This is a genomic window from Croceifilum oryzae, from assembly GCF_030814315.1.
Taxonomy (GTDB): Bacteria; Bacillota; Bacilli; order Thermoactinomycetales; family Thermoactinomycetaceae; genus Baia; species Baia oryzae.
This window is the reverse complement of record NZ_JAUSUV010000004.1, coordinates 1-115,343: the sequence shown is the minus strand read 5'-3', so window position 1 is coordinate 115,343 and position 115,343 is coordinate 1. Positions and strand designations below refer to the sequence as shown.

Sequence of the window (115,343 nt, the reverse complement as noted above, 5' to 3'; positions counted from 1 at the left end):
GCTTTCTTGTATCTCCGCCCATCATCGTAAATCCATAGCCCTGTTCGATCGAGTAATCATGTCCAAATGAGTCATCAATCAACCCTTCATCATACAGGCTTTGATACAACTCTGAAGATGATCCTACTAATGACTCCATAAACAACTGAGTAGTTAGCTCCATCTTCAACATCTCGTCCCCAGAGACCCCTACAGCAATAGGAGCTTCTTTAAATCCAAAGTAACACTTGGGAGCGTTTACACTTAGACGCATTTCCTTTCGCTTCTCTGCAACTACATCGGGTTCTTTATCAAAAAAGCGCTGGATTTCACCTTGTGGCTCAAATTTTTTCTGAGCTTGATTTTCTGTAACCAATTGAAAAATACGTTGTGGATCCACAGCTCCGATGACAAATAACAACATGTTACTCGGGTGGTAGAAGGTGTTATAACAAGTATAAAGTGTCTCTTTTGTGATTTTGGCAATAGATTCAACTGTGCCAGCGATATCGATTTTGACTGGATGATTCTGATACAATGCCTCGATCAAGCCAAAGTAAACTCTCCAATCCGCATTGTCATCATACATGCGAATCTCTTGACCAATAATCCCCTTCTCCTTCTCCACATTTTCATCTGTGAAATAAGGGCTTTGTACATAATTTAACAAAGTGGTAAGATTATTTTCCACTTGATCCGTACAAGAGAATAGATACGAGGTACGCGTAAAACTGGTGAATGCATTTGCCGATGCACCTTGTCTGGAAAACGACTGGAACACATCTTCTCCAGACTCTTGCTCAAACATCTTATGTTCTAAGAAATGTGCAATTCCATCCGGCACATGTACCTTTTCTTTTCCAGGAACCTGAAACGTATTATCAATGGAACCATACTTGGTCGTAAAGGTAGCATATGTTTTAGCAAACCCTTGCTTAGGTAGCACATACACATCTAGTCCATTAGGCAGAGTCTCATGATAAAGCGTCTCTTTCAGCTGCTTATATTCAATTTTTTTCATCAGCTTCTCCTCCTTGATCTCGTAAGAAGTAGATTGTGTCGAGCTGAATTTTTTGTGCTACTTTTTGCACATCCTCTTTTGATACTTGTTCAATCTCTTGCAGAATCTGTTCTAATGGACGATTCGTTCCGCTTAGCACAGAGTGATAGTGTGACTGAACGATCTCATAAGCACGATCTTGTTGCTCACGGAACTGATTGGAAAGGGTCGCTTTTGTTTGCGCTAATTCTTGATCGCTAATTTGCCCCTGACGCATTACTTCTATCTGTTCCTTAATAATGGTGACAGCCTTTTCGAAATTTTGGATCTCGATTCCTGATTGGATATGCATAATTCCTTTATGACTTTCGAGCCGTGAGGAAGCATAGTAAGCTAGGCTCGCTTTTTCGCGCACATTCATAAACAACTTAGAATGTGGAAAGCCACCGAGTATCCCATTATACATAAGTAAAGCAGGATAATCGGAATCTTGTATCGTCACATGGGTTCGGCATCCCATATTTAGTTTTCCTTGATTGACTGGTAAGCGCTCCACTACCGTTTTTACTTGTTGTACAGATTGCGTTGTTTGAGAGAGATCCAATTGTTTCCGCTCCGAAGTAAACATCTCAGAAGGAAGGTATTTCTCGAACAAGGAGACTACTTTTTGAATATCCACATCCCCTACACAATAGAGATCAAGTGGACAATGGTACAGCAGTTCTTGATAGTATGTATAAAGACTGTCTGCTTGAATCGCAGGAATATCCTCCACTCGCCCATTTATAAAAATGGCATATGGCTCGTTCTTACACATCGCCTCAATGCTACGTTGTGCCGCATACTGGATCTTCTCGTCCACCAAGCTTTCGATTTCCTGCTTTAGGTTTCGCTTCTCCGCCTCTACATAGCTTTTCATAAATATATCTTGCTCTAAGGCTGGCTTCGTAATCACTTCACACAGTAGACCAACTGCTTCTTCGAGCAACGGGGAGGCATCATGAAGATATTGTTCATTTGCGATATCTACTCCAAAATGGAGGACTTGCTTTTCTCCACGTTTAAAAACATCTCCAAAGAGACCCGCGCCGTACAGATCGTTTTGCTTCTTTTTTAGATCTAACATTGTAGGATACTGCTCTGTTCCTCGAAGCAATATATTTGACAATAGAGCGGTTTTGGTTACATACTTCGTCGATAGTTCTTGCTGAAACATCGCCACCAGCATCGTGGTTTTAAACTTTGTACTCGGACAGACATGTACACGTACATTGCCTATTTGCCTAGTCTGAAATTGTCCAGATGACATGCTCCGTTCACCTCGTTTATTAGAAAATATTACCTAGTCTCCATTATAGACTAAAAAAAAAGAACATGGAATTGTAAGAGCTTACAACAAGGAAATTTCTCCTATGCTTAGTAAGTTTCCTACTTCCATGTTCTTTAGTCATCTAATCACGATATGACTACGTTCAAAAAATTATTTGGAAGGAACGGTGATTTCACCTTTAATGATTTTTTGCTTAAACTCTTCTACTTGTTTCATAACCTCAGGAGAGATTTTTGAGTTTTTAGAAAGACCCACACCATCATCTTTCAAACCAAAGTTCACTTCTGTACCTAGTTTTAAAGTACCTTCTTTCGCTTGCTTTGTGATCTCAAATGTCGCTACGTCAACACGTTTGACCATAGAAGTGAGGGTATGTTCTGGTGCCAAACGACTTTGGTCCATATCTACACCGATTGCCCAATATTTTCCTGCTTGGCGAGATTTTACTTCGTCAAAGAGACCCTTCCCTACACCACCTGCTGCATGGTACACAACGTCTGCTCCGCCATCATACAACGATTTTGCCAAAGAGCGACCTTTCGTTGCATCGGAAAATGATTCTGCATAAACAACTTTTACAGTTGCCTTCGGATTTGCTTGCTTCACGCCTGCTGTAAAACCTGCTTCAAACTTCTTAATGGTCGGGGACGACATTCCACCGATGAAACCAACTTGATTTGACTTGGTAGTAAGACCCGCTGCCACCCCTGCTAAGAAAGAACCTTCTTCATCCTTAAATGTTACCGCTACCACATTTGATGGGATTTTCCCGCCTAGATTACTATCAACAATCGCGAATTTACTATCTTTAAATTTCTCTGCTACCTCTGGAATTGCTTTATCAAATTTGAAACCTATACCCCAGATCAGATTTCGTTTATCCTTGGCAAAGCGAGTTAGGTTAGGAACGTAATCTTCATCTTTTTTGGATTCTTGTGCTTTCACATCCACTTTTAAATCATTCTTCGCTTTTTGAACACCCATGTTTGCAGATTGGTTAAAAGATTCGTCATTTAAACCGCCTGTATCCGTAACAAGACCAACAGAAAAGTCTCCTTTTGCTGTTCCCTTATCTTTATCTTTATTACCTCCACAACCAACAGCTAACGTTGCTACTAGAGAAACAGCTACGAGTGAACCAAGCCAGCGCTTCATTTGCATACAAATACCCCTTTACTAAAAGTGTTTGATTTTGTACTGCAGGGAGAATGGTATTAGTAGTATGAACCAGAGATGAGCGGATATTTGTTATTTCGCTAGGAAATTAAATCCATTTTTCCTCTGTGTTATGAACTAAACTAATGATTCCAGTTAACCCAAATGCTTATCACACAAGAGAACGCTTTCAACTCCAACTCTTATTTTATACATAAATTACTTTATATCAACAAAAACTTTTCTCGTTGTTACAAAAATTTAATCACTAACTTTAACGGCTTCCCTTTTCATACAATTTCCCGATCGCCGCTGGAGCATTGGCACGCCCCACAAATCCTGCTAGCGCTAGGATTGTTAATAAATATGGAAGCATAGTTAAAATTTCAGAAGGAACATATTTCGTCAATCCCCAAACTTGACCTGTTAAGGACAAGGCTACGGAAAAACCGAAGAAAGCAGCGGCACCTAGAACACCAAACGGTTTCCATTTACCAAAGATTAACGCTGCGATAGCGATAAAACCTTGACCCGCAACGGTAGTTGCACTAAACTCACTCCCGATCGAAGTAGAGAGTGCCGCACCACCAACCGCCGCAAATGCTCCGCTAATTAAAACAGCAATATAGCGCATTTTTACAACGGATACCCCCGCTGTCTCGGCAGCATGTGGATGTTCTCCTACTGCACGTAAGCGCATACCAAATGGAGTACGGTACAACACGAAATAACTAACAAAAACCAAGATTAATGCTATATAGGTGATCGGTGAAGTATTAAAAAGAGTATCTCCTAAAACCGGGATATCTTTTAAAACTGGAATCGCCCATTCTGTAAATTTACTATCTACAACAGGAGTTTGCCCTGCACCATCATAAAGGGCCTTTACTAGGTATACCGTTAATCCTGCTGCCAAAAAGTTAATCGCAACTCCACTTACGGTTTGATCTGCATTAAAGGTAACGGTAGCAATTGCATGAATCAACGCAAGAAGAATACCTGCTACAATTCCTGCCAAGAGTCCTATCCATGGGCTTCCTGTATTAATCGAAACAACTGCTGAAGTAAATGCTCCGATTGTCATAAGACCTTCTAAACCAATATTGATGACACCCGAACGTTCTGAGAACAAACCACCTAATGCCGCTAAGATTAGGGGAGTTGAGTAAAGAATAGTGGTCTCTAATAGGCTTGTCATTGTACTAAGCACCAGCGTTCTCCCCTTTCTTCTTACGGCTCTTTCTGTTTCCTACTTGCTTTACAATATTAGCGGCTACGAAGAGGATGATGGTGGCAAATACAATTCGAATCACTTCAAAAGGTACTCCTGCCACATACTGCATGTTGTTTCCGCCATTAAATAATCCTCCAAACAACATAGAAGAAAGCACTACACCCATTGGAGTATTGGCTCCCAAGAGCGCTACCGCGATCCCGTCAAAACCCGTTCCAGGAAGAGAGGCATTAATGGAGAGATACTCGTTTGTTCCAAGTAGCTCAACTGCGCCTGCAAGACCGGCGATTCCACCAGAGATCATCATCGAAATAATGATATTTCGTTTTACACTCATCCCCGCGTACTCAGATGCACTAGGGTTCAGACCAACTGCACGTAACTCATAACCTAACTTCGTTTTGAAAAGCAATACATACACAAAAATCGCTGCCAAAATAGCTAGAATAAGGCCCAAATGTACACGTGCTCCATCAAATAGATCCGTTAAGAAGTCTACTCGGATTGATGCACTTGGATGAATTTTTTCGGTAGAATCACTATTATTTGAAAGAACTTTTCCCACCATATAGTTGCTTAAGAATAAGGCAATCCAGTTCATCATGATACATACAATGACTTCATGTACGCCACGAATTGCTTTTAACAAACCTGGAATCAGTGCCCATATTGCACCAGCTAGTGTACCCACTACCAATGCCACAATCGCATGTAACACAGGTGGCAAGTCTAACTTCAATCCAACAAACGCTGCTGCCAAACCACCAATAACTAATTGTCCCTCTACCCCGATGTTGAACAACCCAGTACGGAACGCTAAGGCTACTGACAAACCTGCAAAGATGAGGGGAGTAATCGTACGTAGTGTCTCACCCATATCAGATGCAGAGCCAAATATACTGCCAAATAGTGCGCCGTAAGCTGCAATCGGGTCATATCCAGATAGCAACATCGCGATTGCCCCGACTAACATCCCTAAAACAATCGAGATGAGCGATGAAATGAGAGTCGAGTTTCGGTTTAATTTCCCTATCATTGTGAAGTACCTCCCTTCACTTTGCTTCCTGCCATTAGGAGCCCAAGCTCTTCTTCTGTTGCTGTTTTTGGATCAACCCAGCCTTGGATTTTTCCTTCATAGATTACAGCAACCCGGTCACTTACTTTGAGAACCTCTTCCAATTCGAGGGAAACCAGTAATACCGCATTACCTGTATCACGATGTTGGATGAGGCGGTTATGGATAAATTCGATAGCACCTACATCTAACCCACGAGTAGGTTGCGCGGCGATTAGAAGAGACGGATTGCGATCCACCTCACGTGCGATAATGGCTTTCTGTTGATTACCACCTGAAAGTGCACGTGCTGGTGTATCTTTATCAGGTGTCCGCACATCAAACTCTTGAATCAGTTTGTTGGCATATTCCCCTACTGCTTTATAATCGATTCCAAAACCATTTGAAAACGGTTTCTTATAATAAGATTGTAAAATTATATTCTCACTAACAGAAAAGTCTAGTACTAAACCCCGTTTATGTCGGTCTTCTGGAATATGACCAAGACCTGTTTCTGTGATTTTCCGAGGAGTCAATCCTGTTACATCCTTATTATTTAAAATGACCCTACCCGATTTTGGCTTCAGAAGACCACAAATCGCTTCAATGAGCTCGGATTGACCATTGCCGTCAACTCCAGCAATGCCTACAATCTCACCTGCTTTAATCTCTAAATCCAAACCACGAACAGCTGGATTATTACGCTTATCATCCACTTCCAAGCTTTGAACCTTCAGAACAGGCTCTTGTGGATTAGCTGGTTGTTTATCAAGGTCAAAGCTAACTTCACGGCCTACCATGAGCGATGCTAGCTCATTTTCATTGGTTTCAACAATATTAACTGTGTCAATCATCTTACCACGGCGAATAACCGTACAACGATCACAAGTACTCATAATTTCTTTTAGCTTGTGAGTAATAAAGATGATGGTCTTACCTTCTTTTACAAGTTTCCGCATGATTTCGGTTAATTCATCAATCTCTTGAGGAGTCAATACAGCTGTTGGTTCATCAAAAATAAGAATATCTGCTCCACGATACAAAGTCTTTAAAATTTCAACACGTTGTTGCATTCCTACACCAATATCTGCAACAACAGCCCGTGGATCTACTTGAAGTCCATATTGATCTGATAAAGCTTGTACTTCACGTTCAGCTTTTTTGTAATCAATCATTCCACTAGAAGCTCTTTCGTCACCAAGAATAATGTTTTCGGTTACGGTAAACGGTTGCACTAACATAAAATGTTGATGGACCATACCAATTCCTAGTTCGTTTGCCATCGTTGGACCCGTGATCGCAACTTCTTTTTCTTTAATGAAAATCTTACCTAGTTCTGGTTGATATAGACCAAATAGGATATTCATTAAAGTTGACTTACCTGCACCATTTTCACCTAGTAGAGCATGAATTTCACCCTTTTTTACAACTAGGTTAATGTTATCGTTTGCAGTAAACGAACCAAAGCATTTGGTAATACCCCGCATTTCTACAACGTTCATCCGTGTCCCCCCCTTGCATTAGGATAAAAAAAGCCAGCGGCATTGCGCTAGCTCGCTTTTTTTAGTTTGCGTAATCGCTACCAAAAAATCAAGAGATTTTTTTATACCTTACGTATTGGAAATTTCTTGCATGCGTTCTTCTGTCACTAAAACCTCTCGCGGTTTACTGCCTTCATAGGGGCCTACAATGCCACGAGATTCCATCAAATCAATCAACCGCGCCGCCCGAGTATATCCGACTCGAAGCCGTCTCTGAAGCAATGACACTGAAGCGGTTTTCGCTTCCAGCACTAGCTGAACTGCTTGGGGATACATGTCATCATCAACTAACTCTGCACCTGAGTTCTCTGGTACATCAGGGATCATCTCTTCATTATAATGCACTTCTTGTTGATTTTTAACAAAATTTACTACCGATTCTACTTCTTCATCTGTCACAAATGTACCCTGTACACGGATCGGTTTAGGCGCACCGATCGGCATGTACAACATATCTCCACGACCTAGTAATTTTTCTGCGCCTCCCATATCTAGGATGGTACGGGAATCAGCTTGCGAGGAAACGGTAAAAGCAATTCGGGAAGGGATATTTGCTTTAATCACTCCAGTGATCACATCCACCGAAGGACGCTGTGTCGCTAAAATCATATGAATTCCAGCCGCACGTGCCATCTGGGCAAGCCGGCAAATAGCATCCTCGACATCTCCAGGCGCAACCATCATTAAATCTGCAAGCTCATCAACAATCACAACTATGTACGGCAAAATGGGCATCACAGCCTCGTCATTTCGCTCTCTTGCCAATTGATTATAACGCTCCAGATCGCGCGCGCCATTTTTAGCGAATAATTCATATCGCTTCTCCATCTCAGAAACCACTTTCTTCAAAGCAATGGCTGCCTTTCTCGGGTCTGTCACAACAGGTACAAGCAGATGAGGGATTCCATTGTATATATTGAGCTCCACCATCTTAGGATCAATCATCATTAGTTTTACTTCATCTGGTCTGGCTTTGTACAAAAGACTTATAATAATTCCGTTTACACAAACACTCTTTCCTGCACCCGTTGCACCTGCGACTAATAAATGCGGCATCTGAGCTAAGTTGGCAATCACGGCTTCTCCTGATATATCTTTTCCAAGTCCAATTGATAGCTTACTTGGATTTTTTTGGAATCCTGAAGAATCAATTACATCTCGTAAACCAACCATTGCTGTCTCTGAATTAGGTACCTCAATTCCGATCGCTGCTTTACCAGGGATAGGAGCCTCGATTCGGATCGATTTTGCGGCCAATGCTAGCGCAATATCGTTGGATAAACGTACGATTTGACTTACCTTCACCCCTACTTTGGGTTGAATCTCATATCGCGTTACTGCAGGTCCATGTTGAACATGGTTTACCTTTGCCTTTACTCCGAAATTTTCCAATGTCTCCTCTAATTTGGAGGCTTTTGATTTTAATTCATCCACATCTAGGCTATCTCTTTTCTTTAAGGCTCTCAAGATGGTAAATGGTGGGATTTTATAATGATCCAAACGCTCTGTAGTATGAAATTTCACAACTACATCTTCTCCATCGTTTTGGATTCTTTGTGGTGGTTCAGGCTTCATCTCAGAAGTTGATTTTAAAGAAAGAGTCAATTGCTTTGGTTTTTGCACAGGCTCCCCAGCAGGCACTGGATCTGGTTCGTAATAGTAAGCGATTGTAGGCTCAGAAGATGATGATGACTCCAATTCATCTCTAAACTCTGTATGTCGATCACTCTCTACCTCACGACTATACGATTGCTTTTTTTGTTGGCTCGCTTGTGCATTTTTTACTAGCATAGAATTGACATTTTTTTTAACGATGGCTCTATGACGTTGAAAAAGCACATATAGTTTCTGTAAAAATTGGATATATGAAATTCCGAATACGAGAAGAATCCCCGTTAACAAAAATGCGGACAAAGCGATGACTGTACCCACATCATCAAATAAGAAATGGAACATACCATAAATAAGCCCACCTATCATCCCGCCGCCTATATCCGTAGGAAGTCTGGATGAATATTCATTTATTAATAGATTCCATGTGGTATCCATAACAGGAGCCGCTTTGCCCGTTGCTTGTATGTACTGAAATGTATTGAAATGAACAAAGCCTAGTGTACACAAGACAATCATCAGAACTCCTGTCATCTTAGGCGTCCAATTTTGTGGCCATCTTCGTTTTGTCATGATGTATAGAGCAAGTCCAATTGTTACGATTGGAATAAGAAAATCCCATGTTCCAACTAAGAAACGAGATAAATATGTTAAATTTCGTCCAATTGCTCCCAAATTCGCTAAACTAATTACTGCAAGTGCTATCATTGCGATTCCATAAATTTCAAATAACAGGTCATGTTTCACACGACTCGCCCGTTTCACGTCTTTTCGTTTTTTCTTCTTGGACATCGTATCCCCTTCTCCCAAACCAAAACAGTCTTCAGAACATTATACATTTATTTGCCATATTTTTGTAGATATAAGTAGTATAAAATCTTCAGTTTTCCAATGTTACTGATGGATAAAATAAGTGGTTAAGAAGAATAGGGACGTATGATGAAGCCAGTCCCAGGACATATATCTGACCACAGCTCAAATAGTGAGCTTGTGAGGATGTGGAAAAGCGCCTACGCTCCGTCTATCGAAGTGTAGGCGCTTTTGGTGCTGTCCCCGCGCTCTTTGCGTGTTTGCACCTGCCCTAGCGGAGGATTGCGGAGCGGACATCTACTTCTCTGCGAAATCGGTATCTGAGCAGTGATCGAACAGATTCTCCGGCCCTCGATCACCTATTATTGCCCTTATACGGTTTATTGTGGATATCATAATCATAAGGCCACTTCACTCCCTACTACTGCCAGTCAAGAATGCTTTGCGATGAATATGTAGAATCCAGTAGTGGTTGTAGAGTAAGTTCCGTGCCGGGTTGGTATTTGGGATTTAGATAGTCTTGTGGGTCGGGGCTTAGGAGACGATTGATTTGAGCTTTTCCAGTAGGAAAAACTTCAATCACCATTTGAATCCCGTCAACGGTACATTCTTGAAAGTGAGGCTGATAGGCTTGATCAGTCTGGTTGTTCCAATCAGATGGTAAGATAGTCCATTGAATCACTGGAGATACTCTCCTTTTTCTCTTGAATCAAACGATCTAGTTCTTGCAAAGCACTCGAAATCCCGCCTACTTTATCAATCAACCCCATCTCAACGGCATCTTTCGCAACCACGTTTGTACCAATATCACGTGCCAGTTCTCCTGTTCGAAACATTAAATCTCGCAACTTCTCTTCTGTAACTCTGGAATGGCTAGAAATAAAATGAATAACCCGATCCTGCATTCTTTCTAGATACTCAAATGTTTGTGGCACACCAATCACTAAACCCGTCAACCGAACTGGATGAATCGTCATTGTGGCTGACTCCGCGATAAAGGAAGTACAAGTGGAAACAGCGATTGGCACACCAATGCTATGCCCCCCACCTAAGACGATCGATACAGTCGGTTTACTCATCGTAGCAATCATCTCTGCAATGGCTAAGCCTGCTTCCACGTCTCCCCCTACGGTATTTAAAATTAGTACAACCCCTTCAATCTTGGGATTCTGTTCAGCAGCTACAATTTGAGGAATGACATGTTCGTATTTCGTTGTCTTATTTTGTGGCGACATCACCATATGTCCCTCAATCTGTCCAATAATCTGAAGGCAAAATATATTAGACTCAAGCTGAGGAACATTGGTTTGTCCTAGAGATTGTAATGTTTGAAGCATGTTTTTCTTCTTTAGTTCATCGGCTATTGCCCGATCGGGTGCTACTTCTGGTGATTCAGCATTTGGATTTAACTCTTCATTCATCTGATACATTCTCATTCTCCTTATGTATACTCTAAGCTAATTTGCTTCTAATTTTGTCATCTTATACCATCATGATTGTAAAAAATTACTATTTTCTATATACTAACTAGTGAAAGATATATAGGAGAGGATGTCAGTTGGAATCTTTTGTTTATACCATTTTGGCGATCTTAGCAAGGGATAGTGGATCTAGCTTTGAAATTGCCAAGAGAATGGATTTGTGCTGGCAAACAAAACATAATCAGATTTATCCGATTTTAGTGGAAATGGAAGAGCGTGATTGGGTATCTTGTACCACGATCCCCCAGTCTGGAAAGCCTGATAAAAAGGTATTTTCGATTACGGAGCAAGGAAAAGAAGTACTTGCTAAGTGGATGCCTAATGTTTTTCAAGAACCGATTATTCGTGACGGATTTCTCGCAAAAATCTATGCACAATGGTTATTAGCTCCAGATACAATTGTTCAGTTACTCGAAGAACGAATGCAGTTTTTTCAGCACAAAATCGGGGAACATGAATCAGAAATTGCACAGCTAGAAGACGTTGCAGGTACTGCCCTCAAAGACCCTAGCAGTCCTCACTTCGGGCGCTATATCCTCCTCATGCGCAAATTACAAATGGAACAAGATGAATCAGACTGGTGCGCTTGGGCACTCGCTTTCTATCAAAAAGAGCCAGTTATTCAATATGAATAATAAACAAAGCCCTCCACTACCTGTGCTAAGACAGACTGTTGGAGGGTTTTGTTTTTTGCATTGAGCCTTATTTTATTTTATCGCCAGTCACTTTTTTATTAAATTCTCCCCAAGATTTATTAAACTCATCGATACTCGTCTGAAGCTGCTTATTAAGATCAGCATGCTTATCTACAAGATCTTTACCGGCAACCTCTTTACCATTCGTATTTAAAAAATTCTTATCTGCTTCAATGAGTTTCAACTGTGTCTCACTATATTGAACCTCAAGCTTTGAACTTTTCTCAAAGTCAGTAACAAACTGATCAGCCAATTTCTTCGTTTCAGCATCAGTAAATTTAGCAACTAATTCTTTTAGCTTTGGAATGTCACTAGCAAGCTTTTTAACAGCTTCATCGTAAGATTTTGCATCTTTTAAAGCATTATCTAAATATGGTTGAGCTTTTTTCGCTACATCTGGAGTGATTTTATTTCCTTGCAAAACCTTACCAAATTCCTCATATTGCCCATTGATTTTTTGGACTAATTCGTCATTTGTATTGGCCTTCTCAACTATTTTATTCATATCATCAGCAATCGCTGTTGCATTAACCTGATCTTTTATAAAAGAACAGCCTGTCGTAGCAGTTAATAGAAAGACCAACGTAGAGAGTGCTAAAATCCATTTTTTCAACAATATCATTCCTCTTTGTTATGTGTGTGATACAACGACTCTCATCATAATACAGGTCATGAATCATGTAAATATGAAATTAATTAAACATAAAAGTTTTTTTGATTATAATAAATAAAAAAACTCCTATGACATATAATTTCATAACTATAATCTGACGCAATGCTTCTTCTTAGAGAGCTGGGAATGAACATTACTTTTGAGCAACAGACAAGCTACATAAATCATCCGAAATAGCCGGACAAAATCCGGGATTCTGCTCACACATTTTCATTGCAAAGTCAGGAACCTGCAAACCAACGGCATTAAAATAGTTCTTCAAGGCATGATTTCTACCCAGTGGGATATCAAGCGGCGTTGATTTTTTGTTGCATTGAAACGAAATCGGAAATAGATGATGGACATGGGAATAAGAGATTGTCTCTTCTGTAAAAGGTGGGGGAATTTCAGAGATCGGGTTAAGTGGAATGTAATCATGAATATTGGCGATACGAATACTTTGAGGGACTAAAGAATTATACGCGTCGGCGAACCTAGGGTTGCCTACTCTAGGTGAACCGCTCTGGGAAACACAGATTCGTGAATAGGGGCCGTTTACGATTAAATCAGGGGCAGTTAGAGTGGCTAAGGCAGCTCCTAAGCTGTGACCAGTGAGGAAGATTGTCTTTTCGCTAGAGGTAGGAGCAAGGTTTGAAAGGGTAGAAAAGATCTGTTTTCTCAAAAGTCCATAAAGAAAGGTGAATCCTCTATGCGTTTTCCCTGCTCCCATAATCCAAGGAAAACGAGTTTGATAGATGTCCATATCGATACTAATATCAAATGGTTTCAGCGAAGTACCTTTGAAAGCAATTACGATACTATCATGATTCTCCATGATATAACCAAAGCCCTCAGCGCCTAGTGAAGAAGGAGTGGCGAGCTTCTCCACCAGTTGATATCCATAGCCACTTGGGATGACAAATTGTTCAGGATGATCCACATACTGTGTTTGATAACTGCAAGCAATTAAAAATAGGGCTCGTTGGAGCATAGAAATCCTCCTCTACTGGGCGTTTATCTTCGTATTTTATGCCCATCAGTCTGAAAAAGTTAATTTGAATTGTGGAAGCATAACAAAAAGCTGAATCCCTTGATTTCAAAGGACTCAGCTTAAGTAAGTGTAAGAGGTTTATACCTCCATGATAATTGGCAGGATCATCGGACGACGACGAGTACGTTCAAATAAAAATTTGCTTAGAGAATCACGAATGTTCGTCTTCAAAGATGCCCATTCGCTTACTTGATCTTTCATACAGCGTTCCATCGTATTACGAACCACATGATTTGCTTCATCAAGAAGCTTTTCAGATTCTCGAACATAAACAAAACCACGTGAAATGATATCGGGTCCAGCAAGGATCGTACCGTGTTCTTTACTTAGGGTGACCACTACTACAAGAATACCATCCTGGGATAAAAGCTTCCGATCTCGTAACACAATGTTTCCAACATCACCAACGCCAAGTCCATCAATTAGAACTTTGCCAGTTGGGATCTTCGGACCGTAACGGGCTCTCCCGTTTGCAATCTCGACTGTGTCTCCATTATCACAAATAAATACATTTTCAGGTCGTACGCCTACCGCTTCGGCAAGTTGGGCGTGAGCACGTAGCATACGATACTCACCATGAATCGGAATAAAATATTTTGGTTTTAGTAGACTGAGCATTAGCTTCAGATCTTCTTGAGAACCGTGACCAGACACGTGTACGTGGGCAACTGCACTATATACTACATCAGCACCAATTCGGAATAACTGATCTATCGTTTTACCGATCGCGCGTTCGTTACCTGGGATTGGGGTAGCCGCAATCACTACTGTATCTCCAGGTAGGATTTCCACCTTACGATGAGATGAATTTGCCATACGCGTAAGTGCTGACATGGTTTCCCCCTGGCTTCCAGTAGAGATAACCGCTACTTTATGTCCAGGAAGTCGATTAATATCATCGGTATCAATAATGAGATCTTCTGGCATTTGAAGATAGCCAAGTTCAGTAGCAATATTGATTACATTGATCATACTACGCCCTACAACGGCTAATTTTCTTCCGTAAAGTACACATGCATCCACTACTTGTTGGATACGATGGATATTGGAAGCAAAAGTAGCAACAATGATACGTTGCTTCGCATGTCGGAACGTTTCTTTTAAACTTTCACCTACGGATTGCTCAGAACCTGTAAAACCAGGACGTTCTGCATTGGTACTATCCGACAGAAGACAAAGGACACCCTTCTTCCCAAGTTCAGCCATCCGGTGCAAGTCTGCATACTGGTCATTCACTGGAGTCATGTCAAACTTAAAGTCGCCTGTATGAACAACCGCCCCTTCTGGTGTATCAACACAAACCCCTACTGAATCTGGAATACTATGGTTTGTTTGGAAGAAAGTTGCTTTTAGTTGTCCAAGCGTCAGTTCCGAATTTACATGAATCACAGTGCGCTTAATATCATGAACATGAGCCTCACGTAGCTTATGCTCAATTAACCCCATTGTTAATTGAGTAGCGTAAAGTGGTACTTTTAATTGCTTTAAGATATAAGGCAAGCCACCAATGTGATCTTCGTGTCCATGTGTAATAATAATTCCCCGTACTTTATCTTGGTTCTCAACAAGATAACTCACGTCTGGGATCACTACATCGATCCCCAGCATTTCTTCATCCGGGAACATAAGTCCAGCGTCGATTACGACAATATCATTCCCATATTGAATTGCGTACATATTTTTTCCGATTTCATCCATCCCACCGAGAGCAAAAATCAATAACTTATTGCCTCGTTGGTTCTTACTCAAAATTGTAACCTCCTAATAACTTTCGTATCACCCTAAACCGCACAAATCACACTTGCTCTTATTATATACGATTCAAATTTAATGTTGCAAGTAGAACAAAAAAAAGATACCTCTTTGGGTTGACCGTAAGAGGTATCTTTAAAACTTAACTATAAAATGCCTTTATCCAAACGTCTGCTGTACCTTTTTCCTCAGGTGTTAACGTTACAAGCGGTAAACGAACATGCTCTTCCATCAATTCCATACGGGATAAAGCATATTTTAAAGGTCCAGGACTAGTTGTAAAGAAAAGTCCGTGGAATACCGGGGTTAATGTATGATGAATCGCTTGTGCTTCTTGATGGTTACCCTCGAAGAAAGCATCGATCATTTGGTTCATCTCTACTCCTACTACATGGCTCGCAACACTTACTACTCCAGCTCCTCCTAATGCTAAGACAGGGAGCGTTAAGGCATCATCACCACTATATACAGCTACATCTTTCGGAACGAGACGAATTACGTCAGAGATCTGTGAGATGCTTCCACTCGCTTCTTTGATTGCCACTACATTTGGTAATGCTGCTAAACGTACGAGAGTCTCCGTCGAAATATTTACACTTGTACGTCCCGGAACATTATAAATCATGAGAGGAAGTTTTGTCTCATTATGAATAGCTGCAAAATGTTGATAGAGCCCTTCTTGAGAAGGACGATTATAATAAGGAGCTACCAACATAACTCCATCTACACCGATTTCCTCTGCTTGCTTCGTTAGGGCAATCGTATCTGCTGTGGAGTTACTCCCTGTTCCAGCGATCACTTTTACCCGTTTATTTACTTTTTCTAGCGTAAAGGAAAATAGTTTACATTTTTCTTCTTTGGTAAGGGTCGGAGATTCTGCTGTCGTACCCGAAACCACGATAGTATCTGTACCTGTTGCAATCAGATGTTCAATGAGTGCCTCTTGCTTATTCCAATCAATTTGTAAATTGGAATCAAACGGGGTGCACATCGCCGTAATCATTCGTCCAAAATTCATAAAATCCCTCCTGCTTAATCATTAACACGATGCAATTCAAATTTACGGTGCAGAGCTCGAACGGCACGGATCATATCTTCACCTTGAACTAACACCCAAATCGTAGTATGCGAGTCAGCTGATTGTAGTACTTGGATATCTTCTTCCGTTAGCGCTTCTAAAATTTTCGCCATCACTCCAGGGACACCTGTTATGCCAGCACCTACGGTAGAGACTTTGGCACAGTTTGGGCTTAGTTCTGGCTCTAGATCTAATTCGCGTAAGATCTGTTCTGCTTTTCCTGCTAAAGCGTCGTTTACAGTGTATGCGATCCCACTTGGGTTTACACTAATAAAATCTACACTAATTCCGTGATCAGCCATCTCTTTAAATACTTTTAGTTGTAAGTCAAATTGTCCCTGCTTCGCCGCAATTTTGATTTGAGTCACATTAGCCATCTGTGTAATCCCTGTTATTAAGCGATCACTTAGTTCACCAGCGAGACGATCCGTCTCAGGGCGACTCATCACCAACGTACCAGGATGGTCAGACATCGTCGATCGAACGCGAATCGGGACATTGGTTTGCATCGCAATCTCAACCGCACGGGGATGGACAACTTTAGCTCCTTGAAAGGCTAAATTACACATTTCGGTATACGTTACCGTATGAAGTGGCATTGCATCCTCAACGATTCGTGGATCTGCCGTCAAAACTCCTTCTACATCTGTAAAAATATCTATACAGTCTGCATTAAGAGCAACTCCAAGTGCAGTTGCCGAAGTATCGCTTCCCCCACGCCCTAAGGTTGTGATCTCTCCCTCTTCGGTCATTCCTTGGAAACCAGCCACAATGACCACTTTTCCGCGTTGCAATTCTTGTGTGATTCGCTTTGGCTGTAAATCAACAATTTGTGCATTGGTAAAGTTGTCATTGGTGATAATTCCCGCTTGTCCACCAGTAAGTACAACATGATCAATTCCATTTAGATGTAGCATGCTTGAAAAAACAGAAGAAGATATCAGTTCTCCGCAATGAAGTAGCAAGTCTAATTCTCTTGGTGCTAAACCAGCTCCATTATGATGGATCAACTCTAAAAATGTATCGGTTGCGTAAGGTTCACCTTTTCGTCCCATCGCTGACAGTACAACAACAAGGCTATATCCATCAGCGAGAGCACTTTTAATATGGTGCAACACCCGATCCCGTGTTTCAGACGTAGCAACGGAGGTGCCTCCGAATTTTTGTACTAAGATTTTCATGATTAACCCCTTCTTACCAGCCCATCTGCAACCAGCGCTTCAGCGATTTCAATGGCATTGGTAGCTGCGCCTTTAAGTAAATTATCCGAGACGATCCACATGTTTAGTCCTCTTTCATGTGTCAAGTCACGGCGAATACGACCTACAAAGGTTCTGGTATCCTCTGCACTCTGAAGTGGCATCGGGTACTCTTTTTCAGACAGATTATCTTGAACCACTATTCCGTCCGCATTTGCTAATAGCTCACGTACTTCTGCTAAATCAAAATCCTGTTGTAATTCAACATACACAGATTCACTATGCCCACGGAATACCGGAACTCGAACACAAGTAGCGGTTACACCAATGCGATCATCTTCGAAAATCTTTTTCGTTTCATTTACCATCTTCATCTCTTCATTGGTAAATCCGTTATCAAGGCCCACATCAATTTGCGGAATAACGTTAAAAGCGATTGGATAATGTAAGCTACCTTGAGGGAGAGCATTACATTCCATCACTTCACCCGATAGCACTGACTTCGATTGTTGTTGTAATTCTTCAATCGCTTCCCAACCAGCCCCAGATACGGATTGATAAGTTGATACGATTACTCGATCCATTCCGTAACGATCATAAAGCGGCTTTAATGCCACCACCATTTGAATCGTAGAACAGTTTGGATTCGCAATTAAGCCATTATGTTTTTGAAGAGCATGGCGATTTACCTCTGGAACAACAAGTGGTACATCGGGTGCCATGCGGAATGCACTTGTATTATCAATCACTACTGCTCCACGCTTTACAGCTTCTGGAGCTAAACGCTCACTAATACTCCCACCTGCACTAAAAAGAGCGATATCCACTCCTTCAAATGCTTCTGGAGTCGCCTCTTGAATCGCAATTTCTTGTCCACGGAATGTGATAGTCTGTCCAGCAGAACGCTTTGATGCTAGCGGACGTAGTTCTCCGACAGGAAAGTTTCTTTTTTCGAGAAACGCAATCATCTGAGTCCCTACTGCTCCCGTAGCTCCTACAACTGCAACAGTATAGCCTTGCTTTGACATGAATGTCCTCTCCATTCCTGCAAACAGTCAACTCAATTGCTGTCTGATCTCTATTTTTTGATAAAAAGGCTAGCCGCTCGAAGTGCCAGCCCGCACCATACAAACTCTATTTTATTTAACACGTTACAAGCTCAATCAAACATCCTCTTCTATTATGAGGGGAAATAGCGGTATTTTTCAACTATCAAAGGTTGCAATTGTCTTCCTTCTATCGCTTCTAGAACTGTGTCAGGTATGAGCTCCATACGTGCTACCATCGATTTTGGCTTTTTCTCAGGCGCATCCTGACCAAACGGAACAAAGTAAATATCTTTTGCCGCTAGGAGACGAGCCAGATTTTGCGCATTCAGTCCTAGAGCATCATTGGTAGAAATCGCTAATACCACTGGGCGATGATTTCTCATCTGCGCTTTGGCGGCCATTAAAACAGGTCCATCGGTTAAAGCATTAGCTAATCGGGCTAACGTATTTCCTGTACATGGAGCCACTACTAAACAGTCTAACATTTTCGAAGGTCCAATGGGCTCCGTTTCTTGAACGGTACTAAAAGGGCGCTTCCCTGTAATTTCTTCAATCTTTGCTTTCCAATCTTCCGCTGTCCCAAAACGTGAATCTACGGTCGCAACGGTATGAGAAATAATAGGAACGATGTTAGCACCTAGCTCTGTAAGCCTTCTCATCTGCGGTAAAACTTCATCATGAGTACAATGGGAACCTGACAATGCGAATCCAACGGTCAATCCACTAAAGTTCATTGTAGATTTCCCTCCTCGGCTACATTCTCCACCATCAATTTCATCATCGTACGAGCGATGATTTTACCAGCTGTTTTGGGTGCAACAATACCTGGTAAACTAGGTGCTAGAATCGCTTTAATCCCACGCTTTTTAGCAAATTCAAAATCCACTCCACCTGGCTTCGAGGCTAAATCGATAATCACAACATCATAGGGAGAATGACTTAAGACGGCAGAATCTAAGATCACAGCAGGTACAGTATTAAAGATAAAATCCGCATTTTCTACTTGCTCCCCTAACTCTGATGTATAGAAAGGATTTAATCCCATCTCAAAGGCACGGGCATAATCATCTGATTTGCGTACCCCCACTTTCACATGGGCTCCAATGGCTTGCAGAACTCTTGCTAAAGATAACCCCACTCTCCCTAGTCCGAGTACGATAGTTTGCGAATCATGAAGGGTAATATCGGCATTTTGAATGGCCATCATAAGAGCACCTTCAACAGTCGGAATCGAGTTGTAGATTGCAACATCATCTCGCATCATCAATTCAAAATAGTTGACTTGATTGCTCTCACATAAGTTCTTTAAATAGGTTTTTGCAAGTCCTGTAAAGAGAAGACAATGGCTTGGGAGTGCTTTAATATGTTCTTCAGTTAAATAGATCTCTTCTGAGGTAAATACACTGCTGATTTTCCCTTGATCATCTGTTCCGATGATAGGAAGAACGAGGATATCCGCTTGGGATAAGACCTTTTTTGTTAGTCGGCGTTGGGTGGCTCCACTAAATGGACTCTGCAAATTATCAAAGCCAATTAGGCTTACTTTTGCATTCATTTCGATGCAGCTTTTGATGACTTCCAGTTGCCTGGCATCGCCACCGAGGAAGACGACATGCTTGCCAATCAGCATCGCTTCTACTCCTTTCCCCAGGTAGGCTTTAGTCCTCCCTTTTGGGCTATCTATCAGCATCATATGTATACACGCCCAACACGGTTACCTCTTTTTTAGGATCTCCTGCCCGAATCGATAATGACCATCTCAGGTCCCACTTTTCGAATCATTCCCCAAGCTACACGCACCTCATGACTTCGCTTTTTAAAGACCGAGGTGCCACCCATTGGAATTAAAATGCTTTCAATCTGTCCACTATTTGGGTCAATCACCAGATCGGCATGGGAAAATGAACCTAAACGCTCCCCACTTGTTAGATCAACGCACTCTTTATTCGCCATCTCACTCCAGCGCATTTTTCGACTCCCCTTTAAATTCGCTATCATTACTTTTCAGTTTATAAGATATATTGGTTTATATTATGTGAGCAGGCATAGGACAATGATCAATTTTTGAAAGATATAAATTCATTAAAAATACCCTCAACCAATGGTAAGGGTATTTGAATTAAGCTAGAGTATTTTATTTGACCAGCTTCATTTTCTCACGTTGAATCTCATTAATAAGGAGATCTAATTTTTGGCTAATGCTTAAAACTCGTGAGTCTTTCAGGTGAGCAGGGTTTCCATTGACCATTCGATGTAATTTGGAGCGAAGGATCTCAATCTCCGCTTCTAAACGTTTCATTCGCAGTGTACCCGTCAAGTGGACACCCTCTTTCTATTTCCCTGTATGTCCAAATCCACCTGTTCCTCTAGCTGTTTCTTCTAGTTGTTCTACTTCTACTAATTTTACAGATGCAACCTGTTGAAATACCAATTGCGCAATTCGGTCTCCACGGCGAATTTCAAATGGTTCTTCACCAAAGTTGATGAGGATTACACCAATTTCGCCGCGATAATCTGCATCAATCGTACCAGGTGTATTGAGCACCGTAATCCCATGCTTTAGAGCTAGTCCGCTTCTAGGACGAACCTGTGCTTCTAAACCAATTGGCATTGCCATCGCAAGACCCGTTGGAATCAGCTTTCGTTTTCCTGGCTCTAGCACAAGTGTCTCCGAAAGAGCGGCCCGTAAATCGAAGCCACTTGCGCCTTGAGACATCTGTTCGATTTTAGGAAGATCTTCATTTCCTGGTAAAATCATGATTTGTATGCGTTCCATATCCATTTCTCCTAGCCTCGAAAAGAATTAGGTACCTTGCCATCTGGTGAGATAATCGCCAATGACATGGGTGATGAGAGGGTGGTACGTGCCATCTCATTCAATTCATCGAGTGTTGTACATGTCACATGTTCCATAATTTCATCTAATGTGTAATGTCGTCCTAACAAAATTTCATTACGCCCCAATCGGCTCATACGATTGTTGGTACTTTCTAGGCCCAACATGATGCTACTTTTCAATTGCTCTTTTGCCTTTCTGAGCTCTGAATCCGTTATCCCATGTGCCATAACTTGATCCAAAGTATGGTGAATCACGTCCATAACTTCTTCTTCCTGACCAGGTGCAGTCCCTGCATATATAGCAAATACCCCTGTTTCCTTATGTGCGGAGTGATACGAGAAGACCGAATAAGCAAGACCTCGTTCCTCGCGAATCTCCTGAAATAACCGAGAGCTCATATTGCCTCCCAAGATATTATTCAATAAAATAAGCTGATATAAACGAGAATTCCCGATCGCCAGACCCGGTAAACCAACACAGAGATGCGTTTGCTCTGTCACTTTTTGCTTTATTCTTTGTTGTGGAGTAAAGACAGGTAGATCCATAGCTGATTGGACCTGACTTCCCGAGTAATTTGCAAATTTCTCTTCAATTTGTTGTAAGAAATTCTCTGGTAAATTCCCTGCAATAGACACAATCACATTATGCGGATGATAATGATCATTCATATAAGATAAAAGTTGATCTCGTGTGTAAGATTGAATATTTTCAACTGTACCAATGACCGGAAGACCTAGTGAATGATTACCTAGAGAAGCTTCTGCTAATAAGTCATGTACGAGATCATCTGGAGTATCCTCTACCATGCGAACTTCTTCGATAATCACTTTCTTCTCTTTTTCAATCTCTTCCGAACGAAACTCAGAATGAAAGAGCATATCGGTTAAGATATCTAAAGCAGTTGGAAAATGTTCATCTAACACTTTCGCATAATAACAAGTCATCTCTTTTGCGGTAAAAGCATTTACTTGTCCGCCAATTTCATCGAAACTCTCTGCTAATTGACGAGCGGTCCGCGTTGCCGTTCCTTTAAATAACATGTGTTCGATAAAATGCGAGATCCCATTATTTTGGGGTGTCTCTCTTTCAGAACCCGCTCCCGTCCAAATTCCCAAGGCAATTGAGCGGACATGCGGAATAGACTCCGCCACAATCCTCACTCCATTGGGAAGAGTATGCTTTATGATCACTGTCATCCCCCTACTCTATCTATAAAAAGCGAGCCAGAAAACCTTGCTAACATCCCCACTATAGCAGAATTGAAAAGATCGCTCAATTAGTCGATTCGTTCTGGTGATAGAACTTTTCCGACACTTGTCAGAACAAGCCCTTTTTTCTTTACTTCTTGAATAATAGCAGGCAATGCATCCACTGTACGATCCGTTGGATGTGTTAATAGGAGCATGCCTGGTTCCACTTTCTGAGCACGACTTACGATCATCTCAGGTGTCGAACTCTTCTTCCAATCAATCGTATCACACGTCCAGAGAACGGTTTTCATTTTGTACTTCTCTACCATCTCCACTACTTGTTGATTAAAGTCACCAGCTGGTGGAGCAAACCATTTGCTATGAATCTGAAGAGTTTGATAGATTAAATCCTCTGTTCGGGTGATCTCTCTTTCCACCCGCTCTTTCGAAACTTGGCCCATTAATGGATGAGTATAGCCATGATTTCCTATCTCATGCCCTTTTTTCACTAATTCTTTTGCTACTTCTTGATTTTTATTTAACCAAGATCCATCTAGGAAGAAGGTGGCTTTAATCCCTTCTTTATCAAGAATAGATAACATCTCTTTTAAATGTTCCGTCCCCCAAGCCACATTCACCATTAATCCTACTGCTTTTTGTTCTGAATTTCCTCTATAAATAGGGGCGTTTCCCAAGTCAGACAAGCGCTTTTTAGGAGCTAGTTTTTTATATTTCCAGACAATCTCACCACTATTTTTTTGCATAGAAGCTTTCAGAGAGCCCTCCACATCTACCTCCTGTCCATCCAATTCTGGAATGGCTTTCCACACTGAATCCATTTTGGCATCAACGGGTGGTCTGTAGTGTTTCGCTGCATCTTCCTTAATCTTTTGTAGGTAACGTTTTTCCTCATCTGTATATTGGGCCATAGAGAGAACAGGGCCACTTTTCACTTGCATAACAAACTGTTGGATCGATTCGGTTTGAACGATGGATATCGCGATTATAAAAGAAATAAAGATGGCTATTATTCGTTTGGAATCACTCATCTTAGGACACCTCCCATGCTTACACGGTATGCAGGAGTTGTCCATTTCAGCACGTTTTCCATATAAAAAAGAGACAGATCGCTCTGGCTCTTTTACATCCTATGAAGGAGTGTCCGCTTTTTTATTTTCTTCTTCTGCTTTTAATAGTACTTTTCGTGAGAGGTTCACACGTCCTTGATCGTCGATCTCTGTCACTTTCACTTCAATTTTATCGCCTACATTCACGACATCTTGAACTTTTGCAACACGATTCACATCAAGTTGGCTAATGTGTACTAATCCCTCTTTCCCTTGGAATAGTTCCACAAATGCTCCGTATTTCTCAACACGTTTGACAGTACCTAGGTAAACTTGTCCTACTTCTACTGTGCGTACTAGATCTTCAATGATTTGCTTCGCACGGTCATTTGCTTTTGCATCTGGGGAAGCAATATAGATACGTCCATCTTGCTCGATATCGATCTTAACGCCTGTTTCTTCAATAATCTTATTGATTACTCTTCCACTAGGTCCGATCACATCGCGAATCTTATCTGGATGAATGCGCATCGTCATGATTTTAGGAGCATACTGTGATAACTCTTCACTTGGCTCTGAGATAGTTGCCTCCATATTATCTAACAGAAGGAGACGTGCTGCCTTCGCTTGCTCAAGCGCGCGTTCTAAAATCTCCCGATTAATCCCTGAGATTTTGATATCCATTTGTAGGGCAGTCACACCATTGCGAGTACCAGCCACTTTAAAGTCCATATCACCCAGATGGTCTTCCATACCTTGAATATCGGTTAGAACAGCTACTTTGTCTTCCTCTTTAATCAAACCCATCGCAATTCCAGCAACAGGAGCTTTAATCGGTACACCTGCATGCATTAGCGCTAGGGTAGAAGCACAAATACTTGCCTGTGAACTAGAACCGTTAGACTCTAATACTTCCGACACACAGCGAATGGTGTAAGGGAAATCCTCTTCTGTTGGAATAACAGGCTCCAATGCGCGTGCACCTAATGCACCATGACCAATTTCACGACGTCCCGGAGCGCGGAGAGGGCGTGCATCCCCTACACTATACGGTGGGAAATTGTAATGATGCATGAAGCGTTTAGACTCTTCTAAGTCAAGTCCATCTAAGATCTGGACATCCCCAAGTGCACCTAATGTACAGATGCTCAGTACTTGCGTCTGGCCACGACGGAACAGACCAGATCCATGCGTACGAGGAAGAATTCCAGTCTCGCTCGCTAATGGGCGAATTTGCTCAGTTGTACGTCCATCAGGGCGTTTCCCTTCTTCCAAAATCAAACGACGTACTTCTTTTTTCACAAGTGAATCCAGAACAATGTGGATGTCCTTACTTAAAGCCGCAAATTCTTCTTCCGAAAGCTCTGCTTGGAAAGCTTGAACGACTTCGCTTTTCACTGCATCGATCGCTTCTTGGCGAGCTTGCTTCTCGATCACTTGAACAGCAAGAGTGGTCTTAGAGAGGGCCATTTCGCTAATCCGAGCTTGTAATTCAGAGTCCACCTCATATAAAGTGGTCTCCATCTTACTCTGACCTACTTGAGCCACGACCTCTTCTTGGAACGCTACTAAGCGACTGATTTCTTCATGACCAAACAGGATGGCTTCTAAGATCGTCTCTTCTGGGATCTGTTTAGATCCTGCTTCGACCATATTAATTCCATCTTTGGTACCTGCAACTACGAGGTGTAAGTCTGAGTTGTCCATCTGTTCAACCGTAGGATTTAGTACAAGTTTACCTTCTACACGTCCTACAATCACACCCGCAATCGGACCTTCAAACGGAATATTTGAAATCGACAATGCTAAAGATGTACCAATCATGGCGGCAACCTCAGTGGAACAATCTTGATCGACTGACATTACTGTATTTACGATTTGCACATCGTGGCGATAACCGTCTGGAAATAACGGACGGACAGGGCGGTCAATCAGACGACTAGCCAATACAGCTTTCTCACTTGGTCGCCCTTCTCGCTTAATAAAGCCACCTGGGATTTTCCCTACCGCATATAAGCGTTCTTCATAATTCACGGTTAAAGGAAAGAAATCTAAGTCCTTCGGCTCCTTGGATGCCACAACTGCAGTCATGACAACTGATTCTCCGTAACGAACAAGCACGGATGCATTCGCTAAGGTTGCATATTTGCCAATTTCAAAGGAAAGCTTCCTACCGGCAAGCTCCGTTTCAAAAACAACAGGTTGTTGATGTTGCATATGCCTGTTAAATCCTCCTCTCGTCAACGAGACAACATTCCAATATTCTTCATTTAAACAGTATTTCCTTCTCGTACGTCATTTAATATAAATAACAAAAAGCGGGGTGCAAAACCCCGCTAATCGAAACTATCGACGTAAACCAAGTCTGCCAATCAACTCGCGGTAACGAGTGATGTCCTTGTTTTTAAGGTAAGTAAGCAAGTTACGACGATGACCTACCATTTTTAAAAGTCCACGACGGCTGTGGTGGTCTTTCTTATGGTCTTTCAAGTGACCGTTCAACTCATTGATGCGATAGGTCAACATAGCGATTTGCACTTCTGGAGACCCAGTATCGCTTTCGTGAGTTTTATACTCACTGATGATTTCACGTTTTTTATCCAAAGACAAGCTCATTAGCATGTCACCTCCTGTTTTATTACCGAAAACCCCTGTAACCCAGATTGTCGTCGAGGCAATCGAGCGATCCGAGCTAAGGTTGCATCAGTATACCTGAAGCATTATATCATAGAGAACCTTTGTTATACAAGGGAAGTCGAAGTATGTGTAGAGAGCCACCCTATAGCCTGTTGTTTATCTATTCGAATCTGATCCACTAATGCATCAACAGATGGGAACTTCTGCTCAGGACGGATATAGTGAAGGAATTCAATATCTAACACTTGGTCATATAGGTCTCCTTGAAAATCAAGAAGATGGACTTCATATCTCTCTCTCGGTACTGGATCCGTAAAAGTTGGACGAATCCCGATATTCATAATCCCGTAACTTTGACGTTGCTCATGCAAAACACGAACGACATACACACCGCGATTCGGAGAAAAATAAGAATATAATTCTTGTAAATTGGCTGTCGGGAAGCCCATTAATCTCCCTCGTTTATCTCCGTGTATGACCGTACCTCTCGTTCGATATGGACGACCTAGCATTTGATTGGCTAGCTCGATCTGTCCAGCGGTTAAAGCTTCCCTGATTCGCGTACTGCTGACTGGAACCTGATCGATTAGCACAGGTCCCACCTGCCTTGTCACAAATCGTCCTTGCCCAAGTCGTTCTAAATCTTGAGGCGTTCCTGCTGCAAAACGACCAAAGCGGTAGTTAAAGCCCGTTACCACTCCGACCACTCCCAGTGGAAGCAAAATTTCTTCCACAAATTGATCGGCAGAAAGCTTTGCGAACTCCTCATCAAATTTCATAATATAAGCTTGCTGAAGTCCGTGTTTCTCAAAGAGTTGCAATTTCTCAGGAAGAGGGGTCATAAAGCGCAAATTAGCTTCTTTCCCTAGCACTTCACGAGGATGAGGGGAAAATGTCATCACGGCTGGCTTTGCTTGTAACTCTTCTGCTAATCGGCTCGCTTCCGCTAACACAGCCTGATGCCCCAGATGAATCCCATCAAAGTAACCTAATGCCATTACCACTCGCCCGTTATTCACTTGTCGTATAGGGTACGTAATATGATTCCTTTGCATACTATTCCACATCCCGAAATACTTTTTCCGGTTTTGCTACGCCATCTTCCACCAACCGATAAATGGCACAAAATCGCCCTGCCTCTGTATACACTCTTATGAGCTCTGCATCACGTGTCACTAGCTGATTCACCTGAATGGGTTTGCCATCTAACACATTATGCCCTTCTTGCTCCGACACAATTAAGCTAGGAAAGTGGGAGATCGCCTCTCCAATAGGAACTAGTGCATCATCTAGACGGCCGTTTGCTTGTAGATCCGCTACTTCTTCTAACGTGAAGCAAGACTCCGATTGAAACGAACCGCTCTCTACACGTATTAAAGAAGTCATATGAGCGGGTGTACCCCAAGATTTTCCGATATCCACACATAAAGTTCGTACATACGTTCCTTTCGAACATAATACATCAAACTCGATTTCAGGATACTCTCCATTTTGAAAATCGATACATGTTAACTCATAAATGGTTGCTTTGCGTGGTTTACGTTCTACAACCTTCCCCTCACGCGCTAAATCATACAGACGCTTCCCTTGAACCCTTACAGCTGAGTACATTGGGGGAATCTGTTCAATTTCTCCTAAAAAAGAAGAAAACATTTGATCAATTTCTTCTTTCGTAAGAGAGCGATTGAAAAGTTTATCTTCGATAACAGCACCTGTCTGATCTTCTGTATCAGTCGCTATTCCTAGTTTTAGTCTACCACGATAACGTTTTGGCAAATCCTGAATATATTCAACCACCCGTGTACCTTGGCCTAAACAAATAGGAAGCACGCCCTCCACTTCTGGATCGAGCGTGCCCGTGTGTCCTACTCGTTTCTGACCAGCTATTCGACGGATGCGTCCCACCACATCGTGAGAAGTCATCCCACGGGGTTTATAGATGGGAAGAACACCGTGCCAAGTCATACTGGCAAGCCCCCTAAACGCTCATAAATTGCCTCTAAAACTTGTCGTTTTACTACTTCCATCGACTTCTCATCCATGGAGCATCCAGCTGCTCTAGCATGACCGCCGCCACCAAATGATTTTGCCACTTCTCCTACATCCACAAGCCCGCGAGAACGAAGACTCACCTTGATATGATGATCGCTTTCCTCACGAAACAGGATTCCAACGTCTACCCCTTCAATGTTACGGGCGTAATTTACAATCTCCCCGATATCATCTGAAGTAGCATCTAGTCCTTTAAAATCATCCTGTGTTAATACCATCCAAGCCACTTTTCGATTGGACGAAAGCGTCAAGGTCGATAAAGCGACTTGGAGTAATTGTAGTTCCTTAAACGAAACCGTTTCTAACAGACGATCGGCTAGGTGATGACCTGCGATTCCCGTGCCCACTAACTTAGCGGCTTGCATGAGAACCTTGGGAGAAGTATTCGAATACCGAAAACCACCCGTATCCGTCAGCAACCCAGCATAGAGACATGTTGCGATCGTTTGATCGAGTGGAAACTCTAACTCTTCCACCCAGTCCATCAGAATCTCCACCGTAGAAGATGCATCTGGCACCACCCTATTTACTGCACCATATAAATCATTGGTCGCATGATGATCGATATTGCAAATTTGTACGCCTTCTGCAAACAGATGACGTACCTTTCCAATACGGGCTTCATCCGCACAATCAAGGGCAAGTACATATTGAAATTGCCTTCCAACCTCTTCTGCTGGCTGAATCTGATCTGCATCAGGGAGAAATAGATATCGATCGGGCACATCAGAATCATTGACCAATGTAACCGTCTTCCCTAACGATTTACAAATCCAAGCCGCGGCTAAAGTGGAACCAATGGCATCACCATCTGGATGAAGGTGCCCTGTAATTAATACATGGTCTGCTGATTGGATGAAGCGAGTCACATCTGCAAACGAATGCATCATGTATCTTGCTCCGGTGTCTTTACATCATTTAGCAATTTGGAAATATGAGCATGATGCTCCAGAGATTCGTCCATCACGAAGACTAACTCTGGAGTATGACGCATGTGGACACGACGGCCCACTTCAGAACGCAAGAATCCTTTTGCTTTTTCTAAGCCATGTAAGGAATCTTGCTTTTGTTCTGCACTACCAAACACACTAATGTAAATTTTAGCGATGGATAAGTCCCCACTCATCTCAACATCCGTAATGGTAACAAATCCAATACGTGGGTCTTTTAATTCTTGTTGCACGATTAAGCTTAATTCTTTCTTAATCTGTTCGCCGACTCGGCTCACTCGGATGCGTGCCAAGATCAGCACCTCCTCCGTCTAGAAAAATGTGATATCGGCATCGAAGAGATGCGAGACTACTTCCGCTCTACTTCTTGGATCACGTAAATTTCAAGTTGGTCGCCTTCTTGGATATCATTATATTTTTCCAAAGTGATTCCACATTCATACCCTGTAGCAACTTCTTTTACGTCATCTTTAAAGCGTTTCAGTGCATCCACTGTACCATCATGAACAATAATGCCTTCACGAATTACGCGCACTTTGCCGTCACGAACCACTTTACCTTCTAAGACATAACAACCTGCAATCGTACCCACTTTGGATACTTTGAAGGTTTGACGAACTTCTACCAAGCCAAGAACTTTCTCTTCATACTCAGGGTCTAGCATACCCTTCATAGCAGATTCAATTTCTTCTAAAGCTTTATAGATAATGGTGTGCAGACGAACATCTACACTTTCCTTCTCTGCAGCAGTACGTGCATTGTTATCAGGACGTACATTAAATCCAATTACGATGGCGTTAGAAGCAGATGCCAGTGTAATATCTGATTCTGTAATCGCTCCGACACCGACATGAATAATCTTTACCCGAACGCCTTCCACTTCAATCTTTTCTAAAGATCCCCGTAATGCCTCAGCAGAACCTTGTACGTCTGCTTTGACAATGATATTGATCTCTTTCACTTCGCCTTCTTGGATTTGCTTAAATAGATCATCCAAGGTTACGCGACTTCTAGACCCGCGATCTTCTTCACGTTGTTTCATCTCACGACGATCTGCAATGGCACGAGCTTTTCGCTCATCTTCAAACACGATAAATGGATCTCCAGCACTTGGAGCTTGAGGCAATCCCAAGATCTCAACTGGTGTAGAAGGTAGAGCCGTTTTCACTCGGCGACCACGATCATTTACCATTGCTCGGATCTTACCAAAGTAGTTACCTACAACGACTGCGTCACCTACATGCAATGTACCATTTTGTACGAGAATGGTCGCAACAGCACCGCGTCCTTTATCTAACTCAGCTTCGATTACTACACCACGGGCGCGTTTATTCGGATTTGCTTTATATTCTTGAACCTCTGATACTAAGAGAACCATTTCAAGCAAATCTTCAATACCCTCGCCTTTGATAGCAGCAACTGGTACGAAAATGGTATCTCCGCCCCATTCTTCTGGAACCAATTCATACTCTGTCAATTGTTGCTTAATACGATCTGGATTTGCATCTAGCTTATCCATTTTGTTTACAGCAACAATGATCGGTACACCGGCAGCTTTCGCATGGTTGATCGCCTCAATCGTTTGTGGCATCACACCATCATCAGCCGCAACAACTAAGATCGTAATATCGGTAACCTGCGCTCCACGAGCACGCATACTTGTAAATGCAGCATGGCCTGGAGTATCAAGGAACGTAATCTTTTTACCATTTACATCTACTTGATAAGCACCAATATGTTGAGTAATTCCACCCGCTTCTCCGGAAGTTACATTGGAAGAACGAATCTTATCCAGTAAAGTTGTTTTACCATGGTCTACGTGTCCCATGATGGTAACGACTGGTGGGCGCTCTTCGAGGTTTGCATCTTCATCAGATTCTGCTACATCTTCGAATAAGGACTCATCAATCTCTTCCTTGTAGGTAACTGGGATTTTAAACTCTTCGCCAATTACTGCCATGGTCTCTACATCGATTTCTTGGTTAATCGTAGCCATGATTCCTGCTTTAATTAAGCTACGGATTACCTCAGAAGCTTCTTTACGAAGTAATCTAGCAAACTCTCCTACTGCAAGAGGTCCAGAAACCACGATTTCCTTTGGTAGAACTGGGGCGATTTTCTCCTTAGGAGCCTGTCTTCTACCCTTCTTACCAAATCCTTTACGTGGACCAGAACGAGGTTTAGAGTTTCTTTCATCCGAAGAATCATAAGAACGGCTATGCTTTTTAGCTTGCTCCTTCTTCGAAGCAAATGGACCACCTGCACCGGTAGTCGGGCGAACATCAGGAGCTACAAAGGTAGCTGGACGTTGACTGTTCCCACCTCCGCCGGAACGTGGACCACGATCTCCTCCTGGACGTGGACCGCGATCTCCCGCTGGACGTGGACCGCGATCTCCCGCTGGGCGTGGACCACGGTCTCCTCCTGGACGTGGACCGCGATCTCCCGCTGGGCGTGGACCACGATCTCCCGCTGGGCGTGGACCACGATCTCCTCCTGGACGTGGACCGCGATCTCCGCTTGGACGTGGACCGCGATCTCCGCTTGGACGTGGACCGCGATCTCCGCTTGGACGTGGACCGCGATCTCCGCTTGGACGTGGACCACGGTCTCCGCTTGGACGTGGACCGCGATCTCCCGCTGGGCGCTGGCTACTTTCACTATTATTTACTTCAGGTTTTTTGGGGGTTGTTGCCTCTCCCTGAGGCTTGCTCTCGCTTGGTTTTGCGTTTGCTTCCTCTTTTACTTTTTTGTTAAATTGCTCCACTTTTTGTATCATTCCTTCGTCCATCACGCTCATGTGATTATTAACTTTCGTGTTCATTCTCTCTAGAATCGTGAGAACCTCTTTACTACTCATATTTTGCGCTTTGGCGTATTCATACACACGCATCTTAGCCATCCCAGTCATCCCTTTTCAATTGATTCTTGAAGCATTCGGGCAAACCCTGGATCTGTAATTGCTATGACGACACGTTCTGGTTTGCCAATAGCAAGCCCCAACTCCTGTCTTGTACCAAATCGGAGTAGCGGAACTTGATAAGTACTACACTTATCCGTTATCTTCTTCTCTGAGTTTTGGGCCGCATCTTGCGATAGAATCACAAGGCGCGCCTTTTTCGATCGCACTTCTCGCAGAACGAGATCTTCCCCTGACACTACTTTTCCAGCCCTCATCGCTAGTCCGAGGCGCTGGGTAAATTTATTCATCGTGGATCACCGTCTTCGCGTACTCTCGTAACTGATCATACAAAGCTGGATCGATTTGAACCTTTAAAGCTCTCTCGATCGCTTTGCGTTTTTGTGCTAAATCAATATAATCTTCTTTAGCACAAAGGTATGCTCCTCGTCCCGACTTTTTACTTGTAGGGTCGATCAGCACTTCGTTATCTGGTGTACGAACGATGCGAATAAGACTCTTTTTGGGAAACATCTCCTGCGAAGCGATACATTTACGTAAAGGAATTTTCTTTTGTTTCAAACCCTACCACCTCCCTTATTTAAAAGATCTATGGAGTGGCTCTTATGATTCTTCAGTCGATAGATCTGAATCGAAATCGACTTCTGAATTTGAGTCTGTTTTTGAGATTGAATCTACTGCTTCTGATTCACTCTTAATATCAATTTTCCAGTTGGTCAACTTCGCTGCTAAACGGGCATTTTGACCTTCTTTCCCGATAGCTAGTGACAATTGATGGTCCGGAACGATCACACGCGCCATCTTTTCTTCTTCATAGATCGTGACAGAAGTTACCTTGGATGGGCTAAGAGCATTGGCAATCCATTCATCCATCTCTTCTGACCAACGAACGATATCGATCTTCTCGCCTCGTAATTCATTTACCACCGTCTGTACACGAACCCCTTTATGACCTACACAAGCACCGACTGGATCCACGTTGGTATCCCTCGAATAAACAGCAATTTTTGAACGGAGACCCGCTTCTCTAGCAACGGAACGAATTTCTACAATCCCTTCAAAAATCTCTGGCACCTCTAATTCAAACAAACGCTTCAACAATCCTGGATGTGTACGTGATACAAAAATTTGCGGACCCTTCGTAGATTTCTCCACTTTGGTTACATAGGTTTTCACACGATCTCCATGTTTAAAACGTTCGCCTGGCATTGTCTCATTGTGTGGAAGAATCGCTTCCACTCTACCTAGATCGATATAGTAGTAACGATTATCGGTACGTTGAACAATACCTGTTACAATATCATCTTCGCGCTCAATAAAGTTTTGATAAATGATACTGCGTTCCGCTTCCCGGATCCGTTGTGTAACAACTTGCTTTGCTGTTTGAGCCGCAATCCGACCAAAATCAGCAGGTGTTACCTCAATTTCAACGATATCGTCTAATTCGAAAGAAGAATTGATCTCTTTTGAGGCATCAAGAGAAATCTCAAGCCTTGGATCGAGAACATCTTCTACTACATTTTTTCTTGCAAATACACGAACCCTTCCTGACATTCGGTCTATATCTACTCGTACATTTTGAGCAGAGTGAAAGTTACGCTTATATCCAGAAATCAGTGCTGCTTCTATCGCTTCGATCAAAATATCTTTACTAATTCCTTTTTCTTTCTCTAATTGACCGAGAGCCTCGATGAACTCAGCATTCATCGCCTTGGTTCCTCCCTTCGCGCTAAAACACAATGGCAAGTCTTGCTTTTGCCACTTTACTGCGCGGTATCTCAATTTCTTTTCCTTGAACGTCTACAGTTAAATAGTCAACGGACGCTTCTTTTAAAACACCTTCAAACGCCTTTGTTCCATCAATCGGTTCGTATGTACTAACATAAACATTCTTTCCAATCGATTTTTGATAGTCATTTTCTTTTTTCAAAGGACGTTCCGCTCCTGGAGAAGACACTTCCAATATATATGCCCCTGGTACGGGATCGTGTTCATCAAGAAGAGCGCTCACACACCCACTTGCCTTGGCACAATCATCCAGATCGACTCTGGCTTCATCGTTTTTATCTATAAAAACTCGAAGAAAATAGTTAGATCCTTCCTTCTTGTACTCTACTTCAACTACTTCTAATTGAAGCGCTTCAAGTGCTGGTGTCACTAACTTCTCAACTGTCTCTACGACATGGCGGCTCAAAGCCAACCCTCCTTACGCTACTCACAGCTTACTTTTTACCCACTAGCAAACGTGAAAGAGTGGGTAAGCACCCACTCTTTCCTCATCAGCCGTATCATTCTAAGTATAGCCAAGATGATTATATCACAACCATAAAAAGGCACGCAATCACAATTATCTGACGAGATAGTAGCTCATCAACACCTCATTCGCGTACGTTCCATCCTCATATTTCATAGCCCGTGGTCTTTCTCCTATAACTTGAAATCCCAACTTTTGATACACATGCTTCGCACGATCATTATGCTTTAGTACAGTTAGTTGAATTTCTTCCACATCATTCTCTTTTGCCCACTCAAACAATGCTTCTATTAATTTAGTACCCACCCTCTGGTTCCAGTACGGTTTTCGAACGGCAACCCCTATCATTCCAATATGGCGGACACGAGAACGCCTCGGACGATTGCAATTTAGTGAACCGACAATCTCTCCCTCTACCTCGGCCACAAGTAATAGGTTCCCACTTGATTCAAAACTTTTAATCCAATTCTCCTCTGAAGCTACATCTTCCGCCTTCATCTCTTCGGGGGTTATGATGAGGAAAGAAGACTCTTCGGCTATATTTCTTCCATAATCTAATAATTTCTCAGCATCTGAAACTTGTGCCTTGCGAATGATTAATTCCACACATAGAACCCCTTTCATTCTAAAATAGATAAATTTCATCTATTCTATCCTACAAGTACATTCGACACAAGCTAAAAAAACAGACTAAATAACGTATTCATAAACATATGTAAAGCGCTAGCAGCCCAAACAGATTTAAATGCTTCACGAAATATCCCAAAAATGATCCCCGTGAAAAAGAGGGGGAAAAATGAAGCTACATCCACATGATATAGAGAGAAAAGTAACGCTGTTAAAATGACCGACAATACCCTGCCTATAGAGTGAGCAAATAACGTTTGTAAGTACCCACGAAACAAAATTTCTTCTGCGATGGGCGCTAATAAACAGACCGCTAGCAAAGTTAAAATCGCTGGTGAAAGTGAACTTGTAGATGAACTTCTTGCAGACGAAGATGACTTCATTGTAGCATCCATATTCATTTGATACGAATTTTTAATTGAGTTTTCACGATCCGAATATTGATCAATTCCCAAATAAGCATTGATATGAACTCCGACAGATTGCACAACCTGTATCAAGCCGAATGCAAAAATGACAGTGTTTGTAAGTGCCCACGGAATATGATTTCTTCGCCTCATCGATGTACAATGACAAATGCTCAAATCTCCAAAGATTCTCTTTTGTATAAATCACATCGATAAAAACCAAATCAATAAAGAGAAACACCCAGAGAGTCACCATCGTGATCCAAGCAAAAACTGCTCGGAACTTCGAGATCGCCGGAATGACCTTCAACCGTTCCGTAACGAAAGTTGTATTCAACAAAATTTTCTCCACCTACTATGAAGCGATTTTATGAGATTTTAAATTTAAATAAAACCATATAAACCATCAAAATAAAAAAGCTAACAGATTGGATCGTTAGCTTTTTTATTTTGATTATACCTTGTTACGTTTGATCCGCTTTTTCTAACCACGCAGGAACTAGATTCTTAATCTCGGAAAACGATACTTCTTCACTATGTCCGGTACGGCGAGCTTTCATCTCCACCACACCGCTCTCTGTTTTGGACCCCACAATTACACGAACCGGAATTCCTAGTAAATCGGCATCTTTAAACTTCACACCAGCACGTTCGAAACGATCATCGAATAATACTTCGATTTTCATTGAGCGTAGCTCTTGGTATAGCTTCTCCGCTGCTTCGCGCTGTGCCTCATCTTTCATATTAACCGCAATTAAATGCACATGGAAAGGAGCAATGGACACAGGCCAGACAATTCCATTTTCATCATGATGCTGCTCGACTACTGAGGCCATAGCACGAGAAATACCAATCCCATAGCAACCCATGATAACCGATTGCTCTTTCCCATTTTGATCAAGGAATTTGGCTTTCATGGCATCACTATATTTTGTACCTAGCTTAAAGATATGTCCGATCTCAATTCCTTTTACTAGTTTAATAACCCCTCCACAGCGTGGGCAGGCATCCCCTTCTTGGATATTGCGAAGGTCTACATAGTGATCAACATCAAAATCACGTCCAGCTTGTACATGGAGAAGGTGCGCATCTTTTTCATTCGCTCCTACTACCATTTCTGAAAGCCCTTGAATCGCTTGATCTGCTAGAATCATTACCTTTTCCTGAAGAGAAACTGGACCCACATAGCCAGGAGTTGTCCCTGTAACTCGGCGTATCGTAGCTTCATCTGCCAATCCAACTACTGTTGCATCCAGGAAGTTTTTGATTTTCACATCGTTCACTTCATGATCGCCACGGACCAATACTAGCACAGGCTTCTCATCCACCATAAAGAGTAAGCTTTTCACAAGTTGATTTGGGTTGATTTGCAGGAAGTCAGCCACTTCTTGAATAGAACCTTTTCCTGGTGTCGCTACATTCTCCATTGCGCTTGCCTCAATAGAGGAAGTAGCAAATGTACCCACGACTTCTGCCATCTCGATATTAGCCGAATAAACGCAGGACTCACAGATCGCAACATAATCTTCACCAGCAGAAGATAACGCCATAAATTCATGTGTTCCCTTACCACCAATAGCGCCAGAATCCGCCTCTACAGCACGAAAGTCCATTCCTAGACGAGTAAAGATATTGGTATAAGCACGATACATATCTTCATAAGTCCCATCGAGCGAATCACGATCTGCATGGAAAGAATACGCATCTTTCATCAGAAACTCGCGACCACGAAGGAGGCCAGAACGAGGTCTGCGCTCATCACGAAACTTGGTTTGAATTTGATAAAGCGTAGCAGGAAGCTTTTTGTAGGAGTTAATCTCATTACGTACAATATCCGTAACTGTTTCTTCATGTGTAGGACCTAGGATGAAGGAACGTTCATGGCGGTCTTGTAATCTTACGAGGTCAGGACCATAGGTTTCATAGCGACCCGATTCCTCCCAAAGTTCAGCCGGGTTAAGGGCAGGCATTAACAGCTCCTGTCCTCCAATCTCGTCCATCTCTTCCCGTACAATTTGTTCCACTTTATTCAGTACACGTTTACCAAGAGGGAGATAATTATAAATCCCGGCCGCTAATTGACGAATAAAGCCAGCACGCAATAACAGCTGGTGGCTGATCATCTCAGCTTCTCCTACCGTACGAAGGGTAGGTATTAAGGCATGTTGTTGTCTCATGAAATTCCCCTCTATTTCTACTATTCTCTCGTTCCATCATACAAGGAGGGATGTGAGCATTAGACCCACATCCCTAGGATTTTCGTCTATTTAAAGACTAATTTTACTATATCGTTATAAGTCACGACAAGCATCAACATCATTAATAGCGCAAATCCTACAAAGTGAACCATACTCTCGATATTCGGACTCACCGGACGCCCTCGAAGTGCCTCGATTCCAATAAACAGAAGTCGACTACCATCTAGTGCTGGTATAGGTAGAAGATTAAACAATCCAAGGTTTAAGCTAAGAATCGCCATCCACTTGATTACAATATCAATGCCCTGTTGTGCAGCTTGTCCTGTAATCGTTCCCATCTGGATCGGTCCACCTAAGTTTTCCAAAGATAGTTGGAAGGTAAACAGTTTATAGAAACCATCACCAATCACTTTGATCCAATCATATGTAAGAGTAAAACCACCACCTACTATTTCTCCAATCGTAGCAGGTCGTTTTCCCTTCTCACTATTAAAGTCAATCCCAACTTGATAAATCACATCTCCGCTTTGAGTTACTTTTTTCTCTGGCTGGAGTGGGACTTCTAACTGTTGACCATTCCGGTCGACAGTTAGCTTTACTTCACTGCCTTGTGACTCTAAAATTTGATATTTGAACATATCAAAAGTAGGAACATCTTTCCCATTAATCTTGGTAATAATGTCACCGGACTCGATTCCCGCAGTAGCACTTGGGCTACCCGCTACTGTTTTCTCAACATACAGTCTGTGTTCGACTCCAGTGATTCCAATATAGATCGCAAATAAGATGACCGTTAAAATGATATTAAAAACAGGTCCAGCTAAGATAGCCAATGCTTTTTGTCCAGCTGTCTTGGAACCAAATTGGCGATCCCAAGGTGCAATCTGGGTCTCATTTTTCTCGTCAAAATGAAGAAACATTTTGGGATCAAGCTCATAACGAGTTTCGTTCCCTTCTTCGTTTTCTAGAACAACATATAGTTTGCGTTCTAAATCAATCTCTACCACTCGACCTGCCACTAGGTTTCCTGTGGAGTGATTTGGTTCATAGAGATATAGATGATCCAATTTGCCCAGATCATTTACAGAGGCGTATACATGTGATCCTGCTTTCACTTCGACTGTTTCTGGATCTTCTCCAGCCATGCGGACATATCCACCCAGCGGTAGGAGCCGAATCGAATACAGTGTCTCTCCTCTGCGCCAAGAGAAAATTTTGGAGCCGAAACCGATGGCAAATTCGCGAACTAAGATTCCAGCGCGTTTCGCGAGAAGAAAATGCCCTAATTCATGAATAAACACTAATAAGCTGAGTACAGGGATAAACACAGCAACATAATACAAAAAATTTCCCATCGTTTCACTCCTTATGTTCTAACCGAGAACAGGGATTATTTGACTCGCCACAAATTTCCTAGCCCAACTATCTGCTTCTTCAATTTCTTCTAAAGTAGGATCTACACTACTTTGATGAGATTCCAATGTAAGCTCTACCATTCGATCAATCGCCAGAAATGGAATTTCATTACGTAAAAAACGAGCCACGGCAACCTCATTTGCTGCATTTAATACAGTAGGCATCGTTCCCCCTGCTCGGCCGGCTTCAAAAGCAAGACGTAGAGCCACATATCGATCGAAGTCCATCTCTCGAAAATCCAATGTTGCAATCTTGGCCAAGTCCAATTTAGTGGTTTGAACGGGTAATCGATTTGGAAACGTCAACGCATACTGAATGGGTACTTTCATATCGGGTGTACCTAGTTGCGCCATGACGGCTCCGTCTTGAAACTCAACCAATGAATGAATGATACTTTGTGGATGCAACAATACATTAATTTTGTCATAATCAAACCCAAATAACCAGTGTGCTTCGATTACTTCAAGACCTTTATTCATCATCGTCGCAGAATCAATCGTTATCTTAGCGCCCATCGCCCAGTTCGGATGCTTTAACGCATCTTCAACTGTGACATTACCTAGTTCTGTCCGGGAACGATCGCGAAAGGAGCCTCCTGAAGCCGTGATGATAAGACGTTCTACATCAGACATACACTCCCCATTTAAACACTGAAAAATAGCAGAATGTTCGCTATCAATGGGCAATAGAGGAACATTTGCTTTCTGGGCCTCTGTTGTTACAATGTGTCCAGCCGTTACGAGCGTTTCTTTATTTGCAAGACCGATCTTTTTCCCGGCTTGGATGGCGGCTAAAGTAGGGCGTAGTCCTTGGCTGCCTACCAAAGCAGATACTAGGTACGTAGCCTCTGGGTGGGTAGCCACTTCAAGTAGCCCTTCCTCTCCCCAAAGTACTTGTACATCAGATCCTACTTCTGCTTGCACACGCTTCGCTGCTTCGCGCGAAGACATCGAAACGACTTTCGGATGAAATTCACGAATTTGCTTAATCATCAACTCTACATTTGATCCCGCTGAAAGAGAAATCACCTCAAACTCTTCACGTTGTCCACGTACTACTTCTAGTGTACTAGTTCCGATAGAGCCGGTAGAACCAAGTATCGCTAGTTTTTCTGACATACCAGAGACCCCTCTTTCTTTATAAGACCTCGATCAATCGCAAGATAATGAAAGTGAAAATCAGACTATCAAATCGATCAAATACTCCGCCATGCCCTGGTAATATACTTCCTGAGTCTTTCACACCCATCGTTCTCTTAATCGCTGATTCAACCAAATCCCCAAACTGGCCAACGAAAGAAATAATAATACCTAATCCAATGAGAGTGGGAACTTGGCCAAGATTACAGCATAAGCCGATCACTAGGGTTAACAAAGTACCAACCAATACACCACCGAGTGAGCCTTCAATCGTTTTGTTAGGGCTGATGGCAGGCCATAATTTACGTTTACCAAATCGTTTTCCCACAAAATAGGCACCTGAATCACTTGCCCATGTAGTAAATAAAACCATCAATGTTAAAGCAAGTCCCTTTTCTTGCCAGATTGTTTCAATCATGATAGCAAATCCATATCCAATATAAAGCGCGCCTAACGATAGATACGCAATATGATCGATCGTAACCTTATTTTTACTTAACACGATTAAAACAAAAAAGAGGACAATCCCCAGCAACCATAGATTAGGAAACGTTAAAATGGAAGGGACAGAAATTTTTAGAAAAACAGACACACTATTCCACAAGATAGACCAAACTAATAAAAGTCCTAATAGTACATGAGGGGCCTTCCAACGACCTAGCTTCATCTGTCCAAATTCGAGAAAGCTAACTGTAGCGAGTACTGCTAGTAGCCCCGAGTACCATGGTGCTCCTAAAAATAATAGGGCCAGGTACGCGACCGCTCCTAAGACTCCTGTTATTACACGTTGTTTCATTTACGTTCTCCTTGTTTGATCAAACTGCCCCGTATCGCCGACTGCGGTTCTGGAAGTCATAGATTGCTTGATAGAACGCTTCTCTGCCAAAATCAGGCCACAGCGCTTCCGTAAACCAAAGTTCACTATAAGCAATTTGCCATAATAAGAAGTTACTGATCCTCATCTCTCCGCTTGTACGTATAATGAGATCTGGATCTGGCAAGCCACGGGTAAGCAGATGCTGATTCACTACTTGTTCATCTATTTGCTCTTTATCAATATTGCCGTTTTGCACTTCATCTATAATCTCTCGAATCGCTTGAAGAATCTCGTCACGAGAACCATAATTAATAGCAAAATTTAATATGAGACCAGTATTGTCTTTCGTTTTCTCTTCAAACTCAACAAGCGCCCGGTAGGTAGACGTAGGCGTCTCTTCTTTCGCTCCCAGCATTTGAACACGAACATTGCGATCAATTAACTCCTGAAGATCAGACTTCAAAAATTCGATCGGCAACTTCATTAAATACTCAACCTCTTCTTTCGGACGTTTCCAATTCTCAGTAGAAAAAGAGTAGAGTGTAATCGCCTCGACTCCAATCTCATCAGCAGAACGAATGATTTCACGCACTCTTTTCATTCCAGCCAAATGACCAGCTGTTCGAGGTAGTCCTCGTTTTTTGGCCCAGCGACCATTACCATCCATTATGAAACCAATGTGACGAGGAATCGGGTTGTTTCGAACTTCTCTTGTTAATTCCTCTAGGGTTAGTTCCCCTTTACTCTCAGCAGATCCCATCCAGCGCTTAATCGTTTCTAGCATATGTTCTCCTCCGCCGGCAAGCTCTTTTTCTCATCATCATAGCATAAAAACCCCCTCAGGGGACTGAAGGGGTAACACCCAGATCAATTAGATTTCGGTAATTTCTTTCTCTTTCGAAGCTACGACAGCATCTGTCTCTTTGATAAAACGATCTGTCAATTTTTGAATATCCTCTGAGCTACGACGAGCCGCATCTTCTGGCACTTCGCCATGCTTTTCTAGCTTCTTCACTTCATCATTTGCATCACGTCGCACATTACGAATCGCAACTTTGGTTTCTTCGCCCATCTTACGAGCTAATTTTACCAATTCAGCACGACGCTCTTGAGTCAATGCTGGAATGTTGATGCGAATAATATTGCCGTCATTGTTTGGAGTAAGTCCAAGCTCTGACTTCAAGATAGCACGCTCAACCTCAGCTAATGCGCTTTTGTCCCATGGTTGAATAACCAAAGAACGTGGATCTGGAACTGTGATGTTCGCTAACTGATTTAAAGGCGTCTCGCTACCGTAGTATTCTACGATTACTTTATCTAAGATTGCTGGATTTGCACGCCCCACCCGAAGTGTCATAAGATCCTTCTTGAGCACTTGGATAGTCTTATCCATTTTTTCTTCAGCTTGCTTTTGTACTTGATTCACCATTTACTCATTGCTCCCCTTTACAACCGTACCAATCAATTCACCCAGAATGACACGACGAATATTTCCTTCTTCAGAGAGGTTAAACACGGTTAATGGAATTTCATTTTCCATACACAAGGTAGATGCAGTGGAATCCATCACAGCGAGGCCTTGGTTCACAATATCTAGGTATGTAAGCGTCTCATACTTAACCGCATCTGGATGATAGCGAGGATCTGCATTATATACACCATCCACATTATTTTTCGCCATCAGGATCATTTCCGCTTCGATTTCTGCTGCACGAAGCGCCGCATTCGTATCCGTAGAGAAGAACGGATTACCCAATCCTGCTCCAAAGATCACCACGCGTCCTTTTTCTAGATGGCGAATCGCCCGACGACGAATATATGGCTCAGCTACTTGACGCATTTCAATTGCTGATTGGACCCTAGTTGGAATCCCATGAGCTTCGAGTGCATCTTGCAGTGCTAATGAATTCATCACAGTTGCCAGCATCCCCATATAGTCAGCCGTTGCACGATCCATACCTGACTCTGCACCAGAGATTCCTCTCCAGATGTTTCCACCCCCAACTACAACCGCTACTTCAACTCCTAATTCTACCACTTCTTTGATTTGAGATGCGATAGACGAAAGCACTTGGGCATCTAAACCATACCCTTGTTCACCAGCAAGTGCTTCTCCACTTAACTTTAAAATGACCCGTTTGTATTTGGGAGTACTCATAGGATGATTCCTCCTTCTCCTTGTGCTTGCAAAAAAGGGAACACATTAGGTAAGTGTTCCCTATACATCTGTCATTAGCCTTTATTGACTTGGGACATAACTTCTTCTACAAAGTTATCTTCACGCTTTTCAAGACCTTCGCCTAGTTCATAGCGAACAAAACGGCGAATCGAGATGTTTTCACCAATACGTGCAATTTGCTCTTTTACCATTTGCTCAATCGTTTTCTCGCCATCTTTTACAAACACTTGGTCCATCAAGCAGATATCTTTAAAGTGTTTGGTTAGACGACCTTCTACCATTTTGTCAACAATTGCTTCTGGCTTGCCTTCTTGAAGCGCTTGTTGGCGAAGGATTTGACGTTCTTTTTCAACTTCGTCACCAGGAACTTCGTCCCGACGAATGTACTGTGGGTTCATCGCAGCGATTTGCATAGCTACGTCTTTTACAAACCCTTTAAACTCGTCCGTTTTTGCAACGAAATCGGTTTCACAGTTAATTTCTACAAGCACACCGATACGACCGCCACCATGGATGTAGGATTCTACTACACCTTCAGCTGCGATACGACCCGCTTTTTTATCGGCGTTAGCAATTCCTTTTTCACGAAGATATTCCATTGCTTTTTCCATGTTACCTTCGGTTTCGTTCAATGCTTTTTTACAATCCATCATCCCTGCGCCTGTTTTTTCACGCAGTTCTTTTACCATAGCTGCTGTAATTGCCATGATGAATCGTCCTCCTTATGTATAGAAAATTTTTCTTTTATGAAAAAGAGGAGGCAAGGACTAGCCAAGCCACCCCATTTTTTGATTCTAGATTACTCAGCTGCTACTGCAGCTACTTCTGTTTCTTGATCTTCACCTTGACGCGCTTCGATGATCGCATCTGCAATTTTACCAGTAAATAAACGAACAGCACGAATCGCATCATCGTTACCTGGGATAATGAAATCCACTTCATCTGGATCACAGTTAGTATCTACGATCGAAACGATTGGGATATTCAATTTACGAGCTTCCGCAACTGCGATACGCTCTTTACGTGGATCAACGATGAAGATTGCATCTGGCAATTTCTTCATATGTTTGATTCCGCCGAGGAATTTTTCTAATTTCTCATGTTCTTTTTTCAGTAATACAACTTCTTTTTTAGGAAGTACTTCAAAAGTACCGTCTTCTTCCATACGCTCTAACTCATGAAGACGGTCGATACGTTTACGGATTGTTCCGAAGTTGGTAAGAGTTCCACCCAACCAACGATGATTTACAAAGTATTGACCTGCACGAATCGCTTCTTCTTTTACTGCTTCTTGTGCTTGTTTTTTTGTACCTACGAAAAGTACAGTACCACCATTTGCTGCGATATCACGAACACCAGCATATGCTTGTTCCATCATTTTAACGGTTTTTTGAAGATCGATGATGTAGATCCCGTTACGTTCTGTAAAGATAAATTTTGACATCTTCGGGTTCCAACGACGTGTTTGGTGACCGAAGTGTACACCTGCTTCGAGTAGTTGCTTCATAGATACTACTGCCATGTTTGTTTCCTCCTTGGTTTTTATACCTCCGCCGAAGATCAAAAGAGCTAGAAACCGCTTAGGGCACCACTAACTCCTACTTCAACGTGTGTGTTTTTACACCAATGATGACTATACCACGAAGTGGGGGTTCTTGCAAGGTATGATCTGGAAAAATGAGATTTAGGGTTCATTAAAGGATATACTGTGACAAATCTCGATCTTCCGCAATCGATCCTAAGCGATCTTGTACGTATTTGGGTGTGATGGAGATTTCTTCGAGATAGATATCGGGTGCTTCAAAGGAAAGTTCTTCTAGTAAGCGTTCTAAGATAGTGTGTAAGCGCCTAGCACCGATGTTTTCTGTGGTAGAGTTAACGTGCTGAGCTAGCTTTGCAATCTCATGAATGGCTTCATCGGTAAAGCTAACGCGGATGTTTTCTGTTTCTAGCAAAGCCGTGTACTGTTTGATTAAGGCATTTTTAGGCTCTGTCAGGATACAAACAAAGTCATCAGCAGTTAGATCTTTTAGCTCTACACGAATAGGAAAGCGACCTTGTAGCTCAGGAATGAGATCGGATGGCTTGGATACGTGGAAAGCACCTGCCGCTATAAATAAAATATAATCCGTTTTAACTGGGCCATATTTGGTTTGTACGGTCGATCCTTCCACGATCGGGAGAATATCACGTTGAACCCCCTCACGGGAAACATCTGGGCCACGTTGATCTTTACCTGCGACTTTATCAATCTCATCAAGAAAGATAATGCCTGATTGCTCAACGCGATCCAACGCGTCTTGAACCACTTGATCCATATCAATCAACTTCTGGCCTTCCTCTTGAGTGAGTACCTCTCTCGCTTCTTTTACAGAAAGACGACGCTTTTTCTTCTTCTTGGGCATGAACTGACCTAGCATTTCCTGCATATTCATCCCCATTTGATCGCCACCCGCACCCGCAAACATATCAAACATCGGAGGCACCTGTTCCTCTACCAAAATCTCAATCATCTTCTCTTCCAATTCACCGCGCTCTAGCTTTGCTTGTATGTCACGACGTTTTTGGAGTACACGATTTTTTTCTGTCGAATCAGTTTGAGAAGGTTGCTCATTTGGACTATTGTTTGAGAAAAACATCTCAAGCGGATTTTTAAATCCAGAATCACTCTTCTTCTCTGGGACAAGCAGTTCTACAATACGTTCATTGGCCAGCTTCCCTGCTCGTTCCTTAACCAGCTCAAGGCGCTCGCCCTTCACCATACGAATACCCACTTCTACTAAATCACGGATCATCGATTCCACATCTCGACCCACATATCCAACTTCAGTGAACTTAGTAGCTTCTAATTTTACAAAAGGAGCCCCTACTAACTTAGCGAGGCGACGAGCAATCTCAGTTTTTCCTACTCCCGTCGGACCCATCATTAAGATATTTTTAGGTACAATCTCATCTCGCATCTCTTCCGTCAGTAGGCTACGGCGATAGCGATTTCGCAAGGCAATCGCTACAGAACGTTTTGCTTCTGTCTGCCCAATGATATGTTTATCTAGTTGTTCTACGATTTGTTTGGGAGTCCAGCTCTCTTTCTGATTTCGTTCGGTCACTGACATCCACTACACCTCTTCCACGATGATATTGCTATTTGTAAAAACACAAACTTCACTGGCAACAGTCAGTGCTGCTTGAGCAATTTCTTTCGCGCTCATATGAGTAGCGTGACGTTTTAATGCACGACCAGCAGATAGCGCAAAGCTTCCGCCCGAACCAATCGCTAAGATATCATCGTCTGGCTCAATTACTTCTCCATTGCCTGAAATTAGCAATAATTGATCTTTATTCAGGACAATTAGCATCGCCTCTAGATTACGTAGCACCTTATCCATGCGCCATTCTTTGGCTAATTCCACAGCAGCTCTAGCAATATTTCCATGAAACTCTTCTAAACGCCCTTCAAACTTTTCGAAGAGTGTAATCGCATCCGCAACGGAACCAGCAAAGCCTGCTAATACTTTTCCTTTATAAAGGTGACGAACTTTTTTAGCCCCGTGTTTCATAATCATCTGGTTGCCAAATGTCACTTGTCCATCACCTGCAATAGCTGCTTCCCCATTGTGACGAATAGCAAATATCGTGGTGGCATGAAATTGTTCCATGATTTTTTTACACCCTTTCGGATTCTCGATTCCCATAAAGCGTGTTTGTAGATTAGGTTGTTGATTGAATGGCTATTGAATGAAGCAGTCCCGGGGCATGTATCTGCCCCTATTCGTTTGCCATTTCAAAGATCACATCTTACTCCAAAGATGAGAACACACCAGTCTACTTATGTCTCATTTACAGTAGTAGCAAAAGTTCCAATCTCTTTTAACGCAATCTCCGCATATTTTTCAGCACGTTCTTTTTTAGAGCGAATTCGTTCCGGTAGCTCCGTGAATAAACCAAAATTGGCGTTCATCGGCTGGAAGTGTTTTGAATCGGCTGTGGTTATGTAGTGTGCTAGGCTACCGATGGCTGTGGTAGCAGGGGGAGTGAGTAACTCTTTTTCCTGCACCAAACGGGCCGCATTAATCCCAGCAAGTAGTCCGGAAGCCGCTGATTCCACGTATCCCTCTACGCCTGTCATCTGCCCAGCAAAGAAGAGATCGTTGCGATTGCGGAATTGGTAGGTCGAATGTAGAACTTTTGGAGAGTTGATAAATGTGTTTCGATGCATGACTCCATAGCGTACGATCTCTGCGTTTTCCAATCCCGGTATCAGCTGGATCACTTCTTTTTGAGGACCCCACTTTAGATGCGTTTGGAAGCCAACCAAATTAAAGAGAGTTCCTGCTGAGTTATCTTGACGTAATTGGACTACCGCATAAGGACGTTTCCCTGTATGTGGATCATTTAACCCTACTGGTTTCATAGGACCAAATAGCAATGTTTTCCTGCCACGCTTCGCCATCACTTCAACTGGCATACAACCTTCAAAGTAAATCTCTTTCTCAAACTCTTTTAAAGGAGCTACTTCTGCCTCAACTAATGCATCATAGAAGCGATTAAACTCTTCTTCGTTCATCGGGCAATTGAGGTACGCTGCCTCCCCTTTATCATAACGAGATGCAAGAAAGACTTTATTCATATCGATACTTTCTTTCTCCACGATAGGAGCGGCTGCATCATAGAAGTATAGATATTCTTCACCTGTAAGGTTTTTCAACTGCTCTGAAAGCATTTCCGATGTAAGTGGACCTGTAGCAATCACAGTAGGACCTTCTGGAATGGAGGTTACTTCTTCTTTAATCACTTCAATCATCGGATGTTCGTGCAGAGTTCTTGTAATTTCTTCTGAGAAATTTTCTCTGTCTACAGCTAACGCGCCCCCTGCTGGCACGGCATGTTTGTCCGCCGCCTTCATAATGAGCGAATCAAACTGACGCATTTCTTCTTTTAAGATCCCTACTGCATTTGTTAATCCGGCCGCACGTAAAGAGTTACTGCAAACCAACTCAGCAAACTGATCTCCGCGGTGTACGGGGGTTCGCTTGACAGGGCGCATCTCAATCAAACGAACGGGTACTCCTCGCTGAGCAATCTGCCACGCAGCTTCACTTCCTGCAAGCCCTGCCCCTACTACTGTCACTTTCTGCATGGGTTTCTTTCTCCCTCCAAGATGTTTATTTCTAGCTCGGGGCGTTATTCCCCTAATTCTTCTCTTCTTCGTAATGACACTCTGTACAAACGAGGATCGATTCTTTCTTTTTCTTTTTCTCGACCATCAACCCTTGACATCTAGGACAAGGACGACTAACCGGACGATCCCACGAAACAAAGTCACAATCAGGGTATCGACTACAACCAAAGAACACACGAGATTTTTTACTCTTTCTCTCTACTACTTCTCCCTGTTTACAGGTCGGACAAACAACTCCTGTTGACTTTAAAATGGGTTTCGCATTCCGGCAATCTGGAAATCCTGGGCAAGCCAAAAATTTACCGAATCGACCATGCTTATAAACCATTAGGCGACCGCACTTCTCGCATTCTTCGTCAGAGACTTCATCTTGCAACTCTACTTCTGCCATCTCCGATTCTGCAAATGTTAAACGCTCTCTAAACTTTTCATAGAATCGATCTAAAATGGCAACCCAGTCAACCTCACCGTCTCCTACAAGATCTAAATCCTGTTCCATATTAGCCGTAAACTCGACATTGAGAACCTCAGGGAAAAACTCGCTGATCATCTCAATGACAATCTCACCAAGCTCAGAAGGAACAAATTTCTTCTCTTCCAGTAAAACATAGCCACGTTTTTGAATTGTATCCAGCGTAGGTGCATATGTACTTGGTCGCCCAATTCCATTCTCCTCGAGTGCTCGCACCAATCTAGCCTCTGTGTAGCGTGGTGGTGGCTGTGTAAAATGTTGTTTCGGGTCAATTTTCTTTTTCTTCACCACTTGACCCGGCTCAAGCGGCGGAATCAAAACATCATCATCTTCTTTTTCTTTCTTTTTGTCGTCTGTGCCCTCTATGTATACTTTCATAAATCCAGGAAACTTCACCTTAGAACCCGTAGCACGGAATAAAGCATCTCCAGCCCGTAGATCCGCAGTAATCACATCCATCACAGCAGAAGCCATCTGACTTGCGACAAAGCGTTCCCAGATTAGTTTATAAAGACGATATTGGTCACGAGATAGGAAGCTTTTTAGCTCATCTGGCGTACGGAAAACCGACGAAGGACGAATCGCCTCATGTGCATCTTGCGCTCCTGATTTACTCTTCGTAACGCGTGGTGAACTTGGCAAATAAGAAGAACCAAATTGATCCGTAATGTATTGTTTCGCTTCATCTTGCGCAGTTGGTGAAATCCGAGTCGAATCGGTACGCATGTATGTAATCAAACCAACTGTTCCTTGTTTTTTACCTAGGTCAATTCCTTCATACAACTGCTGGGCAATGGACATCGTCTTCTGAGCGCGAAAGTTACATTTGCGTGCAGCTTCTTGTTGCAAAGTACTTGTAATAAAAGGAAGAGAAGGATTCCGTTTGCGATCTGTCTTTTTTACTTCTTCCACGGTAAAGCGCTTTCCTTTTATGGAAGCAAGTAATTCATTTACTTCCTGTTCGGACTTTAGTTCTACTTTCTTTTTTCCATATCCATAAAACTTCGCTGTAAAGGGTTCCTCTTTCTCTGCTAACAGATGAGCCGTTACGGTCCAATATTCCTCTGGTACAAAGGAGCGAATCTCTTTTTCACGATCCAACACCAATTTAACCGCTACCGATTGTACACGTCCAGCAGAAAGACCCTTTCGAACCTTCTTCCACAAGAGCGGACTAATCCCGTATCCGACTAATCGATCTAACACTCGGCGAGCTTGCTGTGCGTTCACCAGATCCATATTGATTTTTCTAGGTTTCTTAAATGCTTCTTTTACTGCTTGCTTGGTAATCTCATTAAATACAACTCGACATTCCTCATCCAAAGCAACTTTCAAGTAATGGGCGAGATGCCATGCAATCGCTTCTCCTTCACGATCCGGGTCAGCTGCGAGATAGATTTTTTTTACTTTTTTACTCGCATCACGAAGATCTTTCAGCAGATCTCCTTTTCCCCGAACGGTGATATATTTGGGTTCAAAATTGTTTTCCACGTCTACTCCCAATTGACTTTTTGGTAAATCGCGTACATGTCCCATGGAAGCTTTCACAATATAATTTTTACCCAGATATTTACTGATCGTTTTGGCTTTGGCAGGTGACTCTACAATTACTAATGAATCTGCCATCCTGCGGCCTCCTCTTTAGGTTATAAACCCTGTTTATAAGCTCATAATTGTTACCATACCAGATGGTAAAAACAAAAAGCAACTTTTTTGGATTAGATTCGAATATATCGATTCCCTGGCAACTGCTGGATTAGTTGCTTCATTTCCAACATGAGTAAAGCTGGATGAATCTGCGAAATAGACAGGACTTGGCCCACTTCATCCATTATGTTTTGCAAAGAGATAGGCTCATGCGAAAGCTCTCGATAGAGAATTTTTTCATGTTCGGTTAATGATTTCAACATCTCTTTCTCTTTTTTTAGCCCAGAGAGATCTCGCTCCATTGTAACAGCTGTTGCAAACTCTGCATATTCCTCCAACACATCTCCAATATGGCGAATGCATTTGGCCCCTTGTTGGATTAACTGAATCGTACCCCCACTCTGCGCAGATGTGGCGGGTCCTGGAACTGCAAACACCTCTCGACCTTGTTCCATACTACATTCAGCTGTGATCAGCGATCCACTACGTTCTGCGGCTTCTACCACAACCGTCCCTAAACTTAGTCCACTAATAATCCGATTCCGTTGTGGGAATAGTCCGGGATTTGGCCCCGTACCTGGCGGTGATTCTGATATAACTAAGCCCTTCTGGACTAACTTTTCATATAGGCGAACATGATTTTTGGGATATACCACATCGATTCCGGTTCCGAGCACTGCAATCGTCTTTCCTCCAGACTCTAGGACCGCATGATGAGCATCCCCATCAATCCCTGTCGCCATACCACTTACTACCGTTAAACCCGCTTGTACAAACTGTTCTGCTAATTGTTTCGTGATTTTTCGTCCATAAGGAGTCGGCTTACGTGTACCCACCATCGCAAAACAAGCCTCATTTAACAGCTGCCTATCTCCTCGTAGATACAAAACCCAAGGAGGTTGTGGGATTTCGCGTAAAAGTTCGGGATAGTCAGCATCGTATACAGTCATAACCTCAATTCGTTTCATTTGCAGTTCTGCGATCACTCGACTACTCCACTCTTGATTCCATGTTTTCTTAATACGTTGATAAGTACCAGCTGGCACCCTCTGCTCTTTTATCATATCCAAATACGGCATAACCTCTTGATCAGGAGTCCAGCCTACACGTACGAGCTTATCAATGAGATGCCATCCTGCTCCGAAAATCCGGTGTAGACCGATTAATCCACTAACTTCCTTCATCCATACACGTTCCTTTCATCCATTTCTATAAAAAAGAAGACCTAGCTTGTTTGAGCAGGTCTTCTTAGAAAAGCAGATGTTATTTCTTTACGATGAAGTTATCTAAAATGCCTTTTTCTTCGAGAACCTTAACCAATGTTTCACCGATTACTGCAGGAGTACGGGCGACTCGAACACCACAAGCTTCCAAAGTAGTGATTTTTTCAGCAGCAGTTCCTTTACCACCAGAGATAATCGCGCCCGCATGACCCATACGCTTTCCTTCTGGTGCGGTTTGTCCGCCAATAAATCCGACTACAGGCTTTGTCATGTTCGCTTTGATCCACTCAGCAGCCTCTTCCTCAGCTGTTCCACCGATCTCACCAATCATGATAACTGCTTCGGTTTCTGGATCCGCATTGAACTCTTTCAACACATCGATGAAATCTGTTCCGTTGATTGGGTCTCCACCGATTCCAACTGCTGTAGATTGTCCAATATTGCGAGTCGTTAATTGGTGAACTGCTTCATACGTCAAGGTACCGGAACGGGATACGATTCCCACATTCCCTTTCATATGAATGTAGCCTGGCATAATACCAATTTTACACTCATCTGGTGTGATGACACCTGGACAGTTTGGACCGATTAGACGAGTTTTCTTTCCTTCCATGTAACGGCGAACCTTCACCATGTCAAGTACTGGAATTCCTTCTGTGATACATACTACCAAGTCAAGACCTGCATCTACTGCTTCCATAATCGCATCTGCGGCAAATGGAGCTGCTACGTAAATCGCTGATGCAGTTGCACCCGTTGCTTTCACAGCTTCCTGTACCGTATTAAATACAGGAATACCTTCTACTTCTGTTCCACCTTTACCAGGGGTTACGCCACCTACGATATTCGTTCCATACTCAATTGCTTGTTTCGTATGGAATAAGCCAGTTGCTCCTGTAATCCCTTGGGTAATCACCTTTGTATCTTTATTTACAAAAATACTCAACGGAAATCCACCTTTCCTCAGTCACTTATCTATTAAACTTGTGCTACGAGTTGAACGATTTTTTGAGCTCCATCTGCCATGGAGTCAGCCGCTACGATTGGTAGACCCGAATCGTTCAAGATTTTCTTACCAAGATCGACGTTGGTACCTTCCAAGCGAACAACAAGCGGAACATTCAAGTTTACTTGTTTCACTGCTTCTACAACACCCTCAGCGATTACGTCACACTTCATAATTCCACCAAAGATATTGATAAAGATTCCTTTTACTTTTTCATCCGAAAGAATGATTTTAAAAGCTTCCGTAACCTTTTCAGCTGTAGCACCGCCACCTACATCGAGGAAGTTGGCTGGATCACCACTATAATGTTTAATAATATCCATCGTTGCCATCGCTAAACCTGCGCCGTTTACCATGCAACCGATGTTTCCATCTAATGCAATGTAGCTCAAGTCAAATTTAGATGCTTCGATTTCTTTTGGATCTTCTTCGTTTAGATCACGCAGTTCTAGGATGTCTTTATGACGGTATAATGCGTTTGAATCAAAGTTTAATTTTGCATCTAACGCCATTACTCTACCATCACTAGTGGTTACGAGAGGGTTGATTTCAGCAAGAGAGCAATCGTTTGATACAAATGCTTCGTATAGTCCAAGCATAAACTTCGCTGCTTGATTTACTTTATCTTTCGGGATATTAATGTTATATGCTAAACGACGAGCTTGGAATGGAGACATCCCAACGGCAGGATCGATTACTTCTTTAAAGATCTTTTCTGGTGTCTTCTCAGCCACCTCTTCAATCTCCGTACCGCCTTCTTCAGAACCCATCATCACAACTGCATTACTAGAGCGATCAATGACCACACCAATATAATATTCCTTTTCGATTGGACAACCTTCTTCAACCAAGAGGCGTTTTACTTCTTTGCCTTCTGGTCCTGTTTGGTGAGTGACTAAAATTTTACCTAACAATTCATTTGCATAGGCACGAACTTCGTCAAGACTACGAGCTAGCTTTACGCCACCTGCTTTTCCACGTCCGCCTGCATGGATTTGTGCTTTCACAACCCAAAGCTCGCCACCTAATTTTTCAGCAGCTTCTACCGCTTCGTCTGCATTAAATGCAACATGGCCATTTGGGACAATGGCTCCATATTTTTTTAGTAATTGCTTACCTTGGTACTCATGTACATTCATACCTGATCCCCCAGTCTAATCATTACAGCCAAACTGTTTAGATAACTTATTTATGTATTCCTCAAACGAACCGCGAACACTTACATCACTGGCTCTTTTGCCAGTATAGCTCATGCCGAAAGCGTTGCCAAGAGAATCAGGGCATCAAGCCGACACCCTGAATCAGCAATTATTTCTTATTTCCAGAGCAATTGCACCACTGTAGCACCTATGAAAATGACGAAAAATAAACCACCTACAACTGAGGCGCTTATCATGAAATCATCAAAATCGTACTCACTATTATCAACTTCATAGTGACTTTGATGGGAACCCATATCGAATTACCTCCTTTCGCTCCGTCAAGACCATTGATAAGTATATCATGGTTTGTTAACCTCGAAAATGGGGAATGGACCGATTAAAAATCCCATTACGATAATCTTAGTATAGGAGGTTCCACTTGAATATACACTTTCAAACTCGCGAACAGTATTTATTTATCCATCGGAACGTTAAACACTTACTTCTTTTGTGGGAAAAAGACCATCGAAAGCACCTTTATCTCGTTACGAAAGAAGAGGGAGAAAATCTAACCCTTCTAGACCCCGGAGAAACGTATCAAGAACATGTCTTTGATGAAATATTGCCGGTATTTTTTCAAGTGTTACATACAGAGTCCGGAACCCTAGCTACCCTTTTAGGAGCCACTTTCCTCTATCATGATCAGTTAGTTGGTATGTACTACAATCCATATCATCCTTCTGAAGACTTATATTTCTTCTATATTCTTGACCAACAGATCAACGAAATTCCGGATGAAGAATATGCCCGAGTTACACAAACATTCACACAAGAATTTCCTGATTATTGTAAATAAAGGAAAGAAAAGGAGTGACTGTATAAACCATTACAGTCGCTCCTTTCTATGGAGAGAATTAACTAATCAAATCATAAACCATTAACGGTATAGTCCTGTCCTTCCCCAATTACTCTAGCATATGGAGGATTCATCGGTTTTTTTTCAACTACTAAAACAGAATCATAATAGTGTAATGAATGTGTGGATTTCGTAATTTCAGTAGGAGGAGGGGTAAATTTCTCATGAAAAAAATGTAGCTGATCAATTAATTTTTTTGAGTACTCCACAAATGTATCCGGTTTTTCTAATGCGCCCCCATATTCAGGCATGTAGCTTGAGTGCAAATCCTCTACCAAGTACACCCCATGTGGGGACATGCTCGAGTAGAGCTCCTGAAATGTAAGAATTTGTTGATGCATGTAATGACCACCGTCATCAATGATGATATCAAATGTAGGGAGAGACGGTTTGATCATACGCCAAAAATTCGGATCTCCTTGATCACCGATTAGAACATGAACTCGCTCCTCCTCAAACGCCTTACATCCAGGATTAATGTCCATACCATATATGGTAGCTTGCTCTCCAAAGTAATGCTTCCACATCGGTAAAGAGCCACCTCTATATATCCCAATCTCTAATACATTCACTGGCTTATCTACAAATTTTGCTAAATGCCGCTCATAGATATCAAAATAATGCACCCATCTTTGTATAATGCGACCTTCTTTATTAGACTCAAGATATTCCATAAGTCTACCCAATTATACCTCTCCTTTCTTTATGAAACAGAAGAAGATTTATCATCCTATGAATACCATGCTAACTTCTCTTCTAACATCCGATACCGCTTATCATACATATCGGGACCAAATTGATGAATAGCTTGTATCTGGTTTCTTTTTCCTACCTGCTGTCGTAGCTCTTCTGATTGCAATAGCGGACGAATCACCTTTCGTAAGGCTTGTGGATTTATATGTTCCGCTAGATATGGTTTATTGAAAGTAGACAAGAAAATTTCTTGCAACCCTCCAGATGGATAAGCGACGACAGGTTTTCCGTGACCCATCCCCTCTAAAGCAGTTAATCCAAAACCCTCAGGCAAAACACTCGGAACTACAACGAGATCAAGAGCCGAATAAACTTTAGAAATATTTTGCACAAATGGAATCCAATGAACCCGATCTTTCAATCGAGCCTTTGTTATATATTCACGAATTTTCCGGAAATGAGCGTTTTTATGGTTAATTGGTTTTGTAGCACGAAGCATGAGATGAATAGAGGGATTTTGCTTCATTAAGGGAGCCATCGCTCGAACCACATGCCATATTCCTTTTTGAACATTTACTTTGATCGAGATCGTCCCAACCACAATACTTGAATGTGGAATCTGATATCTTCTTCGTAGTTGCCGATGCATTTTTTCAGATCGTGAGACATTATGGTCCAATTCATTCCAACACGGATATAAGCAATGCATTTTATGATCAGGGTACCCTCTCAAACGAAAAGGCTCGAGCACACTTTCAGAAATACCGATTATGACCGGCTCTACTCCTTGAACAAGCGAAAACCATTGTTCTTTATAATGGGGAACATGTTCTTGTAAAAACCAAATGAGGGGGATATTTTCTTCTTTTGCAATGATCGCAGGAAGCAAATTAACAGAGGTATTTACCACAATATAATCAGGGCGTAGCCTTTGTATCATAGTCCGAATCGCCTCATCTTCACCTTGAGAGCGAATATAATCAAGTTCCATTTGGAAATCGCCCTGTACATCTTTCACACTCCACACAGCCGAGTACCGGCAAAATAAGGTGGGGATATTAAGTCTATCTACTTGTCTAGACAACTCTCCACTTTGCGGAAAAATGCATAGGCAATCGTGCTTCTCGCTCATTTTCTGGATCAATTGAAACATCGTTTTCTCTGCACCTGAAATCGCATTTTCCTGACATATATGAGAAAAGAATGCAATTTTCTTCATGGATGCCACCTTTCTAAAGGGACTATTCAACCCCCATTTCGCGCTTGATAAAGTCTAAATAATGGCTTTCAAAAATTTTCCGACACCGCTCATATTCAATCACACACATCACGTGATCGATATAGTGCATAGTCCATGGAGACATTCCCGCTTGATTGATAACCCCTACCTTGTACCCTAACTTATAGAATTCAAGTGCTTGTGAGTAATCGTAGAAATGAAAGCCATCTAATATATCGGAGCGCCATGTAAGATCGTATTGTGTAATAAGAATGTACCCATCTAATACCTTAATGGGTGTAATCTCTCCTGGTTCCTCTCTACATTGTATATGGTGGCAACCTCCATGAGGACCCACACACAATAACTGTCCTACCGCATCATCCTTTATAAAATGATAAAGAGAATTTTGACCATAAAAACCTAACATCGCATATTCTTTATTTCTTTCGAATAATGAAACAAATGATGAGATAAAGTCTGGATAAAAAATAAAACAATCCTGATGAAGATAAACTTTATATTTTGCAGGATGGGTTACTGCCTTGTTATATCCTTCAAAAATGCTTTTTGTACCTCTGATGGGAAATAACTCTATCTTATATCCTTCGGGGACTTTTAAACTTTCAATATGACTTACACATCGAGCATATAATTCTTCTCTACTTACACATGTAACAAATAAGATAGTACGATCATCCATATGCAACCCTCCGGTATGTCTGCATACATATTTATTCTCATTTGCTCATCAGTTCATGATCAATCTATGTATTCTATGATATCCATGAAAATATGTTTGTATCAAAACCTATACAACTCCATATTGAGTACATCAATCTACTAGCCTCACATTTTTCTACTGTATTCATATACTAACAGAAAATAAGCGGATATATTTTCAATATGTATTGTTTTGGGGGGAAGCAAATTGAAAGTCGTGATTCCTGTAATCAATTTAAGCATAAGTGGCGGATGTAAGGTACTATCCCAGCTTGCCCATGGTCTCGTACAAGCTGCCCATGAAGTGGAGATTGTAATCCCGAATAATGCTCCCATTCATTACCCTATCCCCTGTAAAATAACACGAGTTCCAGAAATTAGCAGGCAATATATACCCCAAGGGGATATCATTCTAGCAAATTATTATAAAACATTTGAGGCATGTTACGAAGCTTGGCCACAACAATGCGTAAGATACACCATGGGATACGAACCCCATTATGTACCTGATAAAGAATATGCCATTTCTCTTTACCAAAAAAAAGTACCCACTATTACGATTTCCAGGTGGCTACAAAATAATTTATGGAAGGATACTGCTCAAATAAGCACTATTATTTCTCCAGGACTCGATTTAAATATATATAAACCTCGTGAAAAAAAGTCCATTCGGCCTAGAGAAATGCGCAAAATATTATACATCGCCAGAAATCCCGCAGCCCAAATTAAGGGGTATCATGACTTTATCGAGAGTATGGAAATCGTGAAAAGAAAGAGTAAAGTACCATTCAAAGTATTTTTTATTTGCCCTGAAAAAAATATCATCCCGACTCATATTCCACATAAATGTTTTCGCCCTGTGTCCGAACACGCCATGGCCGACCTATACCAAAAAGCTGATTTATTTGTCTCTACATCATGGGTTGAAGGATTTTCTCTCCCCCCACTAGAGGCCATGGCATGTGGAACTCCCGTCGTAACAACAAATTCTGGAGGAGTCACCGATTTTTGCATCCAAAAAAGAACAGCAGTCCTTGTGAAAAAACAAAACCCTCAATCAATTGCAAATGGAATTCTTAGTGTATTGCACAACCAAAAGCTAGCAAATCAACTAGCCTTTCATGGTCTGCAAATGGCACAAAAATTTTCACTAGAACAGTTCACTCAAAGTATGATTCGTACTTTCCAAGAGATTATCGCGACTCGACAATCAGCAAATTATTAACTTGGGATATCGAGAGGTAAATCTGGATCCCTGTTCCATTTTTTCATAAAGTATTCACGATTCTCTTGTGATAACTTCCTAGCCAACTCATCCGAATCTTTTTGAATAAAGCTTTTGCTCCCAAAATGATGGACATAGGTATCGCCAGCGATCATACATTTATAACCTGCTAGACGAATGCGATAAGTAAAATCAATATCTTCGTAATAGCCCATACCAAAGTTTTCATCCAATTCGCCCACCGTATTCCAAATTTTTCGTGGAAAAACAAGACAAAATCCAGACAATCGATCTGATACTTTCCACTTTGCTACATTTTGACGGTTAAATTTTTTACAAAACATATGAATATCACGTGCTCGTTTCAAATCCGTTTGGAGGTATTGATCGGGTAAAACATAGTTGGATAAGGGGGCTGCTACGCCACACAAGGGTCGATCTTTCAATACACGTAAAATATTGGCTAACCATCTATAAGAAGGCAGTGTGTCGTTATTTATCGTTGCCAGATACTTTCCTTTTGCCATTCGAAAGCCTTGATTTAATGATGCTGAAAACCCATTTCTAAAAGAATTATCAATTTGTTTAACTGTAGGAAATTCCTTTATTAATTTTTGTCCTGTTCCATCTGTTGAGGCATTATTCACGACAATCACTTCAATCGGAACACGTGTATGTCTAAAGAGTGATCGCAAACACATTTGGGTCACAGGCCATTGATTATGAACTGGAATCACGATACTGGTCAAATTATGATTAGACATCCGTAAACCCCCTTCATCATCAAGTCAAAAAATGATCTCACAAAATCATTTCTTTCCAAATATCCGACAACGTTTCCCTCAGTGTATAAGTAGGCTTCCAACCCGTAGATCTCCTGATTTTTTCATAGCTTCCTATAAAACAATCCTGACCTGTAGTAGAGGAAGCGGTATTTTGAGTTATAACCTTAATGGGATGTTGAATCACTTCTTCCCAAGCAGAAACCAGCTCTAAGACAGCGACTCCTTTTTGTGAACAGATTTGATAGCAATCTCCAACGCATTTGCTTGCCTTCTCAGAAAGCATAAACAAAGCCTGTACAGCATCCCTCACATCCACATAATCTCGAATCCCACCTAAACTACGTAAATGAATGGTTATAGGCAACTCTTCAAATGGATATTGCTCTTTTAATTGCTGAGCAATCCATGGTATAATTCCTTCCTTTGCTCCAGGTCCGATGAGATTAAAAGGACGAACACAAATAATAGGTAGATGATGTTTTCTAGCAAACCACTGTGCACTACTCATTACCAAATGCTTACTCCACCCATACAAGCTAGTTGGCTCCACAATCGAACTTTCTGTTATCGCAAGCTCTTTTTGCGCTTGATATTCCATAGCTGTTCCGATCATGAAAACACTTTCTAACGAATCTAGCTTCCGTTTCCGAAGCGAATCCAGAAGTAAAAGAGATGCATACACATTATCTTTCCAAACATTTGAGCAGTCGATATCTGCACGATTTTCTCCAGCTAAATGATAGATTCTTTTCCAAGGACGTTGGCGAAGAACGGTATCCATCTCTTTCGAATGAGTCAAGTCAGCCACTTGATAGTGAACACGTGAATGTTGTACAACCTTTTCTCTCGAAATAGAACGTCCAATTGCTACAATCTGTGTTTTTCCTTCTTCCAAGTACCTTTGAATCAAATGCTGTGCCACAAATCCATTTGCTCCTGTAATAAAAATCCAATGATCACGATCCATGCCCAAATTCTCCTGGAAGGATTTGATCTTTAAGCTGCTCAAAGATTTGATTCGCTGTTTCGTAGTCATGTGGCTTTCCAATATCCATCCAAAATGAGTCAGTATGGTGATGAGTTACCCTCTTTTTATGATCAAGCAATGTATAGATCAAATCAGGAATATCAAATTTTTCTTTTTTAGGAATATACTTAAAAGCTTCTTTATTAATGATATATATACCCATACTTACTAATGAATGGTTTGTTGGTTTTTCTACAATCTGAAGGACTCTTTCGCCTTGTACCTCTAATACTCCAAAATCGATTGGCACTTCAATCTCATGTGAAGCAATGGTTAACATCGATTTTTGATTGATATGTTTGTCATAAAAATCTCGGAAATGAAGATTTGTTAGAACATCGCAATTCATAACCAGCATCGATTCCTGTTCACACGATACATCACGAAGCGACCCTGCTGTCCCTAGAGGAATATCTTCCTCTAGATAATCAATCTCCAGTCCCCATTTTTCGCCATTTTCAAAGTAGTTTTGAATCATTGTGGCGAGATATCCACAAGTCATCGTTATGCGGCGAAACCCATAATACCGGCACTGTCTCACCAGGATATCTAATAAAGGAATCCCATCAATAGGAAGTAATCCTTTAGGAAGAACATGAGTATAAGGACGCATCCGCTCGCCTTTACCGCCCGTCATAATAACAGCATGCATCGAATCCTCTCCTCCTGAAATACTTTTGTTTATACTACATACTGATCAGGACGATATCCCTCAGGGTTTGAACAAATCCATTCGACCGTTTTCTCTAACCCCTCTCGTAATGAGATCTGTGGTGCCCAACCCATCACTCTAAGTGCTTTCGATGAATCGGAGCAAAGACGGTCCACTTCACTCTTAGGTGGTCGTAAACGCTCATCAGCCACTCGGATGGGGAGTTCTCTTCCGATTATTTGTTGAATATAAATAGCAAGCTCCTCGATACGAATCTCCTTTCCAGATCCTGCATTTACTGTTGTACCTATAGCCTGTTCACTAGTAGCTGCGTGAATAAACGCTCTTGCCGTATCTTGAACATAAGTAAAGTCTCTAGTTGCATCTAAGTTTCCTAGGACGATCTCATCTCGATGGAGAGCTTGATTAATAATGGTTGGGATCACTGCTCTCATAGATTGACGTGGTCCATACGCATTAAAAGGTCTCACTGTTACTACTGGTAAATCAAAAGAACAATAAAAGCTTTCTACACATTTATCTGCACCAATTTTACTAGCCGAATAAGGAGATTGCCCTTGGAGAGGATGAGATTCAGATATCGGAACTATTTGAGCTGAACCATATACCTCACTCGTAGAGGTATGTACCATTCTTGATATCCCATACTCACGAACGGCTTGTGCCACATGCAACGTACCCAGAACATTTGTTTGAAATACATCTGTTGGGTTCTGATATGAATACGGAATGGCGATTAATGCTCCCAAGTGCATCACTATCTCTTGATTCCGTACAGCACCTCGGACCGCATCTTGATCTTTTAGATCCCCTGCATAAAAACAGATTTCACTTTGCACTTCTTTGGAAACCCGATCCAACCACCCTCTATGTCCATTGGAGTTATAGTGAATGAAAGCCGTAACATCTGCCCCAAGTCCCACCAATCCTTCTACTAGATGGCTTCCGATAAAGCCCCCTGCACCTGTTACCAGTACACGCTTTCCATTCCATGTCACTCTCATCCACTCCCTACATAATCAGTTTTACATTTTATTCCGTAAAACTGGGATGACCACAAAAAAATGAAGAAAACAATTTCTTTTATAAATAAAAAAGCTGAGACATGAGAAATCTCAGCTTTTCACCATTGTGCAATGATACTGCTTTTTTATAACCCTGATCCTTCTATCAATTTTTTAATTTTTATATCTTTCTTATGATTGCTAGGTATTAGAATTCCTAGTCCCCCTAACGTCAGTGCGCGGTGAAAAGTAAGTTTGAAGTTAGTCTCCTTTAAAAAGTCCTCAATTGCGGTTAAAACTCCGTTCTTTTCACCATTTTCATATAAAGCATTATTTAAGTGATTATTACAACCTCCATCTACTAATTCAGAAACACCTGGCAACATGCCTCTTTTTGCATAAGGGTGTCGGTAAGCTTCTGGAATCGTCTCAGGTATATAGTACATATCTCGTCTACCGTAGGGCCATTCTGTGTCGTGAAAGAAGACAAGAGGGAATCTTTCTATTTTTTCCGCCCTACGTTTAATCACACTCAACTCATGAAAAACAGTGTACCAATTATGATCACCATCGATTAGTACTGCATCATATTGGCTGATCTTAGGTAGAGCGGTTAAACTAGTTAAGCGTCTCATTTTCATATGACGATGATAGTTCTTCTTTAGCCCACCCACATCAAACTTGGGATAAGGATCAATAATATAGGCTGTTCCGTTCATTTCTCGGCAGTAATCGAGAATTTTCACTGTGTTTATTCCTTCATCAGCGCCAATTTCTACAACTGTTTTCGCTTTTTCCATCTTGAGAATCGGCTTAATAATTTTCTCCCAAAATGGATGCATAGAAAACACCTCCTATATATCTTATTCAAACGATTACTAGATTGATATGATTTCGCATCTATTTTGTATGTAATCATAAAAAAAGAGAGCATACGCCCTCTTTCAACGTTTTATTTGATTAACTAACTATGCTTGCTCATCTTTATTTGAGGAAGAAGTAGCATTACACTCACACTTACAAAAGCCCGCACACAGAGATACGAGCGCTAAAACCCCCATGATGATTTCATTCGTAAGAGTCGCTTGCATGACTCCAAATACATTATCTGTAAATAAGCCAACCACTGCTAAGAGCGCATAAACTACTCCAAGTACTCGCGCTCCCATTTTACTCATTTCCTCTGATGAAGAGGTAGCTAGCCAAGCAATCCCTGTTAAAACGTACAGTAAATTGCTCCACAAGCTTGGGGCTACAGCTTCTGTGACCATTCCTGAAGCAGGGAGAAAGAAACCAATAATCCCCCACACCAACGATAAACCACCAAGACAAACCGCATGCTTCTTCATAAACGAACCCTCCATTCTTGATTCAACAGACAGAATAAAGTGCTCTACAATTTATGAGCGTAATGCCCTTTATATTCGTAAAAATCATTTCCATTTTAAGGATTCTAATATTTTCCTTATTTTTTTCTGTTCTTTGCATATAGAATAGTATATAGATTGCCGAAAGGAGTAAACACGATAATGAAACGTATTCTTCCTATTGTAACATCTGTTCTAATCTTCTCTTTTGCTATAGTTGCTTGTACTTCAGCGGCTGATTCTGGAGGAAACAAAACCCCGACCACGTCCACTGACACAACCCAAGCAGCACCTGTACCTACTGAAACGGCTAGCTCTTTATCTACCAATCCGAGTGACCCAGCCAAGGCCGAGGCTAATGGTAAAGAAGAGAGTAAAAGCAATACGGCTGATGCAAACCAAAAAGAGAAAACCGCAAAGCCAACAAACAGTAAGACAGAAAGTCCTACTACCCCTAAAGCACCTACAACACCAGAAAAAAGCAAAACACCTGCCAAGCCAACACCAGAAACCCCTAGTAACAGTTCTTTATCCTCTGCTGAGCAGGAAGTTGTTCGATTAGTTAATATTGAACGACAAAAAGCTGGATTACATCCCTTAGTGGCTGATACTAAAATTTCCTCCGTTGCAAGAGTAAAGTCACAAGACATGATCGACAATCGTTATTTTAATCATCAGTCACCTAGATATGGTTCTCCATTTGATATGATGAGTCAGTTTGGAATTCGTTATCGCACTGCTGGTGAAAACATTGCAGGCGGACAATCCACTCCAGCCGAAGTAATGAAGAGTTGGATGAATAGCCCGGGTCATCGAGCAAACATCTTATCCAGAGATTTCACCAAAATAGGAGTCGGATTTGCCAAAGGCGGATCTTATGGTGTGTACTGGACTCAACAATTTACTGGATAATATACCATCATGAAAAACACCGCTACTAAGAGGTTGCTCTCTTAATACCGGTGTTTGTTTTAACCTATTTTCTACTTAGATCGCACTCTACTAACGGAACCACTTTCGTACGGTTAACTATTTTATATCCCAACCAAACGAATAGGAACAATGGTAACCCGATATAGGAAGCAGTCACTCCATACCAATCAATCTTATCTTCTAAAAAGGCTTGATAGTTTTGACCAAACATTACGATTGTACATAAGACAAACGCAAACAGAGAACCGAAAGGAAAAAATCGTGCCCGGTACGGTAGTTCACTTAAGCTTCGTCCCTGTGCTTTAAATGCTTTACGGAAACGGTAATGGCTAAGTGCAATGCCAAACCAAGCAATAAAGCCTGATAATCCCGATGCATTTAACAACCATGTATATACAACTCCATCCCCAAACAAAGAAGCAATAAAAGCTAACGCCCCAACAGCCGCTGTAGCAAATAACGCAGCTACTGGTACTCCATAACGATTTACTTTTGCTAGGAAACGAGGCGCTTTTCCCTCTTTCGCAAGGGTGTACAGCATACGAGTCGAGGCATACATCCCTGAGTTTCCTGCTGACAAGACTGCTGTTAGGATAATCGCATTCATCGCAGAAGCGGCAAAAGCGAGACCTGCATTTTTAAACACCAGCGTAAAAGGACTAACGGCTACATTTTCAACTTCGTTACTTAATAAATTTGGATCTGTATGTGGAATGAGAACGCCAATAATTGCGATCGCTACAACATAGAACAATAAAATGCGCCAAAAAATACTTTTGACTGCACGCGGGATATTTTTCTCTGGTGCTTCACTTTCACCAGCCGCTACTCCTATTAACTCAGTCCCTTGGAAGCTAAAACCAGCTACCATAAAGACTCCGACAACTGCTAAAATTCCCCCATTAAATGGAGCTTCTCCTGCCGTCAGATTGCTCCAACCAGCCGTATGTCCCTCTAGAATTCCAAAGATCATCGCCAATCCAAGTACAATGAAAATAATAACAGTAGCCACTTTAATAAAAGCAAACCAAAACTCCGACTCCCCAAACCCTTTTACAGATAAGAGATTAAGTCCGATGATTAACAATAGAAAAAGTCCACTCCAAAGCAAAGAAGAACTTCCCGGAAACCAAAACTTCATAATCAAAGCGGCTGCTACTAATTCAAACGCAAGCGTAATCGCCCAGTTGTACCAATAATTCCAGCCTAATGCAAATCCAAAAGCAGGATCTACATAACGCGTTCCATACGTACTAAATGAACCTGAAACCGGTAAATAGGAAGCCATTTCCCCTAAAGCTGTCATTAAGAAGTAAACCATAATTCCTACGATCACATAAGCAAGCAGTGCCCCACCTGCGCCTGCATTTGCAATCGAAGCTCCACTCGCTATGAAAAGACCTGTTCCGATTGATCCACCGATCGCAATCATGGATAGTTGACGAGCATTTAGCCCTCTACGTAATTGATTCTCATTGGTTGACATAAAAATAACCCTCTCCCTGCCGTTCGTGTTTATCACGCGAAAGCTGGTTTGGGCATAAAAATAACCGCCAACAAATACAGACGGTAGGATTTCTTCTACCCGCACCAAACATTCACGAAGATAGCTCAACACAAACCATATGCGACATGGTTTGTGACAGTCCTGTCCCTATTCGGTAACAGTCCCAGCAACACTACATGAGAGTATGTAGGTTACTTCGGCGGTTGTGCCTTTCCTATGTAGTCCTTGATGTTTACTACGACGTAAGCTGTGTCGAAACTCTCCATCTCATACAAAGTACTCTTCAAAACCGCGACCTCTACCTCACCTTTATTTGATGAGGGTTGAAATATATAATCCATTTAGGATATCTGAAATAATTCTACACGAACATAAAAAATCCTGCAATAACTATTTCATGTAGACTTAATTTTTGATATATGTGGCATGCTATTTATAGGTATTTATAACATGAAAAATTAGGGGATCAAGATGGATAAATCGCAGAGAAGGACAAACAGACCTAGACGAAAAAAGCGGAAATTGATTTTCATAGCTCTATTAACGATTGTCCTTTTGATAGCAGGTGGTATTACAGCTGTCATCGTACAAGGAAAAACGTTTGACCTTGATCAATTGGGCAATATCCAAAATAACTCTGCCATCTACGACCTCGATGGGACCAAAGTGGCGGAACTCGGAAATTTTCAGCGAGAAATCGTTTCTCTAAGTAATATCAAAAAAACGAACCCCCTTCTCCCTCAAGCATTCCTCAAAGTGGAAGATGTCCGATATTATCAGCACAACGGCATTGATTTTTACGCATTAGGGCGAGCTGTTTACGCCAACATCATCCAACGCGAAAAAGCCCAAGGGGCCAGCACGATTACGATGCAAGTAGCTGGAAATGTAATCCTCGAAGATCGCCGCAAAACCTATGTCCGGAAGGTCAAAGAAATCGCTACAGCTTGGAATTTGGAACAAAAATATAATAAAGATCAGATTTTGGAAGCGTATTTGAATTACATTTACTTCGGCAATAACGTCAGAGGAATTCAGATGGCTTCTAAAATTTATTTCGGAAAAGATGTAACGAAAGATCGTCTCACCATTCCAGAAATTGCTTTCTTAGCGGGTTTGCCCAAGGCTCCCGAAGCGTACAATCCATATGCCTCCGAGAAGTCCGCTCAAAGAGCAATCGAACGGCGCAAAACGGTGTTAACCGAAATGGCTGAGAAAAATGAGATGAATCCACTCATCACCGAAGAAGAGAAACAAAAAGCCTTACGCCAGCCCCTCGGGACGGATGAAAAGTATCTCGTCCGCTATGGCAAAAAAGATAGCTATCAACCGTATAAACAATTTGTGTTGAAGGAATTAACAGAGCGTTTTGGCATCATCCCCTCGGATGTAGAAAGTCGTGGATTTCGAATATACACGGGGATTAACACTCGGGCACAAGCAGAAACGGATCGCGTCCTCAAACAAGACTCCACATATAAAAAACGCGACATTTTAGATGGGGGCTCTGCCACAATCGATCCTAAAACAGGTCTTATTGCCGCGATCGGAGGCGGTCGTCACTACGAAGGTCAAGGTTTTCGCATTAACGGACAACTTCCGATTCAACCAGGATCGGCCATTAAGCCTTTAACGGTTTATGCACCCGCCATCGAAAAATCAGGTGGCGACATCAACGAATACACCATTATTCCAGACCGTGCTATTACCATTAATGGATACAGTCCTCGTAACTATGATCGCACCTTTCGGGGTGATGTACCGCTGTCCGAAGTGGTAAAAAACTCCCTAAATGCGGCTACCGTTTGGTTGCTTGACAATAAAGTTGAAGTTTCAAATGCTTTTCAAACCGCTCAAAAGCTTGGTCTTCCACTTGAAGCAGCTGACAAGAATATTGCACCCCTTGCCTTAGGTGGGCTTACAAAAGGAGTAAGTCCCCTGCAACTTGCCCAAGCGTATACTGCTTTAGCTAACAATGGAGTCGTCATAAAAGCACATGCAGTAAGAGAAGTGAAAGTGACTGAAAACGGAGTCGAGCAGAGCATTCGTCCACAATCCGAGCCAGAGAAAAAGCGAGTTTTTAGTCCCAAAACTGCCTACTACATGACCCGCATTCTAGAGCAAGTAGTAGAAAGTGGAACAGGACGCTCGGCACAACTTGGAGGCGGACGACCGGCCGCTGGGAAAACAGGAACAACCAATAACAACATAGCCGCTTGGTTTGCAGGTTATACACCCCAGTACGTAACCGTTGCCATGGTATACAACACGAGTAAAACACCCTTAGAAAATCAAGTAGACGATTTAACAGGCGGACATTATGCCACTACTATTTTCAAAAGTGTCATGGACAAAGCATTATCAGGGGTTCCCGTTGTAGGGTTTGCCAAACCATCTGGGGTCGAAGCACCTACTCCTCCTTATACATTCCAAGCCCCACAGTTACAAGCAACCTATAGCAAAGAGCATCAAGCGATACAAGTAAATTGGAGTAGTTCTTCCGAGCAAGCTACCTATCAATTACAACGCTCCGAAGATGGGAATAACTTTAGCACGATCTTCGAGGGAGCCGAAACAAGCTATACCGATCAAAACATCCAGATTCCCGGCTACAACCTCACGGGTGGTCAAACAAAAGTCTACTATTACCGTGTCAACGCCATCGATTCCCAGACCGGCGAGCAACATACCTCTGCATCTGTAAAAGTAGAGATCAATTCTACTACACAATCTAGACAACAACAGCAACCAGATCAACGGCCTAAACCATTTCCGTCTAGACAGCCCGAGCAAGCTCCATCCAATCAAGAACGTCCTAACAGACAACCTAATCAAGGAAATCAGCAACAACCTCAAGAAAATCAACAAAATCCTTGATCGACCATTTCAGTAACAACAAAAGCGATCACTAGTTTAGGAAACTAGTGATCGCTTTTTACTACATATCACTTGTGATCAAGTGGCATTTATGATTATTCTTACTGGAACATTTGTTGTAATTTCTGTAAGTCCATCTCTTTTGCTTTCTTTGCTTCTTCAGCTAAAGTAACTTCTTTAATATCGCCGATATACTTCGCAGATACTTTTTCCTTCACATGGGCGGAATCACCATCTACTTCGGCATTCCCTGTGAACAAGAAAATAAAATGTATCCCCTACCTCAAATTAGGCAGGGGATATTTCACATTTCAGTAAGTAAGGATATAAGCTTAAAGAACCTTACTAGCAGAAACCGCCTTCGTAAAAGTAACTAGTTCCTCGATCACCCCACGGAATCGTTTATCTGCCCCATCTGCTAATTGTCCACTTTCGGTTAAGTCAGCTGGGTCAATGACGACTTGTTGGGGCAATCCAACCCCAAGTATCCCACGAATAACCGTGCGTACATTATTGAGCGCATTGATACCGCCTTTTCCACCCCCTCCTGCTGCAGCAATAGAAACAGGCTTTTGACGAAAATAGGATGCCCCAAGGAAATCGAGAGCATTTTTCAATGCTCCACTCATAGCGCTATGATATTCAGGGGTAAGGATTAAAAATGCATCTGCTTGACTGGCATAATCACGCAACTTTTGAACTGTTGGATGTAGCTCTTCTCCTTCTGCCCCTGAGTAAAGCGGGAGAATATCATGCCCTACATCAAAAAAAGTAACATCTGCCCCTAGTTCACTGAGATATTTCACACCGAGATTTGCTACCTTTCTTGTATTCGACTCAACTCTAGCACTCCCACTTATCACCAATATTTGCAAACCGAAATTCCTCCTATGAACAAAATTATTTTTTGATACCATCATAGCACGATCTTGTCTCAAATTTCGATTTCTATCCCATACTAAATAAGGTAGATTTATAACAGAAAAAACCGAACTCACTTACTTTACGACAGTTTGTTCAAGATACTGATATAGTAAGTTTGAAAATGGTATGATATTATGCGATTGACTATTATCCTATAAGATTATCTATCAACTATACATTTTTCCTTTTCCTACATAACTGTATAGCTGGTGAAAAGGTGGATTTTGAATGAGCAAACCATTTAACGATGCATTCTTAAAAGCTTGTCGAAAAGAACAAACTCCGCATGTTCCAGTGTGGTATATGCGCCAAGCCGGCAGATACCAACCAGAATACCGTGAGATTCGTAAGAAATATACGTTCTTCGAAATGAGTGAGATCCCAGAAGTTTGTGCAGAAGTAACTCGTCTTCCTGTCGAGCAACTCGGGGTAGACGCGGCTATTTTATTTGCAGATATTATGACTCCCCTACAACACATCGGCGTAGATGTCGAGATTCGCTCAGGGGTTGGACCCGTCATCGATAACCCAATCCGTTCTGAAAAAGATGTGGAACGTTTAACAGAGATTGATCCTGAAACACATGTGGCAACCACATTGGAAGCAATTCGCATCTTGAATCAACAACTATCCGTACCGTTGATTGGCTTTGCAGGTGCTCCTTTTACATTGGCAAGCTATATGATTGAAGGCGGACCATCTAAAAATTATCATAAAACCAAAGCCTTTATGTATGCAGAACCTGTCGCATGGAAAGCCTTGATGGAGAAGCTAGGTGCGATGACCATCTCCTATCTAAAGGCCCAAGTGAAAGCAGGAGCACATGCCATCCAGGTATTTGACTCTTGGGTTGGTGCGCTAAACGAGCAAGATTATCAGCTATATGTTGCACCGATCATGCACAAGATTTTCCAAGCTCTAAAAGAAACGGGTGTACCAACCATCTATTTTGGAATTGGAACAGGACATCTGCTTACTGAATGGAACAAGCTTCCGGTAGATGTACTTGGACTAGACTGGCGCACATCGATTCAGCAAGCACGGGCAAAAGGCATCAACAAAGCGCTACAAGGAAACCTAGATCCTTCCCTTCTACTCGGGCCTTGGGAAGTCATTCAGGAACGAGCAAAAGCTATTTTGGATCAAGGGATGGAACAACCTGGTTATATCTTTAACTTAGGACACGGCATTTTCCCAGATGTACCTGTGGAAAATCTACAAAAACTAACTGCTTTTATCCATGAATATACAAAGAGGTAATCGATTATGGCAAACACCACAATTGGATTATTAGTAATGGCTTATGGAACACCCAGAAGCCCTGAAGAAATAGAACCCTATTACACCCATATCCGTCGCGGACATAAACCGCCTCCAGATCTTTTAGAAGATCTAACGAGTCGTTATGAGATGATTGGCGGAGTTTCTCCCCTTGCTCGCATTACAGAGGAGCAGGCATATGCCGTAGAAAAAGCTTTAAACGCAAGAAATAGTGGGAAGACGTTTAAAGTATATCTTGGCTTAAAACATACCACTCCGTTTATTGAGGATGCGGTACAACAGATGCATGCAGATGGGATTAGAGAGGCAATCAGTATCGTACTTGCCCCTCACTACTCTACCTTTAGTGTAAAATCGTACAATAAACGTGCCCAAGATGAAGCTGAAAAGCTAGGCGGACTTGCTATTTACTCCGTCGATAGCTGGCATACAGAACCCAAGTTTATTTCTTATTGGGCTTCCCAATTACAGAAAACATTTTCTACCATTCCAACAGATCAGAAGAAGAAAACCATTGTCATTTTCTCAGCCCATAGTTTACCTGAGAAAATTCTTCGTGCAGGAGATCCCTATCCGGTTCAACTAGAACAGACTGCTGAGCTAATCGCTGAAGAGTCAAACATTCCTCACTATGCCATCGGCTGGCAAAGCGCAGGCAACACGCCAGATCCTTGGATCGGTCCCGATGTTCAGGATCTAACTCGCGAATTATACGACAAACATGGGTACACTTCCTTCGTATATTGTCCAGTTGGATTTGTATCAGACCACTTAGAAGTTCTATATGATAACGACTATGAGTGTAGAGTCGTAACGGACGAAATCGGAGCAACCTACTATCGTCCAGAGATGCCGAATACAGAACCTACATTTATCGATGGATTAGCCGATGTCATAGAAAAGCGTTTATCCATCGAGAAAGGGACTAACTATGAGCTCAGCTCCCTCTAAAAACATTGTCATCGTAGGTGGTGGCATCACAGGACTCTCAGCAGCGTTTTATCTACAAAAGGAGATTCGAGCAAGAAAACTTCCTTGGAAGATTACCTTGCTCGAATCGAAACAACAACTGGGTGGTAAAATCCAGACCATCGTTCGAGACGGCTATACCATGGAGCGAGGACCTGATTCGTTTATATCACGGAAGCCAAGTGCGGCACAGTTAGTTCGGGATGTAGGTCTCGAAAGCGATCTAGTGCGAAATGAAGCAGGCCAAGCCTATATCCTTCGTCACGGTCAACTACTTCCGATTCCCGAAGGCGCGGTAATGGGTGTTCCCACGGAAATAAAACCGTTTGTGACTACTTCTCTTCTATCCCCTATCGGAAAAATGAGAGCCGCTGCTGACCTCCTACTTCCTGCATCCAAAATGCTAGAGGAGGAAGATCAGTCGGTAGGAACGTTTTTCCGACAACGATTGGGAAATGAAGTCGTAGAAAACATCATTGAACCCCTACTCTCAGGGATCTATGCGGGAAATATCGATCAGATGAGTCTCATGACTACTTTCCCTCAGTTTGCTCAGATGGGAAAAGAACATCGTAGCTTAATTCTCGGTATGAAGTCCTCCCGTCCTAAGAAACAGACGAACCAGAAGCCTGTAGGAATGTTTCAAACGTTAAAATCAGGGCTCTCTTCGCTAGTACATGCGTTGGAGTTACAGTTAACAGACGTTGACGTAAAAAAAGGGATCTCTGTAGAAAAGATTGTGCGAGATAGAGATCAATATACATTGTCTCTTCAAAATGGTGAACGACTGACCGCGGACAGTGTCATCCTAACTACCCCGCATGGATTCACCCGCAAAATCTTGGGTAATCCTGACTTTTTAAACCCTCTCCATGATCGCCCTACTTCTGTGGCAACTGCTATCTTGGCATACCCACAAGATGAGATCACATGGGATAAAGAGGGAACAGGATTCTTAGTTCCACGCAGTGAAGAAGGATACTCCATCACCGCTTGCACATGGACCAATAAAAAATGGCCTCATACCGCTCCACCTGGAAAGACACTACTACGTTGCTATGTAGGGCGTGCAGGCGAAGAGGCAATCGTCGATCGAAATGATGAAGACATTGTGGGTGCAGTGATTCAAGACATCAAAAAGTTATCCACCATCACAGGTGAACCGGAATTCAGCTATGTGACACGTTGGAGACGAGCCATGCCTCAATTTGTACCTGGACATAAAACGTGGTATTCCAATGTACAAAAGCAAATTCGCAATCAATACCCCGGTCTGTTTCTTGCTGGCTCATCTTATGCTGGCTCAGGAATTCCTGATTGTATCGATCAAGGTAAAAACGCCATCACCGATGTAATCGATTATGTATCATCCATCTCTTTATCCACTGCTTTGTGATAACCATCACAATTGCATCAATCATATGATTAAGAAAAAGCATTTGTATCTCCTAATCGAGATACAAATGCTTTTTTGATCTTACAGCATGACTGAGGCATCGCTTGATTCAAATATCTTTACTACTTCTCTCTCTCTCATCATCACAATATAGTTAACATAGAGACGCCACCATGCTTGCCAGAGCTCATCCCCATATGGCTTGTACACGACATTTAGACCTATACTCTTTGCATCAAAATGATCGATCACTTGTCCATGATTCGGATACTTCTCAATGTTGATCAATTCCTCAGCAATTCGCTGAGCCTCTTTTAGGTTTCCTTTATGCATTGAACGAGAAAGCCACTTAACCGCCAAACGTTTCGAATGTTCGATCGATTTTAAACAGTAATCGATTAAAGCTGCGTCTACACCCTTTAGGAATGGATAGTAGGCCGGGTTTAATGCTTGACCGTTCGCATGTTCTTTTTTAATCATCTCTAGTCCATTTAAAAAAGCTTGTGCAGGCCTGAAAGCGAGTCCAAATGAAGTTGGAATCGTCACTTGCGGATCAATCGGGCCTAGTTCAGAGGTATTACTCATGACAATTTCATCAGCTGCCAAACTAACTAAAGTAGCCGCACTCTTTGCTGCTTGTGGAACGACAACTCGCAAATGTTTCGTTCGTGATAGAAGCGTATGAACGATAATCTCGGCTGCATTCGGATCTCCACCCGGGCTTTGGATAATAAAATCCACATCACTATCTTTATCGATGCTTGCAATAATCTCATTAAACGGTGCGATATCCTCTCGCAAAATCGCACTATCTGAGTGATTCAGATTCGACATATATACAATGACTCGGCGCCCAGTTACTTTCTCAATCTCTTTAATAAAAGCTTGTCTGTCATACCGATCTCGATTCACCGCGTGTGTGAGCGGTTGATTCGGTAAGAAAAGAGAAAGAGATGGGGGTACTTGTGGTTGATCCATTTTCATTACCCCTTTATTTGAAATTAAACTTGATACGGTCTGCCGTGTAATCTCTCTTTAGAAGGCTTATTCTCTATAGCCTCCATGTGCTTTTCAAATTCCTGAAAAGTGGTAAGGAAGCTATCAAATTCTTTTTCGGTACTACCTTTTGATACAAATTCCTGTTTCGCTTTTAGCAAAGTCTCAAACTGTCTTGCCTTGATGAGTGTTTCGATCATGAAACCTGACCTCCTTTGCTTACTCTACATACTATATGCGAAAGGATGTGAATAGACCTCCACTTTCTACATATAGAGAATCCTAATTTACATTTTATCAAACATCTCTATAAATTACATCATATTGGGTTGATAGTTTGATAGCATACTTCATTATTATTGACTACAAATGGCATTGATAAACAATAAAAAGACCATTCACCAAAAGGGGATATTTCCCATATCAAAGAACAATCCTGGACATGTATCTTTCCACCTCTAAGTAAGCTCACTACTATCTCGATGAACAGATACAATGCCCAGAATCCATCTTCTATTTACTTGTTAACTTACAGGCACGGCTTCTGGTAATAAAGGTGACGGATTGTCTGAGGTAAGCACGACGAGTGAGTGTAGAGCACGAGTGCATCCAACATAGAGTAACTTTGCTGTCAAAGCATCATCGGGGTACTGCTCGTTATCGACGTCCACTAGGATCACTGCATCAAATTCCATCCCTTTTACTAAATAGATCGGTGCTACTGAGATTCCACCCGCATACTGACTTCGATCTGGCGTGATCAGATGATGTTCGATTCCATTTGCGAATAGGTCTACCGATAATGTAGATGCTGCCTTCTCCGTACGAGTCACGATGGCAATCGACTTCATCCCTTGAGTCGATTGTTTTTGAATCCAACTCGCTACCGTTAGTGTACGATTTTGATCACGTACTTGTTCAACTTGAACCGGCTCTCCACTACGGAATACGGGAGTGGCTGGAGTAAGTTCTCCTTGATACGAATGGATTACTTGATTCGCAAACTGGATAATCTCAACTGTCGAGCGATAACTTCGGTCTAGTTGAAAATAGGACACCTGTTCCTCTGGAAACAAATGTACAAACTCATTCCAGTCGTAAATACCTTTATATGCATAAATGTTTTGTAACAAATCTCCAAGAATGGTAAAGGAATTCCCTCTCACATGCTCCTTTAATACAAACACTTGGAAAGGAGAGAAATCCTGAGCCTCATCGATCACCACATGATCAAAACGGTACTCCGTCTCAATCCCATAGAGGAAATTGTAAATATACAACAATGGAGCTAAATCTTCTGGATCAAAAAGGACTTTCTTCTGTTTAATGGTAAATGGTTGAACCACATCGGATTGTTTGGCCAAATCAACATACACTTGAGTCACTTTTCGACGATCCCAGAGATTTTTGTATTGACGAAACTTCTCCATCGCCTTTTTCTTCAGCTCATTTCGTGGATCTCGGTTACGAATATCGCGATGCTCCATTTCAATCCAACGCTTCATCCGGGCAAAAATTCTCTCTTGACGCTTACGCAACGGTTCATGTCGATACTCTACATGAAACCAATGGGCAATTTCTTCTGATGTCAATTTCTTTTCATCCCAGATAGCAAAGCCACCTTGTGGCACAAAATCCTTCTCCAACTTAGCTAATTGTTGCTGAAGATACTCCAAAAATATAAAAGAACCCTTAAACCGGGCTAGAACCTCTTGTTGTTCACGTTCCAGATCGGTTGATTGACCTGTTTCAAACCAACATTCCTCTCGATCCGTTTGATTCCGTAGGGTGATCGGTTCAGGTAATCGTTCGAGTACCCATTCGATAAAAGTAGTCTGCTTCACCCCACCAATTCCTAGCTCCGGAAGAACGTTAGAGATATAATCCAAAAACATCTTATTGGGAGCGAAAATCATGATGCGATCTGCTCGGACTTGATTTTGATACTGATACAATAAATATGCTAGACGATGAAGAGCTACCGTAGTCTTTCCTGAACCGGGAACTCCTTGAATAATAAGGGATTGATTCCGCTCAGACCGTATAATCTTATCTTGCTCCACCTGGATCGTCGAAACAATATCCCGTAATCGATGATCTTTATTCTCACCTAAGCGATAAAGGAGAAATTCATCTGTAACTTGTAGATTTTCTCCACCTCGAACATAACTATCCACAACTCGCTTTAACGTCTGCTCTTCAACAGCCAAATTCCGCTTTAGATGGACAGTCCCTTCTACTTCACCATCAGGAGAAACATATCCGGCACGATCTCCTTGACCTGTAAAGGAGTAAAACATACTGGCCACAGGAGCACGCCAATCAATAATAATCGGTTGATGATTATCAGGATCTTCTACACCTGCTTTTCCTAGATAGAGTGGTGTAAGTCGTTTCCCGTCCTCTTCAAAATCGAGGCGACCGAAATAGGGAGATTTTTCCGATAACTGCAACCGATTCACCGTTTGCCTCCTTTGGTCATCCAGGAGTTGTTCCACCAAATCTGAGCCTTGATATCGTGGAATCAATTGAAGTTCTTTTAACTGCTGTTGAATAAAAGAAAGTGTTTCTTGTAACTTCGCTTGCTCATTTTGATAGATTTCGTCCATAGAAAATATTCCCCCCTCTTATTGACAGAAGGCTATTATACAAGAATGGGCTTCCCTTTCGCAAATTAATTTACACAAAAAACAAAAAATGATATTTTCTTACTACGTCCAACTAAAAAAGCTACTATTTTCTCCTATAGTTCGGTATCATTTTCCCTAGTTCAATCACTACCAAAAAATCGATCGTTTGCAAAGCGGGATTCATAATCGGTTCACTAGCCATCTTCCCACCGATCCAATAACACCGTTTTAATGAAGCAGAAAGCTTACGTTGTACTTTCTGTGAAACGATTTTATCAGGACTAATTAGGTGTAATCCTTGGATGCGAAACTCTTCTCTTGGCTCGATTCGATAACAATCCATTACAAAGCCACTATAAACCAGGAAACTATATATCTCGTTTATCTCTTGAATCTCCATCTGGGGTAAACTCGTACAACCTACTATATATCGATAGGTAGTTTGTTTCAGATAATCTCTGATCCCCTTCCATAACATTTGGGCCACCTTTCCATCTTGATAACCAGTGGCCACACAACCCCTTCCGATTTCTAATGTATGGGTTATATGTTCAGTAAAATGATGAAATTCAAATAACGATTGTGAATAGAGCCCTCCTAGATCAATCACCCTTCTCCCAGGTAAAAGCCGATATGTACCTACCACTTGATTGACCGCTTCGTCGACTACTATGAGATGATCACTGTAAAAATCATATTCCTCTGCAGATACGTTTTGTAGCTGCCGCAGTTGATAAACTTGTTCTTTCTCCTCTCTCGTCTTCGCTATCCGGATTGCCAATGAATGAGCAACTCCCTTATCTATCTCCTCCATTTACCCCATCCCCTCACCCCAACATCTCTACCCATCTATCATATTACATTTTAATAAATTAAATATTCATTTTTTTGAAACTTTTATAAAAAATGTTGCCTTAAGCAAACAAAAAATGAACAAAGCCGATTTATTCCGGCCTCATCCATTTTTTATCCGCCCGCTCTTAATTGTAAATAGGAACCCAACCTTCTTTCGTTTTGAAAATCCGAATCGCCACAACTTGACGATCTTCCATCAACGTAAAATAATGCCGATATCCCTCCGGCACCGAAATAAGGTCTCCTGGCTCTAATTCCACATCAAAAAAGGGACCATCCAGACTTTGAATCGCAAAAATCCCATGTCCACTCACGATAAACCGCACTTCGTCATCGCTATGATGGTGTTCAGCTAAAAAATTCTGGAGCAATTGATCTAAATTCGGTGTCTCTGGTGAAAGAGAGATCACATCATTTGTAGTGTAACCCCGACGTGCTGAAATGGCGTCAATTTCACTTTGAAATGTATGAATGACCTCCGTTTTTTGTTCTTCCGTTAGATTATAATTTTCTCGAAGACCTGCAGGCAACTTTCCGATATCCCAATGCTCATAAATCACTCCTTGGGATTGTAGATACGAACTAACTTGCTCTTGAGCCGATAGATATTCATCGGTAAGATGAAATCGTATTTGTGCCATGGAAATCCTCTCTCCGTTTCGCATATAAATTTGGTTGTAGAAGACGAAGCTTAATATGATAGGAAAATAAAAACTCAAATGCTTCTAAATACTTTTTCGCTTCTAAAGGAGTATCTCCCCAAGTTGTAATCCCATGATTCCGAATCAAAACCCCCTTTAGCAGAGAATCTTTCAGAAGAAGACTCCCAAACTCCTTAGTTAACAGATTCAGATCAGCATGATTTGGGACAATCGGAATCGATATCTCCCCATCTTCTTCCCAGATCCCAAACGCTTTGATTAGCTCTTGTCCCCGAAAAGTAATTTGTCCCTCGCTTGCATATAACTCCGAGATCAGATTGTTATCTAACGTGTGAACGTGGAGACAACAGGTTGCACTCGTTCTCTGATAAATTTCTGCATGAATTCCCACTTCGGCTGAAGCTTTGAGATGCGTGTTTCCTAGTGGATTACCATCTTGATCTACTAGCAAAAAATCTTCCTCTGTACGCTTTCTCTTATCTTTTCCGCTAGCTGTAATGAGAAACGTCAGAGGATCTTCACGAACTTTGATTGATAAGTTCCCACTTGTACCTGGAAACCAATCACGCACCGCAAGTTCATCTTTGATATCCTCCAATGTGCGCCATTTTTTCGCCAACTCTATCATATGAGTTGACACACCTCCTCTTGCTCTAACACAAAGCGGATATCATGGAATGTCTCAAATGGGAAGTATGGAATCTTCTGCTCCTCGCACTTCTCGATTAGGAAATCCCTCGCAAATACTTGATCTGCCATCTTCGCGGCTTGTAAATCCGTTATCGAATCCCCAATTACAATACGATGGATCTGCGTAGAATCAAACTGGCGTAAAATCGTTACCTTGCAACATCCACAATCATTTTGACATAGATGATCACAAGTATACGGCCATATAATCTCAATCCGCTCACCTGTAAAATCACTGTGATTACAATAAATTTTCTCTGGCTTTACGACCCCTTCAAGAGTTGGATAAACAAAGAAATCGATTCCCCCGCTTACAATCCAGAAGGGAATTCCCTTCTCTTCCGTCCAACTTACGAATTCTTTAAATCCTTTGCGAATCCTCATTTTCTGAAGGATATATTCTATGATTTCTTCCTTTTGCGAACTGGGTAATAGTCGAAATAACTGAGCCACACCATGACGAATCGAAATACGTTGTGCTAGGATATCGTCTTTTATGACGATCCATTCCTTAGGAGCGAACTGTTTCATGATGGCAATAATGTTATCCGACACTGTTACAGTCCCATCAAAGTCACAAAAAATGACAGGCTTCTTTTTCATCTACTCACCTCCCCATAGAGCAATCGCTTGATTTAACTCCGTATATCTCGTATTAGAAGCTACCTCTGCCCATGTCTTCCCAGCCAATACAACCTCAATCGCTTGCCGAAATGCCTTCCCACCTGCCACTGTTCCGCCTGGATGACCATGTACCCCGCCACCCGCATTAATAACGCAATCCATTCCAAAGTCTTGAATCAGCCGTGGTACAATTCCGGGATGAATTCCTGCTGAGGGAACGGGAAAAGACGGGCGTAATGCAAGTTGATCCGTACAGAGCGAATGCGCAATGCGAAGTGTTTCCTCTTTTGCTAAAACGACACTCCCATAAGGAGAAGGGAACAACGACAAATCAGCTCCAGCCACACGGAGTAGTGTTCCAAGTGCTAATGAATGGCTCACACCATAAAACGCTGATGATGTAAATGCTCCGGAAAAGGCAGGGTGCGCTAATATGGGCACATCCACTTCAGAGTCTTCTGCCAATTCCTGCAAAACGTCTAAACCATAGGTAAAAACATTAAACAAGAGAGCACTAGCGCCTAATTCTACTGCTTTACGTGCACGATCCCGTAATCGCGAGGTCCGACCTGTTATATTCACCGCGTACAACGTCTTTTCTCCTGTGAGAGACTCGGTTTCCTCCAATACCTTAACGGCTGTACGCACACGATCTTCCCATGGAGTTAGTGGATTATCAAATAGGATTTCATCATCCTTAACAAGGTCAACCCCTCCTAAAGCCTGTGATCTCAACTGTTCTTGGAAATAATCAAGGTCCCTCCCGATCACACTTTTAAAAATACTCATTAGGAGTGGTCGATCCATCACTCCTACCTTTTCCCGAACCCCTTGTATTCCGTATTTGGGCCCTGGATAGGACGAAAGTAGCTCATCTGAAAAATGGAGATCGACTAACTTCACCTCACCATCTAATGATAACTTCCCAAACACCGTAGTGAGAATAGCCGGCAAATCGTTGGAGAAATTAGCTTCCGGGTATGCGATTTTTAATAATCCCCTAGTACGTGATCCCCCTAAATATTGATTTGCTACTGGATCTTCATCTAGCTCTATTACTTTTACTACTTCTCCCTTATGAAGCTTCAATTGCTCTTGAATCAAAAGAGGTAACTCTGTCCACGAACCAATCGTCAACCCCAGTGCGATCGACTCTGCTTTTTTCACCAAATCTTGTTTTTTATCATGAACCAAATAAGTCGCCATCAACCGTGTCATTTGTAGAACCTCCTTGTTCCTATGCTTATAACAAATAAAACCTCTCCCACACGAGGAAGAGGCGCAAAAAATCCGTCATCTTCCTCTCATCTCTCAGTCCATTTCTGAACTGCAAGAATTAGCACCGTTTTTATCATTAGATAAGCCGGTTGCCGGGTTTCAAAGGGCTAGTCCCTCCACCTACTCTTGATAAGAGAAATATCTATATCCAATTATTTAATTAATCTGATTATGACTGAATCCATTTACGGTGTCAATCTATTTTTCATCCGCTGATAGCAACGAGCCATTCTCTCTGCTGCTTCGATCAATCTCTCTTCGGTAGTTAACAAGCCCACACGGATATATCCATCTCCACTTTGTCCAAAACCGATTCCTGGAGCTACTGCAACATGCTCTTGTTCCAACAACAAATCAGCAAATTCTTGCGATCCTAGACCACTCGGAGTAGGGAACCAGCAAAAAAATGATCCTTTTGGTGCGTGAATATTCTCCACTCCAAGTTCCTGAAGCCTTGATATAAAGGTATTTCGACGACTTTCATAAACCTCTACCAGTTCATCCACGCATTCCTGAGAATGATTCAGTGCTACTGCCGCCGCCTCTTGAACTGCTCCGAAAATGCTTACATAAAAATGATCCTGAATTAAGTTAATCGACTCAATCACTTGCTCATTTCCTACAGCAAATGCGATCCGCCATCCCGCCATGTTATAGGTCTTGCTCAGCGTATATACTTCAATCCCTACATTCTTCGAGCCGGGAGTTTGCAAGAAACTAATTGGCTTTTGCTCATCAAATCCAATCGCTCCATAGGCAAAGTCATGTACAACTAGCACTTGATGTTCCCTTGCACGAGCAACCGTTTCTTCGAAAAATGATGTGGTGGCTATGCCAGCGGTAGGATTATTGGGATAGTTTAAAAACATTAATTTTGCCTGATTCCACTCCTCATCTGAGATTTGCGTGAAATCAGGTAAAAATTGATTTTGTTCCAACAGGGGCATTCGCACCATTTTTGCTTGTGCCATAGCAATTCCAGACCAGTAATCAGGATAGCCTGGATCAGGTACAAGCGCAACATCGTCTGGATTTAAATAACACTGGGATATTTCCACTAAGCCCACTTTACCTCCAAAGAGAATCGCTACTTCACGGTCAGGATCCAACTCCACTCCATATTCACGAGCGTAAAAATTAGCTACTGCTTCCTTGAGAAAACGATGCCCCCGGAAAGGAGGATATCGATGATGTTCCGATTTAGCTGTCGCCTCTTGCATTGCCTGAACGATATGGTGTGGGGTTGGGAGATCTGGATTACCTTGCCCCAGGTTAATTACATCTGCCCCACTAGCAATAAGATAATTCACCTTTTGAACAAGACTAGCAAAGAATTGCTTCGGTAATTTCGTTAATACATCTGCTTGTGTGAATTGCGTCACTATCCATCACTCCCTATTACTTTCGAACATTCTTGAAATGATAATGATATATGTTATAACGTGTAGAGGAAGTTGTCAAAGGGGAGGATTTTGGAATGAAGCAAACCATTTGCCTGATTCAGATGGATATCACGTTTGGAGATCCAGAGGCTAACATGAAGCGAGTAAAGGACCTCATGCACCAAGTAATGAAACAGTTGAATCCACCTCATGTGATTGTTCTACCTGAGTTATGGACTACCGGCTATGATTTAGAGCGCCTGCATGAAATTTCGGATCCAGATGGGGAATGTACACGATCTCTATTCACGCAACTAGCCAAAAAATATCAAGTTCATATTGTCGCTGGATCGATTCCTAAAAAAACAGAAGCCGGTATTACCAACACGCTTTATGCCTTCAACCGCGAAGGAGAGATAGTAAACGAATACAACAAAGCACATCTCATTCAATTGATGGACGAACATCTGTATCTTACTGCTGGTTCTAGGATAGAACCGTTCATGCTGGATGACGTCGTGAGTGCAGGCTTTATTTGCTATGACTTACGCTTTCCTGAGTGGATTCGAAAAGCGATCCTCGCGGGTGCGGAAGTGCTCTATATTCCCGCTCAGTGGCCGATCCAACGCCTCTCTCACTGGCGAAGTCTCTGTATTGCCCGGGCAATTGAAAATCAATGTTATGTCATCGCTTGCAATCGGACCGGAAGTGATCCGAACAACCAATTTGCAGGCCACTCCATGGTGATAGATCCATGGGGCGAAATATTGGCTGAGGCAGATGAGAAAGCCGCCATCATCCAAGTGGAAATTGACACCGATCAAGTGAAAAAAATACGCTCTACCATCCCCATTTTTACCGATCGTCGTCCAGAGATATACTAAATTATTTTAGTCAAACATTTTTTCTATTGACAACAAATTCCGAAAACCTATATGATTGCATTTGAAAAGTCCAACTAAAAACTCAATTATATATTTTTGGTCTCTTATCAAGAGCAGGTGGAGGGATTTTGGCCCGATGAAGCCCAGCAACCGACCGTAATACCATCGCGAGATGGGGCGTCCACGTCAAGTGAGAGTGGGAGCCTTGACATATCGTCAAGCACGGCACGGTGCTAATTCCAGCGGAACGTATTTTATTTGCGTTCGCAAGATAAGAGGTGCGGAATCACAATTCCCTGCCTCTTTCACACCGAAAGGGGCAGTTTTTATTTGCCCCGTATTATATCACTATCATTCGGGGAGGAAATGATCATGGCACAACAGTCTGTTGTAAACCAATATGCTCCATTTACCACGCAAACCGTGATGGAGTTTGTAAAAACACTTTCCATCTTTGATCATCCTAACAAGCTAATCGTCAAAGAAATTGGAGATGGCAATCTAAATCTCGTTTTTCAACTCGTTGAACTCGAAACCAATCGTTCTATCATCGTCAAACAAGCTCTTCCTTATGCAAAGGTAGTAGGAGAAAGTTGGCCACTGTCCCTCAATCGAGCCAAGATTGAGTCAGAATCACTACGTATGACTGCCAGAGTAGTACCCAATCTAGTACCCCATGTTTTGCATACGGACCATGAATTAGCATGTACAGTGATGGAAGACCTATCCGACCATCATATTCTACGAACCGAACTAATTTCAAATCAACATTATCCCTTACTTGCCCAGCACATAGGTTATTATGTAGCGCAAACGTCATTTGCCACCAGCGATTTCGCACTCCATCCATTTGTCAAAAAAGAGCTCGTCCAAAAGTTCACCAATCCAGACCTATGCAAGATTACAGAAGATCTTGTCTTTACAGACCCTTTCTTCGATCATCCAACCAATGATTTTCCACATGAACTTAGACACGCAGTCGAAACCATATGGGCAGATGAAGATTTACTCACTGAAGTAGGACTCTTAAAATTCCAATTCCTCACCCACGCAGAGGCACTCTTACATGGGGATTTACACACAGGAAGTATCTTTGTCACCGAACAGTCGACCAAAGTCATCGATCCAGAGTTTGCCTTCTTCGGACCGATCGGCTTTGATCTGGGACAATTCTTCGCCAACATCATTTTAAATACACTATCCAAACTCGCTACCACTGACCGTCAAGCAATTGTAAGCGATCTCCTACGTGCAATGGAACAAACTTGGATTACCTTCGCACAAGAATTCACCAAACTTTGGGACGAATCAAATCATGAAATCTATACGAATGTACCCGGTATATTGCCACGTTTCTTATTAAAAGTTTGGACGGATGCGATTGGATTTGCTGGTTGTGAAATCATTCGCCGTACCATCGGATTAGCGCATGTAGCCGATCTTGATACCATCGAAGATTTTCACATCCAAATTGAAATCAAAGAACGTGCCCTTCAGCTCGGTGCAGACTTGATCAAATCTCGTACTCACCTCTACAGCTTAGGCCACTTTATTCAACGGATAAAAGGAGCATTACGATCATGAGCAAACACACACCGGTCCAATCTGTCCAATACAGGGGAGATCATCTACTCCTCTTAGACCAGCATGAGCTTCCACACAAAATGGACTTCATTCGGATCGAAACAACCGAACAACTATGGAATGCAATTCATGCCTTACAAGTGAGAGGTGCCCCTGCTATTGGGATTGCAGCCGCTTTTGGTCTCTCTTTATGGGCAAATCAACAAAAGGAAGAGTCAGACTTACGGACTTTTACCCACCAATTAAAGATACAACGTAACTACCTTTCCTCTGCTCGTCCAACGGCTGTTAATTTATGTTGGGCATTGGATCGTGTTATGCAATCCATTCAGTATGCTGAAACGGTTCAAGATGCCATTCAACTGATTGAAATCGAAGCTCTCACCATTCAACGAGAAGATGAAGCCACCTGCCAACAAATCGGGGAATATGCCCTAAGTTTATTTCAACCAGGTGATCATATTTTAACCATCTGCAATCCAGGAGCGATCGCCACAGCACGCTATGGCACGGCACTTGCTCCCTTCTATCTTGCTCAGGAACGAGGTGTGCCACTATCCGTCTATGCTTGCGAAACCAGACCCCTGCTCCAAGGATCTCGCCTCACCACTTGGGAGTTACAGCAAGCTGGTGTGGATGTCACTCTCATCACAGACAATATGGCGGCCCATACTATACGTACCAAGAAAATCTCAGCCATCATCGTAGGTTGCGATCGCATCGCTGCCAATGGAGATACTGCTAATAAAATTGGCACCTTTGGGCTTGCACTCCAAGCAAAGGCACTGGGAATCCCATTTTACGTCGCCTCTCCTTTATCTACGATTGACTTAGACACTCCTTCTGGGGAATCTATTCCGATTGAAGAGCGTCATCCAGAAGAAGTCACCCATCTAGCAGGGAGGCGGATCGCACCTGAGGGAATCAAAGTATATAATCCTGCATTTGATGTCACACCACATGAGTATATCTCGGCAATCATTACAGAAAAAGGCATTATATTTGGTAGCTATCGAGAAAATTTAGCCATAATCAAGAACCAGAAGAATCTACTGATAAGCTAAAGGCCTGTTCTACGATTGAACAGGCTTCAGGCTTTCTTCACTATTTACTATTTTTTTCAGATATAAGGGCAGTGATCTTGTCAAATGCTTTCGTCTCATTTGAACTAGATACCATTTGAATTCCCATCTCTTGAATCCGTTTATAAGCTTCATCCAATTTGGTTTGTAACGTGTCGATATTATGATTAGCAGCCTCTAACTGACTCTCCAATCTATCTCTTTCAGACTCAAGAATTCTTTTATCTGCCTCAATCTCTTTTTTAAGAGAGTTTTCACGGATTGCTAGTATCTTCTTGACCTCTGCATCTGCCTTCGCATTTGCTTCTGCTTTCAGCTCTTCTACCTTTTTCGGGAATGCCTCTACTTCTGCTTCCAATTCTGTCATTTTCAGTTCGCGTTTCTCTAACTCTTTTTCTCTCTCACCCAATGCTTTCTTATGATCAGCCATCTCACTATTTTTTTGATCTAACTCATTCTGGAATTCTTTTCGTTTACTAGCAAGCTCATCTTCCAGTTCATCATGAGATTGCTTCTTCGTACGTGCAAAATCGTATGTAAATTCTTCTTCCGCTCTTTTTTTCGTCTGTGTAAGTTGTTCTTTTTGTTCCTTGACCAGAACCTCATACTCTTCACGAGCATTCTTTATTTTTTCGACAATTTCGTTTAGCTCTGTTGTTGCTTTTTCCTTTGCATCTACAAGCTCTTTCTCTTGTTGTAGCTTTAATTCTTGGTGAGCATTTACTAAACCAGCTAATGTATGGGCTTTTTTCTCAATCTCATATAGCTCTTTTAGTTCTGTTTCCTTTAATGCGATTGCGTCCTTTACCGTTTGAAGATTATCCGTTTCTGTTACAATCTCATCATTAATCTTTAATAACATCTGCGTAACGGTTTTTGATAAATCTTTAATTTTATCATCAATACTTACTTCCATAATTTCATTTGCTTTTTCAATCGTTTCGGCCGATTTCTTTGCCACCGTTTCAGCAACTGCGTTTAGCTTTCCTTTTTCTAGTTCTGTAATCTTCTTTTCCGCTTCACGTAGTGCTGTTAGAATAATTGATTTTGTACTTTTTTCGGTGACTTTTTCCAAGATGTTCATGCCCCTTTTATGTAATGAGAATATATGTTCGTATAAATAAATTGTACCACTTATCTATTTCTTAATCAATAGATAAGATCCTATTTTTTAAATAATAATCCATTAGAAATTGTATTCTTATAACAAGTAAATCCAGATAAAAAGGACACGTATCCAGCTTCATATCCCATTAAACCTTCTAACCTATTGGGATACAGTCTGTAATACTGCCCTCATTTTTCATCAGGTTATTACTCCTTTTTTTCGATCACTCCACAAGCGATGCGTGCTCCCGAATTTCCTGATGGATCCGTCTTATAGTCGTCTTTGTCTTTATGAATGACAATCGCTGTTCCACCGGGATGGAATAAAGAATTCTCTTGATTCTCTTTTAAGGTGACATTTTCTAGCGCCAAATCAGCCAATCCCTCACCTTTATCATTTATTTCTAAGTTGGGTAAATCTCCAGCATGAGGGCCTTCTACATTTTTGGTTCCATGTTTTTTATCTGTTGGATTCAAGTGAGGTCCAGCCGTTTCAAAGGTTGGAGCATCACATTTTCCTACTGTGTGGACATGAATCCCATGTGGTCCTTCAGGCAGATCTTTTACGGTTACCCTTGCCATCACATAATCCTGTTCCTGCCAGAATTCGGCTTTTCCGATTTTTGTGCCTTTACTGTTTATGATCTCGGCTTGTGCTTTTTCGGATGAAGTGGGAAGTTGTTTCATAGTAGGAGTAGAATCGTTACATCCTGTCAGTGATAGAGCGAGCACAGATAACCCAATCATTGATTTAAAAGAGCGTTTCATAGTGCCTCCTTATAAGAAAATAATATAATAATGGTAATTTCTCCCTTTTATACCCTTTTCCTTTTTTCAGAAATTATTTTCTCCACGCCTCTGATCCGCTCTCGTCAATGATTTATAATAATAAAAGGAGGTCATATATGAACATTAAAGAAGGCTATATTCACATGACAGATGGGACGGAAGTCTATTTATACACATGGTTGCCTACCGAAACACCGAGAGGAATTGTTCAAATTGCGCACGGTATGACGGAGCATATAGGTGTGTACAACGAATGCATAGAGGCTTTACTGACCGCTGGTTTTGGGGTATACGCTCACGATCATCGTGGACATGGAAAAACCGCAAAACAAGAAGACGACTATGGACATTTTGAGCCAGATATAGGGTGGGATCAAACTGTTATGGATATCATCTTCATCTCTAACCTCATTCGTGACAAACACTCCTGCCCACTCTTTTTACTCGGGCACAGTATGGGCTCTTTTTTAGCAAGACGAGCTGTACAACTTCAGCATCATATATGTGATGGACTTCTACTTTCAGGGACAGGTGGGAACCCAGGTCTTCTAGGAAAAATAGGGCATCTATTAGCCACTCTAGAAATGAAAGTACGCGGGGTCAAAACAAAGAGCAACATGCTCAAACTGTTGTCGTTTGGCACTTTTAACTCTCAATTCAAACCAAAACGCACCGATTTTGATTGGCTATCTTCTGATGCCAGCCAAGTGGATCGCTATATAGCAGATCCAGCATGCGGATTTACCTGCACGACTAGCTTTTACCGTGAATTATGTAAAGGTGTACTCGTTGTAAATCAACTCGAAGAATATAAAAAAACACCCAAGAACCTCCCTATTTACTTATTTTCAGGAGAACTTGATCCTGTTGGAGATAAGGGGAGAGGGGTTCAAGAAGTATATGACACGTATCGAAAATGCGGAGTTATGGACGTAACCATGAAGCTATATAAAAACAAGAGACACGAGATGCTACATGAAGAAAATCGGGAAGAGGTTTTCCAAGATCTTATTGATTGGATTACACAGAGGTTGAATGAACAAACTCTACATGCCTAGTTGTTAGTCTTAGTCGCTTCGATATAGAAAGTACCGCTTAGATAGGCAGCTTTTTTATTTCAGCTGTCTATCTAAGCGGCACGTATATCAACCTGTTATTTCAGGACAGACTCTTAATCCATTTCCATCTATATGGTATACAATCGGCTGAAAATGTGTTGGGATATTTTCTTTAGGAAATGGGTGGGTATAATGAGTTGCGAGCGGATATCCAGAATTAAATATCTCAGCAAATGTAACCGTATGATGAGATAAAATCCACATTTCTGGTGCTAACCCGTCCGGAGGAACCGTTCCGGTTAACTGTTTAATATAGTGACTATTCGCCCACCAGACATTCCCAGAATAGTGTGGTGGATACGGATGGTGAAGAAAAAAGTTAATTCCACAAGAATCCACTTTTTTTAGATATGCGAAGCTCACTTCATGATAGTCAACTAATACAGTCTCCATCAAATTAACCCAATCTTCTATACAAGCTTTATAGTATACCTCACCACGTCTTACTCCCTTGGAGTGTAGATATAACACTTCTACATTATTTATACTTGCACTAGAGTATTGGTGTATCCAATGCAAGGTGGCTCTTTCATACTGATATTCTTCAGGAAGAATCCTATATCGAATAGTATCATCATAGTGACTCAGGGGATCTATAATATTTTCTTTTATATATTGAATGTCATGAATATCATCTACAACAAAATTAATAAAAATAGCATCTAATTTTTGATATAATCCTGATAAACATAATCTTTCTAGCTTTTTATATAATGAATCCTTCCAATAACTCAAAGTGCGAACATGAATAAAACAAACCTTTTTGTGATCCAGATGGTAAATGTTTTGTTCAGGTGATAAATGAATAGCCAATTTTCATTCCTCCCTATCTACTCTACCAATCTTAACGGTAGTATCACTTTTCTATGACACTATCATTTTCTACTAGATCAACTCGTATATGTTATTCTTTGTAGATATCACATGTGATAGTTAGATAGATGATAAAATGGAAAAAGGGCTAATTTGTATTGTATATAGTCTTTTATTTGTGGGACAAGGGGCAAACACCCCCCTCTTATGTCCCACAAAAAGTTTGGTAGGGATGTGAAGTCGGATCAGGTAATGAACAGTACGTAGCTTGTCCTAGCGTATATGCATACGGATTAGAAAGAGCCTCTAAAAGTTGTTTCATCACACTAAGATCTCCTCGCATGGCAGACTTTAACGCTTCCTCTACTCGATGATTTCGTGGAATGATGGCTGGATTACTATTCCTCATTAACTGCTGTGAATCTAATTTAGAAGCTTGTTCTCGATCTAATCTTTTTTCCCACTCCTGGATCCACTGATCCCATTCTGGCTTTCCATAGAAAGCTAACTCTCCCAATTGGTCAAGCGTGAGCGCTCGAAATGTATTGGTATAGTCGGCTCGGTACTTCTGCATCATGTAAAGCAGGCTTTCAATCAATGATTCATCCTCTGCTTCTGCATCAAATAGCCCTAATTTTGCTCGCATTCCAGCAAGCCAATAGTCACGATAGATATCAGGGAAATGAGATATCACTTCTTGAGCTATTTCGACTGCCGTTGACTCATCTTCATGTAGCGGTAGGAGCGCTTCCGCAAATCTAGCCAAATTCCACCCAGCCATTCGAGGTTGATTCCCGTAGGCATACCGCCCCTGCTGATCAATGGAACTAAATACCGTTTCCAAGTGATAGGTATCCATAAAGGCACACGGACCGTAATCGATTGTCTCCCCGCTAATGGTCATATTATCTGTGTTCATCACTCCATGTATAAAGCCAACTAATTGCCACTTAGCAATCAAAGACGCTTGGCGGTTCATCACTTCTTTTATTAGGGAAAGATATCGATTTTCATCTAGAACAACCTGTGGAAAATGACGTTGCAACGTATAGTCTGCTAAAGCCCGTAAGTCCTCCTTACTCCCTCTAGCTGCAGCATATTGAAAAGTGCCCACACGAATATGGCTCTTGGCTACCCGAGTTAAGATCGCCCCCGGTAAATCGGTTTCACGAATGATCATTTCTCCAGTCGTTACAACTGCTAGACTTCGAGTAGTAGGAATTCCGAGCGCATGCATGGATTCACTGATGATGTACTCGCGTAACATAGGACCAAGCGCTGCGCGACCATCGCCGCCACGAGAATAAGGAGTTCTACCTGATCCTTTCAACGCGATATCAAACCTCTTCCCACTAGGTGTAATCTGCTCTCCTAGCAATATAGCTCTGCCATCCCCCAACATAGTAAAATGACCAAATTGATGGCCTGCATAAGCTTGAGCTAGTGGTAACGTACCTTCCGGAGTCTTATTACCAGCAAATACTTTCACCCCATCCTTTTGCAAAGCTTCCGTGTCTAATCCCAGAGCGTTTGCTAGCGAATCATTTAAGAGAATTAGCTCTGGTACACGTACAGGGTTCAAGGTTGCTGTTGAGAAAAATATGTGAGGTAAGTTCGCATAACTATTATCAAAGTTCCATCCCACTGTTTGTTCACTTTTTTGTGTCATAGGATCCCCTATTCTGTATTTGTTTTGATATCACTTGCCGTGAATTATACCCTATTCACGCTCCCGATAACAAAAAAAAGAAGCACCCATTGGATGCTAGTATTGGCAAATATTTTATGTTTGACTATATAATTATCTGTACCACAAGCTACCACCAAAGCCGCCTGAAACGGAAGTTCTCTTTAATTGCATACCGGTTGCTGTGTAGAAAACAGTGAATGACAAGCTTCCGTAACCCATGACCGCACCTCTTGGTACGTCCGCCCATGTACCTGCAACACTATCTCCATTTAATTGCCCTCTAAACACGTTGGTCCAGTTGGTTCCTACGCCATTATTGCTCATACCGCTCCACCAAACTGTGTTTCCAACTTGACGGATATAGTACAATCCACCATCATTGCCTCGCCAGACACCTGTGATATCAATAGCTTGTGTTCCAATCCCTGGCTTTGCTTGCTCCTTAGCCATAACACCGTTACCAGAAGCAACAAGCCCAACGCTTAACATTAAGGCAAATGCTAAGCAAACAGAAAGAAACTTCTTCATTCAATTCACTCCTACTATTGTATTTGAAATACAAACTAATTATAACAGTTACATTATTCAGAAGATACATATTTACAAAAACTTAATGATAATTTAACTTTGTATTCGTAATATTATTCTTCAATGCGGTTCTACAGATCCTTCTTGAAACTGGATCCATCCTTCTGTTGCATTGATCTCTGTAAGTAATCCGATCGGCAACGTCCAATTAGGCTGAGTATGCCCCACATTTAGTCCAAAATAGCAAGGGATTCCAAGTGGTTTTACAATGCCATCTAGAATCTCTCGAATCGTTAGGCTCTTCTCTTCGTTTTCTGCAGTACAATCCGTGAAATCAGTAAACACAATTCCTGCTGCCCTTTGAAGTTTAGTAGAATGTCTTAGCTGAGTGAGCATCCGATCCACCCTGTACGGATCTTCATCCACATCTTCAATAAAAAGAATCTTACCAGATGTATCAATCTCAAACGGAGTTCCCAATGTAGATACAAGCAATGATAAATTGCCACCAATTAATGGTCCTCTCGCTGATCCTGCTACAATGGAATGTTTTTCGATAGGCTCCTCATATCTATCAACAGGTGCGTGGCTGGTCAAATGTTGAAATAATGTCGACCATGAATAAAAATCTGGCTTCCTCGCGAGCTCCGTAATCATAGGTCCATGAAAAGTCACCAAACCCGTAAATCGGTGAATAGCTAAGTGTAAGGCCGTGATATCACTATAACCCACAAAGATTTTCGGACTTCTCCTAATGCTCCTATAATCAACTAGATCCAGAATACGAGGCGTCCCATATCCACCTCTCATGCAGAATATCGCATCTACTTCAGGATCTGCAAACATCCGATTTAAATCCTCTGCCCTGACCCAATCATGCCCCGCCAAATATCCATGTTGTTCCCAAAGAGAGCTCCCTAATTTAAGCTTAAAACCAAACTCAGAAAAAATCTCCAATGCCTGTTCTTGCTCTTCTGGATTCGTCGGACTTGCAGGCGCGATAATCCCAATGGTATCCCCTATCTTTAACGCTCTCGCCTTCATTGGAGGACCTCCTACATAAGCAACTTCCATTCCCATCTCGATATATTATATTTCGATTATGAATGAAGAAGCATCTTGCGCACTAACATTATTTGAATAACAAATAAAACCTTATCATACCTTCTAAAGAATCAATCTCTACCAAGGAGGGATTTTTTTGAGCCAAAATGACCGCTGTCATCATACATCCATGAAAACATATGACGTATACCACGGGCCCTTTGACCCTTGCCCCCCTATTGGGCATAAATACTACTCCACTCCTCCTCACCTCTATATGGGTTTTCAGCCCCGTTGTTTAGAACAATTCCCCATTCGTGAAGCTCTATTTCGGGGAACCTTATGGAAAGCGTTATATGACCCTTACGAAAATCCGTACAAAAAAAGGGGTGAACTACGATGAATGCGCCTCTGCCACCCGAATATTATAAGCTCTTAGAAGAACTACAAGCTGTTGACTTTGCCTTAGTAGAGTTAACCCTTTACCTTGACACCCATCCCAAAGACATAGATACCATTTGCCAATTTAACAGTTTAACCAAAAAACGAAAAAAATTAGCCAAAGAATACGAAGCCCAATATGGTCCCCTCCTACAATTTGGTCGTAGTTATTCTGATGAAAATTGGTCCTGGGGAAAAGCTCCTTGGCCTTGGCAGGTATAAAAAGGAGGTTTCCAATCAATGTGGGTATACGAGAAAAAACTGCAATATCCCGTAAAAGTAAGTACATGTAACCCTTACCTAGCCAAACTACTTGTGGAGCAATACGGCGGAGCAGATGGCGAACTCGCCGCAGCACTCCGCTATCTCAATCAGCGGTACACCATTCCCGATAAAGTAGTCGGCCTATTAACCGATATAGGCACAGAAGAATTCGCTCATTTAGAAATGATTGCTACAATGATTTATAAACAAATTATTTATTATTTGCAACTAATTAATAATAAAAAACAGAGCATCAACATTTCATTGATTTGCTCTGCAATAGTAGTTTGACAAGCTTTTCAATATCAAGTGAACCGTAAACTCTAACCGTTCCCCTGTCCTCAATGATTTCTTCAAACGTTATGGGCTTATCTTTTAATAGTTCTTCTATTCGGTTGTCCATAACAACCAGCTCCTATAGTAGGTTCGATTTAATGTATTAGCAATCTGGATTGTCTTATGACATAGTAGGAATTTAGGATTGGTGAACGACTCACTCCTCCCAGATGTTTATATTTACTGAAGCGCACGGGAGCCAGAAATAAGGACAAAATTTAATCCTAAAATTTATTTGAATAAGTAATGTTATGGAAATGGGAGCCTATTACTCCCGCTCTATTGATAAATACTAGATTTGAACCATTTCCTTCTATCATGTCGAATCTCTCCTTCTCCCCTGCACTTATATAAGCGTGCTCATGAGATAGCAGGAGACATTTTTTATTGAAAAAAATAAAAAGAAGATAAATACGACAGATAATATAGAGGCAAATGTAAGAATCGGCAGGAGTAGTGGATTACTAATATCTATGTTAAACAGAAAAAAGAATGGATTCGATCACGATAGATCGAATCCATTCTTTCATAATGCTCTAATATTTTTTAAAACATATCTTCACAAAAGAAAATCTACTCTGTAAGTACATCGAGAAATGTTTGCATATGACCTATTTTATATAGCATTTCTCGAGTATAGTCATTCGTAAATGCCCTCTTATTTGGGGTAGAACCAGCAACTGTGTCACCAACCGTAATTTGCCCAAATAATGGAATTGGAATAAACGAAAGATAGGAAAACTAAGACTCCTTACTTTGTATGCATTTCAACAAGGTAAGGAGTCTTCTGTTTAATGATGCCTTAGGGTTATTCTAATGCATGGACTCTACCATCACTTTATTCATCTCTTTTAGATAAAGAGCACGGATGATAAGAAAATAGACTAGCTGTACAACAAAGAAACCAGTAATACTTATTAATGATGATGTAAGCATGCCTTGTGCTTGGAATGAAGATCTACTGAAAACTTGGAGAACGGACACAGACACAGACACAAGTCCTGCAACGATAAATGGAATGAAGAATAGCATGGCCATCTGGATGGTACATGTCCATTTCATCTCTCGTGTGCTTAAACCGATCCTAGAAAGCATTTGATAAATCCGCTGATCATCATTCAAATCAGAATATAATTTGAAGTATAGAAAGCTACCCGTAGCGAGCGAAAATATCGCTGCGATAAGTATGCCAATGAAACTCATCATACTATGTTCTTTTTGCTTTTCAAGATAACTGACAGCTCTTGTTTTCACATGACCATCTTCATGAGCGATCCCCTCCAACACTTTACTCAATTTTGCTTGCTTAGAATCCGAACGAGGGAATTTCTGATTCGACCAATCTGGCACAAAATAATAGATAGAGATATTTTCAGGATTTGCCTTGTTTTGCTGTGCTTGATTTTTCTCTCTTTGCTTTTGTTCGATTTGTTGGTAAGTCTGATCATTCACCACGACAAAGGCGTTGTATAGCTCAATCGTTTTATCAATTCGTTGTACAATTTGGAGATCATGTACTGATAATTCTTCTTTTAGTTCTTGTTCTATCTGTTGTCCAGAGCGTGAGTTCTCTAATTTAGATTCAGGAGAAATGAGAATCGCTTCTCTGGATTTGAGCTTATGAGAAACCTTCATCTCAAGCAATTTGGCTAGCTGAGGATAATCAGATTCTTTGATTACATGCAAGCCCCCATGAATCCAGATGGATTTACTAATCACTTTCTCATATGTTAGCCCTGCTTTTTCTAACTCTAGATCGATTTTCTTCATACCCGATGCCCAATCTTTCCCCTCTCTATCTGAAAAAGTTATAGCAAACGGATTTTCCCTATACGCCTCTTTCGTCTCATAATCCATATAATGGACAAGGCTGATAGCGGAAGAAGCCATAATGATCACAATGGTGACCATAAAAAACATCCGGGCATTATCTTTTAGCTTATATGACATCTCCGAAACCCATAGTAGCTTTGTACCTCTCCAATAGAAAGAACGGTTTCTCTTCAATAACCGCATCAAGAACACACAAAACTGAGTAAAAAAGAAGTAGATCCCCATAATCCCCGAAACGAGAGCCTCTTTCATATAGGTAAAGCTTTTACTTGAAAAATAGTATGCAGTTGCGATTAAACCAATGGATAAAAGAATAAGTAGGATGTGGGCTTTGGGTTCCTTTTTTGGTTTACTTGTACCCATCAACAATTCAAGCGCCTTTTTTTGACGAATGAAGGCAAGGATTGAAAAGGAAAGCACGATGTATAAGACGAAGAAGGCACCTGCGGTAAGCCCCATCGCTTGTAATGGTAGATAAAATGGAAGTTTGATCTCTAAAATGTTAGCTCCATAGAGAAGGATCAGTTTCGCACAAGCAAGTCCACAAATCATTCCTATCACAATGGCGGCAATGCCAATCAATATATTTTCTAGAAAGATGAGCTTCCTAATCTGCTTTTTCTGTGCTCCTAAGATCGTCAAAATCCCTAATTCTTTATTTCTTGATTTCAAAAAGATGCTGATCGAGTAAAACACAAATAAAAATGAGAAAACGTAAGCAATACCAACGGCAGCCCCCATGACCTTTCGAAGACCAGGTATATCTAGACTAGGATGAAAGATGAATACGGCATAGGTAAAGAAGACCATTACTGCAAAGACACTGCTTAAGAAGTAAGCGGAGTAAGCACGAGCGTTTCGTTTGACATTATTAAGTGCAAATTGACGAAAATTCAAGCGCTTCCCTCCCTAAATAACGATCTGTCAATCATTTATTAGACAAACGTATGTCGATCACAATCTAATTTTAATATGTCCATTTTCTGCGATACTCCCTGTTACTATGTTAACTAACCGACTATCCCATAAATGTATAGGTAGTCGGTTAGTTGTGATACGGGATTCATTACTTCCAAGGTTTCAGAGAAGCATTGATATAATCGATTGTATCCGAGAGCTTTATCAAACTTTTACCATTCTCTACGTCAGCTAAAAGTACAGTGAGTTGTTTCTCTGGCGCTTTGATCGAGGCAAAGATATCATCACTCACCATAACGTAGGAATTCTCTCCTGGAAAGCGGCTTCCTTCACCAATAATCGTGTCTCCCTTATATTCGGTAATCAATTTCTGTTCGGACTCTACACTTTTGGTAGCCCCTTCTTTCAAATCTTCTCTGGCAAAGAGAATTCCTTTTCCTGTTGGAACTGCTGGTAACGTAATCAACTTTTCTATTTCCAATCCTTTAGGTCCTTTCACTCGTTTAACAGTGTTCATTAATCCTCTCTTATTCAATGCCTCCGCAGTAGTCTTGGAGAGGAACAAAACTTTTTTATCATTTATCTTACTTTCTTTCAAAGTGTAGTTCTCTTGGGCAGAAATCTTACTTTTAACATCGGATAACGTTTTTTGTACTTCTTCTTTCTCGCCTAACACAATAGCACCATTGGGACGACCAAAGTAATGGAGAAGTTCTGGCTTAAAGAAGAAATAGGTGAGCAGTATGGCGGCGACAACAGTAATACTACCTATCGTTACAATTTTTTTCATGAGTGTTTGCTCCTTCATTTTTTATAGAATGTTATACCATGACTCGTTTCAATTGACGCAAGTACAGGTATCTGACGATCAAAAACTGGATGAATTGTAAGGCAACAAAAGCGCCAATGGCTGTAAGTACAGGTGTATACAGAGTGTTAAAGCCTAACGAATGATTCAACATCGACAAGCTAATCAAAGACTGTAGTCCCGCTACAATAAGTGGGATAAAGAACAGACTGGCCATCTGGATCGTCGACGATCGGTTCATTTCCTTGGCAGTTAAACCGATTTTGGATAATCTGTTATAAATCCGTTGATCCTGATTTAAGTCAGTATAAAACTTGAAGTATAGGAAGCTTGCGATGGAAACAGTGAAGACAGCCGCGATAAAAATACCAATAAACATGTAGACTTGAGTCGCTTGCTTTGATCCGAAATACTCTGATCCTCGACTTTGTAGGAATCCAATAGATTCCCCAGACTCATTTTCACTGTTAATCGCTTTATCCAATTTCGAACCTACTTTCACTTCAAGTGAACTAGCAGTAGGAAGACGGTCACTAGGCCAGTCTGGAACGAAATAGTTAATACTGGAAATCTCGAGATCTTGTTTCTTGGAATCTGCTTGTAAGGCTACTTGCTTTAATTGCTGATAAGTAGCATCGGAAACCACGAGCATTCCAGCATCGAAAAGCATATTTTCCTTCTGCTCTACAGTAAGCAGATGATTTTTTTCTTTCAAAGTTAGTTGTTTGAGTTTTCGTTGGCTTTCAATCTCCTCTTTGATCCGTTCATCAATCTGGTTATCAGGAGAAGTGACCATAATGGCTTCGTTGTCTTTGAGATTCTTTATTTTTTCTAATTTGTGTACACGCATCAACTGATTGTAGTCAGATTCCTTCATGATTGAAGTCTCTGTTTCTTTGAATTTAAAATAGATTTTGTTGATCATTATTTTTTCAAACTTCACACCTACTTGATCCAATTCTTGATCAACCTTGCCAACTTCGGCTTTCCATTTATCTCCGGCTTTTTCAGATGGGTTGTACGTAAATGCAAATGGATTTTCCGTAAACTTTTCTGCGCTTTGTTGTTGGAAAGCAAGGACGATTCCGGAAAAGCTACAAGCCATCGTAATCAAAATGGTAACCATAAAAAACATGCGAGCATTATCTTTCATCTTATATGCCATTTCAGACAGCCAGATTAGATTGATTTTCCGCCAGAAGAAGCGACGATTTTTCTTTAGTAGTCGAACCAAGAACACACTTAGCTGTGAAAAGAAGAAGTAGGTTCCGATTAATCCGAGTAGCATAATAATAATCATGTTTAATCGATTCACATCTTGCTTCATGAACCAAATTACACAGATGAAACAAAAGATCGATAATAGTGATAAGAAAATAGAGGTAGTTGGCTCAGATTTGTGTTGATTAGAGCCAAGCAACAACTCTAACACTCTCTTTTTCCGCATCATAAATGGAGTTAATAAGGAAATAAAAATAAATAGTCCTAAGAAAGCAGCACTTGTGAGCCCTATCGCTTCCCATGGTGGATAGAGTGGGAGTTGCTCTTTCATCTCCAACATGCTTGCAGCTAGAATAAAAAAGCCTTTGGCAAGTAAAGCGCCACTACCCATTCCTGTTAAAATAGCTGCTACGCCAATGATCATATTCTCCAATATAATCAGAGTATTGATCTGACTACCTTTGGCACCATGTATCGTAAGTATGCCAAATTCTTTCTTCCGTGCTTTTAAAAAGGCACTGATCGAATAAAGCACGAACAGAAATGCCACGATAAAAATCATATATTCAGCGACTTTCATGGTATCTTTTGTTGTGGGTCCGGGTATGAGCTTCTCTAACTCAGGATGAAAGATAAACATCGCGTAAGTGAAGAAGATCATCACTGCAAAAGCACTGCTTAGAAAGTACGCGGAGTATGCACGTAGGTTTCGTTTGACATTATTAAACGCGAATTGACGAAAGTTCATGTGCATTTCCCCCTAGCAACGACAACATATCAATGATTTCTTGGAAAAAAGTTTGTCGATTCTCCCCTTTATAAATTTGGTTAACGAGCTGCCCGTCTTTAATGAAAACGACGCGATGGCAATAACTAGCCGCTTGTGCATCATGGGTAACGAGCATGGTAGTCGTTTGATCCTCTTGATTGATTGACTCCATCATCTCCATCACCGTACGAGCTGACTTCGAATCTAGATTTCCGGTGGGTTCATCGGCTAGTAATAGCGATGGAGAGTGAATGATGGCACGGGCAATGGCTGCTCGTTGCTTTTGACCTCCGGACACCTCATAGGTCCGTTTCTTTAATATCTCAGTAATGCCTAACTTTTCCGCTACTTCCTGTAGCTTTTGATCCATTTCTCGGATGCTTTTTTTATCTAAGGTAAGAGGTAAGACAATATTTTCGGCAATCGTTAAGGTGTCTAATAGATTAAAGTCTTGGAAGACAAATCCTAATTCACGTCGACGAAAGATAGAAAGATCACTTTTCTTTAAGCGAAGCGGTTGCTTTCCATTAATATAGATCTCACCCGATGTTGGGGTATCGATTGTGGATACCATGTTAAGCAGAGTGGTCTTCCCGCTCCCCGATGGCCCCATGATCCCGACAAATTCTCCTTTTTCAATGGTTAGATTGATATCGGATAGAGCTTTATGCGTAACTTTTCCAGTATAAAATTTCGTTAGATGTTCTACTTGCAACATATCCATTTGCTGTAATCCCTCTCTGCTATCAGGTTATGGGATTAGTTTAGCAGGTGAGATCCTACACACAAATTGTTTTAGCTTACAATTTAGCTTACATAAATGTAAGATTTCTCGAGTTAATAATTTTAAAGAGAGAAAAGCAGTTGATAGATTACAGTAAATAATGGGGTAAGTCCGAGATAAGTCCAAAAACGGCCATATAGATAGAAAAAAATGTAAACACTATATATTTGTTTGGTACAAGAGGGCTTAACACCAAAACCAAAGAAGCTATCCAAATAATTTAGGAGTAAGAGGACTCTATACATGAAAAATAGACCGAATATACTTCGAACGAATCCATAAAAAATAGATCGACTGAATCATCAAAAAGATGGATATTACTTGGAGTGATTGAGTTAACTGGGTAGCTTTTATTTCTATTTGGTTCCATGTAGATAGTATGACCAGAGCATGTGACGAAGCCACCACAAACGGTAAGAAAAATAGTAAAATCAGTTGTTGTGTAACAATTTTTTTGATCTCACTCCGCTTAAGTCCGATTTTGATTAATTTGCGATATTGATCTCTGTCTGATTGGATATACACAAAAACTCGAAAATAGATGAAACTAACAGCAGCCATAAAAAAGACAATGCTAATAAACGAGCCAATAAAGAATAGAGATTGATTGGATTGTAGCCGATATTGAAATTTATCGGGTGCAGTATATATATGCCAAGGATTCTCTTCCTTCTGACTGTAACGATCATAAATCTGTTGGCTTAAATCCCCTAGTTGGAGACGGTGGTTCGTTCTTCCTTCACAGTTACCTTCTCAACAGGAATACCTAGTCCATTCTCGTCTTCTAGTAAATCTCCTGCTTGAAGGTCACCAGCTTTCATCCAACCCTTACCTATCACCCAAAATGGATGCTCGGCTGTAGTTTCAATTTTTTCTTTACCAACATGAACCGTATAAATCTTGTCCACTTCACGCTTAAAGAGTTGAGTTACTTTCTTATATTCCATTTTCCCAGTCTTATCATCTTTGGACAAGACTTTATCGCCGACTTGAATATCCTCGATGGATTTGTTAATTCCCATCTGAAAAAATAAAGCCCCTTACATTGAATAAAATGCAAGGAGCTTTACGATATTAATTTAAAACCTTAAATTCCGGAACTCTCTTTGAAAATTCATCTTCATCATCGAACGATAACATATCTTCATCATTAGGAATTAAAACACGAGAGAGCCGAATACCTTGCTTACAAGAATTACACCAAACCAGTTGGAAACCAACTCTCTTTTTAAGATCACCAACATAAATATATTCAACCTTTGAAGAACAGCAATTAGGACATAATACCTGTTCCTTATTTTGTAGATTTAACAACAGTTTTTTCCAACCTCGAGGTAACATAAAAATCATCTCTTCTTTCTCGCATAGTTCCACCACATATCTTCTGAACCATAGGCAGCTTTCTCAAAATCCATTAACATTTTCTGATCTTTTGCCTCTCCAAAAACTCGGGCTTGATATATATGCATTCTTTCATGCCCTAAAGTTTTAATCAAATTTTCTTTATCAGAAAACGCTAATGGATACAATTGGATTTCCTTTCCATTCGGATTAGCCCACCCGAACACTCCTCTATTTATTAAGCTTGAATCTCTTACAATTTTTACTTTGATGCCATCTAAGCCAATACCTGCTTCTTTAGCAACTTTCATAACATTCTTTTTCTGCATAGGTTCTGCAAGACCAGCAAATGCCCCTGTATTTGCGGCTCTTCTATACATACCACCAATCTGATCGGAAGCAGCTTCAACCATCTTTCCACCCAGTCTTGCTTCTTTAGAGCTAATCGGAGAGAAAAGACCAATCGCTCCGTAAAGACGTGGAACATCTTCACCCGTAATGAAATCATGCCCTGCAATGAGAACTACAGCATCATTGACACTACTTAAAATCGGGGTTTCGGCTACTACCCATGAAGCGGTTTCTCGTAAAGCAGACACCCAAGACGAAGGCTTACTACTGGTAGCCGATTTGGGTTTGGGCTTGGTGACAGACTTAATGGCACTCTTGGCCTTCTTCACCGCCTTCTTAGTGTAGCTCACAACTTTCTTGACGGCTTTTTTTACCTTGTTGTAGACCTTTTTGATGGCTCGTTTAATCGGAGCGACTACCTTTTTGACGAATTTTTTCCCTGCATTATAAGCACTCTTCGCTACCTCTTTGACCGCAGTATATGCCTTCTGAGCGTAGGTAGATACGGTGGATACGACGGCAGAGGCGGCAGATGAAACACCTGCTTTGAAATCATTCCAATTATTCCACCATGCGTGACCATCTGGATCGCTATTGGAAATCGGATTTCCACCCGTGTAACCGTATAGGTTGTAGTTTCCAGTATCCATCATGAGGGCGAGATGAGCACCTGCATCGTTGTAAGAATCGCTGGTTAGGAATCGTCCTTCTCCGGGTCGGTAGTCACGGAATCCGAGATCGTAAGACTGTGTATTCGAGTCCCAACGCTTGCCTTCATAGCGATACGAGTTGTACGCATCTTGATTAGGTTTCGTTGGGTCAGGTTTATCGACACCCGTAAACATGTCTTTATCGTCTTCCCCATATGGGGTAAAACCATAAGTGGCACGGATATTTCCTTTCTCATCCGTCAGCATCTCGACACCGTTGTTGCCTGATTCGAAGTAGGAAAGTTCTTTCGTATCTTCCTTCAGCATGGTTAGTCGTTGGCCCCATGCAGAGTATGAATAGGACTGGGTAACCTTGCCTGCCACTTCTTCAGAGAGTACTTGATCGGTATTGCCTAGATAGTTAAAAGCGGTGGTTTTCTCGTTCGCCGTACCCGCCTTCTCTACTTTTGATGTAGTACGATCAAGTGGATCATAGGTGAAACGGGACTTAATAGTCGTAACATTATCTTTGTCCAGCTTCGTATGCTCGATGGTTCGATCAAATTGGTCATAGGCAAAGGTTTCTTTATCCTTACCACCCGTGGTGATTTTATCGATTCGACCCATGGCATCATAGATGTACTTCGATGTAAGCCCTGCTTCCGTTTCCTCAATGAGACGGTTTTTATCGTATTTAAAGGTAGAAAGTACTCCGTCTCTTGTTTTTTGCAATAGATTGCTATTTGCGTCGAGGACATATTCTTCTGTGGAAGATTGAGTTCCCGATTTATCATAGCGGACTAGACGATCTCGCGGGTCGTATGTGTACGCGTATGTGTTGTTGATTGGCTTGTTGTTCGCATCGAGACCCGCATAAATATCTTTGACGGGATTTCCATGCAAGTCGTATTCATAAACATGTTTTTGCAGGGAAGTTCCGTTTGTTTTCTTGGATTCCCATTGCGCGACAGATCCGTCTGGATTGTATTGATAATCGGTTACGATTCCGTTTGGCTTTGTTTCTTGTTTGGTTTTTCCGCTCACAGTATATTGAAAACCGTACACTTGAGGTTTGTTATCCTGAGCCGATTTCTTTTGTGAGAACTGTGTGACTTGATCCAAGCCATTGTAACTGTATTCCGAGATGCTATTCGAATACTCCTGCTTAAGCAAGTTACCGTGGACATCGTAATCATACTGGATACTTCGTTTCACGATGCCGTCCACGACTTCTTGTACTTCCTTCACTTGATTCAGAGGAGTGTAAGAGGTACGGTATTCATCCACCTTCTTGTTACTACTAGAGTCCTTCATAGAAATGATGTTGTCATTGATATCGTAGGAGTACTCAAACTGTTTTCGCTCGGCATCTATGGAACTGCCTTTGTTCTGTAGCCCTTCGTCCACATTCCTTTTCAGCTTGCCATCTGGGAAGTAGTCCCACGTCATCTTTCGCTCAACTTTTCCATCAGAGCTGGTTACGATACGCTCGACCTGATTCCCGATCTGGTTATAGTCGTACTTCGTTGTGACACCCCATACGTCGGTAACGGTTTTAAGTAAACCATTGTCAAAATACGTGAATGTAGAGATGTTACGCTCCGTTTGTCCTTCGGAAGGCGGCGTACTAACTTCAATGACGTTGCCCACGGAATCATACTTGTACATAATCCTCTGCTCTTCCTTGAAGCGCGGGTTTGAGCTATTGGGATCACGTGGGAAGATGACTTCTTTTACTCGGCCGAGATCGTCATACGTCTTCTTTTGTACAAAATCGTCTGCGTATGGCGTAGCAGTTCCACGCGGTGGATCGACTTGGATCACATTGCCCATCTTATCGTAGGTATAACGGGTCGTTCTCGTCACACCTGCTTTTTGTGGGGATTGTTCCTCTGCTACAAGCCCGCGGATGTTGTACGAGACTTTATGGACATTGCCCTCTTTATCCTTGGTTTGAACCGTTTTGCCGTCGGCATCGTAAACAGTCTCGATGGATTTTCCATCTGCATCGGTCACTTTAATCGGTCGGTTGTTTAAATCATACATAGTTGTGACGACGTAATCGTTAGGATTGTCCGCGGTCTGGTTTCCTTTTGGCTGCGTGACTTTGGTCTGGTTCCCGATCTTGTCGTATTCGTACGTAATCTTATGCCCTTGGCTGTTAGTGACGGCGATGAGTTGATTTAGTTCGTTGTACGTATGAGTCGTAGTGTAATCATTCGGATCATCGGTGAGATTGCCTTTCGGTTCTACTTCCTTGATGAGATTTCCTAATTCATCATAGAAGTAGGTGGTTTTCCTCTCTGGATCACTCGGATGATCTTTCGGCTCGATTTCCTCTACTAAGCGGTCGTACTCATCATACTTGTAAACGAATTTTGCTCCAGTAGGGGAGAGTTTCTCGACTACATTATCATTGGCATCATAGATCGGAGCGGGGGTAGTGATAAATTCACCCTTTGCTTGGTCTTTCGACATCTTGGATTCAAGTGGTCGGCCAAAGACATCGAAAGTAAAGGTGGCGATACTCCCTTTGGGGTCGGTCACCTTGATGACGTTGCCGAAGTCATCATATTGGGTAACCGTTGTGTTTCCTAGAGCATCGGTTTCCTTCTTGGCTTCCCCGTTGGCATCATAGCCAAAGTCGGTTGCGCTCGGATCACCATAGGTAGTGACTTTGCCATTTGAATCGGTGACACTCTTTACGAGTCCGCTATTCCCGTGGTAAGCAGTAGTGGTTTTATTCCCTTCGGTATCCTCCACCGATACTACATTTCCCACCTCGTCATAGGTGGTCTTGGTAAAGCGGCCTTCTGGAGTAGTGGTTTTAATCAACTCCGCTACGTGTTTGTTGAGCGAATATTGATAGTCATAGCGAGTCGACTTCCGTTTGGATTCATCTGAGATCGCATTGTTCACCGGATCAGTCGTGGTGAGGACATTACCTAATTCGTCGTATGTCCATGTGGTAATCCCACCATTTGGATCTTTTTTCCACGTCATGTTATGGTTCTGATCGTACTTGAACTCGGTTACGTTCCCTTTGGCATCCGTAACCTTAACCGGATCTCCTTTATCATCCATGAGATACTTGGTTGAGTTCCCTTTGAGGTCGGTTTCAGTTCGCTCTTTATCATTATAGGTATAGAGCATGACTTCATCTTTTTTGTTGCTCATCTTACTAACCCGATGCTTATTGTCACCGTCCGTATAGTAGTCAATCTTCGTGACGTTTCCACGTGGGTCTTTGATCTGATTAATGACATTGGTCGAAAGCAAGTCATATACGAATTCGTATGTCTTCGCAATGTTGGTCCCTACACCGTCCACAAACTTCGTTAAGCGATTGGATGCGTCATATGTGAATTCAATAACTCGCTGTGGGGTCTCGGTTGCCGTTGGTTGTAGAGCCTTGATTTTCGATACTTTGTGATTGTCATTGTACTCGATGGTGAGGGTTTGACGGTTCTGTGAGTCGGTTACATAACGTAGCAACTTGATGGGCTTGTTATTCACGCTCTTCTCTTCGTATGTGTACCGAAGATTGTTTCCATTCTGATCGGTTGCTTCTACAAGGTAGCCCTTGTCATCGAAGTAGTACTGGGTACGATCTGGCTCTGTGACAATCCACTTCCGACTACTCGCACCACCACTTAAGTATTGGAGATAAAGCTCGTCCCCCGGTTGAGATTTGAATTCTTTCGCTTTCTCATCCCATGTAAAGGTGTGGTTCGTTCCATCGCTATCCATTAAATCCATAGAACCCCGTGTGATTTTATCCTGTTTATCTGTATAAACCTGATCTCCTAAAGATGCGCCGAGCCTGACAAAGCTGGATGTATCCAGCGACCAGCCCACACCAATAGGCGAATCACTTGTGTCCAAGCTGTTGTAAGTTAGATTGACAGAAGTAGAGAAGTCCCCACGAGATGGGTTTTCAAAAGCGGCATAGGAGAAGCTGGCATTCCCACGATAGAGGTTAATCCCCGTCCCACTGGTTTTCCCATCCGTGGAAGCGTGGTTTTGGTCTACTCCCAAGTCCTTCCCACCATTTGGATCTTCCACCATAACGAATTGATTCAAGGTGGGGATGGGATCTTTACTCTTCGATAACCACGTTCCGTTCAGCTTCAAATCCCATTGGAGGATTAAGCCTTCACGCAGTTTATTTGGCTGGCTGATTGCTGGGGCTTTGACTCTCCCTCGAACGGTAATCGTATCACCGGGCGGAATATTGACTGTAGCAACGGATTCATTGCCTTCTGCATCAATCGGTTTAAATTCAGCTCCAACACAGTTATCTTCGGTCGTACGATCCGTTCCGTTAGGGAGCGCCCAATGACAACCGAGTGAATCGGTGCTGCCACTCCATGCTGTATCCGTTGGATTGGAGAGGGTCATCTCCACGGGATACGTTTCGCCTGCCTTCATCGTGGTAGGTGTTTTCGGCGAGTAGTATGAATTGGCGGCTTTCTTATCGATATAGACAACTTTTAGCTTCGGTTTCAGCTGTGGCGCGAGGGTCATCTCACTACTCACCGTGAGTAGTTTCTCTTTGGCTGTTTTGCTTCCTTCGTCACTATGACGGATCATGAGACCACGGTTGGATGATCCGTCTTTGACCCACCTTTCCGCGGCGGTCGTTACATCCCAGTTAAGCCACTTAGGATCATTGGTGACGTTGGTCACATAGTCCAAAACAGAGTGGTGAAAGGCATCATTGTGACTGTTCCACGTCGTTTTGGGAACGGATTCGAAATCCTTCCATAGGTAATGAGCATTATAGGTTGCATGTTTGCTTCCCACGCTATCTCGTTGCCAGCTCCACAGACTAAAGTCTGCGTCCACTACTTTTGCTGTGTTCGGAATGGAAGAGAGATCAAATTTATAGAGGGAGCGGGTGTTTCCGAAGGTCGCGCTGTTATTTCCGACGGATGCCCATGGGTTCCCCTTTTCGTCTAAGTAGTTAAAGCTTGTACTCTTATGCTCACTCGAAATCGTCGTATCGATGGCATTTTGCAAGATTTGAATCGCCATACCCGACTTAGGTAGTCGCACAAGCTGAGTGGTAGAAGGAACGATGGTTCCATCTACTGTTTTCACCGCTATTTGATAGAAATAGGCTCGTCCAAATGGATCACTGCTATAAGCAGGGGTTGGCGTAGCTGTGGTATCGGTGAAGGTAAGTGTATTTTGGTTCGGAATCGGTGCGACCAGCGTAGTCTCATCTGGTGTAAAGCTCTGATTGGTACTTCGGTGGATCTGATACTCCACAAAATCAGTACGGATATACTTCGTCCACTTCAACTCTGCACCGTTGGCATAGATTTTAGTTGGTTCTGCAAGGAGTACAGAAGGTTTTCCATACACGACTTTTAGCTTCGGTCGAATGGAATTTTCATCAAAGTTTTGACTGGCGGTATACCTAATTCCGCCTACCTTTTTTGATTCATCCTTGGCTTTGATAAGGACTCCATAGTTTTCTTGGCTCCCATCCACCCATGATTGAACTAGGTCTCGCGCGGTATAATCATGCCATCGATTGTTCACGTTAGCGGATTTATCCACTTCGGCTACCTTAGTAAAACGGATAGCATCGGCAATGACGGCTCCATCTACTTTTTTATTGGAATCGTAGTTGGAAAGCGTAATGCTGTGGCTATCCCCGGTGGCAAACCGAAATTGTCCCAGCCATTGATAACCCGTATTCGCGGTCCGCTGATTGAGATAGACCTTGGATGTTCCTCCATTGTGCGTAATATTATACGGAGCAGAAGTAGCACGGTCGGATGCTTTTACATTGGATGCGGCAACGTTGTATGTTCCACTCTCATTGAGATATGGCTTCCATGTAAAGGTGTTCGTCGCACTCTTATCATTCGGCTGTGCCGCATGATAACTACCATTCACTCCGCCCGATACATTGGAAGATAAGTTCCATGTACCGTTCTTCGTGATACCCGTGCTATCTGTATTGTCTATTACATAGGTACTTGCTTCCACGTCGGATCGAAAGGTTCCACCTGGTGTCTTCCATGCCTCCCCTTTTTTCGCTTCTTTCCAAGTAGCCTCGGATGGATTCCAGTCTTGCAGGACTCGGTGGAGGCTGAATGTGACATCTTGATCGGTGTCCTTACAACCGGAACAGAAATTTTGGTCGTAATATAATTGCACCTGTGCGAAATCTACTTTACTGCCCGAAGGGATGACAGAAGTATCAAACTTTACAAGAGAGCGTGAAGTTTGCGACGAATCTGCTCCTACGGATAGTCTCCAGTTGTCGTTATAGTTTGTAGTAGGTGAGGAACTGTTAATCATGGTATCTTTACTGCTTTGTGCCCCATTACCTGGCGTTGGCTGTATTTCTAATGTGGGATCGATGGTAAGGGGCATCACCCTTTTTTCATCATTGAGCCACTCTTTATTAGCAGTCACACGTAAAATATTTTTACCATCTACTTGTACAATCTCTTGTTTTACATCATGGCTCCATGCATAGCCATAAGGAGAATCTTCCTCTTTCTTACTATCGTACATAAATGGCTTCGGGATCTTGAAAACTCCGACATCTCCTTTATCTACAAATAAAACAGAGCCATCTGATTGTAGCTTTGGTTCTAAATCGCCCATTTCTAGTACAAAGTCAAATACGTTACTCTCTGGCTTTTCATTCAAAACAATTCTTTCTTTTACTTTGCTATTTTCCGTCTGATACTCGATTTTGCTTTTATTCCATACATCTGGAAACGAGATCATGTTTCCTTTTACCGTAGGCGCAACCTTCGATTTATCTGGATTCTTTAATCCCATCGAGATAGCATGCTTTCCACTCGTAATCTTAACTAATTCGTTTGCTCGATCACTAAAATGTGTTTTAAATTGATTTTTTTCGTTACTATACACATATCCCTTTTGCTTCGCTTTCGAGATGTCGTTTTGGATATCTTGTAATTTTCCATCTGAATCTCGATAGTGAACAGGATCTGAGCTTATTTCTGCCTCAATTCGACCGTCTGAAAGCTCATAGAATTTAGCATTGATCTTCCGTTGTTCGACTAGTTCCTTCACCCTCTTAGGGTCGTTCACCTTTTTTCCTTTAGGAATCGTCTCCTTCACCGGAAGGCTTTGCTTATTCTCAGTTAGTTCCTTGCTTCCGTTACTCTTCTCTGTTGCTACTGTCCACCCGTCTGTCATCTTATTCCATGAATCTTTTACACTCATGTAAGCAGATAAAAAAACCCACTCGGCGGTCTTGTATGTCGTATTCGCAAAGTCAGCCGCATGTGTGGAAGTAGGGAATGCTGTTCCGAAGAATATGAAAAAAGATAGAACCATTAATAACATTCTACGGAGAAACATTCGTTTCTTCTTTCTCATCCTAGGTATACTCTCCTTTTATTAGATAAATATATATTTTTTATAATACAATAGAAATATATTTCATTTGTTCACAATTCGTCAACAGAAAAATGAATAGAAACGAGTTCCTTATGAATTGGCATCATCGATAGTAGGCAAAGTTTTCCGTTTTTCAATCACCCCATAATGTGGAGATGACGAAGATCCACCATCAGTTTCTATCTAGAATACCATTTATAAATCACTAGAAAAGGCAGCCGGAATTAGCTACCTTTTCCTATGCATTATTTTCTAACAAGCTGAAAGTATCTTCTGCTCCTTCAAAAACTCGTATAAAAACAACCGCCCTGCCTGTGTCCACCGCATCAACGTATTTCCTTGTTCATAGGTCACGTAATCTACATATCCCTTATCCGCATATCTATCGTACAAGTGCCACTTGTTGCCTTGTTTGTATTGGATTCCATGTAAGTGTAACAATCGATTGAATTCGATTGCAGACATACCAAAGTCCTTCGCAATCGTAGTAACCGTCAGTAGTTCCTTTGATCTAAGAACCTTGTCATGGAATTCCACCTTCGGAGCTTGTTCGGTTAACGTAGCTTGTAACAACGTACGATTTTGCTCCAGATCGGCAGCAAGTCGCAAAGCTTCGTGAAACGTGGATGGAATCGAGAAAGTTCCGTTTCTTATGTACTCTTCCATCCGATTAAATTCTTCGATATATCGTTCCTTCATTTCGGCTGCCTTCGCCCCACGGTAGCCCATTACTAGGAATACAAGTCCGTCTTTTGTAAGGTGATATTTTTTTAGTGAACGTCCTGTGGAATCTTTATATTCACTCGGTCCAAAGTTGGACTGAGTAAAAATCGAACTACATTCAAGACCTTCAATATCACGAAGGACATGCCCGTGTTGTTTACCAAACACTTCGGCCACCATAAGAGAATCCGTCACTACCTTCTCGTTCTCGATAAATACTAGCTGGTTGTTGATGTTGTTGTCGTTCATAAAAGAATCATCCTCTTCTGTTTTGGTTTGTGCCTAACGTAATATAATTCTCTAAGCGCACGGGGTATCAAAAAGAGGACATAGAAAGTAAAATTATTTTTCATGTTTTTTCATCTATACCTTCTTAACAACGGAACATAATTTAAAATCTACACATGTGAACTTGCATGTGTAATTACTTGTTGCTCTTTTTATATTTAGTCTTTTTATACTTGCTCTTTTTACACACCCTACAGGAAGGATAACCGTTAATCCCTCCTAGGGAGATAAACGGATGGATCGGGTACTATCTTCTCTCCATCAGGACTAACTAAATACCCGTCATCGCTAACTCTCGGACCCCAACTCGGATAATACAATTTATACCTCTTCGTACCCTCGTAATAGTGAACAGATCTAATTATCAGACCATTCGCTTCCAGTACATCCGCAAGGTACTTAATTCGATCCTTCGCCATACATAGATCCTCGGCGATCCTCTTATAACTTACGAAACATGCCCCATACTTCTCATTAGGTTCCCCACTCTCCTTATAAGCCTGTCCATTAACGTATGACAGAAGATAGAAATAGAATGCTACAACATCCCTGATCTCTGGGAGTCGTCCTACCTTTTTCGCACCTGCTGCGAGCTTGGCTTTCGTATTAGCTTCGTTGGATTCTCGGAAGATACGAGGAAAGACTAGACGGATTACCTCTCTCTTGTAAATTTCATAGTTTTCACTCGCCATGGCTTCGGCTTTGTCGTTCGGATGAATGGTTTTATCTTCCATATAAGCTAGCCCCTCCCACGTTCTATTGACATAACTGTTGTCACTTCTATTAGCGTATAGATGACGAAATGAGGGACATTTCTTGTACATAAAAAGAAGAGTAAAAATTTCGTGATTGGGTATTAAATTCGTATATTAGTGTATTGAGAGGATAATACGTAAATATGAAATGGATAAAATGGACACTCATAGGTATGTTGTTAGGTATTCTGATAGTTATAGTACTTGTATCACTGATTTCATTCGCATTATGGTATTACCCAAAATGGTTCGAACATAGCTCAGAGTTAGATGCTGGAGTTGTCACAGGAATAGTAAGCATTATCGTGCTGGTCGGTACTATCGGGGTAACGGTTGCTATGAATACACAAACTCAACGTATGGCACTCAAGATGAATCAGGAGAATCAACTACTACAACTTAGGATTCAAGAAATGAATACAGAGGCTATGCGGTTTCAAGCAAAGTCATCACTACGAGATGAAGTTCTAAAACAGCGAACATCTGCATATCGACAATTATTGAAATCCTTGAATAATTTCCAGACTGCTCTGGTATCTATTTATAGCAATATGAAGACAGGAAGAAGTCTGGAGTTTTTAATCAAAAAAGATGCAGAATGTATAAAGATATCTAGTGATGTTATATCAGAAATAGATACAGTTTATGTTAATAGTTACTATGATTACTCAGAGTACATTTCGGGACGACTTAATGATCTAATATGGGATGCCAAACTCTTTATGTATATTTCTTTCTACATTGTTGAGGAAGATGAAGAGGGCTACATATTCTTGGGTAGGAAAATCCAATCTAGTCCCTTAGATGGGGACTCAACTCTAATTACACTAACTCCAGAAGACACCGAAATTAATCCGTCGAACGGATTCTTTACTAATATAAACATACTCCTTATTGCTACATCTGATGTTATGAATCTCATTGAATGCGAAATGGAATTTGATGAAATCGAACAAGATATTGACTCTCTAAATTTGAAGAAGTAAATGAATTTGATATGTATATCCTTCTAGGCAGTTTGTAACCACTTAGTCGCAACCCTACCAGAAGGGGGCTTTTGGAGAAACGAAGAAAGAGATGATCTCGATAAATCACCCCTTTTCTATTCCACACCAACATGCTGGAAGTACCTCTTGCTCCTTCAAAAACTCGTACAGAAATGATCTCCCTAACTGTGTACATCTCATCAACGTATTACCTTGTTCATAGGTCAGGTAATTACATATCCCTTATTATCGGACAGACTATACAAGTGCCACTTACCACCCTGTCTATGCTAAATCCTATATAACTGTAGCAGTCGGTTGAACTCAATTGCAGACCATACCGAAATCCTTCGCAATCGTCGTAACTGTAAGTAGTTCCATTGGCCTAAGTACTTTATCGTGAAATTCCACTTTATGAGCTTTTTCGATCACTTCGACTACTAGTAACATACGATAGCTATATTATCCAATCGTCAGGTATAAGTTTCTTCCCGTTTCTCCATTCCTCATCATTCACCTTATAAACATGTTTGAGATCAATCCAAATCTCTTCCGAAGCATGATCAAGAATAATAACTTGCAAATTTCCGTTTGTAATTTCAACAGCATGAGAAACTGTATTAAAAATCTTTTTCACAGCATCAATATCTTCATCACTAAAAGTAGGATCTTCCTCTTCTTTTCCATACGATCTATCAACAAGTCTTTGTGGAAAATAAACTTGACTAGGTTGATCATAGACAATGAATGACGGTACAGGATTATCTACCCTGTCTATAAACAATTGATGCAGGGCTAGTGTAACAGCTACATGGTAAGACAACCAGTCCGAACCACTACCAATCTCCCAGAGATAATATTTATTACCCGACGTTTCTTTCACTCGTATGGATAACTCTTCAATAGAAAGCTCAACTTTTTCTTCAGGGTGCTCCACATCAAGTTTAGGTAGCAATCTAGAAGTATATTCTGAAAGCTGTGCGATCATTCTTTTCTCTTTTCTTCTAATGCCTTCTTCATCGACTACTAACTCTAACTCAATTATCAATCTCTTTAAATCATCAATTTCATTTTGCAAAGCTCTGTCCACACCCAAATTCTCATACATTCGCAAGGACTCATCAATCTTACCTATAAATCTCGACGCTTTGAGAGCATCATATTGTAATTTTTTCACCTCTTCAGATCTCTCTTCTAAAGACCTGATTCTTATTTTTAGTGCCTGTTGTCTCTCAATAGCCTGCACTAACTTTTTCTCTACTTCATCTAACTCTCTATCCAGTGAAGGGTGAGGTAATGTCGTTTCTTCATTTTGAATATTTTCTAAAGCATGAGTCAAAGTACTCAATTGTTGATTAGCTTTTCCATAATCGGAACCACAAACTGGACAATCATTTTTATCATTGAATTTCTTACTCAACCAAGTAGATAAGTTCAAGCGATCACGCTGTACTATCAAGCCATTCTTGTACTGATTTGATATATGTTTAATGTTTAAAATCTTATTTTTCCTGTCTCTAAGTTTCATTATATCTGTTAATACTTTCTTTGATTTTTGGCGTAACTCTTCGTGCTCTTCCATAGCCTCTCCAACAGTCTGTTCAGAAATATTAATCTCTGATACATTTGATTTCACCAATTCCTTAAGTATATCAATTAATACTTCTTTGTCATCAGAAACTGCATCTCGAACCAATCCTAGTTCTCTAGCTTCAGAAACCCTAGTTTGTAATTCTGCTAACCACCGCAATGATATGTGTTGTACAGCTTCTAATTCGTTTTTTTTACGCTTGAACTTCATCCTAAGATCCTTCAGTTGGTGTTGTTTCAACAAGATCTCCGGGGTTAAAGCATTTAGAACATAGGGAAATATGGAGCGTAATTTTTCACGATGATGGTATGTATCAGCCTTGTAAAAAAGTACATCAGGATTGGCAACTACGTTCTGTGGTTGAAAATTAAAAGCAACAACATCTCTAAAACTGGGTCTACCTTTAAATCCACTTCTATAATCTTCTATATCTAAATTTATATTCGTAATGCCTGACAGATCATCTAATACCGGTTTGACATGTCTATTTAGCCCCCAAATTAAATTTGAGTAATCTCCTTTATCCTGTAGAATGAGTTATATACAGTGGAGGAGATTTTTTATGCAAAGAAGACGGTT

106 protein-coding genes, 1 pseudogene and 3 riboswitches (1 of these 110 running past the window's edge) are annotated in these 115,343 nt (G+C 41.6%); of the genes and pseudogenes, 16 read left to right on the top strand and 91 right to left on the bottom strand.

Annotation, left to right across the window (positions count from 1 at the left end; all coding sequences use genetic code 11):
• The 9 genes from yfmH to J2Z48_RS05290 form a co-directional block, all read right to left on the bottom strand.
• A protein-coding gene (gene yfmH, locus J2Z48_RS05330; protein WP_307251586.1) for an EF-P 5-aminopentanol modification-associated protein YfmH crosses the window boundary here: on the bottom strand, window positions 1-1,000 show its 5' portion. It extends 314 nt beyond the left edge of the window; the window shows 1,000 of its 1,314 coding nt (coding positions 1-1,000); its start codon is at window positions 998-1,000; its stop codon lies beyond the left edge, outside the window.
• Window positions 987-2,288, bottom strand: a complete 1,302-nt coding sequence (yfmF, locus tag J2Z48_RS05325) for an EF-P 5-aminopentanol modification-associated protein YfmF (protein WP_307251584.1) — start codon at window positions 2,286-2,288, stop codon at window positions 987-989. The genes yfmH and yfmF overlap by 14 nt, the downstream gene beginning before the upstream one ends.
• Before the next feature lie 171 nt (window positions 2,289-2,459).
• Window positions 2,460-3,464: a BMP family lipoprotein gene (locus tag J2Z48_RS05320; protein WP_307251795.1), complete on the bottom strand. Its 1,005-nt coding sequence runs from the start codon at window positions 3,462-3,464 to the stop codon at window positions 2,460-2,462.
• A gap of 274 nt (window positions 3,465-3,738) precedes the next feature.
• Entirely contained in the window at window positions 3,739-4,662 is a 924-nt protein-coding gene (locus J2Z48_RS05315; protein WP_307251793.1) for an ABC transporter permease, read from the bottom strand.
• 4 nt (window positions 4,663-4,666) lie between these two features.
• Window positions 4,667-5,734 carry an ABC transporter permease gene (locus J2Z48_RS05310; protein ID WP_307251583.1) on the bottom strand — a complete coding sequence of 356 codons (1,068 nt, stop codon included), beginning with the start codon at window positions 5,732-5,734 and terminating at the stop codon, window positions 4,667-4,669.
• Window positions 5,731-7,254: an ABC transporter ATP-binding protein gene (locus tag J2Z48_RS05305; protein ID WP_307251582.1), complete on the bottom strand. Its 1,524-nt coding sequence runs from the start codon at window positions 7,252-7,254 to the stop codon at window positions 5,731-5,733. The genes J2Z48_RS05310 and J2Z48_RS05305 overlap by 4 nt, the downstream gene beginning before the upstream one ends.
• Before the next feature lie 108 nt (window positions 7,255-7,362).
• Window positions 7,363-9,696 carry an FtsK/SpoIIIE family DNA translocase gene (locus tag J2Z48_RS05300; RefSeq protein WP_307251581.1) on the bottom strand — a complete coding sequence of 778 codons (2,334 nt, stop codon included), beginning with the start codon at window positions 9,694-9,696 and terminating at the stop codon, window positions 7,363-7,365.
• A gap of 439 nt (window positions 9,697-10,135) precedes the next feature.
• Window positions 10,136-10,396 (bottom strand): YlzJ-like family protein, encoded by a 261-nt coding sequence (locus J2Z48_RS05295; protein ID WP_307251580.1) that lies wholly within the window; start codon window positions 10,394-10,396, stop codon window positions 10,136-10,138.
• Window positions 10,368-11,135, bottom strand: coding sequence for a ClpP family protease (locus J2Z48_RS05290; protein WP_370872889.1), 768 nt, complete (start codon window positions 11,133-11,135; stop codon window positions 10,368-10,370). The genes J2Z48_RS05295 and J2Z48_RS05290 overlap by 29 nt, the downstream gene beginning before the upstream one ends.
• Window positions 11,136-11,272: 137 nt before the next feature.
• On the opposite strand from J2Z48_RS05290, the gene J2Z48_RS05285 reads away from it, so the two are divergent.
• Complete coding sequence (locus tag J2Z48_RS05285; RefSeq protein ID WP_307251578.1) at window positions 11,273-11,830, top strand: PadR family transcriptional regulator; 558 nt, start codon at window positions 11,273-11,275, stop codon at window positions 11,828-11,830.
• A 67-nt stretch (window positions 11,831-11,897) separates the two neighbouring features.
• Here J2Z48_RS05285 and J2Z48_RS05280 read toward each other — a convergent pair whose 3' ends face one another.
• The 44 genes from J2Z48_RS05280 to J2Z48_RS05070 all read right to left on the bottom strand — a co-directional run bounded on the left by J2Z48_RS05280 (window position 11,898) and on the right by J2Z48_RS05070 (window position 54,346).
• Entirely contained in the window at window positions 11,898-12,503 is a 606-nt protein-coding gene (locus J2Z48_RS05280; protein ID WP_307251576.1) for a hypothetical protein, read from the bottom strand.
• A 193-nt stretch (window positions 12,504-12,696) separates the two neighbouring features.
• The gene (locus J2Z48_RS05275) at window positions 12,697-13,533 is read right to left on the bottom strand and encodes a lipase family protein (protein WP_307251574.1); all 837 of its coding nucleotides are present in this window, start codon (window positions 13,531-13,533) and stop codon (window positions 12,697-12,699) included.
• A gap of 138 nt (window positions 13,534-13,671) precedes the next feature.
• Window positions 13,672-15,291, bottom strand: a complete 1,620-nt coding sequence (locus J2Z48_RS05270) for a ribonuclease J (protein WP_370872888.1) — start codon at window positions 15,289-15,291, stop codon at window positions 13,672-13,674.
• A gap of 196 nt (window positions 15,292-15,487) precedes the next feature.
• A complete protein-coding gene (dapA, locus tag J2Z48_RS05265) occupies window positions 15,488-16,363 on the bottom strand; it encodes a 4-hydroxy-tetrahydrodipicolinate synthase (RefSeq protein WP_307251570.1) in 876 nt (291 codons plus the stop codon).
• 14 nt (window positions 16,364-16,377) lie between these two features.
• Window positions 16,378-17,604 (bottom strand): aspartate kinase, encoded by a 1,227-nt coding sequence (gene dapG / locus J2Z48_RS05260; RefSeq protein ID WP_307251568.1) that lies wholly within the window; start codon window positions 17,602-17,604, stop codon window positions 16,378-16,380.
• Between the two features lie 2 nt (window positions 17,605-17,606).
• Entirely contained in the window at window positions 17,607-18,650 is a 1,044-nt protein-coding gene (locus tag J2Z48_RS05255) for an aspartate-semialdehyde dehydrogenase (protein WP_307251566.1), read from the bottom strand.
• A gap of 152 nt (window positions 18,651-18,802) precedes the next feature.
• Entirely contained in the window at window positions 18,803-19,405 is a 603-nt protein-coding gene (locus tag J2Z48_RS05250; RefSeq protein ID WP_307251564.1) for a dipicolinate synthase subunit B, read from the bottom strand.
• Entirely contained in the window at window positions 19,402-20,301 is a 900-nt protein-coding gene (dpsA, locus tag J2Z48_RS05245; protein ID WP_307251562.1) for a dipicolinate synthase subunit DpsA, read from the bottom strand. Before dpsA ends, J2Z48_RS05250 begins: the two co-directional genes overlap by 4 nt.
• Window positions 20,302-20,396: 95 nt before the next feature.
• Window positions 20,397-20,639, bottom strand: coding sequence for a YlmC/YmxH family sporulation protein (locus tag J2Z48_RS05240; RefSeq protein WP_131847876.1), 243 nt, complete (start codon window positions 20,637-20,639; stop codon window positions 20,397-20,399).
• 166 nt (window positions 20,640-20,805) lie between these two features.
• Complete coding sequence (locus tag J2Z48_RS05235; protein ID WP_072332556.1) at window positions 20,806-20,988, bottom strand: aspartyl-phosphate phosphatase Spo0E family protein; 183 nt, start codon at window positions 20,986-20,988, stop codon at window positions 20,806-20,808.
• 15 nt (window positions 20,989-21,003) lie between these two features.
• Window positions 21,004-21,447: a dUTP diphosphatase gene (gene dut, locus J2Z48_RS05230; RefSeq protein ID WP_307251558.1), complete on the bottom strand. Its 444-nt coding sequence runs from the start codon at window positions 21,445-21,447 to the stop codon at window positions 21,004-21,006.
• Between the two features lie 11 nt (window positions 21,448-21,458).
• Entirely contained in the window at window positions 21,459-22,706 is a 1,248-nt protein-coding gene (locus J2Z48_RS05225) for a M16 family metallopeptidase (protein ID WP_307251556.1), read from the bottom strand.
• A gap of 80 nt (window positions 22,707-22,786) precedes the next feature.
• Window positions 22,787-23,749: a polysaccharide deacetylase family protein gene (locus J2Z48_RS05220; protein WP_307251554.1), complete on the bottom strand. Its 963-nt coding sequence runs from the start codon at window positions 23,747-23,749 to the stop codon at window positions 22,787-22,789.
• Between the two features lie 99 nt (window positions 23,750-23,848).
• A complete protein-coding gene (gene pnp / locus J2Z48_RS05215) occupies window positions 23,849-25,984 on the bottom strand; it encodes a polyribonucleotide nucleotidyltransferase (protein ID WP_307251552.1) in 2,136 nt (711 codons plus the stop codon).
• A gap of 129 nt (window positions 25,985-26,113) precedes the next feature.
• A complete protein-coding gene (gene rpsO / locus J2Z48_RS05210; protein WP_307251550.1) occupies window positions 26,114-26,383 on the bottom strand; it encodes a 30S ribosomal protein S15 in 270 nt (89 codons plus the stop codon).
• A 125-nt stretch (window positions 26,384-26,508) separates the two neighbouring features.
• Entirely contained in the window at window positions 26,509-27,459 is a 951-nt protein-coding gene (locus J2Z48_RS05205) for a bifunctional riboflavin kinase/FAD synthetase (RefSeq protein WP_307251548.1), read from the bottom strand.
• A 1-nt stretch (window position 27,460) separates the two neighbouring features.
• A complete protein-coding gene (truB, locus tag J2Z48_RS05200) occupies window positions 27,461-28,369 on the bottom strand; it encodes a tRNA pseudouridine(55) synthase TruB (RefSeq protein ID WP_307251546.1) in 909 nt (302 codons plus the stop codon).
• Window positions 28,366-29,346, bottom strand: a complete 981-nt coding sequence (locus J2Z48_RS05195) for a DHH family phosphoesterase (protein WP_307251545.1) — start codon at window positions 29,344-29,346, stop codon at window positions 28,366-28,368. The genes truB and J2Z48_RS05195 overlap by 4 nt, the downstream gene beginning before the upstream one ends.
• Window positions 29,343-29,699: a 30S ribosome-binding factor RbfA gene (gene rbfA, locus J2Z48_RS05190; RefSeq protein ID WP_307251543.1), complete on the bottom strand. Its 357-nt coding sequence runs from the start codon at window positions 29,697-29,699 to the stop codon at window positions 29,343-29,345. The genes J2Z48_RS05195 and rbfA overlap by 4 nt, the downstream gene beginning before the upstream one ends.
• A 56-nt stretch (window positions 29,700-29,755) precedes the next feature.
• Window positions 29,756-32,308, bottom strand: a complete 2,553-nt coding sequence (infB, locus tag J2Z48_RS05185) for a translation initiation factor IF-2 (protein ID WP_307251541.1) — start codon at window positions 32,306-32,308, stop codon at window positions 29,756-29,758.
• Between the two features lie 5 nt (window positions 32,309-32,313).
• The gene (locus J2Z48_RS05180) at window positions 32,314-32,616 is read right to left on the bottom strand and encodes a YlxQ family RNA-binding protein (RefSeq protein ID WP_307251538.1); all 303 of its coding nucleotides are present in this window, start codon (window positions 32,614-32,616) and stop codon (window positions 32,314-32,316) included.
• Window positions 32,609-32,887: an RNase P modulator RnpM gene (gene rnpM, locus J2Z48_RS05175; RefSeq protein ID WP_093291161.1), complete on the bottom strand. Its 279-nt coding sequence runs from the start codon at window positions 32,885-32,887 to the stop codon at window positions 32,609-32,611. The genes J2Z48_RS05180 and rnpM overlap by 8 nt, the downstream gene beginning before the upstream one ends.
• A gap of 42 nt (window positions 32,888-32,929) precedes the next feature.
• Window positions 32,930-34,033: a transcription termination factor NusA gene (gene nusA, locus J2Z48_RS05170; protein WP_307251536.1), complete on the bottom strand. Its 1,104-nt coding sequence runs from the start codon at window positions 34,031-34,033 to the stop codon at window positions 32,930-32,932.
• A 22-nt stretch (window positions 34,034-34,055) separates the two neighbouring features.
• Complete coding sequence (gene rimP, locus J2Z48_RS05165; protein ID WP_307251534.1) at window positions 34,056-34,520, bottom strand: ribosome maturation factor RimP; 465 nt, start codon at window positions 34,518-34,520, stop codon at window positions 34,056-34,058.
• A gap of 153 nt (window positions 34,521-34,673) precedes the next feature.
• Window positions 34,674-35,186: a GNAT family N-acetyltransferase gene (locus tag J2Z48_RS05160; protein ID WP_307251532.1), complete on the bottom strand. Its 513-nt coding sequence runs from the start codon at window positions 35,184-35,186 to the stop codon at window positions 34,674-34,676.
• 71 nt (window positions 35,187-35,257) lie between these two features.
• Window positions 35,258-35,590, bottom strand: a complete 333-nt coding sequence (locus tag J2Z48_RS15720; RefSeq protein ID WP_370872878.1) for a CPBP family intramembrane glutamic endopeptidase — start codon at window positions 35,588-35,590, stop codon at window positions 35,258-35,260.
• Window positions 35,591-35,651: 61 nt separating this feature from the next.
• Window positions 35,652-35,954, bottom strand: coding sequence for a hypothetical protein (locus J2Z48_RS05155; protein ID WP_307251530.1), 303 nt, complete (start codon window positions 35,952-35,954; stop codon window positions 35,652-35,654).
• 124 nt (window positions 35,955-36,078) lie between these two features.
• Entirely contained in the window at window positions 36,079-37,791 is a 1,713-nt protein-coding gene (locus J2Z48_RS05150; protein WP_307251528.1) for a proline--tRNA ligase, read from the bottom strand.
• 86 nt (window positions 37,792-37,877) lie between these two features.
• Window positions 37,878-39,167 carry an RIP metalloprotease RseP gene (rseP, locus tag J2Z48_RS05145; protein ID WP_307251526.1) on the bottom strand — a complete coding sequence of 430 codons (1,290 nt, stop codon included), beginning with the start codon at window positions 39,165-39,167 and terminating at the stop codon, window positions 37,878-37,880.
• 18 nt (window positions 39,168-39,185) lie between these two features.
• Complete coding sequence (locus J2Z48_RS05140) at window positions 39,186-40,346, bottom strand: 1-deoxy-D-xylulose-5-phosphate reductoisomerase (RefSeq protein ID WP_307251524.1); 1,161 nt, start codon at window positions 40,344-40,346, stop codon at window positions 39,186-39,188.
• 19 nt (window positions 40,347-40,365) lie between these two features.
• On the bottom strand, window positions 40,366-41,163 hold the full coding sequence (locus J2Z48_RS05135; protein WP_307251522.1) for a phosphatidate cytidylyltransferase: 798 nt from the start codon (window positions 41,161-41,163) through the stop codon (window positions 40,366-40,368).
• A 19-nt stretch (window positions 41,164-41,182) separates the two neighbouring features.
• Complete coding sequence (uppS, locus tag J2Z48_RS05130; RefSeq protein WP_370872877.1) at window positions 41,183-41,968, bottom strand: undecaprenyl pyrophosphate synthase; 786 nt, start codon at window positions 41,966-41,968, stop codon at window positions 41,183-41,185.
• 87 nt (window positions 41,969-42,055) lie between these two features.
• On the bottom strand, window positions 42,056-42,613 hold the full coding sequence (gene frr / locus J2Z48_RS05125) for a ribosome recycling factor (RefSeq protein ID WP_307251520.1): 558 nt from the start codon (window positions 42,611-42,613) through the stop codon (window positions 42,056-42,058).
• Window positions 42,614-43,342: a UMP kinase gene (gene pyrH / locus J2Z48_RS05120; protein ID WP_307251519.1), complete on the bottom strand. Its 729-nt coding sequence runs from the start codon at window positions 43,340-43,342 to the stop codon at window positions 42,614-42,616.
• A gap of 74 nt (window positions 43,343-43,416) precedes the next feature.
• The gene (tsf, locus tag J2Z48_RS05115; RefSeq protein ID WP_307251517.1) at window positions 43,417-44,070 is read right to left on the bottom strand and encodes a translation elongation factor Ts; all 654 of its coding nucleotides are present in this window, start codon (window positions 44,068-44,070) and stop codon (window positions 43,417-43,419) included.
• A gap of 92 nt (window positions 44,071-44,162) precedes the next feature.
• Window positions 44,163-44,885, bottom strand: a complete 723-nt coding sequence (gene rpsB / locus J2Z48_RS05110; protein WP_307251515.1) for a 30S ribosomal protein S2 — start codon at window positions 44,883-44,885, stop codon at window positions 44,163-44,165.
• Window positions 44,886-45,057: 172 nt separating this feature from the next.
• A complete protein-coding gene (gene hslU / locus J2Z48_RS05105) occupies window positions 45,058-46,476 on the bottom strand; it encodes an ATP-dependent protease ATPase subunit HslU (protein ID WP_307251513.1) in 1,419 nt (472 codons plus the stop codon).
• A 3-nt stretch (window positions 46,477-46,479) separates the two neighbouring features.
• Window positions 46,480-47,019, bottom strand: coding sequence for an ATP-dependent protease subunit HslV (gene hslV, locus J2Z48_RS05100; RefSeq protein WP_307251512.1), 540 nt, complete (start codon window positions 47,017-47,019; stop codon window positions 46,480-46,482).
• A gap of 170 nt (window positions 47,020-47,189) precedes the next feature.
• Window positions 47,190-48,500 carry an FADH(2)-oxidizing methylenetetrahydrofolate--tRNA-(uracil(54)-C(5))-methyltransferase TrmFO gene (gene trmFO, locus J2Z48_RS05095; protein WP_307251510.1) on the bottom strand — a complete coding sequence of 437 codons (1,311 nt, stop codon included), beginning with the start codon at window positions 48,498-48,500 and terminating at the stop codon, window positions 47,190-47,192.
• 52 nt (window positions 48,501-48,552) lie between these two features.
• The gene (gene topA / locus J2Z48_RS05090; protein ID WP_307251508.1) at window positions 48,553-50,640 is read right to left on the bottom strand and encodes a type I DNA topoisomerase; all 2,088 of its coding nucleotides are present in this window, start codon (window positions 50,638-50,640) and stop codon (window positions 48,553-48,555) included.
• A gap of 92 nt (window positions 50,641-50,732) precedes the next feature.
• Window positions 50,733-51,845: a DNA-processing protein DprA gene (gene dprA, locus J2Z48_RS05085; protein ID WP_307251506.1), complete on the bottom strand. Its 1,113-nt coding sequence runs from the start codon at window positions 51,843-51,845 to the stop codon at window positions 50,733-50,735.
• A gap of 79 nt (window positions 51,846-51,924) precedes the next feature.
• Window positions 51,925-52,830: a succinate--CoA ligase subunit alpha gene (gene sucD / locus J2Z48_RS05080; protein WP_307251504.1), complete on the bottom strand. Its 906-nt coding sequence runs from the start codon at window positions 52,828-52,830 to the stop codon at window positions 51,925-51,927.
• Window positions 52,831-52,862: 32 nt separating this feature from the next.
• Complete coding sequence (gene sucC, locus J2Z48_RS05075) at window positions 52,863-54,029, bottom strand: ADP-forming succinate--CoA ligase subunit beta (RefSeq protein WP_307251502.1); 1,167 nt, start codon at window positions 54,027-54,029, stop codon at window positions 52,863-52,865.
• 176 nt (window positions 54,030-54,205) lie between these two features.
• Complete coding sequence (locus J2Z48_RS05070) at window positions 54,206-54,346, bottom strand: hypothetical protein (RefSeq protein WP_307251500.1); 141 nt, start codon at window positions 54,344-54,346, stop codon at window positions 54,206-54,208.
• Window positions 54,347-54,471: 125 nt separating this feature from the next.
• Here J2Z48_RS05070 and J2Z48_RS05065 point away from each other — a divergent pair, with 125 nt between their 5' ends.
• Window positions 54,472-54,888: a hypothetical protein gene (locus tag J2Z48_RS05065; RefSeq protein WP_307251499.1), complete on the top strand. Its 417-nt coding sequence runs from the start codon at window positions 54,472-54,474 to the stop codon at window positions 54,886-54,888.
• Between the two features lie 71 nt (window positions 54,889-54,959).
• On the opposite strand, the gene J2Z48_RS05060 is transcribed toward J2Z48_RS05065, so the two are convergent.
• Genes J2Z48_RS05060 through J2Z48_RS05050 form a run of 3 tightly spaced genes read right to left on the bottom strand, consistent with a single transcriptional unit; the run spans window position 54,960 to window position 57,563 of the window.
• Window positions 54,960-55,634 (bottom strand): polyamine aminopropyltransferase, encoded by a 675-nt coding sequence (locus J2Z48_RS05060; RefSeq protein WP_307251498.1) that lies wholly within the window; start codon window positions 55,632-55,634, stop codon window positions 54,960-54,962.
• A gap of 44 nt (window positions 55,635-55,678) precedes the next feature.
• Window positions 55,679-56,860: a glycosyltransferase family 4 protein gene (locus J2Z48_RS05055; RefSeq protein ID WP_307251497.1), complete on the bottom strand. Its 1,182-nt coding sequence runs from the start codon at window positions 56,858-56,860 to the stop codon at window positions 55,679-55,681.
• Window positions 56,861-56,882: 22 nt separating this feature from the next.
• The gene (locus tag J2Z48_RS05050) at window positions 56,883-57,563 is read right to left on the bottom strand and encodes a glycosyltransferase family protein (RefSeq protein ID WP_307251496.1); all 681 of its coding nucleotides are present in this window, start codon (window positions 57,561-57,563) and stop codon (window positions 56,883-56,885) included.
• A 324-nt stretch (window positions 57,564-57,887) separates the two neighbouring features.
• Here J2Z48_RS05050 and J2Z48_RS05045 point away from each other — a divergent pair, with 324 nt between their 5' ends.
• Window positions 57,888-58,808: a glycosyltransferase family 4 protein gene (locus J2Z48_RS05045; protein WP_307251495.1), complete on the top strand. Its 921-nt coding sequence runs from the start codon at window positions 57,888-57,890 to the stop codon at window positions 58,806-58,808.
• Here the strand turns inward: J2Z48_RS05045 and J2Z48_RS05040 are convergent.
• The 6 genes from J2Z48_RS05040 to J2Z48_RS05015 all read right to left on the bottom strand — a co-directional run bounded on the left by J2Z48_RS05040 (window position 58,805) and on the right by J2Z48_RS05015 (window position 63,646).
• On the bottom strand, window positions 58,805-59,572 hold the full coding sequence (locus tag J2Z48_RS05040; protein WP_307251494.1) for a glycosyltransferase family 2 protein: 768 nt from the start codon (window positions 59,570-59,572) through the stop codon (window positions 58,805-58,807). The two genes, J2Z48_RS05045 and J2Z48_RS05040, sit on opposite strands and share 4 nt — an antisense overlap.
• A gap of 37 nt (window positions 59,573-59,609) precedes the next feature.
• Window positions 59,610-60,560, bottom strand: coding sequence for an NAD-dependent epimerase/dehydratase family protein (locus tag J2Z48_RS05035; protein WP_307251493.1), 951 nt, complete (start codon window positions 60,558-60,560; stop codon window positions 59,610-59,612).
• A complete protein-coding gene (locus J2Z48_RS05030; protein WP_307251492.1) occupies window positions 60,550-61,272 on the bottom strand; it encodes a sugar phosphate nucleotidyltransferase in 723 nt (240 codons plus the stop codon). Before J2Z48_RS05030 ends, J2Z48_RS05035 begins: the two co-directional genes overlap by 11 nt.
• 29 nt (window positions 61,273-61,301) lie before the next feature.
• On the bottom strand, window positions 61,302-62,297 hold the full coding sequence (locus J2Z48_RS05025; protein ID WP_307251491.1) for an SDR family NAD(P)-dependent oxidoreductase: 996 nt from the start codon (window positions 62,295-62,297) through the stop codon (window positions 61,302-61,304).
• 146 nt (window positions 62,298-62,443) lie between these two features.
• Window positions 62,444-63,139, bottom strand: a complete 696-nt coding sequence (locus J2Z48_RS05020; RefSeq protein WP_307251490.1) for a class I SAM-dependent methyltransferase — start codon at window positions 63,137-63,139, stop codon at window positions 62,444-62,446.
• A gap of 126 nt (window positions 63,140-63,265) precedes the next feature.
• Complete coding sequence (locus J2Z48_RS05015) at window positions 63,266-63,646, bottom strand: DUF4383 domain-containing protein (RefSeq protein ID WP_307251489.1); 381 nt, start codon at window positions 63,644-63,646, stop codon at window positions 63,266-63,268.
• A 180-nt stretch (window positions 63,647-63,826) separates the two neighbouring features.
• Between J2Z48_RS05015 and J2Z48_RS05010 the strand changes: the two genes are divergently transcribed.
• Window positions 63,827-64,576, top strand: coding sequence for a CAP domain-containing protein (locus J2Z48_RS05010; protein WP_307251488.1), 750 nt, complete (start codon window positions 63,827-63,829; stop codon window positions 64,574-64,576).
• 64 nt (window positions 64,577-64,640) lie between these two features.
• Here the strand turns inward: J2Z48_RS05010 and J2Z48_RS05005 are convergent, their stop codons facing one another.
• Complete coding sequence (locus J2Z48_RS05005) at window positions 64,641-66,083, bottom strand: amino acid permease (RefSeq protein ID WP_307251487.1); 1,443 nt, start codon at window positions 66,081-66,083, stop codon at window positions 64,641-64,643.
• 113 nt (window positions 66,084-66,196) lie between these two features.
• Window positions 66,197-66,413, bottom strand: a riboswitch (Lysine riboswitch).
• A gap of 162 nt (window positions 66,414-66,575) precedes the next feature.
• Here J2Z48_RS05005 and J2Z48_RS05000 point away from each other — a divergent pair.
• Window positions 66,576-68,981, top strand: a complete 2,406-nt coding sequence (locus J2Z48_RS05000) for a transglycosylase domain-containing protein (protein ID WP_307251486.1) — start codon at window positions 66,576-66,578, stop codon at window positions 68,979-68,981.
• Window positions 68,982-69,082: 101 nt separating this feature from the next.
• On the opposite strand, the gene J2Z48_RS04995 is transcribed toward J2Z48_RS05000, so the two are convergent.
• Both J2Z48_RS04995 and J2Z48_RS04990 read right to left on the bottom strand, forming a co-directional pair.
• Window positions 69,083-69,241, bottom strand: coding sequence for a hypothetical protein (locus tag J2Z48_RS04995; protein ID WP_307251485.1), 159 nt, complete (start codon window positions 69,239-69,241; stop codon window positions 69,083-69,085).
• 72 nt (window positions 69,242-69,313) lie between these two features.
• Window positions 69,314-69,856 (bottom strand): NADPH-dependent FMN reductase, encoded by a 543-nt coding sequence (locus J2Z48_RS04990; protein ID WP_307251484.1) that lies wholly within the window; start codon window positions 69,854-69,856, stop codon window positions 69,314-69,316.
• 277 nt (window positions 69,857-70,133) lie between these two features.
• Between J2Z48_RS04990 and hemE the strand changes: the two genes are divergently transcribed.
• Genes hemE through hemY form a run of 3 tightly spaced genes read left to right on the top strand, consistent with a single transcriptional unit; the run spans window position 70,134 to window position 73,551 of the window.
• Window positions 70,134-71,165, top strand: a complete 1,032-nt coding sequence (gene hemE, locus J2Z48_RS04985) for a uroporphyrinogen decarboxylase (protein WP_307251483.1) — start codon at window positions 70,134-70,136, stop codon at window positions 71,163-71,165.
• A gap of 6 nt (window positions 71,166-71,171) precedes the next feature.
• Window positions 71,172-72,137, top strand: coding sequence for a ferrochelatase (gene hemH, locus J2Z48_RS04980; RefSeq protein WP_307251482.1), 966 nt, complete (start codon window positions 71,172-71,174; stop codon window positions 72,135-72,137).
• The gene (gene hemY / locus J2Z48_RS04975; protein ID WP_307251480.1) at window positions 72,118-73,551 is read left to right on the top strand and encodes a protoporphyrinogen oxidase; all 1,434 of its coding nucleotides are present in this window, start codon (window positions 72,118-72,120) and stop codon (window positions 73,549-73,551) included. Before hemH ends, hemY begins: the two co-directional genes overlap by 20 nt.
• An 81-nt stretch (window positions 73,552-73,632) precedes the next feature.
• Here hemY and J2Z48_RS04970 read toward each other — a convergent pair whose 3' ends face one another.
• From J2Z48_RS04970 to J2Z48_RS04930, 9 genes are all read right to left on the bottom strand, one after another.
• Window positions 73,633-74,529, bottom strand: coding sequence for an SDH family Clp fold serine proteinase (locus tag J2Z48_RS04970; RefSeq protein WP_131848049.1), 897 nt, complete (start codon window positions 74,527-74,529; stop codon window positions 73,633-73,635).
• A gap of 23 nt (window positions 74,530-74,552) precedes the next feature.
• Window positions 74,553-74,747, bottom strand: coding sequence for a hypothetical protein (locus tag J2Z48_RS04965; protein ID WP_307251479.1), 195 nt, complete (start codon window positions 74,745-74,747; stop codon window positions 74,553-74,555).
• 324 nt (window positions 74,748-75,071) lie between these two features.
• Window positions 75,072-77,156, bottom strand: coding sequence for a HelD family protein (locus J2Z48_RS04960; protein WP_307251478.1), 2,085 nt, complete (start codon window positions 77,154-77,156; stop codon window positions 75,072-75,074).
• Window positions 77,157-77,280: 124 nt separating this feature from the next.
• Window positions 77,281-77,991 (bottom strand): GNAT family N-acetyltransferase, encoded by a 711-nt coding sequence (locus J2Z48_RS04955; RefSeq protein ID WP_307251477.1) that lies wholly within the window; start codon window positions 77,989-77,991, stop codon window positions 77,281-77,283.
• 166 nt (window positions 77,992-78,157) lie between these two features.
• Window positions 78,158-78,673, bottom strand: coding sequence for an acireductone dioxygenase (gene mtnD, locus J2Z48_RS04950; protein ID WP_307251476.1), 516 nt, complete (start codon window positions 78,671-78,673; stop codon window positions 78,158-78,160).
• Window positions 78,642-79,322 (bottom strand): methylthioribulose 1-phosphate dehydratase, encoded by a 681-nt coding sequence (locus tag J2Z48_RS04945; RefSeq protein ID WP_307251475.1) that lies wholly within the window; start codon window positions 79,320-79,322, stop codon window positions 78,642-78,644. The genes mtnD and J2Z48_RS04945 overlap by 32 nt, the downstream gene beginning before the upstream one ends.
• Window positions 79,319-79,987 (bottom strand): 2-hydroxy-3-keto-5-methylthiopentenyl-1-phosphate phosphatase, encoded by a 669-nt coding sequence (locus tag J2Z48_RS04940; protein WP_307251474.1) that lies wholly within the window; start codon window positions 79,985-79,987, stop codon window positions 79,319-79,321. Before J2Z48_RS04940 ends, J2Z48_RS04945 begins: the two co-directional genes overlap by 4 nt.
• The gene (locus J2Z48_RS04935) at window positions 79,988-81,226 is read right to left on the bottom strand and encodes a 2,3-diketo-5-methylthiopentyl-1-phosphate enolase (RefSeq protein ID WP_307251472.1); all 1,239 of its coding nucleotides are present in this window, start codon (window positions 81,224-81,226) and stop codon (window positions 79,988-79,990) included.
• Between the two features lie 83 nt (window positions 81,227-81,309).
• A riboswitch (SAM riboswitch) is annotated at window positions 81,310-81,422 on the bottom strand.
• Window positions 81,423-81,471: 49 nt separating this feature from the next.
• Window positions 81,472-82,668 carry a pyridoxal phosphate-dependent aminotransferase gene (locus J2Z48_RS04930; RefSeq protein WP_307251471.1) on the bottom strand — a complete coding sequence of 399 codons (1,197 nt, stop codon included), beginning with the start codon at window positions 82,666-82,668 and terminating at the stop codon, window positions 81,472-81,474.
• Between the two features lie 95 nt (window positions 82,669-82,763).
• Between J2Z48_RS04930 and J2Z48_RS04925 the strand changes: the two genes are divergently transcribed.
• The 3 genes from J2Z48_RS04925 (at window position 82,764) to mtnA (ending at window position 86,200) form a co-directional block, all read left to right on the top strand.
• Window positions 82,764-83,552 carry a carbon-nitrogen family hydrolase gene (locus tag J2Z48_RS04925; protein ID WP_307251470.1) on the top strand — a complete coding sequence of 263 codons (789 nt, stop codon included), beginning with the start codon at window positions 82,764-82,766 and terminating at the stop codon, window positions 83,550-83,552.
• Window positions 83,553-83,653: 101 nt separating this feature from the next.
• Window positions 83,654-83,830, top strand: a riboswitch (SAM riboswitch).
• Window positions 83,831-83,918: 88 nt separating this feature from the next.
• Entirely contained in the window at window positions 83,919-85,136 is a 1,218-nt protein-coding gene (mtnK, locus tag J2Z48_RS04920; RefSeq protein ID WP_370872876.1) for an S-methyl-5-thioribose kinase, read from the top strand.
• Window positions 85,133-86,200, top strand: a complete 1,068-nt coding sequence (gene mtnA / locus J2Z48_RS04915; RefSeq protein ID WP_307251468.1) for an S-methyl-5-thioribose-1-phosphate isomerase — start codon at window positions 85,133-85,135, stop codon at window positions 86,198-86,200. The genes mtnK and mtnA overlap by 4 nt, the downstream gene beginning before the upstream one ends.
• A 40-nt stretch (window positions 86,201-86,240) precedes the next feature.
• Here the strand turns inward: mtnA and J2Z48_RS04910 are convergent, their stop codons facing one another.
• Both J2Z48_RS04910 and J2Z48_RS04905 read right to left on the bottom strand, forming a co-directional pair.
• Window positions 86,241-87,293, bottom strand: coding sequence for a coiled-coil domain-containing protein (locus J2Z48_RS04910; protein WP_307251467.1), 1,053 nt, complete (start codon window positions 87,291-87,293; stop codon window positions 86,241-86,243).
• A gap of 239 nt (window positions 87,294-87,532) precedes the next feature.
• Complete coding sequence (locus tag J2Z48_RS04905; protein ID WP_307251466.1) at window positions 87,533-88,093, bottom strand: superoxide dismutase family protein; 561 nt, start codon at window positions 88,091-88,093, stop codon at window positions 87,533-87,535.
• A 137-nt stretch (window positions 88,094-88,230) separates the two neighbouring features.
• Between J2Z48_RS04905 and J2Z48_RS04900 the strand changes: the two genes are divergently transcribed.
• The gene (locus J2Z48_RS04900; protein WP_307251465.1) at window positions 88,231-89,172 is read left to right on the top strand and encodes an alpha/beta fold hydrolase; all 942 of its coding nucleotides are present in this window, start codon (window positions 88,231-88,233) and stop codon (window positions 89,170-89,172) included.
• Between the two features lie 87 nt (window positions 89,173-89,259).
• On the opposite strand, the gene J2Z48_RS04895 is transcribed toward J2Z48_RS04900, so the two are convergent.
• The 4 genes from J2Z48_RS04895 to J2Z48_RS04880 form a co-directional block, all read right to left on the bottom strand.
• Window positions 89,260-90,045 (bottom strand): hypothetical protein, encoded by a 786-nt coding sequence (locus J2Z48_RS04895; RefSeq protein ID WP_307251464.1) that lies wholly within the window; start codon window positions 90,043-90,045, stop codon window positions 89,260-89,262.
• Window positions 90,046-90,250: 205 nt separating this feature from the next.
• Entirely contained in the window at window positions 90,251-91,714 is a 1,464-nt protein-coding gene (locus tag J2Z48_RS04890; RefSeq protein ID WP_307251463.1) for a protein adenylyltransferase SelO, read from the bottom strand.
• Between the two features lie 132 nt (window positions 91,715-91,846).
• Window positions 91,847-92,263 carry a hypothetical protein gene (locus tag J2Z48_RS04885; protein ID WP_307251462.1) on the bottom strand — a complete coding sequence of 139 codons (417 nt, stop codon included), beginning with the start codon at window positions 92,261-92,263 and terminating at the stop codon, window positions 91,847-91,849.
• A gap of 120 nt (window positions 92,264-92,383) precedes the next feature.
• Entirely contained in the window at window positions 92,384-93,307 is a 924-nt protein-coding gene (locus tag J2Z48_RS04880; RefSeq protein ID WP_307251460.1) for a S66 peptidase family protein, read from the bottom strand.
• Window positions 93,308-93,497: 190 nt separating this feature from the next.
• Between J2Z48_RS04880 and J2Z48_RS04875 the strand changes: the two genes are divergently transcribed.
• The 3 genes and pseudogenes from J2Z48_RS04875 to cotJC form a co-directional block, all read left to right on the top strand.
• The gene (locus tag J2Z48_RS04875; protein WP_072334097.1) at window positions 93,498-93,710 is read left to right on the top strand and encodes a spore coat associated protein CotJA; all 213 of its coding nucleotides are present in this window, start codon (window positions 93,498-93,500) and stop codon (window positions 93,708-93,710) included.
• Window positions 93,707-93,970, top strand: coding sequence for a spore coat protein CotJB (locus J2Z48_RS04870; protein ID WP_307251458.1), 264 nt, complete (start codon window positions 93,707-93,709; stop codon window positions 93,968-93,970). The genes J2Z48_RS04875 and J2Z48_RS04870 overlap by 4 nt, the downstream gene beginning before the upstream one ends.
• An 18-nt stretch (window positions 93,971-93,988) precedes the next feature.
• Window positions 93,989-94,219 (top strand): annotated as a pseudogene (gene cotJC, locus J2Z48_RS04865) (spore coat protein CotJC); the annotation flags it as partial.
• Between the two features lie 942 nt (window positions 94,220-95,161).
• On the opposite strand, the gene J2Z48_RS04860 reads toward cotJC, so the two are convergent.
• The 10 genes from J2Z48_RS04860 to J2Z48_RS04815 all read right to left on the bottom strand — a co-directional run bounded on the left by J2Z48_RS04860 (window position 95,162) and on the right by J2Z48_RS04815 (window position 112,166).
• Window positions 95,162-97,078, bottom strand: a complete 1,917-nt coding sequence (locus J2Z48_RS04860; protein ID WP_307251457.1) for an ABC transporter permease — start codon at window positions 97,076-97,078, stop codon at window positions 95,162-95,164.
• A 169-nt stretch (window positions 97,079-97,247) separates the two neighbouring features.
• Complete coding sequence (locus J2Z48_RS04855) at window positions 97,248-97,889, bottom strand: lipoprotein BA_5634 family protein (RefSeq protein ID WP_307251456.1); 642 nt, start codon at window positions 97,887-97,889, stop codon at window positions 97,248-97,250.
• A gap of 31 nt (window positions 97,890-97,920) precedes the next feature.
• Window positions 97,921-99,876, bottom strand: a complete 1,956-nt coding sequence (locus J2Z48_RS04850) for an FtsX-like permease family protein (RefSeq protein ID WP_307251455.1) — start codon at window positions 99,874-99,876, stop codon at window positions 97,921-97,923.
• Window positions 99,851-100,621 (bottom strand): ABC transporter ATP-binding protein, encoded by a 771-nt coding sequence (locus tag J2Z48_RS04845; protein WP_307251454.1) that lies wholly within the window; start codon window positions 100,619-100,621, stop codon window positions 99,851-99,853. Before J2Z48_RS04845 ends, J2Z48_RS04850 begins: the two co-directional genes overlap by 26 nt.
• Window positions 100,622-100,918: 297 nt before the next feature.
• Window positions 100,919-101,242 (bottom strand): hypothetical protein, encoded by a 324-nt coding sequence (locus J2Z48_RS04840; protein ID WP_307251452.1) that lies wholly within the window; start codon window positions 101,240-101,242, stop codon window positions 100,919-100,921.
• Between the two features lie 149 nt (window positions 101,243-101,391).
• Window positions 101,392-101,703: a polymorphic toxin-type HINT domain-containing protein gene (locus J2Z48_RS04835; protein ID WP_307251451.1), complete on the bottom strand. Its 312-nt coding sequence runs from the start codon at window positions 101,701-101,703 to the stop codon at window positions 101,392-101,394.
• A 52-nt stretch (window positions 101,704-101,755) separates the two neighbouring features.
• A complete protein-coding gene (locus J2Z48_RS04830) occupies window positions 101,756-102,022 on the bottom strand; it encodes a hypothetical protein (protein ID WP_307251449.1) in 267 nt (88 codons plus the stop codon).
• 5 nt (window positions 102,023-102,027) lie between these two features.
• Window positions 102,028-110,400, bottom strand: a complete 8,373-nt coding sequence (locus J2Z48_RS04825; RefSeq protein WP_307251447.1) for a DNRLRE domain-containing protein — start codon at window positions 110,398-110,400, stop codon at window positions 102,028-102,030.
• Window positions 110,401-110,673: 273 nt separating this feature from the next.
• The gene (locus J2Z48_RS04820; protein ID WP_307251446.1) at window positions 110,674-111,393 is read right to left on the bottom strand and encodes a Rha family transcriptional regulator; all 720 of its coding nucleotides are present in this window, start codon (window positions 111,391-111,393) and stop codon (window positions 110,674-110,676) included.
• A gap of 248 nt (window positions 111,394-111,641) precedes the next feature.
• Window positions 111,642-112,166, bottom strand: a complete 525-nt coding sequence (locus J2Z48_RS04815) for a hypothetical protein (RefSeq protein WP_307251445.1) — start codon at window positions 112,164-112,166, stop codon at window positions 111,642-111,644.
• Window positions 112,167-112,330: 164 nt separating this feature from the next.
• Between J2Z48_RS04815 and J2Z48_RS04810 the strand changes: the two genes are divergently transcribed.
• The gene (locus J2Z48_RS04810; RefSeq protein ID WP_307251444.1) at window positions 112,331-113,173 is read left to right on the top strand and encodes a hypothetical protein; all 843 of its coding nucleotides are present in this window, start codon (window positions 112,331-112,333) and stop codon (window positions 113,171-113,173) included.
• A gap of 457 nt (window positions 113,174-113,630) precedes the next feature.
• Here J2Z48_RS04810 and J2Z48_RS04805 read toward each other — a convergent pair whose 3' ends face one another.
• Window positions 113,631-114,974: a DUF3732 domain-containing protein gene (locus J2Z48_RS04805; protein ID WP_307251443.1), complete on the bottom strand. Its 1,344-nt coding sequence runs from the start codon at window positions 114,972-114,974 to the stop codon at window positions 113,631-113,633.
• Between the last annotated feature and the right edge of the window lie 369 nt (window positions 114,975-115,343).

Bases quoted from the DNA above. Each gene is read 5' to 3' on its own strand.
- yfmF (WP_307251584.1), bottom strand. From the start codon at position 2,288: ATGTCATCTGGACAATTTCAGACTAGGCAAATAGGCAATGTACGTGTA.
- J2Z48_RS05320 (WP_307251795.1), bottom strand. From the start codon at position 3,464: ATGAAGCGCTGGCTTGGTTCACTCGTAGCTGTTTCTCTAGTAGCAACG.
- J2Z48_RS05315 (WP_307251793.1), bottom strand. From the start codon at position 4,662: ATGACAAGCCTATTAGAGACCACTATTCTTTACTCAACTCCCCTAATC.
- J2Z48_RS05310 (WP_307251583.1), bottom strand. From the start codon at position 5,734: ATGATAGGGAAATTAAACCGAAACTCGACTCTCATTTCATCGCTCATC.
- J2Z48_RS05305 (WP_307251582.1), bottom strand. From the start codon at position 7,254: ATGAACGTTGTAGAAATGCGGGGTATTACCAAATGCTTTGGTTCGTTT.
- J2Z48_RS05300 (WP_307251581.1), bottom strand. From the start codon at position 9,696: ATGTCCAAGAAGAAAAAACGAAAAGACGTGAAACGGGCGAGTCGTGTG.
- J2Z48_RS05290 (WP_370872889.1), bottom strand. From the start codon at position 11,135: ATGAATGAAGAGTTAAATCCAAATGCTGAATCACCAGAAGTAGCACCC.
- J2Z48_RS05275 (WP_307251574.1), bottom strand. From the start codon at position 13,533: ATGCTCCAACGAGCCCTATTTTTAATTGCTTGCAGTTATCAAACACAG.
- J2Z48_RS05270 (WP_370872888.1), bottom strand. From the start codon at position 15,291: ATGGATGAAATCGGAAAAAATATGTACGCAATTCAATATGGGAATGAT.
- dapA (WP_307251570.1), bottom strand. From the start codon at position 16,363: ATGAATTTTGGACGAATGATTACGGCGATGTGCACCCCGTTTGATTCC.
- dapG (WP_307251568.1), bottom strand. From the start codon at position 17,604: ATGAAAATCTTAGTACAAAAATTCGGAGGCACCTCCGTTGCTACGTCT.
- J2Z48_RS05255 (WP_307251566.1), bottom strand. From the start codon at position 18,650: ATGTCAAAGCAAGGCTATACTGTTGCAGTTGTAGGAGCTACGGGAGCA.
- J2Z48_RS05250 (WP_307251564.1), bottom strand. From the start codon at position 19,405: ATGAACTTTAGTGGATTGACCGTTGGATTCGCATTGTCAGGTTCCCAT.
- dpsA (WP_307251562.1), bottom strand. From the start codon at position 20,301: ATGCTGATTGGCAAGCATGTCGTCTTCCTCGGTGGCGATGCCAGGCAA.
- J2Z48_RS05240 (WP_131847876.1), bottom strand. From the start codon at position 20,639: ATGCGCTGGAGTGAGATGGCGAATAAAGAGTGCGTTGATCTAACAAGT.
- dut (WP_307251558.1), bottom strand. From the start codon at position 21,447: ATGGAACGCATACAAATCATGATTTTACCAGGAAATGAAGATCTTCCT.
- J2Z48_RS05225 (WP_307251556.1), bottom strand. From the start codon at position 22,706: ATGACAGTGATCATAAAGCATACTCTTCCCAATGGAGTGAGGATTGTG.
- J2Z48_RS05220 (WP_307251554.1), bottom strand. From the start codon at position 23,749: ATGAGTGATTCCAAACGAATAATAGCCATCTTTATTTCTTTTATAATC.
- pnp (WP_307251552.1), bottom strand. From the start codon at position 25,984: ATGCAACATCAACAACCTGTTGTTTTTGAAACGGAGCTTGCCGGTAGG.
- rpsO (WP_307251550.1), bottom strand. From the start codon at position 26,383: ATGAGCTTGTCTTTGGATAAAAAACGTGAAATCATCAGTGAGTATAAA.
- J2Z48_RS05205 (WP_307251548.1), bottom strand. From the start codon at position 27,459: ATGCAAAGGAATCATATTACGTACCCTATACGACAAGTGAATAACGGG.
- truB (WP_307251546.1), bottom strand. From the start codon at position 28,369: ATGACTTGGCACGGTGTTCTTCCCATCTATAAACCCCGTGGGATGACT.
- J2Z48_RS05195 (WP_307251545.1), bottom strand. From the start codon at position 29,346: ATGATGCATTCGTTTGCAGATGTGACTCGCTTCATCCAATCAGCAGAC.
- infB (WP_307251541.1), bottom strand. From the start codon at position 32,308: ATGGCTAAGATGCGTGTGTATGAATACGCCAAAGCGCAAAATATGAGT.
- J2Z48_RS05180 (WP_307251538.1), bottom strand. From the start codon at position 32,616: ATGAATAAATTTACCCAGCGCCTCGGACTAGCGATGAGGGCTGGAAAA.
- nusA (WP_307251536.1), bottom strand. From the start codon at position 34,033: ATGAATGCTGAGTTCATCGAGGCTCTCGGTCAATTAGAGAAAGAAAAA.
- J2Z48_RS15720 (WP_370872878.1), bottom strand. From the start codon at position 35,590: ATGAAGTCATCTTCGTCTGCAAGAAGTTCATCTACAAGTTCACTTTCA.
- J2Z48_RS05150 (WP_307251528.1), bottom strand. From the start codon at position 37,791: ATGAGACAACAACATGCCTTAATACCTACCCTTCGTACGGTAGGAGAA.
- rseP (WP_307251526.1), bottom strand. From the start codon at position 39,167: ATGGGAAATTTTTTGTATTATGTTGCTGTGTTTATCCCTGTACTCAGC.
- J2Z48_RS05140 (WP_307251524.1), bottom strand. From the start codon at position 40,346: ATGTCAGAAAAACTAGCGATACTTGGTTCTACCGGCTCTATCGGAACT.
- J2Z48_RS05135 (WP_307251522.1), bottom strand. From the start codon at position 41,163: ATGAAACAACGTGTAATAACAGGAGTCTTAGGAGCGGTCGCGTACCTG.
- uppS (WP_370872877.1), bottom strand. From the start codon at position 41,968: ATGCTAGAAACGATTAAGCGCTGGATGGGATCTGCTGAGAGTAAAGGG.
- frr (WP_307251520.1), bottom strand. From the start codon at position 42,613: ATGGTGAATCAAGTACAAAAGCAAGCTGAAGAAAAAATGGATAAGACT.
- pyrH (WP_307251519.1), bottom strand. From the start codon at position 43,342: ATGAGTACTCCCAAATACAAACGGGTCATTTTAAAGTTAAGTGGAGAA.
- tsf (WP_307251517.1), bottom strand. From the start codon at position 44,070: ATGGCAATTACAGCAGCTATGGTAAAAGAACTGCGTGAAAAAACAGGC.
- rpsB (WP_307251515.1), bottom strand. From the start codon at position 44,885: ATGGCAGTAGTATCTATGAAGCAACTACTCGAAGCAGGTGTACACTTC.
- hslU (WP_307251513.1), bottom strand. From the start codon at position 46,476: ATGTCAGTGACCGAACGAAATCAGAAAGAGAGCTGGACTCCCAAACAA.
- hslV (WP_307251512.1), bottom strand. From the start codon at position 47,019: ATGGAACAATTTCATGCCACCACGATATTTGCTATTCGTCACAATGGG.
- trmFO (WP_307251510.1), bottom strand. From the start codon at position 48,500: ATGCAGAAAGTGACAGTAGTAGGGGCAGGGCTTGCAGGAAGTGAAGCT.
- topA (WP_307251508.1), bottom strand. From the start codon at position 50,640: ATGGCAGATTCATTAGTAATTGTAGAGTCACCTGCCAAAGCCAAAACG.
- dprA (WP_307251506.1), bottom strand. From the start codon at position 51,845: ATGAAGGAAGTTAGTGGATTAATCGGTCTACACCGGATTTTCGGAGCA.
- sucC (WP_307251502.1), bottom strand. From the start codon at position 54,029: ATGAATGTACATGAGTACCAAGGTAAGCAATTACTAAAAAAATATGGA.
- J2Z48_RS05070 (WP_307251500.1), bottom strand. From the start codon at position 54,346: ATGGGTTCCCATCAAAGTCACTATGAAGTTGATAATAGTGAGTACGAT.
- J2Z48_RS05055 (WP_307251497.1), bottom strand. From the start codon at position 56,860: ATGAAGAAAATTGCATTCTTTTCTCATATATGTCAGGAAAATGCGATT.
- J2Z48_RS05050 (WP_307251496.1), bottom strand. From the start codon at position 57,563: ATGGATGATCGTACTATCTTATTTGTTACATGTGTAAGTAGAGAAGAA.
- J2Z48_RS05040 (WP_307251494.1), bottom strand. From the start codon at position 59,572: ATGTCTAATCATAATTTGACCAGTATCGTGATTCCAGTTCATAATCAA.
- J2Z48_RS05035 (WP_307251493.1), bottom strand. From the start codon at position 60,560: ATGGATCGTGATCATTGGATTTTTATTACAGGAGCAAATGGATTTGTG.
- J2Z48_RS05030 (WP_307251492.1), bottom strand. From the start codon at position 61,272: ATGCATGCTGTTATTATGACGGGCGGTAAAGGCGAGCGGATGCGTCCT.
- J2Z48_RS05025 (WP_307251491.1), bottom strand. From the start codon at position 62,297: ATGAGAGTGACATGGAATGGAAAGCGTGTACTGGTAACAGGTGCAGGG.
- J2Z48_RS05020 (WP_307251490.1), bottom strand. From the start codon at position 63,139: ATGCATCCATTTTGGGAGAAAATTATTAAGCCGATTCTCAAGATGGAA.
- J2Z48_RS05015 (WP_307251489.1), bottom strand. From the start codon at position 63,646: ATGAAGAAGCATGCGGTTTGTCTTGGTGGTTTATCGTTGGTGTGGGGG.
- J2Z48_RS05010 (WP_307251488.1), top strand. From the start codon at position 63,827: ATGAAACGTATTCTTCCTATTGTAACATCTGTTCTAATCTTCTCTTTT.
- J2Z48_RS05005 (WP_307251487.1), bottom strand. From the start codon at position 66,083: ATGTCAACCAATGAGAATCAATTACGTAGAGGGCTAAATGCTCGTCAA.
- J2Z48_RS05000 (WP_307251486.1), top strand. From the start codon at position 66,576: ATGGATAAATCGCAGAGAAGGACAAACAGACCTAGACGAAAAAAGCGG.
- hemE (WP_307251483.1), top strand. From the start codon at position 70,134: ATGAGCAAACCATTTAACGATGCATTCTTAAAAGCTTGTCGAAAAGAA.
- hemH (WP_307251482.1), top strand. From the start codon at position 71,172: ATGGCAAACACCACAATTGGATTATTAGTAATGGCTTATGGAACACCC.
- hemY (WP_307251480.1), top strand. From the start codon at position 72,118: ATGAGCTCAGCTCCCTCTAAAAACATTGTCATCGTAGGTGGTGGCATC.
- J2Z48_RS04970 (WP_131848049.1), bottom strand. From the start codon at position 74,529: ATGGATCAACCACAAGTACCCCCATCTCTTTCTCTTTTCTTACCGAAT.
- J2Z48_RS04965 (WP_307251479.1), bottom strand. From the start codon at position 74,747: ATGATCGAAACACTCATCAAGGCAAGACAGTTTGAGACTTTGCTAAAA.
- J2Z48_RS04960 (WP_307251478.1), bottom strand. From the start codon at position 77,156: ATGGACGAAATCTATCAAAATGAGCAAGCGAAGTTACAAGAAACACTT.
- J2Z48_RS04955 (WP_307251477.1), bottom strand. From the start codon at position 77,991: ATGGAGGAGATAGATAAGGGAGTTGCTCATTCATTGGCAATCCGGATA.
- mtnD (WP_307251476.1), bottom strand. From the start codon at position 78,673: ATGGCACAAATACGATTTCATCTTACCGATGAATATCTATCGGCTCAA.
- J2Z48_RS04945 (WP_307251475.1), bottom strand. From the start codon at position 79,322: ATGATAGAGTTGGCGAAAAAATGGCGCACATTGGAGGATATCAAAGAT.
- J2Z48_RS04940 (WP_307251474.1), bottom strand. From the start codon at position 79,987: ATGAAAAAGAAGCCTGTCATTTTTTGTGACTTTGATGGGACTGTAACA.
- J2Z48_RS04935 (WP_307251472.1), bottom strand. From the start codon at position 81,226: ATGACACGGTTGATGGCGACTTATTTGGTTCATGATAAAAAACAAGAT.
- J2Z48_RS04925 (WP_307251470.1), top strand. From the start codon at position 82,764: ATGAAGCAAACCATTTGCCTGATTCAGATGGATATCACGTTTGGAGAT.
- mtnK (WP_370872876.1), top strand. From the start codon at position 83,919: ATGATCATGGCACAACAGTCTGTTGTAAACCAATATGCTCCATTTACC.
- mtnA (WP_307251468.1), top strand. From the start codon at position 85,133: ATGAGCAAACACACACCGGTCCAATCTGTCCAATACAGGGGAGATCAT.
- J2Z48_RS04905 (WP_307251466.1), bottom strand. From the start codon at position 88,093: ATGAAACGCTCTTTTAAATCAATGATTGGGTTATCTGTGCTCGCTCTA.
- J2Z48_RS04900 (WP_307251465.1), top strand. From the start codon at position 88,231: ATGAACATTAAAGAAGGCTATATTCACATGACAGATGGGACGGAAGTC.
- J2Z48_RS04890 (WP_307251463.1), bottom strand. From the start codon at position 91,714: ATGACACAAAAAAGTGAACAAACAGTGGGATGGAACTTTGATAATAGT.
- J2Z48_RS04885 (WP_307251462.1), bottom strand. From the start codon at position 92,263: ATGAAGAAGTTTCTTTCTGTTTGCTTAGCATTTGCCTTAATGTTAAGC.
- J2Z48_RS04880 (WP_307251460.1), bottom strand. From the start codon at position 93,307: ATGAAGGCGAGAGCGTTAAAGATAGGGGATACCATTGGGATTATCGCG.
- J2Z48_RS04875 (WP_072334097.1), top strand. From the start codon at position 93,498: ATGAAAACATATGACGTATACCACGGGCCCTTTGACCCTTGCCCCCCT.
- J2Z48_RS04870 (WP_307251458.1), top strand. From the start codon at position 93,707: ATGAATGCGCCTCTGCCACCCGAATATTATAAGCTCTTAGAAGAACTA.
- J2Z48_RS04855 (WP_307251456.1), bottom strand. From the start codon at position 97,889: ATGAAAAAAATTGTAACGATAGGTAGTATTACTGTTGTCGCCGCCATA.
- J2Z48_RS04850 (WP_307251455.1), bottom strand. From the start codon at position 99,876: ATGAACTTTCGTCAATTCGCGTTTAATAATGTCAAACGAAACCTACGT.
- J2Z48_RS04845 (WP_307251454.1), bottom strand. From the start codon at position 100,621: ATGGATATGTTGCAAGTAGAACATCTAACGAAATTTTATACTGGAAAA.
- J2Z48_RS04840 (WP_307251452.1), bottom strand. From the start codon at position 101,242: ATGGCTGCTGTTAGTTTCATCTATTTTCGAGTTTTTGTGTATATCCAA.
- J2Z48_RS04835 (WP_307251451.1), bottom strand. From the start codon at position 101,703: ATGGGAATTAACAAATCCATCGAGGATATTCAAGTCGGCGATAAAGTC.
- J2Z48_RS04830 (WP_307251449.1), bottom strand. From the start codon at position 102,022: ATGTTACCTCGAGGTTGGAAAAAACTGTTGTTAAATCTACAAAATAAG.
- J2Z48_RS04825 (WP_307251447.1), bottom strand. From the start codon at position 110,400: ATGAGAAAGAAGAAACGAATGTTTCTCCGTAGAATGTTATTAATGGTT.
- J2Z48_RS04820 (WP_307251446.1), bottom strand. From the start codon at position 111,393: ATGAACGACAACAACATCAACAACCAGCTAGTATTTATCGAGAACGAG.
- J2Z48_RS04815 (WP_307251445.1), bottom strand. From the start codon at position 112,166: ATGGAAGATAAAACCATTCATCCGAACGACAAAGCCGAAGCCATGGCG.
- J2Z48_RS04810 (WP_307251444.1), top strand. From the start codon at position 112,331: ATGAAATGGATAAAATGGACACTCATAGGTATGTTGTTAGGTATTCTG.
- J2Z48_RS04805 (WP_307251443.1), bottom strand. From the start codon at position 114,974: ATGAAGTTCAAGCGTAAAAAAAACGAATTAGAAGCTGTACAACACATA.